The 87770-nt window shown below is 69.4% G+C and carries 95 protein-coding genes, 1 pseudogene and 1 riboswitch (1 of these 97 cut by a window edge); of the genes and pseudogenes, 49 read left to right on the top strand and 47 right to left on the bottom strand.

Features of this window, described 5'->3' with window-relative positions:
• The coding region (locus MFF07_RS16210; RefSeq protein ID WP_238232360.1) for a phage major capsid protein at window positions 1–1076 on the top strand (1076 nt) is incomplete at its 5' end.
• 92 nt (window positions 1077–1168) lie between these two features.
• Complete coding sequence (gene budC / locus MFF07_RS16205) at window positions 1169–1933, top strand: meso-2,3-butanediol dehydrogenase (protein ID WP_238232359.1); 765 nt, start codon at window positions 1169–1171, stop codon at window positions 1931–1933.
• A 61-nt stretch (window positions 1934–1994) separates the two neighbouring features.
• Here budC and MFF07_RS16200 read toward each other — a convergent pair whose 3' ends face one another.
• Window positions 1995–2843, bottom strand: a complete 849-nt coding sequence (locus MFF07_RS16200) for a S1 family peptidase (protein ID WP_238232358.1) — start codon at window positions 2841–2843, stop codon at window positions 1995–1997.
• A 116-nt stretch (window positions 2844–2959) separates the two neighbouring features.
• Complete coding sequence (locus MFF07_RS16195; protein ID WP_238232373.1) at window positions 2960–3694, bottom strand: trypsin-like serine protease; 735 nt, start codon at window positions 3692–3694, stop codon at window positions 2960–2962.
• Window positions 3695–3722: 28 nt separating this feature from the next.
• Between MFF07_RS16195 and MFF07_RS16190 the strand changes: the two genes are divergently transcribed.
• The 12 genes from MFF07_RS16190 to MFF07_RS16135 all read left to right on the top strand — a co-directional run bounded on the left by MFF07_RS16190 (window position 3723) and on the right by MFF07_RS16135 (window position 14625).
• Window positions 3723–4295: a head-tail connector protein gene (locus MFF07_RS16190; protein ID WP_238232357.1), complete on the top strand. Its 573-nt coding sequence runs from the start codon at window positions 3723–3725 to the stop codon at window positions 4293–4295.
• A gap of 32 nt (window positions 4296–4327) precedes the next feature.
• Complete coding sequence (locus MFF07_RS16185) at window positions 4328–4669, top strand: head-tail adaptor protein (protein ID WP_238232356.1); 342 nt, start codon at window positions 4328–4330, stop codon at window positions 4667–4669.
• Window positions 4666–5082, top strand: coding sequence for a DUF3168 domain-containing protein (locus tag MFF07_RS16180; protein ID WP_238232355.1), 417 nt, complete (start codon window positions 4666–4668; stop codon window positions 5080–5082). The genes MFF07_RS16185 and MFF07_RS16180 overlap by 4 nt, the downstream gene beginning before the upstream one ends.
• A 65-nt stretch (window positions 5083–5147) precedes the next feature.
• Window positions 5148–5558, top strand: coding sequence for a phage major tail protein, TP901-1 family (locus MFF07_RS16175; protein ID WP_238232354.1), 411 nt, complete (start codon window positions 5148–5150; stop codon window positions 5556–5558).
• A 58-nt stretch (window positions 5559–5616) separates the two neighbouring features.
• On the top strand, window positions 5617–5964 hold the full coding sequence (locus MFF07_RS16170) for a gene transfer agent family protein (RefSeq protein ID WP_238232353.1): 348 nt from the start codon (window positions 5617–5619) through the stop codon (window positions 5962–5964).
• Window positions 5961–6173 (top strand): phage tail assembly chaperone, encoded by a 213-nt coding sequence (locus tag MFF07_RS16165; RefSeq protein WP_238232352.1) that lies wholly within the window; start codon window positions 5961–5963, stop codon window positions 6171–6173. The genes MFF07_RS16170 and MFF07_RS16165 overlap by 4 nt, the downstream gene beginning before the upstream one ends.
• A gap of 54 nt (window positions 6174–6227) precedes the next feature.
• Entirely contained in the window at window positions 6228–6800 is a 573-nt protein-coding gene (locus tag MFF07_RS16160) for a phage tail tape measure protein (protein WP_238232351.1), read from the top strand.
• A 182-nt stretch (window positions 6801–6982) separates the two neighbouring features.
• A complete protein-coding gene (locus tag MFF07_RS16155; RefSeq protein WP_147821765.1) occupies window positions 6983–7624 on the top strand; it encodes a DUF2460 domain-containing protein in 642 nt (213 codons plus the stop codon).
• Between the two features lie 16 nt (window positions 7625–7640).
• Entirely contained in the window at window positions 7641–8534 is an 894-nt protein-coding gene (locus MFF07_RS16150) for a phage/gene transfer agent baseplate hub protein (protein WP_238232350.1), read from the top strand.
• A 63-nt stretch (window positions 8535–8597) separates the two neighbouring features.
• Window positions 8598–9125, top strand: coding sequence for an NlpC/P60 family protein (locus tag MFF07_RS16145; RefSeq protein ID WP_238232349.1), 528 nt, complete (start codon window positions 8598–8600; stop codon window positions 9123–9125).
• Window positions 9113–12994, top strand: coding sequence for a baseplate multidomain protein megatron (locus tag MFF07_RS16140; protein WP_238232348.1), 3882 nt, complete (start codon window positions 9113–9115; stop codon window positions 12992–12994). The genes MFF07_RS16145 and MFF07_RS16140 overlap by 13 nt, the downstream gene beginning before the upstream one ends.
• A gap of 35 nt (window positions 12995–13029) precedes the next feature.
• Window positions 13030–14625: a DUF2793 domain-containing protein gene (locus tag MFF07_RS16135; protein WP_238232347.1), complete on the top strand. Its 1596-nt coding sequence runs from the start codon at window positions 13030–13032 to the stop codon at window positions 14623–14625.
• Window positions 14626–14649: 24 nt separating this feature from the next.
• Here the strand turns inward: MFF07_RS16135 and MFF07_RS16130 are convergent, their stop codons facing one another.
• Together MFF07_RS16130 and MFF07_RS22555 are read right to left on the bottom strand one after the other, a co-directional pair.
• Window positions 14650–15315: a class I SAM-dependent methyltransferase gene (locus MFF07_RS16130; protein WP_147821733.1), complete on the bottom strand. Its 666-nt coding sequence runs from the start codon at window positions 15313–15315 to the stop codon at window positions 14650–14652.
• A gap of 196 nt (window positions 15316–15511) precedes the next feature.
• The gene (locus MFF07_RS22555) at window positions 15512–15634 is read right to left on the bottom strand and encodes a hypothetical protein (protein WP_281407184.1); all 123 of its coding nucleotides are present in this window, start codon (window positions 15632–15634) and stop codon (window positions 15512–15514) included.
• 138 nt (window positions 15635–15772) lie between these two features.
• Between MFF07_RS22555 and MFF07_RS16125 the strand changes: the two genes are divergently transcribed.
• The 6 genes from MFF07_RS16125 to MFF07_RS16100 all read left to right on the top strand — a co-directional run bounded on the left by MFF07_RS16125 (window position 15773) and on the right by MFF07_RS16100 (window position 19027).
• A complete protein-coding gene (locus tag MFF07_RS16125; protein ID WP_238232346.1) occupies window positions 15773–16345 on the top strand; it encodes a lysozyme in 573 nt (190 codons plus the stop codon).
• Between the two features lie 42 nt (window positions 16346–16387).
• The gene (locus tag MFF07_RS16120) at window positions 16388–16942 is read left to right on the top strand and encodes a hypothetical protein (RefSeq protein ID WP_238232345.1); all 555 of its coding nucleotides are present in this window, start codon (window positions 16388–16390) and stop codon (window positions 16940–16942) included.
• A 163-nt stretch (window positions 16943–17105) separates the two neighbouring features.
• The gene (locus MFF07_RS16115) at window positions 17106–17507 is read left to right on the top strand and encodes a hypothetical protein (protein ID WP_238232344.1); all 402 of its coding nucleotides are present in this window, start codon (window positions 17106–17108) and stop codon (window positions 17505–17507) included.
• Between the two features lie 16 nt (window positions 17508–17523).
• Window positions 17524–17754, top strand: coding sequence for a hypothetical protein (locus MFF07_RS16110; protein ID WP_238232343.1), 231 nt, complete (start codon window positions 17524–17526; stop codon window positions 17752–17754).
• A 191-nt stretch (window positions 17755–17945) separates the two neighbouring features.
• Entirely contained in the window at window positions 17946–18308 is a 363-nt protein-coding gene (locus MFF07_RS16105) for a PepSY domain-containing protein (protein WP_147821644.1), read from the top strand.
• 47 nt (window positions 18309–18355) lie between these two features.
• Entirely contained in the window at window positions 18356–19027 is a 672-nt protein-coding gene (locus MFF07_RS16100; protein WP_147078299.1) for a response regulator transcription factor, read from the top strand.
• A gap of 94 nt (window positions 19028–19121) precedes the next feature.
• On the opposite strand, the pseudogene MFF07_RS16095 reads toward MFF07_RS16100, so the two are convergent.
• A pseudogene (locus tag MFF07_RS16095) lies at window positions 19122–19433 on the bottom strand (PIN domain-containing protein); the annotation flags it as partial.
• Window positions 19433–19669, bottom strand: coding sequence for a type II toxin-antitoxin system VapB family antitoxin (locus MFF07_RS16090; protein WP_147821642.1), 237 nt, complete (start codon window positions 19667–19669; stop codon window positions 19433–19435). The pseudogene MFF07_RS16095 and the gene MFF07_RS16090, both read right to left, overlap by 1 nt.
• Before the next feature lie 75 nt (window positions 19670–19744).
• On the opposite strand from MFF07_RS16090, the gene MFF07_RS16085 reads away from it, so the two are divergent.
• The 5 genes from MFF07_RS16085 to MFF07_RS16065 all read left to right on the top strand — a co-directional run bounded on the left by MFF07_RS16085 (window position 19745) and on the right by MFF07_RS16065 (window position 26210).
• Window positions 19745–21160 (top strand): sensor histidine kinase, encoded by a 1416-nt coding sequence (locus MFF07_RS16085; RefSeq protein ID WP_238232342.1) that lies wholly within the window; start codon window positions 19745–19747, stop codon window positions 21158–21160.
• Between the two features lie 80 nt (window positions 21161–21240).
• A complete protein-coding gene (gene ccmI / locus MFF07_RS16080) occupies window positions 21241–22836 on the top strand; it encodes a c-type cytochrome biogenesis protein CcmI (protein WP_238232372.1) in 1596 nt (531 codons plus the stop codon).
• Between the two features lie 165 nt (window positions 22837–23001).
• Window positions 23002–23499, top strand: a complete 498-nt coding sequence (ccmE, locus tag MFF07_RS16075; protein ID WP_147818562.1) for a cytochrome c maturation protein CcmE — start codon at window positions 23002–23004, stop codon at window positions 23497–23499.
• Between the two features lie 96 nt (window positions 23500–23595).
• Window positions 23596–25596 (top strand): heme lyase CcmF/NrfE family subunit, encoded by a 2001-nt coding sequence (locus MFF07_RS16070; protein WP_238232341.1) that lies wholly within the window; start codon window positions 23596–23598, stop codon window positions 25594–25596.
• A gap of 164 nt (window positions 25597–25760) precedes the next feature.
• Window positions 25761–26210, top strand: coding sequence for a cytochrome c-type biogenesis protein (locus tag MFF07_RS16065; RefSeq protein WP_238232340.1), 450 nt, complete (start codon window positions 25761–25763; stop codon window positions 26208–26210).
• Window positions 26211–26245: 35 nt separating this feature from the next.
• On the opposite strand, the gene MFF07_RS16060 is transcribed toward MFF07_RS16065, so the two are convergent.
• A complete protein-coding gene (locus tag MFF07_RS16060) occupies window positions 26246–27463 on the bottom strand; it encodes a GGDEF domain-containing protein (RefSeq protein WP_238232339.1) in 1218 nt (405 codons plus the stop codon).
• Window positions 27464–27989: 526 nt separating this feature from the next.
• Between MFF07_RS16060 and rlmN the strand changes: the two genes are divergently transcribed.
• The 4 genes from rlmN to ggt all read left to right on the top strand — a co-directional run bounded on the left by rlmN (window position 27990) and on the right by ggt (window position 32844).
• A complete protein-coding gene (rlmN, locus tag MFF07_RS16055) occupies window positions 27990–29282 on the top strand; it encodes a dual-specificity RNA methyltransferase RlmN (RefSeq protein ID WP_147818558.1) in 1293 nt (430 codons plus the stop codon).
• A complete protein-coding gene (locus tag MFF07_RS16050; protein WP_238232338.1) occupies window positions 29282–29779 on the top strand; it encodes a hypothetical protein in 498 nt (165 codons plus the stop codon). The genes rlmN and MFF07_RS16050 overlap by 1 nt, the downstream gene beginning before the upstream one ends.
• Window positions 29780–29990: 211 nt before the next feature.
• On the top strand, window positions 29991–30866 hold the full coding sequence (locus MFF07_RS16045) for a transporter (RefSeq protein ID WP_147818556.1): 876 nt from the start codon (window positions 29991–29993) through the stop codon (window positions 30864–30866).
• A gap of 220 nt (window positions 30867–31086) precedes the next feature.
• Window positions 31087–32844 (top strand): gamma-glutamyltransferase, encoded by a 1758-nt coding sequence (gene ggt, locus MFF07_RS16040; protein WP_147818565.1) that lies wholly within the window; start codon window positions 31087–31089, stop codon window positions 32842–32844.
• 1 nt (window position 32845) lies between these two features.
• On the opposite strand, the gene MFF07_RS16035 is transcribed toward ggt, so the two are convergent.
• From MFF07_RS16035 to MFF07_RS16025, 3 genes are all read right to left on the bottom strand, one after another.
• Complete coding sequence (locus MFF07_RS16035) at window positions 32846–33211, bottom strand: response regulator (RefSeq protein ID WP_147076965.1); 366 nt, start codon at window positions 33209–33211, stop codon at window positions 32846–32848.
• Window positions 33212–33387: 176 nt separating this feature from the next.
• On the bottom strand, window positions 33388–33957 hold the full coding sequence (gene hpt / locus MFF07_RS16030; protein ID WP_147076963.1) for a hypoxanthine phosphoribosyltransferase: 570 nt from the start codon (window positions 33955–33957) through the stop codon (window positions 33388–33390).
• A 58-nt stretch (window positions 33958–34015) separates the two neighbouring features.
• Window positions 34016–34810 carry a zinc-ribbon domain-containing protein gene (locus MFF07_RS16025; RefSeq protein ID WP_147818555.1) on the bottom strand — a complete coding sequence of 265 codons (795 nt, stop codon included), beginning with the start codon at window positions 34808–34810 and terminating at the stop codon, window positions 34016–34018.
• A 258-nt stretch (window positions 34811–35068) separates the two neighbouring features.
• Between MFF07_RS16025 and MFF07_RS16020 the strand changes: the two genes are divergently transcribed.
• The 3 genes from MFF07_RS16020 to MFF07_RS16010 all read left to right on the top strand — a co-directional run bounded on the left by MFF07_RS16020 (window position 35069) and on the right by MFF07_RS16010 (window position 37678).
• Complete coding sequence (locus tag MFF07_RS16020) at window positions 35069–35704, top strand: cell division ATP-binding protein FtsE (RefSeq protein ID WP_238232371.1); 636 nt, start codon at window positions 35069–35071, stop codon at window positions 35702–35704.
• A complete protein-coding gene (locus MFF07_RS16015) occupies window positions 35704–36678 on the top strand; it encodes a cell division protein FtsX (RefSeq protein WP_147818553.1) in 975 nt (324 codons plus the stop codon). The genes MFF07_RS16020 and MFF07_RS16015 overlap by 1 nt, the downstream gene beginning before the upstream one ends.
• Before the next feature lie 277 nt (window positions 36679–36955).
• Complete coding sequence (locus MFF07_RS16010) at window positions 36956–37678, top strand: YdcF family protein (RefSeq protein WP_238232370.1); 723 nt, start codon at window positions 36956–36958, stop codon at window positions 37676–37678.
• 69 nt (window positions 37679–37747) lie between these two features.
• On the opposite strand, the gene MFF07_RS16005 is transcribed toward MFF07_RS16010, so the two are convergent.
• The 9 genes from MFF07_RS16005 to MFF07_RS15965 form a co-directional block, all read right to left on the bottom strand.
• On the bottom strand, window positions 37748–38050 hold the full coding sequence (locus tag MFF07_RS16005) for a hypothetical protein (RefSeq protein WP_238232337.1): 303 nt from the start codon (window positions 38048–38050) through the stop codon (window positions 37748–37750).
• A gap of 59 nt (window positions 38051–38109) precedes the next feature.
• Window positions 38110–38577 (bottom strand): PTS IIA-like nitrogen regulatory protein PtsN, encoded by a 468-nt coding sequence (gene ptsN, locus MFF07_RS16000; protein ID WP_147818551.1) that lies wholly within the window; start codon window positions 38575–38577, stop codon window positions 38110–38112.
• 145 nt (window positions 38578–38722) lie between these two features.
• Complete coding sequence (gene hpf, locus MFF07_RS15995) at window positions 38723–39331, bottom strand: ribosome hibernation-promoting factor, HPF/YfiA family (RefSeq protein ID WP_147818550.1); 609 nt, start codon at window positions 39329–39331, stop codon at window positions 38723–38725.
• 101 nt (window positions 39332–39432) lie between these two features.
• Window positions 39433–40992 (bottom strand): RNA polymerase factor sigma-54, encoded by a 1560-nt coding sequence (gene rpoN, locus MFF07_RS15990; RefSeq protein WP_147818549.1) that lies wholly within the window; start codon window positions 40990–40992, stop codon window positions 39433–39435.
• A gap of 323 nt (window positions 40993–41315) precedes the next feature.
• Window positions 41316–42188: an LPS export ABC transporter ATP-binding protein gene (lptB, locus tag MFF07_RS15985; RefSeq protein WP_238232336.1), complete on the bottom strand. Its 873-nt coding sequence runs from the start codon at window positions 42186–42188 to the stop codon at window positions 41316–41318.
• A 29-nt stretch (window positions 42189–42217) separates the two neighbouring features.
• On the bottom strand, window positions 42218–42979 hold the full coding sequence (locus MFF07_RS15980; protein ID WP_147818477.1) for an LptA/OstA family protein: 762 nt from the start codon (window positions 42977–42979) through the stop codon (window positions 42218–42220).
• Window positions 42976–43731, bottom strand: a complete 756-nt coding sequence (gene lptC, locus MFF07_RS15975; RefSeq protein ID WP_147818476.1) for an LPS export ABC transporter periplasmic protein LptC — start codon at window positions 43729–43731, stop codon at window positions 42976–42978. The genes MFF07_RS15980 and lptC overlap by 4 nt, the downstream gene beginning before the upstream one ends.
• A 263-nt stretch (window positions 43732–43994) precedes the next feature.
• Window positions 43995–44621: a ribonuclease D gene (locus MFF07_RS15970; protein WP_147818475.1), complete on the bottom strand. Its 627-nt coding sequence runs from the start codon at window positions 44619–44621 to the stop codon at window positions 43995–43997.
• Window positions 44622–44756: 135 nt separating this feature from the next.
• The gene (locus MFF07_RS15965; RefSeq protein WP_147818474.1) at window positions 44757–45122 is read right to left on the bottom strand and encodes a ComEA family DNA-binding protein; all 366 of its coding nucleotides are present in this window, start codon (window positions 45120–45122) and stop codon (window positions 44757–44759) included.
• A gap of 240 nt (window positions 45123–45362) precedes the next feature.
• Between MFF07_RS15965 and rpmF the strand changes: the two genes are divergently transcribed.
• The gene (gene rpmF / locus MFF07_RS15960) at window positions 45363–45551 is read left to right on the top strand and encodes a 50S ribosomal protein L32 (RefSeq protein ID WP_003601373.1); all 189 of its coding nucleotides are present in this window, start codon (window positions 45363–45365) and stop codon (window positions 45549–45551) included.
• A gap of 22 nt (window positions 45552–45573) precedes the next feature.
• Here the strand turns inward: rpmF and MFF07_RS22550 are convergent, their stop codons facing one another.
• Window positions 45574–45708 carry a hypothetical protein gene (locus tag MFF07_RS22550; protein WP_283206826.1) on the bottom strand — a complete coding sequence of 45 codons (135 nt, stop codon included), beginning with the start codon at window positions 45706–45708 and terminating at the stop codon, window positions 45574–45576.
• A 235-nt stretch (window positions 45709–45943) separates the two neighbouring features.
• Entirely contained in the window at window positions 45944–46564 is a 621-nt protein-coding gene (phaR, locus tag MFF07_RS15955; protein WP_147818480.1) for a polyhydroxyalkanoate synthesis repressor PhaR, read from the bottom strand.
• Window positions 46565–46875: 311 nt separating this feature from the next.
• Here phaR and MFF07_RS15950 point away from each other — a divergent pair, with 311 nt between their 5' ends.
• Window positions 46876–48057, top strand: a complete 1182-nt coding sequence (locus tag MFF07_RS15950) for an acetyl-CoA C-acetyltransferase (protein ID WP_147818472.1) — start codon at window positions 46876–46878, stop codon at window positions 48055–48057.
• A 195-nt stretch (window positions 48058–48252) separates the two neighbouring features.
• Window positions 48253–48981, top strand: coding sequence for an acetoacetyl-CoA reductase (gene phbB / locus MFF07_RS15945; RefSeq protein WP_147818471.1), 729 nt, complete (start codon window positions 48253–48255; stop codon window positions 48979–48981).
• A gap of 149 nt (window positions 48982–49130) precedes the next feature.
• Here phbB and MFF07_RS15940 read toward each other — a convergent pair whose 3' ends face one another.
• Window positions 49131–50027, bottom strand: coding sequence for a LysR family transcriptional regulator (locus MFF07_RS15940; protein ID WP_147818470.1), 897 nt, complete (start codon window positions 50025–50027; stop codon window positions 49131–49133).
• Window positions 50028–50135: 108 nt separating this feature from the next.
• On the opposite strand from MFF07_RS15940, the gene MFF07_RS15935 reads away from it, so the two are divergent.
• Complete coding sequence (locus MFF07_RS15935) at window positions 50136–51062, top strand: aldo/keto reductase family oxidoreductase (protein ID WP_147818469.1); 927 nt, start codon at window positions 50136–50138, stop codon at window positions 51060–51062.
• A gap of 3 nt (window positions 51063–51065) precedes the next feature.
• On the opposite strand, the gene MFF07_RS15930 is transcribed toward MFF07_RS15935, so the two are convergent.
• Genes MFF07_RS15930 through MFF07_RS15915 form a run of 4 tightly spaced genes read right to left on the bottom strand, consistent with a single transcriptional unit; the run spans window position 51066 to window position 54419 of the window.
• Window positions 51066–51506, bottom strand: a complete 441-nt coding sequence (locus MFF07_RS15930) for a cupin domain-containing protein (RefSeq protein ID WP_147818468.1) — start codon at window positions 51504–51506, stop codon at window positions 51066–51068.
• Window positions 51503–53194, bottom strand: a complete 1692-nt coding sequence (locus tag MFF07_RS15925) for a saccharopine dehydrogenase family protein (protein ID WP_238232335.1) — start codon at window positions 53192–53194, stop codon at window positions 51503–51505. Before MFF07_RS15925 ends, MFF07_RS15930 begins: the two co-directional genes overlap by 4 nt.
• A complete protein-coding gene (locus MFF07_RS15920; RefSeq protein ID WP_238232334.1) occupies window positions 53191–54063 on the bottom strand; it encodes a hypothetical protein in 873 nt (290 codons plus the stop codon). Before MFF07_RS15920 ends, MFF07_RS15925 begins: the two co-directional genes overlap by 4 nt.
• Window positions 54060–54419, bottom strand: coding sequence for a hypothetical protein (locus tag MFF07_RS15915; RefSeq protein WP_147818466.1), 360 nt, complete (start codon window positions 54417–54419; stop codon window positions 54060–54062). Before MFF07_RS15915 ends, MFF07_RS15920 begins: the two co-directional genes overlap by 4 nt.
• 297 nt (window positions 54420–54716) lie before the next feature.
• Here MFF07_RS15915 and MFF07_RS15910 point away from each other — a divergent pair, with 297 nt between their 5' ends.
• Window positions 54717–57677 carry a phosphoenolpyruvate carboxylase gene (locus MFF07_RS15910; protein ID WP_373322365.1) on the top strand — a complete coding sequence of 987 codons (2961 nt, stop codon included), beginning with the start codon at window positions 54717–54719 and terminating at the stop codon, window positions 57675–57677.
• Between the two features lie 3 nt (window positions 57678–57680).
• On the opposite strand, the gene MFF07_RS15905 is transcribed toward MFF07_RS15910, so the two are convergent.
• Entirely contained in the window at window positions 57681–58547 is an 867-nt protein-coding gene (locus MFF07_RS15905; protein ID WP_147818465.1) for an MBL fold metallo-hydrolase, read from the bottom strand.
• Between the two features lie 165 nt (window positions 58548–58712).
• Here MFF07_RS15905 and MFF07_RS15900 point away from each other — a divergent pair, with 165 nt between their 5' ends.
• Complete coding sequence (locus MFF07_RS15900; protein ID WP_147818464.1) at window positions 58713–59438, top strand: HAD family hydrolase; 726 nt, start codon at window positions 58713–58715, stop codon at window positions 59436–59438.
• Window positions 59439–59955: 517 nt separating this feature from the next.
• A complete protein-coding gene (locus MFF07_RS15895) occupies window positions 59956–60171 on the top strand; it encodes a hypothetical protein (protein ID WP_147818478.1) in 216 nt (71 codons plus the stop codon).
• Between the two features lie 101 nt (window positions 60172–60272).
• On the opposite strand, the gene MFF07_RS15890 is transcribed toward MFF07_RS15895, so the two are convergent.
• The 3 genes from MFF07_RS15890 to argH all read right to left on the bottom strand — a co-directional run bounded on the left by MFF07_RS15890 (window position 60273) and on the right by argH (window position 62985).
• On the bottom strand, window positions 60273–61016 hold the full coding sequence (locus tag MFF07_RS15890) for an invasion associated locus B family protein (protein WP_306424642.1): 744 nt from the start codon (window positions 61014–61016) through the stop codon (window positions 60273–60275).
• Window positions 61017–61197: 181 nt separating this feature from the next.
• Window positions 61198–61494: a hypothetical protein gene (locus tag MFF07_RS15885; protein ID WP_238232333.1), complete on the bottom strand. Its 297-nt coding sequence runs from the start codon at window positions 61492–61494 to the stop codon at window positions 61198–61200.
• Window positions 61495–61599: 105 nt separating this feature from the next.
• Window positions 61600–62985, bottom strand: a complete 1386-nt coding sequence (argH, locus tag MFF07_RS15880) for an argininosuccinate lyase (RefSeq protein ID WP_147818462.1) — start codon at window positions 62983–62985, stop codon at window positions 61600–61602.
• 33 nt (window positions 62986–63018) lie between these two features.
• Here argH and tlpA point away from each other — a divergent pair, with 33 nt between their 5' ends.
• Entirely contained in the window at window positions 63019–63657 is a 639-nt protein-coding gene (gene tlpA / locus MFF07_RS15875; RefSeq protein ID WP_373322364.1) for a thiol:disulfide interchange protein TlpA, read from the top strand.
• Window positions 63658–63703: 46 nt separating this feature from the next.
• A complete protein-coding gene (gene nhaA, locus MFF07_RS15870) occupies window positions 63704–64921 on the top strand; it encodes a Na+/H+ antiporter NhaA (RefSeq protein WP_147818460.1) in 1218 nt (405 codons plus the stop codon).
• A gap of 35 nt (window positions 64922–64956) precedes the next feature.
• Here the strand turns inward: nhaA and MFF07_RS15865 are convergent, their stop codons facing one another.
• Complete coding sequence (locus MFF07_RS15865; protein WP_238232332.1) at window positions 64957–65298, bottom strand: hypothetical protein; 342 nt, start codon at window positions 65296–65298, stop codon at window positions 64957–64959.
• Between the two features lie 200 nt (window positions 65299–65498).
• On the opposite strand from MFF07_RS15865, the gene MFF07_RS15860 reads away from it, so the two are divergent.
• A complete protein-coding gene (locus MFF07_RS15860) occupies window positions 65499–66683 on the top strand; it encodes a YncE family protein (protein ID WP_238232331.1) in 1185 nt (394 codons plus the stop codon).
• A 3-nt stretch (window positions 66684–66686) separates the two neighbouring features.
• Here MFF07_RS15860 and MFF07_RS15855 read toward each other — a convergent pair whose 3' ends face one another.
• The 5 genes from MFF07_RS15855 to MFF07_RS15835 all read right to left on the bottom strand — a co-directional run bounded on the left by MFF07_RS15855 (window position 66687) and on the right by MFF07_RS15835 (window position 71644).
• The gene (locus MFF07_RS15855) at window positions 66687–67361 is read right to left on the bottom strand and encodes a haloacid dehalogenase type II (protein ID WP_238232330.1); all 675 of its coding nucleotides are present in this window, start codon (window positions 67359–67361) and stop codon (window positions 66687–66689) included.
• Between the two features lie 80 nt (window positions 67362–67441).
• Window positions 67442–67804, bottom strand: coding sequence for a glycine cleavage system protein GcvH (gene gcvH / locus MFF07_RS15850; RefSeq protein ID WP_147817396.1), 363 nt, complete (start codon window positions 67802–67804; stop codon window positions 67442–67444).
• 27 nt (window positions 67805–67831) lie between these two features.
• The gene (gene gcvT / locus MFF07_RS15845; RefSeq protein ID WP_238232329.1) at window positions 67832–69007 is read right to left on the bottom strand and encodes a glycine cleavage system aminomethyltransferase GcvT; all 1176 of its coding nucleotides are present in this window, start codon (window positions 69005–69007) and stop codon (window positions 67832–67834) included.
• Between the two features lie 48 nt (window positions 69008–69055).
• A riboswitch (glycine riboswitch) is annotated at window positions 69056–69162 on the bottom strand.
• A 151-nt stretch (window positions 69163–69313) separates the two neighbouring features.
• Window positions 69314–70687: a chromate efflux transporter gene (chrA, locus tag MFF07_RS15840; protein WP_147817397.1), complete on the bottom strand. Its 1374-nt coding sequence runs from the start codon at window positions 70685–70687 to the stop codon at window positions 69314–69316.
• A gap of 24 nt (window positions 70688–70711) precedes the next feature.
• Window positions 70712–71644 carry a glycine--tRNA ligase subunit alpha gene (locus MFF07_RS15835; RefSeq protein WP_147817398.1) on the bottom strand — a complete coding sequence of 311 codons (933 nt, stop codon included), beginning with the start codon at window positions 71642–71644 and terminating at the stop codon, window positions 70712–70714.
• Window positions 71645–71825: 181 nt separating this feature from the next.
• Between MFF07_RS15835 and MFF07_RS15830 the strand changes: the two genes are divergently transcribed.
• The 5 genes from MFF07_RS15830 to MFF07_RS15810 all read left to right on the top strand — a co-directional run bounded on the left by MFF07_RS15830 (window position 71826) and on the right by MFF07_RS15810 (window position 74495).
• A complete protein-coding gene (locus MFF07_RS15830; RefSeq protein ID WP_147817399.1) occupies window positions 71826–72044 on the top strand; it encodes a hypothetical protein in 219 nt (72 codons plus the stop codon).
• Between the two features lie 52 nt (window positions 72045–72096).
• Complete coding sequence (locus MFF07_RS15825; protein ID WP_147817400.1) at window positions 72097–72768, top strand: DUF1223 domain-containing protein; 672 nt, start codon at window positions 72097–72099, stop codon at window positions 72766–72768.
• Between the two features lie 75 nt (window positions 72769–72843).
• The gene (locus MFF07_RS15820) at window positions 72844–73080 is read left to right on the top strand and encodes a pentapeptide MXKDX repeat protein (protein WP_210245135.1); all 237 of its coding nucleotides are present in this window, start codon (window positions 72844–72846) and stop codon (window positions 73078–73080) included.
• 148 nt (window positions 73081–73228) lie between these two features.
• Entirely contained in the window at window positions 73229–73831 is a 603-nt protein-coding gene (locus MFF07_RS15815; RefSeq protein ID WP_373322367.1) for a sigma-70 family RNA polymerase sigma factor, read from the top strand.
• Window positions 73824–74495: an NrsF family protein gene (locus MFF07_RS15810; RefSeq protein ID WP_147817401.1), complete on the top strand. Its 672-nt coding sequence runs from the start codon at window positions 73824–73826 to the stop codon at window positions 74493–74495. Before MFF07_RS15815 ends, MFF07_RS15810 begins: the two co-directional genes overlap by 8 nt.
• A 328-nt stretch (window positions 74496–74823) precedes the next feature.
• On the opposite strand, the gene MFF07_RS15805 is transcribed toward MFF07_RS15810, so the two are convergent.
• From MFF07_RS15805 to mnmG, 7 genes are all read right to left on the bottom strand, one after another.
• Complete coding sequence (locus MFF07_RS15805) at window positions 74824–75309, bottom strand: hypothetical protein (protein WP_147817402.1); 486 nt, start codon at window positions 75307–75309, stop codon at window positions 74824–74826.
• Window positions 75309–75935, bottom strand: coding sequence for a GNAT family N-acetyltransferase (locus tag MFF07_RS15800; RefSeq protein WP_147817403.1), 627 nt, complete (start codon window positions 75933–75935; stop codon window positions 75309–75311). The genes MFF07_RS15805 and MFF07_RS15800 overlap by 1 nt, the downstream gene beginning before the upstream one ends.
• Window positions 75932–78277: an Orn/Lys/Arg family decarboxylase gene (locus MFF07_RS15795; protein ID WP_147817404.1), complete on the bottom strand. Its 2346-nt coding sequence runs from the start codon at window positions 78275–78277 to the stop codon at window positions 75932–75934. Before MFF07_RS15795 ends, MFF07_RS15800 begins: the two co-directional genes overlap by 4 nt.
• 343 nt (window positions 78278–78620) lie before the next feature.
• Window positions 78621–79523: a ParB/RepB/Spo0J family partition protein gene (locus tag MFF07_RS15790; protein WP_147817430.1), complete on the bottom strand. Its 903-nt coding sequence runs from the start codon at window positions 79521–79523 to the stop codon at window positions 78621–78623.
• A gap of 89 nt (window positions 79524–79612) precedes the next feature.
• Window positions 79613–80437 (bottom strand): ParA family protein, encoded by an 825-nt coding sequence (locus tag MFF07_RS15785; protein ID WP_147817405.1) that lies wholly within the window; start codon window positions 80435–80437, stop codon window positions 79613–79615.
• Window positions 80434–81069: a 16S rRNA (guanine(527)-N(7))-methyltransferase RsmG gene (gene rsmG / locus MFF07_RS15780; protein ID WP_147817406.1), complete on the bottom strand. Its 636-nt coding sequence runs from the start codon at window positions 81067–81069 to the stop codon at window positions 80434–80436. The genes MFF07_RS15785 and rsmG overlap by 4 nt, the downstream gene beginning before the upstream one ends.
• Before the next feature lie 168 nt (window positions 81070–81237).
• The gene (gene mnmG, locus MFF07_RS15775; protein ID WP_147817407.1) at window positions 81238–83121 is read right to left on the bottom strand and encodes a tRNA uridine-5-carboxymethylaminomethyl(34) synthesis enzyme MnmG; all 1884 of its coding nucleotides are present in this window, start codon (window positions 83119–83121) and stop codon (window positions 81238–81240) included.
• Window positions 83122–83423: 302 nt separating this feature from the next.
• On the opposite strand from mnmG, the gene MFF07_RS15770 reads away from it, so the two are divergent.
• Complete coding sequence (locus MFF07_RS15770; RefSeq protein WP_187272536.1) at window positions 83424–83582, top strand: hypothetical protein; 159 nt, start codon at window positions 83424–83426, stop codon at window positions 83580–83582.
• Window positions 83583–83751: 169 nt separating this feature from the next.
• Here the strand turns inward: MFF07_RS15770 and holA are convergent, their stop codons facing one another.
• The 3 genes from holA to MFF07_RS15755 all read right to left on the bottom strand — a co-directional run bounded on the left by holA (window position 83752) and on the right by MFF07_RS15755 (window position 86975).
• Window positions 83752–84783: a DNA polymerase III subunit delta gene (gene holA, locus MFF07_RS15765; RefSeq protein WP_147817408.1), complete on the bottom strand. Its 1032-nt coding sequence runs from the start codon at window positions 84781–84783 to the stop codon at window positions 83752–83754.
• Between the two features lie 176 nt (window positions 84784–84959).
• Window positions 84960–85301: a hypothetical protein gene (locus MFF07_RS15760; protein WP_147817409.1), complete on the bottom strand. Its 342-nt coding sequence runs from the start codon at window positions 85299–85301 to the stop codon at window positions 84960–84962.
• Between the two features lie 195 nt (window positions 85302–85496).
• Window positions 85497–86975: an MFS transporter gene (locus MFF07_RS15755; protein ID WP_147817410.1), complete on the bottom strand. Its 1479-nt coding sequence runs from the start codon at window positions 86973–86975 to the stop codon at window positions 85497–85499.
• Window positions 86976–87092: 117 nt separating this feature from the next.
• Here MFF07_RS15755 and MFF07_RS15750 point away from each other — a divergent pair, with 117 nt between their 5' ends.
• Complete coding sequence (locus MFF07_RS15750) at window positions 87093–87395, top strand: hypothetical protein (RefSeq protein WP_238232328.1); 303 nt, start codon at window positions 87093–87095, stop codon at window positions 87393–87395.
• Window positions 87396–87413: 18 nt separating this feature from the next.
• Here the strand turns inward: MFF07_RS15750 and MFF07_RS15745 are convergent, their stop codons facing one another.
• Window positions 87414–87770: the end of an ABC transporter permease gene (locus tag MFF07_RS15745; protein WP_147817411.1), read on the bottom strand. 750 nt of this gene lie beyond the right edge of the window; only the last 357 of its 1107 coding nucleotides appear in the window; its start codon lies off the right edge, out of view; it ends in the stop codon at window positions 87414–87416.

The following is an 87770-nucleotide window of genomic DNA, read 5'->3' as shown; positions in this document are numbered from 1 at the left end:
TTGTCACCGCCCTACACAATCAGGCCCGCACCCGGCTCGACCGGATCAGCCTGGACCGCGCCCGCCCGCCGATGGCCGGCCCCGAGGGCGGCCCGCGCCATGGCCTCGGGGCCGAGCACAAGGCGGCGTTCGATCTCTACGTCCGGGCCGGCGAGAGCGCGGGCCTGAAGCGGCTGGAGGAGAAGGCGCTGTCGGCCGGGTCCGGGCCGGATGGTGGCTATCTCGTGCCGACGGTGATCGAGCGCGAGGTGCTGCGCCGGCTGGCGCAGATCTCGCCGATCCGGGCGTTGGCCACCGTCCAGGTCATCTCCGGCGGCCTCTACAAGCGGGCCTTCTCGCCGACCGGGCCGGCCTCCGGCTGGGTCGCGGAGACCGCTGCGCGGCCGCAGACCGACGCGCCGCCGCTGCTCGAACTCAGCTTCCCGGCCATGGAGCTCTACGCCATGCCGGCGGCGACGCAGACGCTGCTCGACGACGCGGTGGTCGACATCGACGCCTGGCTCTCGGCGGAGGTCGAGGACGTCTTCGCCGAGCAGGAGAGCGTCGCCTTCGTCACCGGCAGCGGCATCGGCCGCCCGCGGGGGTTCTTGAGCTACGACACGGTCGCGAACGCGGCCTGGGTGCCCGGCAAGATCGGCTTCACGGCGACCGGCACGGCATCGGCCTTTCCGGCGAGCAACCCGGCCGACATCCTGTTCGACCTGATCTACGGGCTGCGCGCCGGCTACCGCCAGAACGCCAGCTTCGTCATGAACCGGCGGGTGCAGAGCACGATCCGCAAGTTCAAGGACGCCGACGGCAACTATCTCTGGCAGCCCCCCGCCGCCGCCGGTAGCGCCGCGACGCTGATGGGGTTCCCCGTCGCCGAGGCCGAGGCGATGCCGGATATCGGCTCGGGCAGCCTCTCCATCGCCTTCGGCGACTTCAAGCGCGGCTATCTCGTGGTCGACCGCACGGGGCTGCGCACCCTGCGCGACCCCTACTCCGCCAAGCCCTACGTGCTGTTCTACACCACCAAGCGCGTCGGCGGCGGCGTGCAGGATTTCGACGCGATCAAGCTCCTGAAGTTCGCGTGATCGCACGGAACAGGCCCGAACCCATCGGGTTGGCCGCATTCGACGGGGCCGGCATCGATGCCGGCCCCGCATCAGGCGGAGCAGGAGACCCGATGGGTCGTTTTTCGGACAAGGTGGTGCTGGTCACGGGCGCGGCATCCGGCATCGGAGAGGCGGCGGCGCGACGCTTCGGCCGGGAGGGCGCGACGCTCGTCCTCGCAGACCGGAACGAGGAAGGGCTGCGCAAAGTCGCGGGCGACATCGCGGCGGCCGAGGTGCTGACCCAGGTCGCCGATCTCTCGAACGTGGATCGCTGCCGAGATGTGATCGCGGCGGCTGCGGAAAAATTCGGCCGCCTCGACGTCCTTGTCAACAATGCCGGCAAGGATCATCTCGGCAAGGTCGACGAGGGCGACATCGGAGACTTCTCGACCGTGATCGAGACCGATCTCTACGGCGTCTTCTACATGACCCGCTTCGCCCTGCCGCATCTGCGCCGGAGCCGCGGCTGCATCGTCAACGTTTCGTCCGTCTCGGGGCTCGGCGGCGACTGGAACCACAGCTTCTACTGCGCCGCCAAGGGCGCGGTGACGAATTTTACCCGCGCCGTGGCGCTGGACGAGGCCAGGAACGGCGTGCGCGTGAACGCGGTCAACCCGTCGCTGGTTTACACCCCGTTCACCGCCGGCATGCAGGACCAGCCGGAGCTCGTCGCGAAGTTCGAAGAACGGATCCCGATGGGCCGCGGCGCGCGGCCCGACGACATTTCCGGCGTCATCGCCTTCCTGGCGAGCGCGGACGCGCAGTTCGTCACTGGCGTGAACCTGCCGGTCGACGGCGGCCTGTCGGCCTCGAACGGCCAGCCGGCCCTGAGCTGACGGGGTCGACACCTCTCACCGTCGTCCCGGGACCGCGTAGCGGAACCCGGGATGACGGAGTTCAGCGCGCCCGGCGGCGGCCGGGCTTCGCCGTCCACTGGATCGGGGCCGCGGCCTGCGCCTCGGCCGGGGCCATCGCTTCGAGCTGCGAGGCGCGGGAATTTATCCAGCTCGCATGCTCGCCCGTCGGCGTCACGGCGGTGAAGCCGCCGCAGGCGGTCCGGGCGCGCTTGTCCTGTCGCATGGCGCCGCTCGACCAGCTCACGACGCCGACCATCCGGCCGTCGCGCAGGATCGGGCCGCCGGAATCGCCGAGGCAGGCGCCCGCGCCTGCGGTCTCGGCGAGGCGCTGCGCATCGGTGATCACGGTGACGCGGTTGGCGACCTGCAGGGAGCCGATCGAGACGAGGCGGGCGGTGCGCAGGGTGCGCGCCGTGCTGCGCTTGTTCTCCGCCACTACGCCGAAGCCGGCGATGTCGACGCCGGTGCCGGTGTCGATTGCGCCGCCGCCGCTCGGGTTCAGCGGGCGGAAGCCGGGGCCGACGGGCTGGGCGAGCTTGAGCATCGCCAGATCGATGCCGGGCTGATCCTCCGGTGAGGTGCCGGGCACGAAATCGGGATGGGTCGAGGCCGCCACCGCAGAGATGCGCCGCTGGCGGAACGACGGGTCGACCACTACCACGCTGTAGCCGGCATTGTGCTGGACGCAGTGGGCGGCGGTGAGGACGAGATCCTGGGAGATCAGGGTGCCGGAGCAGATTTCGCCGGACGTGCTCTCGATCCGCACCACCGAGGCACGCAGGCCGTCGGGGTCGCGGCTGACCTGTCCCTGCACCACGGCCTGGGCCGAGAGGGGGACGAATCCGAACACGGCGCCGACGAAGGCGGCACGGACGGGACCTGCGACCATGGTCATGTCTCCAGCGCCCGGTGCGCCTCGAATCTGTCGAGCCCCCAAGCTAGCTGAAGGCAATGTCCCGGCCAAGCTGAGGTTCCAAAGCCGGGTACGCTTGGCCGGCCGCAGGCTCACGGAGTCCAGCGCGCGGCCGTGCCCCAACCGCCGAGCGTCCTGTCGATCCAGCCGCGCTGCGGCCCGAGCAGGATACCCTGGGTCAGGCCGCCGCAGACGCGCTTCACCCAGGCCGCAAGCGCCAGCACGCCGGCCTCGCCGGTGATGGGCCCGCCGGAATCGCCGTTGCAGCCGCCGGCCCTGGCCGCCTGCAGCCAGACCAGGATGCGGCTCGGCCCGTAGGGCTCGACCACCGACAGGCTCGCCAGCCGGAAACGGCCGGCCGAGCGGTAGTCGTTGCCGCGCGCCGCGCCGTAGCCGCCGAGGCTCAGCGCGGTGCCGGCGGCCGGCATCGCCGCGCTCAAGGCGGCGGGATCGAAGCGGGCCGGCAGCGGCTCGGCGGAGCGCAGCAGGGCGAGATCGATGGAGCGGGTGCGGGCGCGGATCGCGTCGGCCTCGTAGCCGGGGTGCACTGCCCGCGCCGCGACCTCCATCAGGACCGGTTTTCCGGTCTCGTCGCGAAAATGGATGCGGTTCTCGGGCATGCCCGCCACGCAGTGCCCGGCCGTCAGCACGACGTCGCGCGCCACCACCACGCCCGAGCAGGCCCCGCCCTTCGAGGTCAGCACCATGATCGCGGAGCGCGCCTCGACGGAACCCGGCGCCTCGCGCCCGCCGACGATGGCGCAGGCGGGGCCGGCGGCGAGGAGGGCGGCCGCGAGGCACGCGAACCGCGTCGGCTTGCGCAGCATCGGAAAAAACCCGTGCGGGAGGAGAAGCATGACCCCGATACGCGTCGCGGAACTCGGCGTCGAGCCGGTGGGCCTGCCGGAGATGCGCGGCTACCTGCGCCTCGATCCGGACGACCATAGCGAGGTCGCCCTGATCGAGGGGCTCGTCGCCGCGGCCCGTGCCGGCGTCGAGGCGGCCACGCGTCGGCTCGTCCGGCCCGCGCGCTTCCGGCTGATGCTCACGGCCTGGCCGGCGGGCGGCGTGCTGCCGCTGCCGTTGAGCCCCCTCGTCGGGGTAACGCGGGCGGGGATCGTCGGCGCCGACGGCCTCGTGGACGAGATCGACACCGCCCTGCTGCGGCCCGGCCCCGACCCGTGGGAGGCTCCCTGCCTGCTGGTCGACCCGGCCGTGCCGCTGCTGATGCGCAAGGCCGCGCTGATCGAGGTCACGGCCGGAAGCGGCGGCGACGGGCCGCCGGTGCCGGCCCCGCTCGCCCAGGCGATCCGCATGATCGTGGCCGACTGGTTCGAGAACCGCGGCGACACTGCGCCCACCGGCACGCTGGCGATGCCGCCGGCCGTCGCGGGGTTGCTCGCCCAGCACCGCCTGATGCGGCTCTGAAGGCCGAACCCACGCAACCCCGGAGATCCGCGATGACCCAGGCGCCCATCGGCGCGCGGCGGCGCCGCTTCGTGCTCGAAACCCCGCTCGACGAACCGGACGGGTTCGGCGGACATCTGCGCCGCTACGTCGCCGGCCCCGTGCTCTGGGGATCGATCGCGCGGGTCGGCGCGGACGAGCGCACCCGCAACGGCCGTAGCGAAAGCGTCGCCACGCACCGCGTCGGCCTGCGCTGGCGGCCCGGCGTCGCCTCCGGGATGCGCCTTGCCGCCGGCCTGCGCCGCTTCGCGATCCGCTCGGCCGGCGACCCGGACGGACGCCGCCGCGAGCTCGCCTGCGAGGTCGAGGAGATCGTGCCGGAGGGCGCCGTATGACCAGTCCGCTCCTGGCGATGCGCGCCGCCATCCTGGCACGGCTCGGCGGCGACGCCGCCCTCGCCGCCCTGATGGGGGGCGTCGTGCGCCTCTACGACGAGCCGCCCCGCGCGGCCCTGCCCGTCTTCGCACTGTTCGGCGACGGCGAGGCCCGCGACGATTCCGTCGACGGCGCGCGCCGCCATCTGCACACGCTGGCGCTCGTGGTGTTCGGAAAGCGCGGCTCCACCCGCAGCGCCCTCGACGCCGCGGAGCGCATCGCCGCCCTCCTCGACGAGGCCGGCCTGACGCTGGCCGGGCACGCCCTGGTCTCCCTCCGGGTCGAGTCGATCGCCGGGCACCGCGACCAAAGCAGCGGCGAGACGCGCGCGACGGTGACGCTGAAGGCCGTCACCGAAGCGATCGCGGACTGACGGTCCACCCGCTTCCCCGCGTGGGGAGGGACATCGCACCAGAACCTCAAGCGCCGGAGCTCGATATGACCGCCCAGAAAGGCAAGGACCTGCTCATCCGGGCCGGCAACGGTGCCGGCGGATTCACGGCGGTGGCGGGGCTGCGCGCCCGGCAGATCGCCTTCAACGCGGAGGCAGTGGACGTCACCAACGCCGATTCCGCCGGGCGCTGGCGCGAGTTGCTGGGCGGAGCGGGCGTGCGCCGCGCCTCGGTCTCGGGCGCCGGCGTTTTTCGCGACGAGGCCTCCGACGCGCGGCTGCGCCAGAGCTTCTTCGACGGGGTGATCGACGCCTACCAGATCGTGGTGCCGTCCTTCGGCACCATCGAGGGCCCGTTCCAGATCACCGCCCTCGAATACCGCGGCGACCATGCCGGCGAGGTCACCTACGACATGGCGCTGGATTCCGCCGGGCCGCTCTCGTTCACGGTGCTCTGAGCGCGGCGGCCTTCCGCCGGCCCAGACCTGCCCCCGCCCCATCCGGAGACCCGACGCCATGCCCAACCGCAGACGCGGCGAGGTGCCGCTCACCTTCGGGGCGGAGCGCTACACGCTCTGCCTCACCCTCGGCGCGCTGGCCGAGCTGGAGGACACGCTGAAGGCCGGCGACGTCGTCGGCCTCGCCGAGCGCTTTTCGAGCGGACGGCTCTCGGCCCGCGACGTGATCGTGCTGCTCGGCGCGGCGCTCCGCGGCGGAGGGCACGATCTCGACGACGCGGCGGTCGCCCGCCTGCCCCTCGCGGGCGACTTCGCGGCGGTGGCGGCGGCCGTGGGCGAAACCCTCGTCGCGGCCTTCGGCGAGGCGGAGGCGCCGCCGGACCCTCGGGTGCCACGGCGGGCTTGAGCGCGAAGGCCGAAACCTTCGCCTTTCCGTGGGACGAAGCCCTCGCGCTCGGGCTCCATGCGCTGCGCTGGACGCCGGCCGCCTTCTGGGCCGCGACGCCGCGCGAACTCGCGGCCGCCGCCGGGCTGAGGGCGCCCTCCGCCGCCGGCCGCGCCGACCTCGATCGGCTCATCGCCGCCTACCCGGATCACGCCATCGCCGGCGAATGACGTTTTCGGAGAGCCGGATTCCCCTTTTCCGCATCGAGCTCGTGTGAGGGCGCCATGGCCGCGAACGACGTCGACCGCACCAATGCCGACCGGGTGAAACAGCTCGAAACCCTCGACGGGCTCGCGAAGAAATTCGGGCAGAGCCTGTCGAGCGCGCTGAGCATCAACCTCAATGCCGGGCGCCAGCTCGACGGGGTGCTCGGCACGCTGGCCGCCAAGCTGTCGGGGCTCGCCCTCAAGGCGGCGCTGAGCCCGGTGCGCAAGGGCATCGCCAGCCTGGTGAAGGGCCTGATCGAAGGCTCGGATTCCGAGACGAGTGCCTTCGCCCGCGGCGGCGTCATCGCCGCCGGCCGGGTCCGCCCCTTCGCCAGCGGCGGCATCGTCGCCGCGCCGACCTACTTCCCGATGCAGGGCGGCACCGGCCTGATGGGCGAGGCCGGCCCCGAGGCGATCCTCCCGCTCGAGCGCGGCAGCGACGGCCGCCTCGGCGTCGCCTCCGCCGGTGAGCGCCCGGTGAGCGTCAGCATCACCATCGCCACCCCGGACGCCGAGAGCTTTCGGAGATCCGAGGCGCAGGTCGCGGCGAGCCTGGCGCGAGCCGTGGCGCGGGGGCGGCGGGCTTTGTGAGGATCAAGCCGATCATCCCATCCACATCCCTCATCCCGAAGTGCCGCAGCGGAGCGGAGGCCTCGAAGGAGGGCTCCAACCTGCCGCGTGATCCTCTGGAACCCTCCTTCGAGGCCCGCTGCGCGGACACCTCACGATGAGGGGATGGGCCGGCAATCGCCGTTTTCGTGGAGACGACACTCATGCCGAGCGATTTCCACGAGGTGCGCTTTCCCCTCGACGTGGCGCTGCGCGGCAGCGGCGGGCCGAGCCGGCTGACGGAGATCGTCACGCTCGCCTCGGGGCGCGAGCACCGCAACAGCCGCTGGGCGGATTCGCGCAGGCGTTACGATGCCGGCTTCGGCATACGTACGCTCGACGCACTGCATGCGGTGCTCGGCTTCTTCGAGGAGCGGCGCGGACGTCTCTACGGTTTCCGCTATCGCGACCGCGTCGATCACCGTTCCGGCCCGCCGAGCGCCGTGCCTACGCCGACCGATCAGCCGCTCGGCCTGGGCACGGGCACCGACGCCGTCTTCGCCCTGGCCAAGACCTACGGAAGCGGCCCGGCGCCCTATCGCCGCATTATCCGGAAGCCGGTGGCCGGCAGCGTGCGGATCGCCGTGAACGGCATCGAGCTGCCGCCCCAGAAATTCGCGTGCGATGCGACGACCGGACTCGTCACCTTCGTGCCCGACGCGGTGCCAGCGGCGGGCGCGACGGTCACGGCCGGCTACGCCTTCGACGTTCCCGTCCGCTTCGACACCGACGACCTCGTCGTCGATCTCGCTGCCTTCACGGCGGGAGAGATCCCGAAGGTGCCGCTGATCGAGATCGTGCCGTAACGCCTTGGAGCACGCCATGCGCGAGATCCCCGCCGCCCTCGCCGCGCGCCTCTCCGGCGGGGCGACGACGTTGTGCCATTGCTGGTCGCTGACCCGCCGCGACGGCCTGGCGCTGGGCTTCACCGACCACGACCGCGACCTCACCCGCGACGGCCTCGTCTACACCGCCCGCACCGGCCTGGAGGCGGCCGAGGCGAGCGCCGAACTGGGCTTTGCGGTCGGCGGCGGCGACGTGGCCGGCGCCCTGAGCTCGGCGGGGATCGCGCCGGAGGATGTCTCCGCGGGCCTGTTCGACGGAGCCACGGTGGAGACCTGGCTGGTGGACTGGAGCGCGCCCGAGGCGCGGCTGCTCATGGACGTCGCCACCATCGGCGAGATCCGCCGGGCCGGCACCGCCTTCGTGGCGGAGTTGCGCGGGCTGATGCACCGCCTCGACGTCGAGCGAGGCCGCCTCTACCGCGCCACCTGCGACGCCGAACTCGGCGAGCCCCGATGCGGCATCGACCTCGCGGAGGGGCGCTGGCGCAGCAGCGGGACGGTGCTCGCCATGTCCGCACCGGCCCGCCTCGTCGTCGCGCTCGCCGGCACATTCGCGAGCGGCTGGTTTGCCGGCGGCCGCCTGCGCTGGACGGGCGGGGCGAATGCCGGCCTCGACGCCGACATCCGCGCCCACCTCCGGACGGACGCGGCCGTGACCCTCGACCTCTGGCAGCCGCCGGCCCGCGCGGTCGCGCCGGGCGACGGCTTCGTCCTTACGGCCGGCTGCGACAAACGCTTCGCGACCTGCCGCGAGAAATTCGCGAACGGCCTGAATTTCCAAGGCTTTCCGCACATGCCGGGCAACGATTTCGTCGTGCGCCCCGCCCCCGGATCGAGCGCCGTGCTCGACGGCGGCAGCCTGTTCCGGTGAGGCGCGAAAACCTTCTCCGCTCAGCGGAAGAGAGGTTTCGCGCCGTTCCCACGAGGTGTCAGAATGCCTTCCCCCGCCCCGCCGGACATCGCGAAAAACCTCGTCGCCGAGGCCCGCACCTGGATCGGCACGCCCTATCGCCACCAAGCCTCGCTGAAGGGCGTCGGCTGCGATTGTCTCGGGCTGCTGCGCGGGGTCTGGCGCGGGGTCTTGGGAGACGAGCCCGAAGCGCCGCCGCCTTACGCTGCGGGCTGGGCAGAGGCGGCCGACGGCGCCGCCCCCCTGGTGGAGGGCGCCCGGCGGCACCTCCTGGCGATCGGCCGCGATGCGGAGCCCGGGCCCGGCGACGTGCTGCTCTTCAGGTTCCGCGCGCATCTCCCCGCCAAGCACTGCGCCGTCGCCACCGGCGCGGGCACGATGATCCACGCGCATGACGGCGCGGTCGTCACCGAAGTGGCGATCACGCCGTGGTGGCGGCGGCACCTCGCACATGTCTTTCGGTTTCCGGACGCGCCGTCGAGCACGGCGGCCGGCAGCGCGCGGGACGACGGCGCACCCTCGCAGATCCAGGAGGCTCCATGGCGACCCTGATCCTGGAGACGGTGGGCAGCGCGGTCGGCAACGCCGTCGGCGGGCCGATCGGGGCGGCGGTGGGCCGGGCGCTCGGCGCGGCCGGCGGTTCGGCCATCGACGGCGCGCTGTTCGGCGGCACGAGCGCCCGCTTCGTCGAGGGGCCGCGCCTCGGCGAAGTCGGCGGCCTGACCTCCACCGAGGGCGAGCCGATCCCGCGCCTCTACGGCCGGGCCCGCATCGGCGGCACGCTGATCTGGGCGACGCGGCCGCTGGAAGTGGCCAACACCACGGTGGAGCGTTCGTCCTCGGGCTCCAAGGGCGGCGGCGGCCCGAAGACCGTGCGCACGGCCTACAGCTACTACGCCAACATCGCGGTCGGCCTCTGTGCCGCCGAGATCGCCTTCGTCCGCCGGGTCTGGGCCGACGGAGCCGAGATCGACCTGACGAAACTCACGATGCGCGTCCACACCGGCGCCGCGACCCAGGCGCCCGACCCGCTCGTCGTCGCCAAAGAGGGAGCGGACGGGGCGCCGGCCTATCGCGGGCTCGCCTACGTAGTCTTCGAGCGGCTGGCGCTGGCGGAGTTCGGCAACCGCATCCCGCAGCTCGCCTTCGAGGTGATCCGCCCGGTCGGCGGCATCGCGGAAAAAATCCGGGCGGTCTGCCTGATCCCCGGCTCCACCGAATTCGGCCTCGACCCGACCCCGGTGAGCGAGGATGCGGGCCTCGGCGCGACGCGGCCGGCCAACCGCTTCCAGCTCCAGGGCGCCAGCGACGTGCTGGCCTCCCTCGACGCCCTGCAGGCGCTGTGCCCGAACCTCGCGAAGGTCGCGGTGGTGGTGAGCTGGTTCGGCAGCGATCTGCGTGCCGGCCGATGCACCATCGCCCCGCGCGTCGACAACGCGGCGAAGGCGACCACCGGCGACAGCTGGCGCGTCGCTGGCCTCGGCCGCGCGGATGCGGGCGTGGTCTCGCTGCGCGACGGCAGCCCGGCTTATGGCGGCACGCCGTCCGATGCCGGCCTGCTGCGGCTCGCGGCGGAGCTGAACCGGCGCGGGCTCGGCGTCGTGCTCTATCCGTTCCTGATGATGGACGTGCCCGCGGGCAACGCCCTGCCCGATCCGCACCGTGCGGGGGAGATCCAGCCAGCCTATCCCTGGCGCGGGCGCATCACCTGCGATCCCGCCCCGGGCCAGCCCGGCAGCCCGGACGGAACCGCGGAGGCGGCGAGCCAGGTCGCGGCGTTCTTCTCCGGCGCCCAAGGCTTTCGCGGGTTGGTGCTGCACTACGCCCGCCTGCTGGCGGGCAAGGGGCTCGCGGGCTTCATCCTCGGCAGCGAGCTCGTCGGGCTGACCCGCGTGCGGGGCGCGGGCGGCGACTACCCGGCGGTCGAGGCCCTGCGCAGCCTCGCCCACGCGGTCCGCGCCATCCTCGGGACCTCCGCGAAGCTCGTCTACGCGGCCGACTGGACCGAGTACGGCGCGCATGTCCGCGACGGCGGAGCGACCATCCGGTTTCCCCTCGACGCGCTGTTTGCCGACGCCGCGATCGACGCGGTCGGCATCGACTACTACCCGCCGCTCTCCGACTGGCGCGACGGCGACACGCACGCCGACGCGGCCCTCGCGCCGGCGATCTACGACCGCGCCTACCTCAAGGACCGCCTCGGCACGGGCGAGGCCTTTGACTGGTATTATGCGAGCGAGGCCGACCGCGCCGCCCAGATCCGCACGCCGATCACGGACGGCGCCTACGGCAAGCCGTGGATCTACCGGGCGAAGGACCTCGTGGCCTGGTGGTCGAACCGGCATGTCGAGCGCGACGGGGGCGTCGAGACCGGAGCAACCGCCTGGGCGCCGGGCGCGAAGCCGATCTGGCTCACCGAGATCGGCATTCCGGCGAACGACCGCGCCACCAACGGCCCCAACGTCTTTCCCGACCCGAAATCCTCCGAGAACGCGCTGCCGCCCTTCTCCCGCGGCGGCCGCGACGAGCTGATCCAGGCCCGCGGCCTCGAAGCGATCGTTGCGCGGTTCGATCCGGGGATGCCCGGTTTCGAGCCGGCTCACAATCCGGTCTGGCCGGGCGGCGGCCTGCGCATGGTCGATCCGGCCTCCGTCTTCGTCTGGTGCTGGGATGCGCGGCCGTTCCCCGCCTTCCCCGACTTCGACACGGTCTGGTCCGACGCCGGCAACTGGGCGCTCGGTCACTGGATCACAGGACGCGCCGAAGGCCAGGAGCTCGACCGGCTGATCGCCGCGATCCTGTCGGATTTCGGCCTCGACCCGCCGCTCACGCTCGAGGCCGACGGGTATCTCGACGGCTTCGTGATCGACCGGCCGCTCTCGGCCCGCGGCGTGCTCGAACCGCTCTGCCAGCTCTTCGGGCTCAACGTCTCGGTGACGGCGGGACGCCTGCGCATCCGCGGCCCCCGGACCGCCTCGCCGGTCGCGCTCGCTGCGGCGGATCTCGTCCTTCCTCGCGACGGGTCCGCTCCCCTCGGTCTCGTGCGCGCCGAGGAGAGCGCCCTGCCCCGCACGCTGGAGGTGGGCTTCAGCGACGGCGAGAGCGACGCCTACCGCCGCGCCACCGCCGCCGCCCTGCGGCCGGCCGGAGCGCGGCGGCGCGAGAACCGGATCGAGGCGGCCATCGTCACCCGGCGCGGTTCCGCGCAGCGGCTGGCGGAGGCCGCGCTCGATGCGGTGCTCGCCGCGCGCGACACCGGCAGCTTCGCGGTCAGCCCCCGGCGGATCGACCTGGAGCCCGGCGACCGCGTGACCCTGCCCGATGGCGGCCTGCATCGCATCCTGCGCATCGCAGACGGTCCGGCCGGGCGGCGGATCGAGAGCGGCGGCGTGCCGTCCGCGACCGGAGACGGCGCGGATGCGGCGGCCTCCGACGCCCGCCGCAACCGCCTCCCCCCGGCGCTACCCGGCCCCGCCTTCGCCGTGGCGCTCGACCTTCCCGTCAGCCGCGGCGATCCGGTGCCGCTGCAATACCTCGCCGTCGCGGCCGATCCTTGGCCGGGGGCAGTGGCCGTGTGGCGCTCGGCCGGCGCGGGCGCGGCGCTCACGGTACAGCGCATCGTCGACCATCCGGCCTGCCTCGGGCGCACATTGTCGCCGCTACGCCCCGGCCCGCTCTGGCGGTTCGACCGGACCGCCACGCTCGACGTGGCGCTACGCCATGCCGAGGGTCTCGCCTCCGTCGACGAGACTGCGGCCCTGGCCGGCGCGAACCTGTTCGGGGTCGTCGGCCCGGATGGCACGGTCGAGATCCTGTCGGCCGCCGGCGCGGAACTGATCGGCGGCGGCACCTATCGCCTCAAGACGCTCCTGCGCGGTCTCGCCGGCAGCGAGGGAGCGGCGGGACGGACGCTGGCCGCAGGCGCGTTGATCGTGCGCCTCGACGACGGCGCAGTGGTGCCGCTGGTCGAGCGGCTCGACGAGGCCGGCCGCGCCTTCGCCTACCGCGCCGGGCCGGCCGACCGCGACCCCGCCGACCCGGCGGCGATCCGTTTCACGGCGAGCGCCGGGCTCGCGGCCTTCCTGCCGCTGCGCCCCGTCCATCTGCGGGCGCGGCGCGAGGCCGAAGGCGTGCGCTTCAGCTGGATCCGCCGGGCGCGCCGCGACGCCGACACCTGGGAGCCCGCCGAGATCCCCCTCGACGCGATGTCGGAGGCCTACATCCTCGACATTTTCCGGAGTGACGGCAGCGTGGCTCGCTCCCTGGCCGCCGCGGAGCCGAACGCGCTCTACCCGATCACCGACGAAACGGCGGATTTCGGCGGCCCGCAGACCGCGATCGAGGCCGCGGTCGCGCAGGTCGGCACGATCGCCGGCCGTGGCCCCGCGACGCGGGCGCAGGTGCCGGTCCGCGAGGCCTGATCCAGGAAGCCCTGATCCACATCACGGAGAGCCCCATGGCGGACACCACCCGCAACCTCGGCCTGCCGCTCATCGCGGCGGCTCAGGCGCAGAAGCACGTCACGCACAACGAGGCGCTGACCGCCCTCGACGCGCTGGTGCAGCTCGCCTGCCTCGACAAGGATCTCGCCGCCCCGCCCGCCGGCCCGGCCGAGGGCGACCGCTACCTCGTCACCGCGGCGAGCCCGACCGGCGCCTGGGCCGGTCTGTCCGGACAGGTGGTGCGCTTCGCGGACGGCGTCTGGGCCGGCGCGATGCCCCGGCCCGGCTGGTTCGCCTACGTGATCGACGAGGCCGACCTCTACGTCTTCACCGGTACCGCCTGGGCGAGCTTTCGCGGCAGCCTGACGGCCCTGCAGAACCTGACCCGCCTCGGCATCGGCACGGCAGCCGACGCCACCAACCGTTTCGCCCTGAAGGCCGACGCCGCCCTGCTCTCCTGGGACGACGTGACGCCGGGCTCGGGCAACCTGCGCGTCACGCTGAACAAGCAGGCGGCGGCGAAGGATGCCGGCTTCACGGTCCAGACCGGGTTCTCGACCCGTGCGCTGCTGGGCAGCTTCGGCTCCGACGATTTTTCGCTGAAAGTCAGCCCGGACGGGGCCGCCTTCTTCACGCCGCTGACTGCATCGGCCAGCACCGGCCGGCTGACGCTCGGGCGGATCGCCGGGCCGCTGGAGATCAGCGCCAATGCCGGCGCGCTGCCCGATACCCTGCCGCAGACGGTCCTGCGCGTATCGAGCGCCGACGGGCAGCAGGCGCGGCTGGTCTTCGACAGCTTCGGCGCCACTGCGCCGGGCAACTTCATCTTCCGGACGGCGAACGGCACGGCGGCTGCACCCTCGGCGCTCCCGGCCGGGACGTCGATGGGTCAGTTCTCGGCCTTCGGCTACGGCACCACCACCTATGGCAGCTCAGCGCGGGCTCAGGTGGCCTTCGCGACGACGGAAGCCTGGACCGACTCTGCGCAAGGCGCCCGTGTCCTGATCCGGACGACCCCGATCGGCACGGCCGGCATCGTGGAGGTCTTTTCGGCCGAGTCCAACGGTGCCATCAGGCTGGTGCCTCTGGCCTCCGATCCGACGGCCGGCGTCGCGCAAGGCCAACTCTACGCCAACAGCACTGCCGCGGCCCTCAAGTGGCACACGGGCACCGCCTGGGCGCGGATCAGCAATTTCGCCAAGTTCGCGAGCACCACGAGCTTCGACAACTACGTCGGTGCGGCAAACTGGACGAAGGTCCAATTCAACACCGCCGACAGCAACGACCAGGGCGCCTTCGTCGCCGCAAGCAATCGCTTCGTCGCACCGGAAGCCGGCCTCTACGGATTCGACACCGCCCTGGTCTTCAGGAAGAACGGCAGCAACGCTCCGACCGCCTTCGAAGCGCAGTTCTACAGGAACGGTACCCCGGCCGGCCGAGGCCGCACCTCTGCCACCGGCACCCTCGTCGACGGCGTCACCGCGATCGACCTCTCGACCGCCCTGAAGCTCGCAGCCGGCGACACCGTCGAGGTCTTTGTCCGCTTCAGCGGTGCGGACGGCTACGTCGCCGCGAGCGATTCTTTGTTCAGTGGCCGGCAGATGGCCTGACTGGCAGGGCCGTCTCGGCAGAGATCAAGGCTGGCCGCCGGGGCGGCGGCTGCCTTTCCCGGCGGCGATCGGCATGTAGGAAGGCCGCCTCGGCAGCATCTTTTGCGAGATCGAGGTCGGAGTGTTCGCAACGCGTCCCCGCACGCAGATCCGGCTCATCGTGAAATCCTTGGTCTCGGACGGACATTCCGGCCTCGAAGTGACCTCGATATCCAACAGGCCGACTTCCTCGATCATCGCGATCAGGCACGGCTCATTCGGGCTCCACCAGTTCGATGGGTTTGCATCGAAGCTGTCGCGGGGGTGGAAAAGCATCACCGGTTCCTGCGTCGGACCGATCGCCACCGTCGTCTCGACATAGATCGAGCCTCCGAAGCGGCAAAGTTTTCTCAGACGGTAGAGAAAGGAAAGCGGGTTCTCTACGTGGTAAAGCACTCCTGCCGAGTGAACGATATCGAATTCCGGCAGCTGTAGCGCCTTCTCGGACAGAAGATCGAGCTGTATGAAATCAAAACTCGACGTTGAAAGCGTTCGCTCAAGATCGGGCGACGTGCAGTAGTCTATCCCCAGCACGCTTGCGGCCCCGCGCGCGACCGCCTCGGCACAGATATCGCCTTCCCAACAACCGACATCGACGAAGCTGAGACCATCCATCCGCTCCGGCAAGCCATGCGAAGTCCATTGACTCATTCGGCGTCTCTCCGGTGTCGCACACGACCAGTACGGCGAAATTCGTACTGATCCTTTCAGTCGACCGCCAGTCCCGGTTCGTCTCGGCCGAACAGCCGACGCCTTTTTAGAAAGATCGTCGCAACGATGCCGGCCAACGGCCACCGCTGACGCCGACAGTCGACCAAACTCACGCTGCCGGGGTGCCGCAGCCTGATCAGACGAACCAGCGCCAGCCCATCAGCAGACACAGCATCAGGCAGAGGCTGGCCACGATCACGGCCGCCGCCGCGTCGAGCGTCCAGACCGCCCGGTCCCACTGCTTGTCTTCCGGTGTCATCGGCAGTCCTCCCGATCGCGGGGACTGACTAGCGCGGCCGTGTTGCCCGAAGATTTCGGTTTTTCACAGGTCCCGGCCGTCGGCGCACGGCGTGAGCCGAGCCGATTCGTTCCCCCCACAATCGGCATGGAGACCAGCATGACCGCATCCGCGATCATGACGCCGCTCGGCATCGCGGCGCTGAAGGCGCGCGAGGGCGTACGGCTCGGCGCCTATCGCGACAGCGTCGGGGTGCCGACGATCGGCTACGGCCACACCAAGGGGGTCAGGCTGGGCCAACGGATCACGCAAGCCGAGGCCGACGCGCTGTTCCTGGAGGATCTGGCGAGCCACGCCCTGCCGATCCTGTCCTGCATCGCCGTCCCGGTGGCCGAGCACGAGCGCGACGCGCTGATCTCCATCGCCTTCAACATCGGCGTCGGCGGTTTTCGGGCATCCGGGTTCCTGCGGCGGCTCAATGCCGGCGACCGGGCGGGGGCCGCCGAGGCGATCCTGGCCTGGCGCAGACCGCCCGAGATCCTCTCGCGGCGGCAGGCCGAATACGACCAGTTCCGCACCCCCTACGCCGTCGCCCTGCCCCGCGCCCGCCGCGACGACGCCCGCCCCGTTGCAGTGCCGCGATCGCCCGACCGTGCACCCCCGGCAACCGCCGTGCGGCCCGGCCCGCTTGCCCGTCTTCGGCAGCGCATCGGCGAAGCCCTGCGCGCCTGAGCCCCCTCCGCACCCCGAACGACCCGCACCGAGGAGACCGACATGTCCGCCAGAAACACGCTTCCTCCGTTCCGTCTCGCCGCCGCCCTCCGGCCCGTTGCCCTCCTGCCTGCCGCCCTCTTGCCCGCCGCATGCGTCACGGCCTGCATCCCCGCACAGGCCGCCACCGCGGACATCATCGTGCAGTGGGGCGATGCCGTCGTCACGGGAGCACAGGCTCTGAGCACCGTGCTGGTCCCCCTCGCCGTCACCGCGGCGGGCGCCGCGGCGGCGCGGATGGCCGGTCCGCTGCGCTTCCTCGTGACCACGACCCTCGTCGAGCGCCTGGTGCGCAACGCGTCCGATTACGCGCTGAATGCCGTGGCCGGAGCGGTGCGCGGCAAGAGCCTGACGATCCCGCTCGGCTCGGCAGTGATCGCCCGCGCCGTGCAGCGGGCGCTCGATCAGGCCCCGGCCTGGCTGATCCAGGCGGCCGGCGGCCCCGCCGGCATCGCCGAGAAGATCTTTCGGGGCCTGACCCTGGAAGAGGCCGCCAACGCCGGCAACACGCTGACGCCCGGCCTCGACGCGGCGCTGAAAAGACGCTCCCGTGTCTGATACGAGCGGCCCTTTCGGCTGACACCGCCAGGGCCGCCCGCCGCGCGCAGACACGTTTGCGCAGTCCGCAAACATTCGGCTGGGTGCGGCGCCGCGCCGTCGCGCCTGCCGGCGGATGGGTCGACGGTTACGGCCGCCGGTATGAGGCCGACGACCCCGCCGCGTGAAATTCGTGTCCGATCGCGGCGCGTTTCCGCTCCCGGAGGCCGCCATGGACAAGATCGCCCTGGAGGCCATCCGCCTGCTCTTCACCGATGGCGGGGCCGGCTGGATCGTCGCGGTGCTGCTGGGGCTGGCCTGCCTCCATCTCCACCGCGAAAACCTGCGGGCGCTGGAAGCCCGCATCGAAGAGACTGGCGCCACCGCGACGGCCCTGGAGCGGGCCTCGCAGACCAACGCCGCCGTCGCGGCCGCCCTGGAAAGCCGCACCCGCGTGCTCGAGGACCTGACCCGGCTCTCCAGCGAGATCGCCCGCGGCGTCGACCGCAGCGACGAGCGCTCCCGCGAAAAATTCGACGAGATCCTGCGCCGGATGGGCGAGGTCCGGCTGATCGGCCGGTCGTAACCAGGAAGAGACCGGCATGACCCGCCTGTTCGCGAGCCTCCGCGGAATCGAGGCCCGGCCGTCGCATGGGCGGGCGCGCCGCGATGCCGCCGCTGGCCGCCTGCGCGCCGCGCGCACCACCTTCGATCTCTCGGTGCTGGCGCTGCGGAAGGCCGCCCTCGACCGTGTCGACCTGCAGGACCTCGCGAGCACGGCGCTGCGGGCCAACCTGACCCGGCTCGCCGAACGCATCGGCGCCGACGCGTAACTGGGCCGTGCATGTCCTCCGGCACGTGCCTGTGGATGCGAGCCGGGGCGCGCCGACGGCATGGAACCGTCCGGGCCGGCCGGCCTTATGTCGAGTCTCGGACACGGCTCAGGTGGATGAACCTTCTCAGATCCCGGATGGCGACGCCCATTCAGCACGCATTCAGTGCCTTGGCCGGACAAGCATGGTCCATGCACCACGCACTCGCCATGCTGCTTGCCGTCTCAGCCGTCGCGGTGATCGCGACGGGTGCCGTCGGCACGCTCGCCGAGGAGACGGAAGCCGCGGCTCCCGCGAGGGGCCAGCCGGTCGCACGGATCGACAGCTGCCTCTCCCCGGCCGACATGCGCGAATCCGTCGCCGAGAAGCGGGTGGTCGCGCCGATCGCCGCGATCCGCGCCGCCCGCCAGATCTATCCGCGCTCAGAGATCCAGCGCGCCAGCCTGTGCCGGCACGAAGGCGGCCTTGTCTACGTGCTCACGGCTCTGCGGCGCGACGGCCAGTTCGTGCAGGTCATGGTGGACGCCCAGTCCGGTCAGGTGCATGGACAATAACAGGAACGTGTCGCCGTCGGGACGGCGCCAACCGGGGAGTTGTTGAGGTGCGTCTGCTCGTCGTCGAGGACGACCGGGACATCAACCGGCAGGTGGTGAAGGCGTTGGAGGAGGCCGGCTACGTCGCCGACAAGGCCTTCGATGGCGAGGAGGGCGGCTTTCTCGGCGAGAGCGAGCCCTACGACGCCATCATCCTCGATATGGGCCTGCCCAAGACTGACGGCGTCACCGTGCTCCAGAACTGGCGCCGGGCCGGGGTGAAGACGCCCGTCATCATCCTCACCGCCCGCGACCGTTGGTCGGACAAGGTCGACGGCTTCGACGCTGGCGCCGACGACTACGTTACGAAACCCTTCCACATGGAGGAGCTGATGGCGCGGGTCCGCGCCATCCTGCGCCGCGTCGCCGGCCACGCCACCTCCCAGATCGCCTGCGGATCGGTGGTGCTCGACACCCGCTCCGGCCGCGTCTTCGTCGACGGCAACCCGATCAAGCTCACGAGTCACGAATACCGCCTGCTCTCCTACCTGATGCACCACACCGGCCGTGTGGTTTCGCGGGCCGAGCTGACGGAGCATCTCTACGACCAGGATTTCGACCGCGACTCGAACACCATCGAGGTCTTCGTCGGCCGGTTACGGAAGAAGTTGGCCGTGGACCTGATCCAGACTGTGCGCGGGCTGGGGTATCTGGTGGATGGGGCGCAGACGAAGGGGTAGGCCGGTTTAGGGGCCGCCGCGATCGGTCTGCGCGATAGTCGTCGCCCTTGTAGAGCAACTTTACGCCGTGGCCCTTGGCGACGGCGTAAGCGAAGCAGTCCTCCATGTTGAGACCTGCCGGATGTCCGGTGCTCTTGCCGTAACGCTCGTGTGCCGCGAGCGCCCGGTCGGCATCCTCCGGTGTGATCGGGACGACATTCACCCCCGATGCGCTCACGAAGGCGTCGACTTCGGCTCTGACCTCTCTGAGCCGGCGCGTCCGCTTGCGTCGAATTGCGAGCACGGCCTCGTAGATCGCGACCGGCGAGGTGATGGAGCCGGGCGAAGCCTCAAGGCGATCGGCCAATGCTCGGGCATCCGGCTCCCGCCTGATGGTCGCAACGATGGCGGACGCATCGACGAACATCATTCCCCGTTCAGGCTATCGTAGAAGGCCTTGTCCGCTTCGAGCCCGGTCGACGGCCATGCGGCGACCCGGTCCTGCAGCGGCTGCAGGCGCTCCCAGAGACTCGGCACTTCGGCGTCCCTCTGCAAGGCGTCGCGGACCGCCGATTTGATGGCCTCGTCCGTCGACACGCCTCTTCGCTCGGCAAGTGTCTGAACGAGTTGTTCCGTCTCCGCGTCGTCGATATCCAAAGCCACGGCGCTTCTCCCGTTCACCTCGGGTTGCTAGGAGGCGATGCAGATTAGCCGACCGTCGCCCCTCATGAAAATCCCATGACCGACCGCTTCTCCTGGCTGCCCATGCGCCGCCGCTCGATCGGCGTGCGGCTCGCGGTGTCGGCCCTGCTGTCGAGCGCGGCGATCCTGGTCATCGCGGCCTGGATCCTAACGACGCTGTATCGCGAAAACACCGAGCGCTCGTTCGACAGCCGTCTGCTGGTCTACGCCAACAACCTCGCCACCGATCTCGTCTCGCCGAACGATCCCGAGGCGCGCTCCTTCGCGCTGGGCGATCCGCGCTTCGACCTGCCACTGTCGGGCTGGTACTGGCAGGTCGGGCATCCGGATGCGAAGCCGCGGGACCTGCGCACCTCGCGCTCCCTCGTCGGCGTGCCGCTGAAGGGCCCGGACCAGGCCGGCGCCGCGACGATCGGGCAGATCCGTCAGGGCTACGGCCACGGCCAGGACGACCGGCTGCTGCGCATCGTCGAGCGCGACGTCGATGTCGGCCAGGACGGGCGCTACACCGTGCGCGTGGCCGGCCCGGCGGACGAGATCGTCAACGAGGTCGACCGGTTCCGCTTCTCGCTTTCCGTGACCTTCGGCCTGCTCGGCCTGTCCCTGGCCCTGACGGCTTTGCTGCAGATCCGGTTCGGCCTCGCGCCGCTGAAGCGCCTGCGCGCGGCGCTGGGCGCGATCCGCCGCGGCGAGGCCCACCACATCCCCGGCGAGTATCCGCACGACATCGCGCCGCTGGCGAGCGAGACCAACCTGCTGATCGAGACCAACCGCGAGATCCTGGAGCGCGCCCGCACCCAGGTCGGCAACCTCGCGCATGCGCTGAAGACGCCGCTCTCGATCATCGTCAACGAGGTCGCCTCCAGCGACGCCCCGCCCGAGCTTGCCGAAAAGATCCGCGAGCAGGCGGCGGTGATGCGCGACCAGGTCAACTACCACCTCGACCGGGCGCGCGCCGCGGCGCTCGCCGGCACGCTCGGCACCTCCACCGAGATCGAGCCGGCCTTGGCCGGCCTCGTGCGCACCTTCGGAAAGATCTATCGCGACAAGGACATCGCCTACGAGGTGCGGGTGCCGGAGGGTCTACGCTTTCGCGGCGAGCGCCAGGATTTCGAGGAGATGGTCGGCAACCTCGTCGACAACGCCTCGAAATGGGCAAGCGGGCGCGTGGCGATCACGGCCGAACCCGTCGGCGAGCAGGATTTCGCGCGGCTCCTCGTCACCATCGAGGACGACGGGCCCGGCCTGCCCGAGGAGGACCGTGCCGCGGTGCTCGCCCGCGGGCGGCGGCTCGACGAGTCGAAGCCGGGTTCGGGCCTCGGCCTCTCGATCGTCGCCGACCTCGCCGCGCTCTATCGCGGCCGCTTCCGCCTGGAGGCGGCGACGCTCGGAGGCCTGCGCGCCGTGCTGGAGGTGCCGGGCGACGCACCGGCGGCGGTGCCGCAGCGCTAGTCCGCCGCCGTTACCATTCGTATGACCTGTGTTAAGGCCGCTCCTGCGGCGTCGGTGGGTCCGCGGCTTCCTGGGCGATGATGACGGCGATCTGGTTCATCCTGGCGATCATGACCGGTGCGGCCGTGCTCGTCCTGCTCTGGCCGCTGACGCGCCGGAGAAAGGCCTCGCCGGATGCCGGCTCCCAGGCCGGGCTCACCACCGAGACAGGCTTCTACGAGGACCAGCTCGCCGAGATCGAGCGCGATCTCGGCCGCGGCCTGATCGGGCCGGCCGAGGCCGAGGCCGCCCGCACCGAAGCTGCCCGCCGCCTGCTGCGGGCGAGCCGCGAGGGCCGCACCGGGGACGCCGCGCCGGTCGCCGAGCCGCATCTGCGCCAGCGCCGCGCGGCCTCCGCCTTCGCCCTCTCGACGGTGCCGCTCGTGGCGCTCGTCGTCTACGGGCTCTACGGCTCCCCCAACCTCCCCTCGCAGACCGATGCCGACCGCAAGGCCGCGCAGCAAGGCGGCGAAGGCGTGATGAAGGCGATCGGGCAGGTCGAGGCCAAGCTCGCCAGCAACCCGAACGACGCCCGCGGCTGGTCCGTCATCGCCCCGGTCTACATGCGGCTCGGCCGCTTCGACGACGCTGCCCGCGCCTTCGAGCAGGTGGTGCGGATCCAGGGCGAGGATCCCGAGCGGCTGGCTAATTGGGGGGAAGCACTGGTCGCGGCCGGCGAGGGCGCCGTCTCGCCGCAGGCGCGAAAGCTGTTCGAGCGCGCGCTGGTGCTCGATCCGAAGACGGCGAAGCCTCAGTTCTACCTCGCCCGCGGCGACGAACTCGCAGGCGACAATGCCGGCTCCGCCAGGCGTCTCGAAGCCCTGGCCGCCCAGGGGCCGGAGGATGCGCCCTGGATGCGGATGGTGCGCGAGAACTTGGCGCGCCTGAAGGGCGAGACGCCGCCCACGGCTCAGACGCCGAAGGCGGAGGCGGAGGCCAACGCCGCCTCCCCGAAATCCGACGAGGCCAAGCCCGCCGCGGGTCCCGCCGCCAACCTGCAGGCCCTGCCGCCGAACGAGCGCATGGCCGCGATCCGCGGCATGGTCGAGGGGCTCGATCGCCGACTGGCGTCGCAGGGCGGCAGCGCCGACGAATGGATGCGGCTCGTGCGCTCCTACGGGGCGCTGGGCGAACGCGATAAAGCGCGCGAGGCCTTTCAACGCGGCCGCACGGCGCTGGCCCAGGATCCGCAGGCCCTCGCCCGTCTCGACGCCGAGGCGAAGGAGCTCGACCTCGCCGATCCCGGCCGCCAGGGCGATGCCGGCTCGGGTGCTGCGACGCCGTCGCCGGAGGAGGCTCCGGCACAAGCCATGATGCCGTCGGATGCGCCGGCCGCGCCGGGCATGGAGACGGGCGGGTCGCCTGCTGCCGCCATCCAGGCCATGCCCCCGGCCGAGCGCGAGGCGGCGATCCGCGGCATGGTCGCCGGGCTCGACCGGCGCCTCGCCGCCAAGGGCGGCACCGCCGACGAGTGGATGCGGCTGGTACGCTCCTACGCCGCGCTCGGCGATCGCGAGGCCGCGGCCGGCGCCCTCGACCGGGCACGCATGGCAGTCGCGGCGGACGGAACCGCGATCCAGCGCCTCGATGCGCTCGGGCGCGATCTCGACCTGAAGCGCGCCACCGAGAAGCCGTGAGAGACGGTTGGCGTCGCCGTGTGGCGTCCCGACCCCTGACAATCGGTCCCGCCCGGCAGCCTTGACCCGACGCGCCGGGCGTCGGACACCGGAGGCAACAGTTTAGAACGACGTCAGGCTTGCTTGTGCGATGGCTTGCAGGCGCCGACGCACCGGGACGGAACCGTGACCCGCAAGAGCCGCCGCCTTACCCTGATCGCCTCCTGCGGGGCGGTGCTCGCCGTCGCCGTCGGCCTGATCCTGTGGCAGATGAGCGGCTCGATCGTGTTCTTCCGCTCGCCCGCGGAGGTCGCGGCCCGGGTCGTGGCGCCCGGCACACGCTTCCGGCTCGGCGGGCTCGTGCTCGACGGTTCCCTCAAGCGCGGCCCGGACCAGACCGTCGATTTCTCGGTGACGGACACCAAGGGCACGATCCCCGTGCAGTACAAGGGCCTCCTGCCCGACCTGTTCCGCGAGGGCCAGGGCGTGGTCGCGGAGGGGATGCTCGACACCGGCGGCACCTTCCGCGCCGACACCGTGCTCGCCAAGCACGATGAATCCTACATGCCCCGCGAGGTCGCCGACGCGCTCAAGGCGCAGGGGCGCTGGCAGGAGGGCAAGGACGGCAAGCCGGTGAAAGCCGAGAGCCCGGATACCTCGCTCGGCAAGCGTAGCGAGCGGTGATGTCGTCTGGCGCTCTCGCCTCCGTAGATTACCTCTCCCCCCTCTGTGGGGGAGGGTTTCGCGTGCTCTGCGCGATCCCCATCAAGGACGCCCATCGTGATCGTTGAGGTCGGCCACTTCGCCCTAGCCCTGGCGCTGGCGCTGTCCGTGATCCAGGCGGCGATGCCCGTCTGGGCGGCGCGCTCCGGCGACGAGACCCTGCGCGAGACCACCGTGCCGGCGGCGCTCGGGGTCTTCGCTTGCATCCTGTTCGCGTTCGGGGCGCTCACCTACGCCCACGTGATGTCCGACTTCTCGGTCAAGAACGTCGTCGAGAACTCGCACACGATGAAGCCGCTGATCTACAAGATCTCCGGCGTCTGGGGGAACCACGAGGGCTCGATGCTGCTCTGGGTCCTGATCCTGTCGCTGTTCGGCGCCATGGTCGCGGTGGCCAAGAACTCCGTGCCGCCGGTCCTGCGCACCAACACGCTCGCGGTGCAGGCACTGATCACCTTCGTGTTCGTGCTGTTCATCATCACGACCTCGAACCCGTTCGATCGGGTCGCGCCGGCGCCGCTCGAGGGCAACGACCTCAATCCGCTGCTGCAGGATTTCGGGCTCGCGGTGCATCCGCCGCTGCTCTACCTCGGCTATGTCGGCTTCTCGATTACCTTCGCCTTCGCCGCCGCCGCGCTGATCGACGGCCGGATCGACGCCGTCTGGGCACGCGCCGTGCGGCCGTGGACGCTCACCGCCTGGGTCTTCCTGACGCTCGGCATCGCGATGGGCTCCTACTGGGCCTATTACGAGCTCGGCTGGGGCGGCTGGTGGTTCTGGGATCCGGTCGAGAACGCCTCGCTGATGCCCTGGATCGCCGGCACGGCGCTGCTGCACTCCACCGTCGTCATGGAGAAGCGCGACGCCCTCAAGGTCTGGACGGTGCTGCTCTCGGTCCTGACCTTCTCTCTGTCGCTGATGGGCACCTTCATCGTGCGCTCGGGGCTGCTGACCTCCGTCCACACCTTCGCCTCGGACCCGACCCGCGGCGTGTTCATCCTCGCCATCCTGGTGCTGTTCATCGGCGGTTCGCTCACGCTGTTCGCGTGGCGCGCCCCATCGCTCCGCCAGGGCGGCCTGTTCGCGCCGATCTCCCGCGAGGGCGCACTGGTGATGAACAACCTTTTCCTGGTCGCCGCCTGCGCCACGGTACTCGTCGGCACCCTCTACCCGCTGCTGCTGGAGATGCTGACCGGCGAAAAGATCTCCGTCGGGCCGCCCTTCTTCAACTGGACCTTCGTCCCGCTGGCAATCCCGCTGCTGCTGATCGTGCCGTTCGGCCAGTCGCTCGCCTGGAAGCGCGGCGACGTCGCGGCGGCCGCGCAGCGCCTGTTCGCGGCCTTCGCCTTCGCCTTCGTCGTCGGAATTGGCACGGCCGCCTACACCTGGGGCGGCCCGGTGATGGCGCCCGTCGCCATCGGGCTCGGGGCCTATCTCATCATCGGCTCGGCCCTCGAAATCCTGTCGCGCGCCCGCGGCTACGGCAACAGCCGCTCGCGGGATCTCGGCACCATCGCGCGACGGGCCATCGGCCTGCCGCGCTCCGCCTGGGGCACGGCTTTGGCCCATGCCGGCGTCGGCGTCGTGGTGATCGGCATCGCGGCGCAGAGCTGGGCGCTCGAAGGACTCGGCACGCTGAAACCCGGCCAGAGCCTCGCGGTCGGCCCCTACGTCGCGACCCTCGACAAGGTCGGCCCGCAATCCGGCGAGAACTACGAGGAGACCGCGGCCTTCCTGACCGTGCGCACCGCCAAGGGCGACACCGTGGGCCCGGTCGAGACGGGCAAACGCTTCTACCCATCGCGAAAGATGACGGTGACGGAATCCGGGCTGATGACCATCGGGTTCAGCCAAGTCTATGCCAGCCTCGGCGAGGTGTTGCCGGACGGCAGCATCGGCCTGCGCCTCTACTACAAGCCGCTGATCCTGCTGATCTGGCTCGGTGCCGTGGTGATGGCGCTGGGCGGCGCCCTCTCCCTCACCGACCGCCGCATGCGCGTCGGCGCCCCGGCCAAGGCCCGCGCCAAGCTGCCCCCGCATGCGGTGCCGGCGGAATGACTCTTTTCGGAGTTTTCCGCCGCACAAACCCTCCACCCTCTACGGGGGAGGGTGGCCCCTGCGTCAGCAGGGGTCGGGAGAGGGGTGCGCCTCCTCCGGCACCGTCGCTCGCCTCTCCCGACCCGCTTCGCGGGCCACCCTCTCCCGCAGAGGGGAGAGGGTTCGTGCGCGCGATCGTCTTCGCATTGCTTCTGATCGTCTCGGCTGGGCCCACCCACGCCGTCCAGCCCGACGAAGTCCTGAAGGATCCCGTCCTCGAATCCCGCGCACGCCACATCTCGGAAGGCCTGCGCTGCCTCGTCTGCCAGAACCAGTCGATCGACGATTCCGACGCGCCGCTCGCCAAGGACCTGCGCGTGATCGTGCGCGAGCGCCTCACCGCCGGCGACAGCAACGGGCAGGTCGTCGATTACCTGGTGGCGCGCTACGGCGAGTTCGTGCTGCTGCGCCCGGTCTTCGGCTGGCACACGCTGCTGCTCTGGCTGACGCCGCTGCTGGCGGTGCTGCTCGGCGGCTTCGGCATCTGGCGGCTCTCGCGCCGGCGCGCGCCGAAGGCCGCCGGGCTGTCGCAGGCCGAGCAGGCCGAGGTCGAGGCGCTGCTCGAGCGGCGATAGCTTTCGCACTCGGAAGGGCGAAGCCCTGCCGTCGCTCAGGCCGCAAACGCCGAAGCGCCTGCCCGAACGCAGACTGCCTCGACCCGGTCGCGGCCGCTACGCTTGGCCTCGTAGAGCGCCTCGTCCGCCGCCGCGATCAGATCGGCTGGGCCGATGCCCCATCGCCGCGTCGCTCCGTGTGCGGCTGTCACGCCGACGCTCGCACTGACCATCGCGCCGTCCGGCAGCCCGGGATGGGGCAAGGCCAACGCCGCGATCGCGCGATGCAGCGCCTCGCCCAAAACAATTACCGCCTCGGGCGTCGCCCCCGGCAGCAGGACGACGAACTCCTCCCCGCCATAGCGCGCCAGCAGCCCGCCCCGCGCCGCCACGGCGGAACGGAGAGCACCGGCCACCTCCCGCAGGCAGCGGTCGCCCTCGGCGTGGCCGGCCGCATCGTTGAACGCCTTGAAGTGGTCGACGTCGATCAGCGCGAGCCCGAGCCAGCCGCGATCCCCGGCGGCGGACTCCCAGGCCGATTCCAGGCGCTCGCCGAAGAGCCGGCGGTTCGCCACGCCCGTCAGCGGATCGGTCTCGGAGAGCACGGTCAGGCGGGAATTGGCTTCGGCCAGCGCGTCCGCCTGCATCTGCTCGCGCAATCCGAGCAGAAAACTCTGCTTCGTCTCCCATTCGTGCGCATAGGCGAGCTTCAGCGGCACCAGGATCAGGCTGGCGACGAGAAGCGGAATGCCGACCCCCTCGGGCCCACCGAGTGCGAACCCGACGACCGAGGCCACGTAGAGGGCAAAGCAGGCGCCGCAATAGAGAATCGCGTGCCGGAACGAGAGCGGCGCGATCATGCCGACGACGAGGGGGATGATCGCGGCGAGGATCAGGTAGACCTCGGCGTGCGGCCCGGGCGCGATCCGCGCGCTGTTGAGCGTGATCGCCATGTCGACGAGGCTGGTCGTCATCACGGCGGCCGTCTGCCGCCATGGCGGTGCGTCATGCCGTAGGGCGAGGATCGCAAGCAGTGCCAACGGCACGAACACGCACAACGTCAGCGTCGCTGGAACGGCCACCGCGTCGGCGCCGAACATGTCGTAGTCGACCTTCAGGGAGAGCACGTTGAAGACGACGAAGATCGATAGCCAAGAGCGAATACGCCGCGTGCCGCCCGGTACGCCCCGCGCCGCGTAGCGCGCTTCAAGAGGCTTCGGCAGGCGAAGACGATACCAGGGCCGTGCGAGCCCCTTCTCGATAGACGACAGCATCGTTGCGACGGCGGCTCCGGCTGAGCGGTGACAAGCCGAATTTACATGCGGCCGTTTTCGAAGAGGTAAAGACGGCTCGGCCGGATACCACCCCGGATGCCGACGATGAGGCTCATTGGACAATGTCCGATCGAGAACGTCGGCTAAGTATGATATATTTTTCAATCGACCGTCTATATATCAGATTTCGATCGATTAGATTCCAGACAAGCCGGGTATAAACAGTAATTATAATGATAAATATCGAAATTATCTGATCGTCTTAATTGATTTATATTATGTTTTTCTAATAGAGTTTAATATTTTCATTTCTGCATTCCATAGCCCATGAACGCAGTGCCACTCCGAGACGCCCAGGTCTGGCCGCCGCCTCAGCCGGCGGAGGTCGGCTCACAGTTCTGGCGACCGATGCATCGCCGGCGAGTCGATCCCGATCGCGGGCCGGCTCCATGCGCGGCACATTCGCGTTCGCGGCCGAGATCGCTTATAGAAACGCCGTTCCAAAGGCCCCAAGGTTATTCCAGCAATGGCGACGGCGTCGTTCGACAACGCCCGGCGCGAAGCGCCCGTTCTGTCTCCCATCGAGAAGACGCCCGACTTCCGGCCCGAGCCTGCGGCGCTCGGCGGCAAGACCTCGCTCGTCGGCCTGACCCGCACCGGCCTCAAGGACGCGCTGCTCGCCATCGGCGTGTCCGAGCGCGAGGCCCGGATGCGCGGCAGCCAGCTCTGGAACTGGATCTACCTGCGCGGCGCCACCGACTTCGCGGCGATGACCAATCTCGGCAAGAGCCTGAAGGCGGGGCTGGCCGAACGATTCACCCTCGACCGGCCCGAGGTCGTCAGCGAGCAGATCTCGCGCGATGGCACCCGCAAATGGCTGATCCGCATGGCGCCGACGAACGTGCAGGAGCACAATCGCGGCGCCGAGATCGAGTGCGTCTACATTCCCGGCCCCGACCGCGGCACGCTCTGCGTCTCGTCCCAGGTCGGCTGCACGCTCACCTGCACCTTCTGTCACACCGGCACGCAGCGCCTCGTGCGCAACCTCTCGGCCGCGGAGATCGTCTCGCAGCTGATCCTGGCCCGCGATCGCCTCGGCGACTGGCCGGGCCTGGAGCCGGTGCGCAACGCCGGCAGCACCGGCGAGGCCGGCCGCCTCGTCACCAACGTCGTGTTCATGGGCATGGGCGAGCCGCTCTACAACGTCGACGCCGTGATCGACGCCGTGCAGGTGATGACCGACCAGGAAGGCATCGGCCTGTCGCGCCGTCGCATCACCGTCTCGACCTCCGGCGTCGTGCCGCAGATGACGCGGCTGGGCGACGAGTCGCACGCGTCCCTCGCCATCTCGCTGCACGCGGTGCGCGACGAGCTGCGCAACGAACTCGTGCCGTTGAACCGCAAGTACCCGATCGCTCAGCTGCTTCAGGCCTGCCGCGACTATCCGGGCGTGAGCAACGCGCGGCGCATCACCTTCGAGTACGTGATGCTGAAGGGTGTGAACGACAGCGACGACGACGCCTACGAGCTGGTCGAGCTGCTTCGCGACATTCCGGCCAAGATCAACCTGATCCCGTTCAATCCCTGGCCCGGCAGCGTCTATGCCTGCTCGGACTGGAGCCGGATCGAGCGCTTCTCGCAGATCGTGTTCGACGCCGGCTACGCCTCCCCGGTGCGCACCCCGCGGGGCCGCGACATCCTTGCCGCCTGCGGCCAGCTCAAGAGCGAGACGGAGAAGTTGCGCGCCCGCGCCCGCATGATGCTGGAAGACGGCATGGGCGCCGAAGCCGTCTACGCGGGCGCCGACGCGGACGATTGATGCGGCTCATCGGCCGCCTTCTCCTCGGCTCACTCGGACTCGTGCTGGCGATCCCCTGCGGGGCGATCGTCCTCGGCGTGGGCGTGCTGATCGACCCGGCCTCGCGCCATGCCGTCGCCCGTCTCGGGCTCGAAGGGCTGATCGATCTCGCCTCGGGCCTCTCGCCGGACGTGATGCTGATGGCGTTTGCGGCACTCTCGCAAACCCTTCTCGTGCTGCTGGCGCTGCCGCCATCGCTCGTCGCGCTGATCGGAGAAGCGATCGGTCTGCGGGCTGCCGCCTGGTATGGCGGCGCGAGTGGCGCGCTCACGGCGCTTCTGCCCTGGCTGACCCGCAGCGGATCTCCGCGTGCAGGCGGACAAGCGACCCTCGCAGTCGAGGGTCGAGCCGTTGCACTCTATTTCTTGACGGGAGCGGCGTCGGGACTCGTCTATTGGCTCGTTGCCGGCCTAAGCGCGGGACGATCCGAAGACGGGCGATCGACAAAGGTCCGATGACCGCCTCGGCCATCACGACTGTGCCGTCGTTTTATTCCACCACATCGAGATATTATTTAATCTTCACCGTGTCGTTTGCGTGACACCTTGGACTTGAAACAAGTCTGCCGCGTTTCATGCCGTGCATGCATTCAAAATTCCGGCACTATGGCCACTCAGCCGCGCCTCGGGATCGATGAGGCGCCGTTTCCAAGACCGGGAGTGGTGCAGGATGAAGGCTCGGTTTCGCAGGACCCTCGCGGCGTTGGGTGCGCTCGCTCTGAGCTTCGCAGGCACGACGGCGCACGCCGCCTCCGCCGCGCAGCCGGGACAGACCATCGGCCTGCCGACGGGCGCTCAGCTGCCGATCGGCCTGATCCTGCTCGACACGTCGAGCTTCGGCATCCGCAGCACTTCCCCCGTTCAGTCCGAGAGCAACATCAACCTGCCGGGCGTCGTCTGGGTCCCGGGCGTCCACATCTTCGGCGGCCGTCTGCACCTGATCTACATCCAGCCCGTCGTCGCGGCCCGCTCTGCCGCTGCCGGCGGACGCTACCAGAGCGGCATCGGCGTGCCGCTGGTCGCGGCCCAGCTCGCCTGGAAACTGTCGAACGGCTTCAACGTCAGCTACCTGCTCGGCGGCTACCTGCCGATCGATACGCAGTTCCTGATCAACCAGGGCTCGATCCAGCAGCGCTTCGCCGCGACCTACAATGCCGACGGCTACAACATCACCGGCAATCTGCTCTACGGCACCTACATCGACCCAACGAACAAGCAGGGCGCCTTCTACCCGGACTTCCTCAACCTCGACATCACGGCGACGAAGAAGTTCGGCAAGTGGGAGATCGGCCCGGTCGCCTTCGGCTCGACCGACCTGCCGACGAACCGGCTGAACTACCGCCACCAGGGCCAGGTCGCGGTGGGCGGCCTCGTCGGCTACAACTTCGGCGACTTCTTCATCCAGGGCTACGTCACCCGCGACGTCATCGAACGGAACTACGGCGGCTACGACACGCGCGGCTGGCTGCGCAGCGTCTTCTTCCTCTACAAGCAGGCCGAGCCCGGCGCCCCGATGGGCGGTCTTCTCGCCCGCAACCAGCCGTAGAACACCCGGAAGCCGGGCCAAGACTTCCATCGCTCCGGACGGCAAAGCGGCGGGCTGTGTTCAGCCCGCCGCTTTCGTTTGCGCCGACACCGAGATGCCGCGACGGTTGCCGCCCGAACGATCGGATCTCGCACCCGATCCACAGAACCAACCGGCGTTTCGTGACCGAGGAGGAGCCGTGGACACGCGCCTCCGCGATTCCGTGCGCTATGTCGTCCCCATGCCGATCGTGATCCGCCGCCTCGCCGCTTCTCTCGCCTGCCTGCTTTTGGCCGTCGATCCGGCCTTCGCCCAGGCCGATCCGACGCCCGGCAATCTCGGCACCGCGCCGATCCAGGCGGAGGATGCCCGCGTCCTGCCGGTCCTGGCCAGCCATGGCATGGTGTCGTCGCAGGAGGCGCATGCCACGCGGATTGGCGTCGACATCCTCAAGCGCGGCGGCAACGCGGTCGATGCGGCGGTGGCGGTGGGCTTCGCGCTGGCCGTGACCCTGCCGCGGGCGGGCAATCTCGGCGGCGGCGGCTTCATGCTGGTGCATCTGGCCGAGCGCAACGAGACGGTCGCGATCGACTTTCGCGAGACCGCGCCGGCGGCGGCCACCGAGGGCATGTTCCTGAAGGCCGACGGGCAGCCCGACAAGGCCGCCTCGACCCGTACCGGCAAGGCGGTGGGCGTGCCGGGCACCGTGCGCGGCTTCGCCGAGGCGCACAGCCGCTACGGCTCCGGCAAGTTCAGCCTCGCCGACCTGATCGCGCCGGCGGAAAAACTGGCGCGCGAGGGCATCCCCGTCGAATCCGGCCTCGCCGATTCCCTGCCCCGCGCCTCGGGCCTGCTCGGGCAATGGCCGTCGAGCCGCGCGATCTTCTTCGAGGGAGATCAGGTCCTGAAGCGCGGGGCCAACCTCGTGCAGGGTGATCTGGCGGGAACGCTCCGCGCCATTTCGGAGCACGGTGCCGACGCCTTCTACACCGGCGGCATCGCGGAGAAGATCGCGGCGGCCGTTCAAGGCGCAGGCGGGATCATGACGACGGCGGATCTCGCCGCCTACCGGCCGGAACTGCGACGGCCCGTGCGCGGGACCTATCGCGGATACGACATCGTCTCGATGCCGCCGCCGAGTTCCGGCGGCGTCCACCTCATCGAGATCCTCAATATCCTGGAGGGCTACGACCTCGCCGGGATGGGCGCCGGCAGCGCGGGGGCGATCCATACGCTCGCGGAGGCGATGAAGCCGGCCTATGCCGACCGCGCCTCCTGGCTCGGAGACCCGGCACGCACCAGAGTTCCGGTCGCCGGGCTGATCGCAAAATCCTATGCCGAAACGCTGCGCCGGCAGCTCGACCCGAGCCGTGCCAGGCCCGCGGCCGAGGTGAGGGCCGGCAACCCGCTGCCCTTCGAGCCCGACCAGACCACGCATTTCTCGGTTGTCGACGCCGCCGGCAACGCCGTCGCGAACACCTACACGCTGAACTTCTCCTACGGGATCGGCCTCGTCGCCGAGGGCACCGGCGTGCTGCTCAACAACGAGATGGACGATTTTTCGGCCAAGACCGGCGCATTGAACGCCTATGGGCTCGTCGGCGGCGAAGCGAATGCCGTGGCGCCGGGGGCGCGCCCGCTTTCCTCGATGACGCCGACCCTGGTGTTTCGCGGCGGCCGGCTGTTTCTGGTGACGGGAAGTCCCGGCGGCAGCCGCATCATCACCACAGTACTGCAGGTGATCGTCAACGTGCTCGACTTCCGCATGAATCTGGCCGAGGCCGTCGCCGCCCCGCGCGTCCACCACCAGTGGCAGCCGGACGTGCTGATGGTCGAGCAGGGCGTCTCGCCCGACACCGTCGGGCTGCTGAAGCAGCAGGGGTACGCGGTGAAGGTCGGCGCGCCGTCCGGCTCGGCGAATTCCGTGATGTTCGACGAAGGCCTGCTCGCCGGAGCCTCGGACCAGCGCCAGCGGGGGACGCTGGCCGAAGGATACTGAGCTACGCCGCCAGCGCCCGTTTCACCGTCGAGCGCAGGTCCGCCAGCGAGAACGGCTTGGTCAACACGTCGAGCACGATCGCATCGAGGCCGCGGGCGCGCTCGCGCTGGTCGGCGAAGCCCGTCATCAGCAGGATGGTCAGGTCCGGGTAGTCGCGCTTGGCCGCGAGCGCCAGCGCGATGCCGTCCATCAGCGGCATGCGGATGTCGGTGAGCATCAGGTCGAAATCGCCGGAGGCCTCCGACAGGCGATCGAGCCCGTCGCTGCCGTCGATCGCGGTGACCACGGCATGGCCGTCGAGCTCGAGCCCGCGCTTGAGGAAACCGCGGATGGTGTCCTCGTCATCGACGAGGAGAATGCGCGCCATGTGATCGTGATCAAGTCGTGAGGGAGATACCGGCCGGTATCGCGGGAATCAGGCGCGGACGCGGCGGCCCTGTCAAGTGTCTGCAGCCGATGAGAATTACGGCGTGGGACAGAGCGTCGCGATCCGCCGCGGCGGCAACGCCCGGAAACCGCGGCCGTTCCGGTCGACCGCCGGGCTCAGGCCCCGCCGAAAAGGTCCGGATCGGTACTGTCGTAATCGACGAGTCCGACGAAGGGCAGCTGGCGAAAGGCGTGTGCCGCATCCATGCCGTAGCCGACCACGAAGACGTCGGGGCAGGTGAACCCGACGAAATCCGCATCGATCGTCACCGCGCGCTTGCCGGGCTTTTCGAGCAGGACCGCGGTCAGCACCCGCTTGGCGCCCCGCGCCATCAGCAGGTCCTTGGCGAAGACGACGGTGCGGCCGGATTCCAGGATGTCGTCCACGAGCAGAACGTCGCGCCCCCTGACTTCGCTCTGCACATCGCGAAGGATCTCGACTTGGCCGGAGGAGACCGTGGCGGTGCGGTAGCTCGACAGGTGCACGAACTCGACCTGGGGCGACAATCCGACCCGGTGCAGCGCCCGCAGCAGGTCGGCGGCGAACATGAAGCTGCCCTTGAGCACCGCCACCACGAGCAGGTTCTCGGGCTTGGCCGCGAGGATCGAGGCCGCGAGTTCCTCGTTGCGCCGCGCGATCGCGGCTTCGTCGAACAGGACGCGAACGCGTCGGGAAGCAGAGGTCATGCACGCCTCGTTGTCATGACCGCCTCAATAGCACGCGCACTCGCCTGTGCCAGAGGGTTCAGTGACGACCGTGCTGCGTATCGGCGGCAGGAGGATGCGCGTCGGGCTCCGCGTGGCCTGCAGGAGGCTTGGGATCCGATGCCGCAATGTCCGTGAAGCGCACCAGGACCTGACTGCCCTGGGGCGGCGGCGCCGAGAGGCTTGCACGGAACCGGGCCGTCTCGCCGGGTTCCAGCGCAACCCGCGAGGGCGGCACCGTCCAGCGGTAGAGCGACTGGCCGTGGGCGTCGCGCAGTTCGACCTCCAGCGGCGCGACCGCCACACGGTCGCGCGCGACGCCGACGAGGTCGCCCTCGACGACGAGCTGCGCCGGGTTCGTGCCCTCGGCCGGATTACGGAATGCGACGATGTCACGGAAATCGACACCGCGCAGGTTCACCGGAAGGCCGACGGCCGAGAACAGGCCGGCGCTCTGCGGCATCGCCCGGACCACCGTGGCCCGGCCGAGCAGGGCCAGAGGCAGGATCGCGAACACGGCGAGCCCGGCGGCGATGGCCGGCGACGGACGCGGGAGGGCAAATCGTTGGGGGGAAGGCTTGGCCTTCGCCTTGCGGGGCGGCGGCACGGGCTGGTCGATGACGGGTGCGGGAGCGTCGACGGTCTCGCGCGGCTCGTCGAGTCCGGCGGATTCCCAGCCATCGATCGCGTCGGCATCGCCATCCGCCTGCCCGCTTTCCGGCGCGACGAACCAGGTCTCGCTGCAGGCGGCGCAACGCACGGAGCGACCCTCGGCCCCGACGAGGACACCCTCGATCTCGTACTCGCTGGCGCAGGCCGGGCAGGCGATCAGCATGGCAAATCGGTTCGGCCCTTCCGGCGGCGGGTTGCCGCGCGCGGAAAAAGGACCGAAACGGTTGTGGCTCGAACAGGGTTAACCGGCCGTGAAACGGAGACGAATCCGGCTTGGCCGATCCGATCTCTGCGAACGATCCACGCGATGGAGCGGACCTTGGCAGGCGGGGTGCAAGGTACAGTGACCGTGGCTGGGACGAAGACGGGAAGCCTGCTGTCCGGCGCCGAGGGGCCGGCGGTCCGCTTCGAGAGCGTCGGCATGCGCTACGGCCTTGGGGCCGAGGTGCTGTCCGATGTCAGCTTCGAGATCGCGCCGCGCTCGTTCCAGTTCCTCACCGGCCCCTCGGGCGCCGGCAAGACCACGCTGCTGCGCCTGATCCTGCTTTCGGTGCGGCCGACGCGGGGCCTCGTCTCGGTGTTCGGCGAGGAGGTCAGCGGCATCTCCAGCGATGCGCTCACGGGTCTGCGCCGCCGCATGGGCGTGGTCTTTCAGGACTTTCGCCTGCTCGACCACCTCACCACCTACGAAAACGTGGCGCTGCCGCTGCGCGTCCAGGGCCGCTCCGAGACCAACTACCGAGCCGAGGTCGTGGAACTGCTGCGCTGGGTGGGGCTCGGCGAGCGCATGCACGTGCTGCCGCCGCTGCTGTCCGGCGGCGAGAAGCAGCGTGCTGCGATCGCCCGCGCCCTGATCGCCCGGCCGGACCTGCTGCTCGCCGACGAGCCCACCGGCAACGTCGACCCGACCCTGGCGCGACGGCTGCTCCGGCTGTTCATGGAGTTGAACAAGCTCGGGACCTCGGTGCTGATCGCCACCCACGATTTCGGGCTGATGGACCTGATCGACGCGCGCCGCCTGGTTCTGGGCAACGGCCGGCTTCGGATCGAAGAGTGATGGCCGACACCCGAGCGCCGTCGCGCCCCGCCACCGCTCCGCCGCCCCCGGAGGATGCGGAACCGCCGCTGCCGCCGACCCTGCGCCGCAACGCGCCGCTGGTGCCGACGGATTCCGCCGCGAGCCGGGCGCTCGCCGCCGTGATCGCGATTCTCACCTTCCTTGCCGCGCTCTGCGCAGGCGCCGCCGAGATCGTCGCGTCGAGCGCCGGCCAATGGCAGGGTGCGGTGGCCCAGGAGGTCACCGTGCAGGTCCGCCCTGGCCCCGGCCGCAACATCGATGCGGACGTGTCGCGCGCCGAAGGGATTGCCAAGGCCGCGCCGGGGATCGCGGAGGCGCGGGTCTTCACCAAGGCGGAATCCGAGCGCCTGCTCGAGCCCTGGCTCGGCAGCGGCCTCGACCTCTCGGACCTGCCGGTGCCGCGGCTCATCACCTTGAAGCTCGCCTCGGACGCGACGCCCGACCTGAAGGCACTGCGCGCGAACCTGACCGAGGCGTTGCCCGGCGTGGCGAGCCTGGACGACCATGCGCTCTGGCTGCAGCGGCTCTCCACCATGGCCAACACCTTCGTCGGCATCGGCGTCGGCATCGTCGCCCTGGTGCTCGCCGCCACCGGCCTCGCCGTGGTCTTCGCCACCCGCGGCGCCATGGCCGGCAACAAGGAGGTGGTCGAGGTGCTCCACTTCGTCGGCGCCAACGACGACTACATCGCCCGCGCCTTCCAGAGCCGCTTCTTCCGCCTGGGCCTGCGCGGCGGCGCCATCGGCGCAGGCGCAGCGCTGCTCGCCTTCGCACTGGCGGGTGTGCTGGCGCGGGTCTCGCGCTCGGGGCCGGCCGGCGACGAGATCGAGGCCCTGTTCGGCACCTTCCAGGTCAGTTGGCGCGGCTATGTCATCATCGTCGTCATCGGCGTGATCGCCTCGCTCGTCACGGGCGTCGTCTCGCGCATCACCGTGCGCCGCTTCCTCGACTGACGCGACGGCTCGAATCCGGTTTCGCGAGTCCGCACCGGCACTTGCGAATTCGCGCGCCGATCGCGTTAACCATTCGTAAACCCGTGGGGGAGGAAAATCCCGCCTCTCCAGAGCCGCAATCGCGGCTACGTTCGGGAGGATGACCCTGCGCACGATCCCCAGGACGCGCCACATCAGCATCGGCAGCCCGATGGCAGCCTTGGAGGCCGTAGGTTGGGCATGGCAGAATGCCATCGTTCACGATCGCACCCTTCCGGCGCATGACGGCAACCGAGACATGCAGGCTCCCAGCGTTCGTCAACGCCCGTCCCGCCTGCGCTTCGCCGTGCGGGGCCTCGTAGGCGCTGCCGCACTCGGCGCGTTGGTGCTGCTCGGCGGATTCCTGGCCTTCGTGTCGACGATCGAACGGATGGAGCGGCGGCCGAGCGGCCGAGCCGACGGCATCGTCGCCCTGACCGGCGGCGCGCAACGCGTCGGCGACGCGATCGAATTGCTGGCGGGCGGCTACGGGCGGCGCCTGCTCATCTCCGGCGTCAACGAGCGGACCAGCCGCGAGGAAATCGTCCGGCTGAACCCGAGTCAGGGCCGCTGGATCGATTGCTGCGTCGACCTCGACTACCGGGCGCGCAACACCATCGGCAACGCCATCGAGACGCGGCGGTGGATGCGCCGCAACCACTTCGAGACGATCGCGGTGGTGACCTCGAACTACCACATGCCACGCACGCTGGTGGAGATCGAGCACGCGCTGGCCGAGGGCGAGTCGGTCGTGGCCTATCCGGTCGTCACCGACGGGTTCGAGATCGGCCGCTGGTGGCAGGACCCCGCCGTCGCCCGACTCGTCGGAGCCGAATACGTCAAGTTCCTCGCCGCATGGTTGCGCACCCGCATCGAGGGCGACCCGGAACGATCCCATTTCGCGGTGCTGATCGGGCGCGGCAAGCCCTCGAAGGCGCCGGTCCGGATGGTGGCCGAGCCCCACCTGCACGCGGCGAACTGATTTTTTGATTCTCGACGGCAGCAGTCCGGTGTGAAGGCTGCCCCTCGCTTCTGCGAGCCGCGGCCCGTTTCAGAAACCCTTGCAGCGGCTGCGCACGAGGCCGCCGAACTCGGTCTCCGAACCCTGGACCTGGGCAAGCTTCTCCTTGCGTTCTGGTCCCGACAGGCAACGGCCATAGACGCCGGAGATGCGCCGCATCGTGTCGACGTGCCGCCGCCAGACGCGGCATTGGCTGGCCTGATCGTCCCCGGCGCCTTCGAGCTGATCGAGCGCCTGGCGCTGCATGGAATTCGCGATGAGCACGTCGCGGGCGCACAACGCGTCGCCCTGTGCCCAAGCCTCGGATGCCGTGCCTGCGGCCAGCGCAATCACCGCAAAACCTGCGGCGCGGTATCTGATTCGTCCTACCAAGAATGCCCCCACCCCGTCGCTCACGCCGCCTGCGAGGCGGACCGGTTGGTCAGCAGCGCATAGAGTGCGTTGCCGTCGCGGGCGTTGCGGATCCGATCGAGGATTCCCGGCTCGCGCAGGATGCGCGCCACCTGGGCGAGCGCCTTCAGATGGTCCGCGCCGGCATTCTCCGGTGCGAGCAGGAGAAACACGACATCGACGCCCTGACCGTCGAGCGCCTCGAATTCCGTAGGCTTGTCCAGCCGAGCCACCATGCCGAACAACCGGTCGAGATGGGCGAGCTTGCCATGCGGGATCGCCACGCCGTCGCCGATCCCGGTCGAACCGAGCCGCTCGCGCTGAAGCAACGTCTCGAAGATCTCGCGCTCGTCGAGACCCGGCAGCTGACGGGCGGCCTGCGCGGCGAGTTCCTGAAGGATCTGCTTCTTGGCCCGTGCCTTCAGACTCGGGATCACCGAATCCGGGCTCAGGAATTCCAGAACTGCCATGAAGGACCGTTGTCCCATCGACGAAACCCGAGAACCGGAACCCCGATCTCGGGCGGCGAGGCCGGCACCGAATGTGCCGGACCCCGATCTTCAACCGGCCGCCTCACGGCGGCGTTCCTTGGCGAGCGCGGAGACGTCGCTCCGATCAGGCCCGGTCCGGGGGATCGACCCAGCCGATCGCGCCGTCGCCTCGCCGGTATACGACGTTGATGCGGCCGGTGCCAGCGTGAACGAAGACGACGACGGGCGCGCCGGTCAGGTCGAGGGCGGTCACGGCCTCGCTGACGGACTGGCGCCGCAGCGTCTTCGTGCTCTCGGCGACGACGGGCGGATGCGCCTCCTCCTCCGAGGGGAGCTCGTCCTGGTCCTCGTCCGGCGGCGCGGCGATGACGGCGTAGGCCGCCTCGATATCGGCCGGGCTGCGGCCGCCGTTGTGGTTCGCCGCACCGTGGTCCTTGAGGCGGTGCTTGTAGCGACGCAGGCGCTTCTCGAGCTTGTCGGCGGTCTGCTCGAAGCTCGCGTAGGGATCGTGGGCGCCGCCGGAAGCTTCCAGCGTCAGTCCGGAAACGAGATGCAGGACGCAGTCGGTGCGATAGCCGGTGCCGTCGCGTCGCAGCGTGACGTGGCCGGTGCAGGAACCACTCATGTGGCTGTCGAGGTACTTCGAGAGCGTGGCGGCCATTCGGTCGTCGACCCGGCCACGCAACGCCTCGCCGAGGTCGACGCCGTGACCCGTAACCCGCAGACCCGCCATGAACGTCTCCGATCGACCTGAAGACGATCAGAGTTAGGAAGCGGGGGAGCGCGAGTCAACGCGATGGGAAGCCGGCGTAGAAGGCCGGCGCGCCGGCTCCCTCAATGTGCCGGATGCGCGGCGACTTGCGCGGAGCGCTCGCGGCGGCGCTCGATCGACGACGGAATCCGCAACGATTCGCGGTACTTCGCCACCGTGCGCCGGGCGATCTCGATGCCCTCGCCGTGCAGGCGCTGAACCAGGGCGTCGTCGGAGAGCACGTCGGCGGCCTCGGCGTCGACGAGCTGCTTGATGCGGTGGCGGACGGCCTCGGAGGAATGCGAGGCGGCGCCGGCCGCACCGGGGATCGCGGCGGTGAAGAAGTACTTCATCTCCAGCGTGCCGCGGCTGGTGCCGATCGACTTGTTCGAGGTCACCCGCGAGACCGTCGACTCGTGCATGCCGATCGCCTCGGCCACCGTCTTGAGGTTGAGCGGGCGCAGATGCGCGACGCCATGCACGAAGAACGCGTCCTGCTGGCGCACGATCTCGGTGGCGACCTTGAGGATGGTGCGCGCCCGCTGCTCCAGCGAGCGGGTCAGCCAGTTCGCGGTCTGCAGGCATTCCGACAGGAAAGACTTGTCGGTGTCGGCGACCGCCCCCCTCGAGACGCGGGCATAATAGGTCTGGTTGACCAACACGCGCGGCAGGGTCTCCGAGTTCAGCTCGATCAGCCAGGACCCGTCCGGTGCGGCGCGCACGAACACGTCCGGGATCAGCACCTCGACGGCATGGGCACCGAAGGCGCGGCCGGGCTTCGGATCGAGCCGGCGGATCTCCGAGAGCATCTCGACGAGATCCTCGTCGTCGACGCCGCAGAGCCGGCGCAGCGCCGGAAAATCGCGCTTGGCCACGAGGTCGAGGCGCGAGACCAGGGCCTGCATCGCCGGATCGAACCGGTTCTGCTCGCGCAGCTGGATCGCGAGGCATTCGGCGAGATCGCGGGCGGCGACGCCCGGCGGATCGAAGGTCTGGACGAGCTTGAGCACCCGCGCCACGCGGTCGAGGCTCGCCCCGAGGCGCTCGGCGACGAGGTCGAGCGACTCGCGAAAGTAGCCAGCCTCGTCGACGGCATCGATCAGGAAGCCGCCGATCAGCCGGTCCTGCGGGTCGCGGGTGGCGAGGTCGAGCTGGGAGACGAGGTGCTCCCGCAGACTGATCTCGGCGGTGAGGCTCGCCTCGAAATCGGGAAGCTCGCCGTCGAAGCTGCCGCCGGTGCTGCCATAGGGCGCGGGCGTCAGCGAGAGCGAGTCGCCGGCACCCGTCTCGCGCGGCATCGGATTCTCGTCGGCGAAGACGTTGTCGAGGCGCGTGTCGAGGACGCCCTCGATCTCGCTGCAGCTCTGGTTCAGATCGTTGGCCAGCCACGATTCGGTCTCGCCCGGCTCCGTCGGCTCGCGATCGTAGGCGACATCCGCCTCGGCCACGGGCTCCGGCTGGTCGTGCGCCGAGGCCGGCTCGCCTTCGATGCGCTCCAGCAGCGGATTGCGCTCCAGTTCGGCATCGACATAGGCTGCGAGATCGAGTTGCGAGAGCTGAAGCAGCTTGATCGCCTGCAGGAGCTGCGGCGTCATCACCAGGGCCTGACCCTGACGCATCTCAAGCCGTTGCAGCAGACTCATCGCGAGGCCCGATTCTCCGTTGCGGAACGAACGAGATCCGGCGGCGAGCGAGCCGGATCAGCTGTCGGCACAATTCTTGCTTCTTCTAACTCTTTCAGGCTTAGACCCAACGGCACCGCACGTCAAAGCGTGATTGGGCCGTGGGACCGTGAATGCCGCGCATGGCGGCAGCACAGCCACAGGGACATCGTTGGCGCGACATGCGTCTGCAGCCGAGAACTTCGCTGCAATCCCTCAAGAAAGACTTTTTTGGCCGCAGCCGGCTCGCCGGGAAGTCCGGGATTCTCGCCTGCGTGGTTGAGTAAGCCTTATGGTGCCGAGATCTAAAGGCGAAAATCTTCGCCGAGATACAACCGGCGCGCATCCGGGTTCGCCACGATCTGCTCGGGCGTGCCCTCAGTGAGGATCCGGCCGGAATGAGCGATGTAGGCGCGGTCGATCAGGCCGAGGGTTTCGCGGACGTTGTGGTCGGTGATGAGCACGCCGATGCCGCGGCGCTTCAGATGCCCGACGAGGTCCTGGATGTCGCCCACCGCGATCGGGTCGATGCCGGCGAAGGGCTCGTCGAGCAGGATGAAGGTCGGCGAGGAGGCGAGCGCGCGGGCGATCTCGCAGCGCCGCCGCTCGCCGCCGGACAGCGCGATCGAGGGCGATTTGCGCAAACGCGCGATGTCGAACTCTTCCAGCAGCGAATCGAGCTTGCGGGCGCGTTCCTTGCGGTTCGGCTCGGCGACTTCGAGCACGGCGCGGATGTTGTCCTCCACCGTCAGCCCACGGAAGATCGAGGCCTCCTGCGGCAGGTAGCCGATGCCGAGGCGCGCGCGCTGGTACATCGGCAGGTGGGTGATCTCCATGCCGTCGAGGCTGATCGTGCCGCGATCGGCCGGCACCAGTCCGGTGATCATGTAGAAGATCGTGGTCTTGCCGGCACCGTTCGGCCCGAGCAGGCCGACGGCTTCGCCGTTGCGCACCGTCAGCCCGGCCTCGTGGACCACGGTGCGGGCGCCGTAACTCTTGCGGAGGCCGCGCACGTGCAGAATACCGGGACCGCCGCCGGCTTCGCCGACCGGCTCGGCCTCAGCGGCGGCTTCGGGTGCCGGCTTCGGCCGGCCGCCGCCGCCGCGACCGATCAGGCGCCGCACGAACGAGGCCGCCTTCGGCGCGGAGCGCTCGCCCGAGGCGGCATGCAGGGGCATGGCGGCAGGAGCCGGGATCGACGTCGCGCTCAATTCGCCTGCGCCCGCGTCTTGGCCGGAGGAGGGGCCGCCGCCGGGGCCGCGGCCTCGGCCGGTTTCGGCTTGTTCGCCACCGCCGGCGGCTGTGCGCAGCCCTTGGACGCGCCCTTACCGCCGGCCGCGTCGGCCTTCTCGCCAGGTACGAACATCGCCGAGACGCGCCCGTTCGTGCCCGGATCCATGTTCGCGCGGCCGGAATCCATGTCGTAGACGAGGCGCGAGCCGCGGGTGACGTTGCGGCACTGGCTGAGCACGACGTTGCCGGTCAGCACGATGCGGCGGGCGACCTGATCGAAGGTGGCGTTGTCGCCGGTGGCGACCTGGTCCTTCTGCACGACGGTGACCGGCCCGGCGCAATCGACCTTGCGGATGCCGTTCTCGGCCATCTCGGCTTGGCTCTTGCCGCCCGCCTCGTCGCCGGCCTTCTCGTCCTGCTTTTCGGTTTTCTTGCCGTCCTTGTCCTTGCCGCGCTTGTAGAACACCGTGAGCGCCGAGCAGCGGATGGTGGCATCGCCCTGCACGGCGACGACGTTGCCGGCGAAGATCGCCTTGTTCTCCTTGTCGAACACGTCGAGGCGATCGGCGTCGATCTTGATCGGCTCCTTGCCGCTGCCGCCGAGCGCGCCGAGGGGTGATTCGGATTTTTCCTTGTTCTCTTTCGCCGACGCAGACGGAGCCGTGACGATCAACGTCGCGAGCGGCGCGAGCGCGAGCCCGAGGGCCAGGGCGAAAGGAAGCACACGTCCGTTCATCGCTGGACCTCCGCGCCGTCCTTCGGCGCCTCCGCCGCCGAGGTGCGGACGCGTTCGGACGCATCGCCGCCTTCGGGAGCCTTCGTCTTGCCGGTCCCCTGGAACTGCGCGTGAACGTTGCCGATGAAGGAAATCACCTTGCCGCTCTCGACCACGTCGAGGCTGTCGGCGGTCACCGAGCCGTTCGGCACCGTGACGGTCACCATCTCGGACGACTTCACCGACCCGGCCTTGAAGTCGACCGCCGCGGATTGGAGCCGGGCTTCCTCGCCCTTGTCGGTCCAGAGCCGGATGTTTTCGTGCAGCGTCAGCGATTCCTTGCTCGAATCGAACAGGCCGCCCTTCGCTTCGAGATGGGCGAGGCCGCCCTTGTCGTCGGTGGCGATGTGGCCCTTCATGGCCTGGAGTTCGATCAATGCGGGCTTTCGCACGTCCTGGAGGGCGGACGCGGCCGTGACCTCGTAACCGCGCTCGCCCTTCTTGAAGCCCGACAGCTTCGGGTTCTCCATCGTCACCTTGGTGCCCGAGACGCTGACCGGACCGATGCTGACATTGGGGATGCTGCCGGCGAACGGGCTCCAGAGCACGACGCCCGCGATGCCGAGCACGGCAATTCCAGCTGCGACCGGGATGATCCGGCGCAGCACGCGCACCCGCGCGGAGTGGCGCACGGCGCGGCCATGGGCCCGCCTGCGGCGCGCATTCTCGTTGGCGGCGCCCGCGAACGTCTCGATGGTGTCGGCCACCTGCATCGGGTTCCTGAGAGGCTGAGGTCCGAGAGTGCGACCGCTCCCACACCGACAGGTCGGGGCATGGCACCGCAACGGCCATGACCACAGGCGGTGGCGAAGTTATGGCCTCGGCTTCGGGAAATGATCAATCGCAGGCAGGTGCGCGTCGGCACATGCACACGCTGCATCTTTCGCGGACGGTCCGTCCAACTTGCCCATACCGTCGGCTAGCGCGACCGCGCGCCGCTGCTCATGCGGCGGACGGCCCGCGAGGGCCGCCATCATCAAGTATGCGCGAAAATATCATTCTCCGCCCAGCCGGCGAGATCGAGTCGCGCCCGGGTCGGCAGGAAATCGAAACAGGCCTGGGCCAGATCGGTGCGGCCCTCGCGGGCGAGCATCGTGTTCAACCGGTCGCGGGCGGCGTGGAGATGCAGCACGTCGGAGGCGGCATAGTCGAGCTGGGCCTGACTCAGGGTCTCGGCACCCCAATCCGAGGATTGCTGCTGCTTCGACAGGTCGATCCCGACCATTTCCCGGACCACGTCCTTGAGTCCGTGCCGGTCGGTATAGGTCCGGGCGAGCTTCGAGGCGATCTTGGTGCAGTAGACCGGACCCGGCATCACGCCGAGGGCGCGAAACAGCACCGCGAGGTCGAACCGCGCGAAGTGGAAGATCTTCTGGACCGCCGGGTCGCCGAGCACCCGCTTCAGGTTCACCGGGTCCGGGCCGCCGAGCGGCATCTGCACCACCTCGGCATTCCCGTCGCCGCGCGAGATCTGCACGACGCAGAGCCGGTCCCGATGCGGGTTGAGGCCCAGCGTCTCGGTGTCGATGGCGATGGCGCTGCCGGGCTGGAAGTCGGCGGGCAGGTCGCCGCGATGCAGGCGGATGATGGGCTGAGCTGGCATCTTTTGGGAGTTTTCGCGCTGATGCGCGAAGTCCGCGCTTTCCGGCGCCTAGCACCGCCGGGATCGGGCGGACAAGGGCGCAGGCTGGCAGAAGCGCGCGAGGCCCGAACCCCGCGCGCCAAAACGTCCGAATGACTACTTCTGCTTGGCGATGATCTGGTCCTTGATCCCCGCATAGACGCCCTCGGGAATGATCTTCTTCTGCACCAGTTCGTCCTTGCCCTTGTAGGGGCGGCCCTTGACGATCGCGGCCGAGCGGACGTCGCCGATGCCCTTGAGCTTGCTCAGTTCCTCGGCGGTGGCGCTGTTCAGGTCGAGCAGCGGGGTTTTCGCGGTATCCTTCGTCGCATCCTTGGCCGTATCCTTGGCCGGCGCGGCGGCGGGTGCCGCGGACGGAGAGGCCTTCATCGGCGAGGTGGCCGGGCTTGCCGACTGGGCGAGGACGGGGGTGGCGGCAAGGCAGGCGAACAGGGCCAGCGCGCGCAGGGACATGGACATCATGGAAGGGTCTCCCGACGGCGGATCGGTGTCGCCGTGCGGGATCGTTCTGGACGGCCGCGCTTGAACCGCATTTGAACGGCGGCGATCCGACGGCGCGGCACTGCGCGAAGGCATCTAGCCAGTCGGAACCGGCGCGGGTATAAGCCCGCCCTCGAACCCCGAATTCCCTTCGCGGTGCCGACGGTCTGCCTCGACGAGGGCGGCACGTCCGTGCGCCGCTTTTGCCTTGAGAAGACCCCGATGGCCGTTCCGAAGCGTAAAACCTCCCCCTCCCGGCGCGGCATGCGCCGCTCGGCCGACGCCCTCAAGGCGCCGACCTATGTCGAGGACAAGGATTCGGGCGAGCTGCGCCGTCCGCACCACATCGACCTGAAGACCGGCATGTATCGCGGCCGTCAGGTTCTCAAGGTGAAGTCGGCCGAGGCCTGAGGGTCGTTCGGAGGCTGGCGCGTCAGGCGCGCCACCTCCCGCCCGGGATGCCGGCCATCCGCGCATAGAGCGCTACGGCCGTCTGCGTCCGTTCCGAGCGCGCGATGCGCAGCGCCGGATTCGTGTCGACGATCAGCTGAGCCAGGAAACCCGCCATCGGACGTCCGCCGGAAACCCGGCGGATCGGCTGTTCACGGCTGTCCGCCATCGGGACGACGGCGAGAGCACGGCACGGGTTTTCCGCTCCAGCCTCTCCTTGCGTCCCAACCGGATCCATAACCGTCGCCTTCGCATGCCGTCTCAAGACAACTGCGCAAGGTCGAGGCCGAGAGCAAGGGTTCTTTAGCGATCCTTACGAAAAGGTTACCGCCCGAGCCGAAAACCCGCCTCGCCTACTTTTTGGCGAGAGCGTCGAGCCGGGCCTGCATCTCGAGCATCTGACGCTTCAGATCGTCGAAATCGGACGAGCCGGGATTCGACGCGGCCGGAACGGAGCCCGACGCATCCGGTTTGCCGCCCGGCGGCGTGAAGCCGCCCGTGAACATCTTCATGGCGTCGCCGAAGAAGCTCATGTTGGCCCGCACCTGCTCCTGCAGCGCCTGCTGGAACACGCCCGGCCCGAAGCTCTGGAAGCTCTGCGAAAACTTTTCGCGCAGGCCGTCCTGGTCCTTGGCGAAATTCGCCATCGAGAATTCGAGGAAGCTCGGCACCATGATGCGCATGCTGTCGCCGTAGAAGCGGATCAGCTGACGCAGGAAGGCCACCGGCAGCAGGTTGTCCTCGCCGGCCTTGTTCTCCTGCTCGAAGATGATCTGCGTCAGGACGGAACGGGTGATGTCGTCGCCGGAGCGCGCATCGTAGACGACGAAGTCTTCGCCGCTCTGCACCATGCCCGCGAGGTCTTCGAGCGTGACATAGGTCGAGGTGCCGGTGTGGTAGAGCCGGCGGTTGGCGTACTTCTTGATGACGGTCTGATGAGACTTGCCTTGGTGAGACTTGCCGTTGTCCGCCATACCCACGGCACTCCCCGCTCCGTTCGTGATGGCGCGCATCGTTGCAAAGTCCCGCATGACAGCGGCTCCGCGCCAGCACGGTTTTTCCGCATTGCGGAACCTTAAGGCTTTCGCACGGCGACGAAAACAGCAATTTGGTGCTGTTTCCCGTACATTCTCGCACCGCGGTGCCGGTTTGACCCGGATGGGATGCCTGTTCGGGTCATGAGGCTGCTTGACATCGCAGGGGCCAGCGCTTTCTTCCCTCAGACACGGTGAGTGCGCGGACGCCGACAAGAGCGAAGCCGCGCCCCGGTGAGGAGACAAGCGAGATGGCCAGCGAAGAGATCGTCATTGTCGGAGCGGCACGGACCCCGGTGGGATCGTTCGCCGGCGCTTTCGGCTCGACCCCGGCGCACGAGCTCGGCGCCATCGCGATCAAGGCGGCGCTCGAACGCGCCGGCGTTTCCCCGGACGACGTCGACGAGGTGATCTTCGGCCAGGTGCTCACCGCAGGCGCCGGCCAGAATCCCGCCCGCCAGGCCGCCATCGGCGCCGGCATCCCGGACAAGGCCACCGCCTGGGGCCTCAATCAGGTCTGCGGTTCGGGCCTGCGCACCGTCGCGGTCGGCATGCAGCAGATCGCCAACGGCGACGCGACGATCATCGTCGCCGGCGGCCAGGAATCCATGTCGCTGTCGCCCCACGCCCAGTACCTGCGCGGCGGCCAGAAGATGGGCGACATCAAGCTCGTCGACACGATGATCAAGGACGGCCTCTGGGACGCCTTCAACGGCTACCACATGGGCACCACCGCCGAGAACGTGGCGGAAGCCTTCCAGATCACGCGCCAGCAGCAGGACGAGTTCGCCGTCAGCTCGCAGAACAAGGCCGAGGCCGCCCGCAAGGAAGGCCGCTTCAAGGACGAGATCGTCCCGGTCACCGTGAAGGGCCGCAAGGGCGACACCATCGTCGACACCGACGAGTACATCCGCGACGGCGCCACCATCGAGAGCATGGCCAAGCTGAAGCCCGCCTTCTCGAAGGAGGGCACCGTCACCGCCGCCAACGCCTCCGGCCTCAACGACGGCGCCGCCGCCCTCGTGCTGATGTCGGCCTCCGAGGCGAAAAAGCGCGGCCTGACCCCGCTCGCCACCATCAAGTCGTGGGCCACCGCCGGCGTCGACCCGAAGGTGATGGGCACGGGCCCGATCCCGGCCTCCCGCAAGGCTCTCGAGAAGGCCGGCTGGCAGGCCTCCGAGCTCGACCTGATCGAGGCGAACGAAGCCTTCGCCGCGCAGGCCTGCGCCGTGAACAAGGACATGGGCTGGGACACCTCCAAGGTGAACGTCAATGGCGGCGCCATCGCCATCGGCCACCCGATCGGAGCGTCCGGCGCCCGCGTCCTGATCACCCTGCTGCACGAGATGAAGCGCCGCGACGCCAAGAAGGGCCTCGCCACGCTCTGCATCGGCGGCGGCATGGGCGTCGCGATGTGCGTCGAGCGCGCCTGAGCGCCGTTTTCGCGATGGGACGGGAGCGCCCGTCCCGTCGCCTCAAGAAAAATTCAGCCAAAAGCCTTTGAAGGCCGTTGAAATTTAAATGCCGTGCAGGCGGTGCCGGCAGCCGGCAGAATGCGACATCCCCCGGCGGGCTTGAGCGCCGCGCCGGGCGTTTCGACGAAATTCAAACAAAAAACGGAGGAAATCATGGCTCAGGAACGCGTCGCCCTCGTCACGGGCGGAACGCGCGGCATCGGCGCCGCCATCTCGAAGGGCCTTCAGGCCAAGGGCTACAAGGTCGCCGCCAATTACGGCGGCAACGACGAGGCCGCCAACGCCTTCAAGGCCGAGACCGGCATTCCGGTCTTCAAGTTCGACGTCGGCGACTACGCCGCCTGCGAGGCCGGCATCAAGCAGATCGAGTCCGAGGTCGGCCCGATCGACATCCTCGTGAACAACGCCGGCATCACCCGCGACGGCGCGTTCCACAAGATGAGCTTCGAGAAGTGGCAGGCGGTCATCAAGACCAACCTCGACTCGATGTTCACCTGCACGCGCCCGCTGATCGAGGGCATGCGCTCGCGCAACTTCGGCCGCATCATCCTGATCTCGTCGATCAACGGCCAGAAGGGCCAGGCCGGCCAGACCAACTACTCGGCCGCCAAGGCCGGCGTGATCGGCTTCGCCAAGGCACTCGCCCAGGAGAGCGCGGGCAAGGGCATCACCGTCAACGTGATCGCACCGGGCTACGTCGCCACCGAGATGGTGATGGCTGTGCCGGAGGACATCCGCAACAAGATCATCTCCACGATCCCCGTCGGACGTCTCGGCGAGGCCGAAGAGATCGCCCGTGCGGTCGAGTATCTCGCCGCCGAGGATTCCGGCTTCGTCACCGGCTCGACGCTGACCATCAACGGCGGCCAGTACATCGCTTGATTTGAGTTGCCGCTGGCCGTTCCGGCCAGCGGCGTCCGCCGCAAGCGCGGCGGCGCGCTGTCGCGCTTGCCTCCGCGCCTTCGGCGCTACGGGGGCGTGATGGGTGTGCAGAGGGTGAGCCCTTTGCCGGGTGCGGGCAGAGCCCGCGTTCAACGAATGTCAGCCTTAATGAAATCGACGAAGGCCCGCAGCGGCGCAGGCATGTGCCGGCGGTTGGCGTAGTACAGCCGCGGCCCGGAGAAGTCCGGCAGCCAGTCCTGCAACAGCGGCACCAGCGTGCCGTCGGCCAGCCCATCCCGCAGATATTCTTTGAAGGTGCAGACGAGACCGAGGCCCGCGCGGGCCGTGTGGACCTCCAGTTCGGGCGTTGTCGCGATGAGCGGCCCGGCGGCCGCGATGCGGATCGTCTCCCCGTCCCTCTCGAACTCCCATTGCGCCGTGACGCGGCTGGCGAAGCGGTGGCGGATGCAGGCGTGGCCGAGGAGGTCGCGGGGATGCCGCGGCACGCCGCGCGCGGCGAGGTAGGCCGGTGATCCGGCCAGCACGAAGCGCTGACGGCACGGGCCGATCGGCACGGCGACCATGTCGCGCTCGACGCGCTCCTCGTAGCGGATGCCGGCGTCGAACCCCTCCGCCAGCACGTCGATGAAGCTGTCGTTGGTCTCCACCTCCAGACTGATCCCGGGATAGGCCGCCAAGAAGCGCGCGACGATGTCGGGCAGGACGTGTCGCGCCACCACCGTCGGGGCATTGAGCCGGAGTGTCCCGGCCGGGCTGTCGGCGGAGTCGTTCACGGCCGCCAGCGCGTCGGCGATCTCGCGCACCGCCGGGCCGAGGCGCTCCAGCAGGCGCGCGCCGGCTTCCGTCGGCGTGACGCTGCGGGTCGTGCGGTTGAGCAGCCGTGCACCGAGCCGCGCCTCCAGCCGGCGCAGGGCGTCGCTCAGGGCCGAGGCCGAGGCGCCCTGAAGCTTTGCCGCCCCGCGAAAACTGCGGGCGCGGGCCACCGCGACGAAGGCGTCGAGATCGGCGAGGTTCGGGTCGGGCATCGTGCGGATTTCCGGACAAGGCGTACGCGTCTAGCCGGGTTATCGCACGATGCCCCGTGGCGCATATCCCTCGCAGATGTTTCCCGTGAAACACCTGAGAGGCTCACCATGACCCAGACCCAGACTCCGAAATCCGATCTCGGCGGCCGCTTCACCCTGCCGGGTACATCCCTGACGCCGAACCGCCTCGGCTACGGCGCCATGCAACTCGCCGGTCCCGGTGTCTTCGGTCCGCCTCGCGACAGGGACGAGGCTCTGGCCGTGCTACGCGAGGCGGTGGATCGCGGGATCGACCACATCGATACGTCGGATTTCTACGGCCCGCACATTACAAACCAGATCATTCGCGAAGCGCTGCATCCCTATCCGGCAGGGCTGACCATCGTGACCAAGATCGGTGCGCGCCGGGGCGCGGACAAATCCTGGCCGGCGGCTCTGTCGAAGGCGGAGCTGACATCCGCCGTGCACGACAACCTGCGCAATCTTGGCCTCGACGCCCTCGCCGTGGTGAACCTGCGGATGTCGGCCGGCCACCACCATCCGGTCGACGGCCCGATCGAAGAGCCGCTGAACGCCCTCGTCGAACTCAAGCGACAAGGCCTCGTGCGCAACATCGGCCTGAGCCACGTCACGCCAGGGCAGGTGCAGGCGGCGCGCGCGATGACCGAGATCGTCTGCGTGCAGAACCAGTACAACCTCGCCCATCGCGAGGACGACGCCCTGGTCGACGGCCTTGCGGCCGACGGGATCGCCTACGTGCCGTATTTCCCGCTCGGCGGGTTTTCGCCGCTGCAATCCTCGACGCTGTCGGAGGTGGCGGCAGAGTTGGAGGCGACGCCGCTGCAGGTCGCGCTGGCCTGGCTGCTGCAGCGCGCGCCCAACATCCTGCTGATCCCAGGCACCTCGTCGGTGGCGCATCTGCGCGACAACCTGAAGGCCGGTTCGCTGCGGATTCCGCCGGAGCAAGTCGCGAGGCTCGACGCGATCGGATCGGGTGCCGAGGCGCAGGGCTCGGCGCTGCCGCGGAACGGCTGAGTGTTACCGCCTCGGCATCGGCCGCCAGTCGGACGGCGCCATCTCGAACCCGGCAAAATCGAAGCCGGGCGAGACGGTGCAGCCGACGAGAGTCCAGGCCCCGAGGCTCACGCAGGTCTGCCAATGGCCGGCCGGCACCACGAGTTGCGGGCGCTGGTTGCGGTTCAGGTCCGGACCGAGATGGTGGGCGGAGGCGTCATGGCCGTTGCCGCTCATGGTGATCACCATGGGCGCGCCGGCATACCAGTGCCAGATTTCGGCCGCGTCGACCCGATGCCAAGCCGAAACCTCGCCGACGTCGAGCAGATAGTAGATCGCGGTGCCGACCGAGCGGCCGTCGCTCTCGCGGGGATCGCGAAACGTCTCGCGATAATGGCCGCCCTCCGGATGCGGACGCAGGCCGAGGATCGTGATCACCTCGACGGCGCTGAGCTCGTCCATCATCTGCGGTTCTCCACCGGCTCGGGCACGAGCCAGCCCTTATAGCGCACGAGGAGCCCGACGCGGGGCAGGAACAGCGCGACATCGAAGCGAAAGCGGCCCTGTGCGTCCAGCCGCTCGCTCGCTTGGGTCGTCGGCCGCAGGGATCGCGGAAGCGGCAACGGGCCGAGCCGCCAGCCGGTCACGGTCATGTCGAGCCCCTCGGCATGAGCCGTGACCGCAAGATCCATGGCGAAGGGGCCGAAACGCTCGCGCAGGAGGCCTCGCCCTTCGCCGCCGGGGGCAAGGCCCATCACGCTCGAAAAGCGTGTGTCCGCGAAGCCGCGCGTCCAGCGTTCGGTGCCGCCCTCCGGCCGGATCGCCACCCGCACCGGACCTGCCGCCATCGGGCGCGGCAGCCGGAACAGTGCCGCGACGAACGCGACGGCGAAACCCGGGCCGCGCTCGACCTCGGCCGCGCCGGAATAGGTCAGGCCGCCGGTCGCGCCGTGCAGGTCCCGGATCGGGGCCGGCACCGCGTCGAAACCCGCCCCGAGCGCCCGCGCGAACAGCGGCTGCGGATGGCTCCGTTCGATCCGGGTCGTGATGCGCAGGCGGGCCATCTCCGATGCGATGGACGCGAGCGGCAGCATCCCGACGCAGGGGCGGGCGCCGGGCGCGACGGGCTCTGCGCTTGGGTCGGTGAGCCGGCGAATCATCGCCAGGGCCGGCAAGGTCGGAACATAGGGGCCGTCGCCCGCCTCCGCGACGAGGCTCCAGAGCGCCCGCGTCGGACGGTTCTCACCGTCGCGTCCGAGCGCCTCCACGATCATGCCGCCGCGATCGCTGCCGAAGCGGTCGAGCCAACCGGCCACCATCAGGAAGGGCTTCGCGAAAGGGACGAGCGACGGCAGCAGCTGCAACCGCACCGGCCAACTCGCTAGCCAGAGCCCGAGATGCAGGAACGGCAGTTCGAGCCCGGCGCGGAAGACGACGCTGCGCACCTGCGGCAGGCGTGCCGGCATGATGTCGAGATCCGGCGTCTCGCAGAGCGAAGCCCAGCGGCGACCGAGACCGGGCACGCCGACCCGGGTCAGCGATCCCCACCCGGGCCGCATCTCCCAGGCGCCATCGCGAAACAGGCGCATCGGCCGACCGACATAGGACAGGATCGCCCGCATCACCGAGAGCCCGCGCGGTGCCCGGTTGCCGGGGACGATGGCGACGGACACCGCCTCGACGCGCCGCCAGCCATCGGTGATCGCGTCCAGCACTGCATTCGAGAGCGCGGGCGTCGAGCTGGCGCCGGTCAGCGCGACGATGCCGGCCGTGCGTGCGTCGGCGTCGAGCAGGGTGGCGAAGCCGGCGACGAAATCTCTGGCATCGGCGAGGTCGAGATAGGGCAGGCCGGCCGCGATGGCGGCGCGGGCCATGCAGGGCTCGGTGCCCTGGAACGGCCCGGCCGCATCGACGACGAGACGGAGACCGAGCGCGATCAGGTCGTCGGAGGTCACCGCGGCGGCATCGAGCCGGACGGCGCGGACGCGGCCGGCGGGATGAACCCGCGCGGTTGCTTCGGCCCTGCCGAGGTCACGGCCCGCGATGACGACGGAAAGCGTGGTGGTCGCGACGATTCCGGCAACGAGGCGCGAGCCGAAAGCGCCACTGCCGCCGACGACGAGGACGGCGGCCTCCCCCGGACGTCCGCTCACTCGGAGATGGCGCCCTGAGGCAGGTTGAACTGCCGCTGCGGTGGCGCGGCCCTCGGCGCCGACGTACTCCGCGAGGACGCGCCGGGCGATGTCTGTGACGGGGAACCGGTCTGGTCGGCGGCGGTCGCCTTCTTCGATGACCGCGACCGGCCCTCCTTCCGGGCGACCGATGCGGGGGGCGCCTTGGCGGCCGGAGCGGTGCCGCATTCCTTGAAGCGCATCTGCGCGAGCGGCGTGCCGGCGTCGGAGACGATGTCGAAGCCGTCCGGCAGGCTGCCGAGCGTGGCCTCCCAGCGGATCGGACCGCCGAGCAGGCCTTCCAGCGCTGCCGGCGAGGCGCCGCGGCGGAGGGCCGTGAGGTCGCGCCCATAGGCGGTGGCGAGTTTGTCGCCGATGACGAGCTGAAGCACGCGGGTCACGTCGGGCGTCAGAGGACGCAGCGGGTTGTCGATCGTGACCGAGCCCGCGCGGGTCACCCAGAGCGAGAACGCCTTCGGTCCATCGTACTGCACGGCCTGACCGGGATCGCAGGCGACGAGCGGCGCGGCGAAGGCGCTCTGCGACGGCGAGGCCGGCACAGGCTCGCTCGCTGCCGGAAGATGCGGCTCGTCCGCTCCGGTGCGAACCTCCGGCTTCGCAACCTCGGGCGCCTTCGTCTCCGGCGACTTGGTCTCGCCGCCCGTCTCGGCCTTGGGGACGGGTTTGGACTTCGGCTTGGGTTTGGGGCGCGGCCTCGGCTTGGTGGGGGTATCCGGCGCACCTGCAGCCTCCGGCGGTGACGACGCCTCGGGCTCCTGGGCCAGGGCGGTGCCCGCCGACAGCAGCGCCGCCACGACGAGCGCGCCCATGACGCACGACCGCACGATCATCGCGCTCCGCGCCCATGAGGTTCGCCGGACCGGCCCTGCGCCTCCGCCGGATCCTCGATCAGCTTGGCTTCGATCATCTCCGCCTCGATGGTCTTCACGTCGATCGAACTCGCATCCGGTTTGGTATCCAACGTGGCATCGCTCCACTCGGCGTCGATGATCGGCCGCGTGCGGTCGATCGGGCTCGGCGGGGCAGGGCGCAGGGATCGGATCAGGAGTTCCTCGTCGCCCTCGGCGAGATCGTCCTCGCGCTGCATCCGCAGGGGCGGACGGCGCGCCTGCGCCGACATCACCGCGGCGAAGGCCAGGGCGAGACCGGCGACCGCGAGCGCGGCGAGGATCAGGAGCGTTTCCATGGCCGTCGACAGCGTTACCCCACCTCGGTCCCGGTTGCACCCGGCACGTGCGCGCAAGCTGCCGCAGGCCTTGAGAGTAAGCTGCCGCAGGCCATGAGAGTAAGCCGCCGCAGGCCGCGAGTAAGACGCCGCAGGCCATGGGTACGACGCCGAAGGCCACGGGGATGGCACCGCTGGTCACAGTGAGAGACTCCCCAACGCACGTCCCGAGGAACGGTCCTTGCGTCGCCCGCCCGACGATGAGAACACCGTGGCCTTACGGGGACGCGGGATCGACCATGGCGGAAGGACTGTCCGATGCCACTCGAAGACCGCCACCCGGACTTCCCTTCCTTCGGTGAAGACCCGGTAACCGCGATGCCCGACGATCGCTCCCCCGCGCGCCCGATTCCGGTGACCCCGGAAGACCTGGAGATCGCGCTGCTCGAACTCGTCGCGCAGTCGCGCGCCCAGGCGGCCGAGGATCCGTTCCGCAATCCCGTACTTGCGGTGACGCTCGCGATCACCCGCCGGTTCGACCGCGAGGAGATCGGCGAGGACGACCTCGACGCGCTGTTCGCGCGGCTCCGGCGCCACGCCCTCGACGCGCGGGCCGGTCGGCTGCGCGTCTATGTCGGGCTCGGGGACGGCGCGGCCGATGGCGTCGAGGCCGATATTGCCGGGCGGCTCGTTGCGGGGCTCGCCGGGCGCCAGGGCGACGTCGAAGCGTTTCGCGATCTCGTCGGCCGCACGGCCTTCGCAGCGGTGTTCACGGCGCATCCGACCTTCGGCATGCCGAAGGCGGTCGCCGCCGCGATCGCCTCCGCCGCCTCCACCACCGACGAGACGGCCCGGGCCGCCCTCGTCGAGAAGGCGGCCGCCCTCTCGACCCGGCCGGATCCGAAAATCAGCCTCGACGACGAGTTCGAGCAGGCCTGCATCGCGGCCAACCATGGCCGCAGCGCGCTGGATGTCTTCAACGGGGCGCTGCTCGATGCCGCTCGCGAACGCTGGCCCGACCGCTGGACCGAGATCGTCCCGAAACCCTTCGCCATCGCCTCCTGGGTCGGCTGCGACACGGACGGGCGCACGGATATCGGCTGGTGGGACACCCTGCGCTACCGGCTGATCTCGAAGCGGATGCAGTTCGAGCGCATCCTGCGCGATCTGCCCGACGTACCGGCAGCGCGCGTGGTGCGGGAGCTGACGGCCGGCGCACTCGACTCCGTCAAGCGCCAGCTCGCCGGTGCGCCGCTGCTCGGCACCAAGCCCTCGCTCGAAGCCGTGCACCGCTTCGCGCTGGCGCTCATCATCGAGCGTGAGCGGGCGCAGGTGGATTCGGGGCCCATGCTCGCGGGCATGGCCGCCGCGATCGGCGCGGCCGAGTCGGATGCGGACAAGCGCGCCATCGCTGTGCTGCGCTCCGGCATCGCCGCGCACGGCCTCTCGAACGCCCTACCGCATTTTCGGCTCAACGCCAGCCAGATCCACAACGCCGTGCGTCGGGTGATCGACCTCGAAGGCGAGCCGACCGACGCCGCGCAGCGCCGCTCGCACCTCTCGACGATCAACACCCTGCTCAACGACGTGCAGCCGGTGCCGGTGGATTTCGGGGCGCTCGCCGCCGAGCGCGCCTCGGCCGCCCGGCTGATGATGACGATCGCGCAGATCCTCAAGCACGTCGACGGCACCCACCCGGTGCGCTTCCTTATCGCCGAGACCGAGACCGGCTACACCCTGCTGGCCGCGCTCTGGCTCGCGCGCAATTACGGCATCGCCGACAAGCTCGAGATCACGCCGCTCTTCGAGACCGCGAGCGCGCTCGAACAGGGCATCCGCGTCCTCGACGACGCCCTGCGCAACCCGCATTGGCGGCGCCACCTCAAGCGCCTCGGCCGGCTCTGCGTGCAGTTCGGCTACTCGGATTCCGGCCGCTATGTCGGCCAGCTCGCCGCGACCTTCTGGATCGAGCGCCTGCGCCTGCGCATCACCGAGCTGATGGCGCAGAACGACCTCGCCGACGTCGAGCTCGTGATCTTCGACACGCACGGCGAATCGATCGGGCGCGGCGCCCACCCGACCAGTTTGTCCGACCGCCTCGCCTACCTCGCCCCCGAGAGCGCCCGCGAGAAGACCCGCGCGGCCGGGATCGGGGTGCGGCTCGAATCGAGCTTCCAGGGCTCGGACGGCTACCTGATGTTCGGCTCGCCCGAACTCGCCCGGGCCAGCGTCTCCCGTATCGCCGAGCATGTCTTCGCCGACGAACTGACGGACGACGACGCCTTTGCCGACTACGTCATCAACGATGCGCCGGCAGCCAAGCGCGCCGGCGGCGACCCGATCTATGCGGAGGCCGATTTCGCCGCCGAGTTCTTCCGCGCCGCGCGGCAGGACATGGAGGCGCTGGTCGAGGATCCGGGCTACGCCGCGCTTCTCGGCACATTCGGCCCTGGCCTGATCGACCGCACCGGCTCGCGCCCCGCCGCCCGCCAGTCCGACGGCGGCGGCCCGGTGATGATCACGCATCCGCGCCAGCTCAGGGCGATCCCGAACAACGCGATCCTGCAGCAGCTCGGCTTCCTCGCGAATTCGCTGCACGGCATCGGCCGTGCCGCCTCACGCGCGCCGGACATCTTTCGCAGCATGCGGGAAGACTCGGTGCGCTTCTCGCGGGCTTTCCGCCTCGTGCAGCATGCGGCCAGCGTCGGCGACCTCGACGTGCTGCGCGCCTATATCGACACCCTCGATCCGGCCGTCTGGCTGGAGCGTGCCCGTCGCACCCGCCGCGACGGCCGCCGCGACGAGCTGATTGTGGTGGCGAGCGCGCTGGAACGCCTCAACCTCGCGCCGGACCTGCGCCGCCTGTTCGGCCGCCTCACCACCGACTGGCTGGCGCTGCAGAGTGCCGCCCCCGACCTCGCCACCATGTCGGCCCGGCTGACCCTGCTCCACGCGATCCGCCTCGCGTTGGTCCACCGGATCTGGTTCCTCGCCGTCCACATCCCGAGCTTCCGGCCGCAATCGGGCCTGACGCGGGAGGCGCTGCTGGAGCGCTTCCTGCGGCTCGACATCGACGGCTGCCTCGCGCTGCTCGACGAGGTGTTTCCGATCACGCCGGACCCGACGCTCGGCCTCAATTTCGGCGAGCCCCCGGGCCCGCGCGACGTCGGCACCTACGAGGCCGAGCACGCCACGCTCTTTCAGCCGATCCGCCGGCTGTTCGTGCGGGTGCGCGAGATCTCGGGGATGATCCAGCACGAGGTTGGGGCGTTCGGCTGAACGCTACCGCGTCAGCGTCTCCATCGGCACTGGCGCCGCATGCGAGCGGCCCGAGAGCAGGCTGTCGAGCAGCGCCAACACTTCGGCCCGGCCGCAATTGGCGGCCGGCTCGAACGGGGTCCAGGTCTGGGTGAAGTCGAGGCGCTCGAACACGTCGCGGTAGCGCCGGAGTTCGTTGGGTGTGAGCGGGACGCCGCGGACAAAAGCCTTGTGGGCCGAGATCGTCAGCGCGCGGCGAAAATCCCCCGGGTCGAGTTCGAACTTGAAGGCGTCGCCGCAGAAGCAGATTTTTCGCTTGCGATCGAACAGCACGGCGTGGCCGTCGAAATGGCCGGCGGTCCGATGTAATTCCAACCCAGGCAAGGGTTCCAAAAAGTCGTCGTAGGGCCAGGAGACCTGGAGCGCCGCGCTCCAGGTGAAGTCGGCGGCCGGCAGGCACAGCTCGGGGTCGAAGCGGTCCTGCAGCTGTGGCAGCGCTCCGTAGGCGTGCGGGTGCGAGGAGGACAGCACCTGCATCCCGCCGAGCGCCGCGATCTTGTCCAGCGCCGCCGCACTGAAGACCGGGCAGCCCTCGAAGCCCATGTTGCCGTGATCCGTCTGAACCAGATAGGCGCTCGGGCCGATGCCGGTGACGGGGTCGTTCCAGAAGCGCCAGACGCCCGGCTCCAGCTCCTCCCAGTGGCAGGGAAATTCGGCCTGCGCCTGCGCCTCGCTGAGGAAGCGCCAGCCGGTCTGCGGCACCACGTGGCGCGCATCGAGGCACATCGGGCATTGCAGCGGCGTTTCGAAATGCCGCTGCCAGAAGCCGCAATTGTCACAGGTGAAGCCGGGGAGCTTGAGCGCCCCCGCGAAAGGCAGGTAGCCGGGCAATTTTTTGTCTTTTCTGTCGTTTCAGACGCGAGGGACGCGAGGCCGGAGCCGGCTCTGCGCCTGTCGTGGGCACACTAGCCGGCGATTGCGGCGACAGCGAGCGTTGCCAGCCTTCGCGGGCGCGTGTCAGGAGGCGCCGACCGAGCGACTGACAGCGGAGACGACATGACGGAACGGACGCGACCCGGTTCAGACCCTGCCGAGCCGGCCTTCGCCCGCCCCGCCTTGGTGATCTTCGATTGCGACGGCGTGCTCGTCGATTCGGAGCCGCTGAGCCTCGGCACCCTCACCGCGGCCCTCAACCGCATCGGCGTCGCCATCGACGTCGACACCGTGCGCAGCCGCTTCGCCGGCACCTCCATGACGTCGATCATGGAGCACATCGCTCACGACTTCCCCACCGTCGTCGTGCCGGAGGACTTCGTCGCGGCGGTGAAGGCGGAGACGCTGGGCGTGTTCGACCGGGAGCTCCGTGCCATGGCCGGCGTCGCGATGGCCGTGCAGGCTCTCGATATCCCGACCTGCGTGGCCTCGAGCAGCGATCCCGTGCGCCTGCGCCATTCGTTGACGCTCACCGGCCTGCTGCCGCTCTTCGACGGGCGGCTCTATTCCTCGGCCATGGTGCGGCGCGGAAAGCCCGCTCCGGACCTCTTCCTCCACGCCGCCGCCGAGATGAGGGCCGAGCCCGGCGAGTGCCTCGTCATCGAGGACAGCGTGCCCGGCGTCATCGCGGCGCGGGCGGCCGGGATGCGTGTGCTCGGCTTCACCGGAGGCGGACATTGGGGCCACGATCGGGCTGGCAGGGATCTTGCTGAAGCTGGAGCCGATCAGGTCTTTTTGGACTACCGGCAGCTCGATGCCCTGCTCGGTGGATTGCCCGGCGGGTGTTGATCGTCTCATAGGCTAGAGCAGCGTGATCCGAGCGCGGATTCTTTAGTCTTGGTACGATTCTAGACGATTCATGGCTTAACACAGGATAGATCTGCCTAGTGCGGCGAGGACATCGGATTCCTTTCGCAGTTGCAACGAACTTCGAAATAACTTTCCGTTGACCAGCGGAACCGGAGCGAGCACCCTGCTGTTGTGTGAGATCGTCATACCGCGGTGATTTGAAGTGAATAGCTTGCGCCGCGTCACCAAACGCTAAAGCATCACGATGCGCTCGCGTGTCGTGGTCCTTCATCGAGGAGGACTTACCATGCTCTTCCAGACGAGCCCGAGACCGATTGCCAATAGTTCCCACCGGCTGGCCCAACGCTGTCGACGCTGAGGCTTTCCGAGACCGACAGGTCTCGCTTTCCTTCTTCCGTCGTACTCGGCCTTTGGAAGGCCACCGGAGAATTTCAGACCGATGACATCCCTTCAGCCCGCATTGAAAAGCATCTCGGACCCGATCCTGCACGAGCGCATGACCGCGCGGGTGATCGAGGTCGGCGAGACCACGGCCGGCATCGCCGTGCCCGAACATGGCGGTGTGCGCTTCTACTCCTCCGAGCGCAGCTTCGACACGCTCGACGGCACCCTCTTCCGCAGCTTCGAGCAGGCGACCCGCGCAGCCCGCGAACGGTCGCGGCCGGGCGCCCGATCGCTCCGCCAACCGGCGCCGCGGCTGCAGGCCGTATGACCTGACCCAATCGCCGGCTCGTTGTTTGGACCGGCTGCTCGACGAACGGGGCCGCCGGACCGAGGTAGTCGGATCGGCGGTCCCGCTTTTCGTCGGATGGCCTACTTGCACTCCTCGCGCGCACGCTTCACCGCGTCGCCGAAGCCGCCGAGCGCGTAGTCGTCGCTCGTGGGCTTGCCGCGCATCGAGGTGGTGCGCACCGTCGCCGTCGGGCTCTTGGCCATTTCGGTCACGATGCGGGCCTCCTCGGCCTGATTCTGAACCCAGGCGTTCTCGTCCTTCACCACCAGCCCGAAGCGCGTGCTGCCGAGCGACAGATACGGGTCGGTCTTGCCTGCCGACGCCCCGGGCTTCGCCTGCGAAGCGGCGGGTTTCGGCTTGAAACCGAACATCACGGCGATCTCGTTCTGGACGTTCTCGCCCTTGCGGATCGTCACGAACAGATAGGCGGTGTCGCGGGCGAGCGTGTTCGGGGAGCGGGTCTGCGGCTGGGCGATGGCGTAGCAGACACGGGTCTTGCCCTGGCCGTTGGTGAACACGTTCCAGTCGCCGAAGGTCACGACAGGCGTCGCCTGCTGCATTCCCGGCGGTAGAGCGGCTTTCTTGTCGGCGGCCGGGGGCGCCTCGGCCGGCGCTTCGCTGCGCCCTCGACCGCGCCCGCGGCGTCGGCGGGACGACGATTCGCCCGCATCGAACTGCGCCTGCTGGATCGTCGCCCGAGTCCCCGTCTCCTGGGCAACCGCACCATGAACCGAGGCTACCGCGCCGACGCCCGCGAGCGCGAAGATCCCCGGCATGGCGAGGCCGGCCGTGCCAGCGGACAGAAGGCGGCTGAGGCGAAACATCGGCAAAGGTCCCAGGACGCGAACGAACGATTGCGCATCGGAACGCGCGCAACCGTACGAATTTACGGCGAAATGCCGGGCTGTCGCCGTGAGATGCGGGATTTATCCACGTAAGGCGGCGGGCTCTTGCGAAACATCCGCCACACTCTGCTCCCGAAGGAGCAGATTCCGGCTCTGCCGGTCAGGCGGCCTGCGAATCGCCCGACAGGGCGGACGACGCCAGGGCTGCGGCCTGAACCTCGATCGGCGGCAGGTCGACCGACGAGATCGCGATGACCGAAACCTCGACCGATGCCGCCTTCGCCGAGCGCTTGCTGGCCGGCGGATTGTAGGGCGTGTTGTAGCACTTGCGGATCGAGGCCCAGTAGGCGTCGCGCTCGGGCTTGGAGAACCGGCTCAGCCGATCCTCGATCATCGCGGTGGCCGATTCGGCGAGAACCGGGGTTTCCTCAGGGCTGATCCAGCTCTCGACGGCCATGGATGAACGGTCTCCGCTACGCTTCGCCGCCACCCATAGAGTGGTCCACCTAGCTAGACTATGAACGCATCAGGCTTCCGCCGGTTGCAGGGCACCATTTTTCCGTCAGGCGGGCCCGAGTTCCTTCAGCCAGCGTTCGGCCTGCGTCCGCACGTTCGCCGGCGCGGTGCCGCCATAGCTGGTGCGGCTCGCCACCGAATTCTCGATGCCGAGCACGGCGTAGACCGCATCCGTCAGCCGCGGCTCGACCTCCTGCATCGCCGTCAGCGGCAGCTCTTCGAGCCCGATGCCCTGGCCCGAGGCGAGCCCGACGAGACGTCCGGTGACGTGATGCGCCTCGCGGAACGGCATGCCGAGCTCCCGCACAAGCCAGTCCGCGAGATCGGTGGCGGTGGCGTAGCCGGAGCCGGCCGCCCGCTTCATCACGTCGGCGACGGGCTCGAGGTCGCGCACCATGCCGGCCATGGCGGCGAGGCAGAGGGAGAGGGCAGGGAGGGCGTCGAACGTGCCCTCCTTGTCCTCCTGCATGTCCTTCGAATAGGCGAGCGGCAGGCCCTTCATCACGATCATCAGTCCGGTCAGCGCGCCGATGATGCGGCCGGACTTCGCCCGTACCAGCTCGGCCGCATCGGGATTCCGCTTCTGCGGCATGATCGAGGAGCCGGTGGTGTAGCCGTCGGACAGTTTGACGAAGTTGAACTGGGCCGAGGTCCAGACCACGAGTTCTTCAGCAAATCGCGAAAGATGGATCGCGCAGATCGACGCCGCCGAGAGCGCCTCCAGGGCGAAATCGCGGTCGGCGACGGAATCGAGCGAGTTCGCGGTCGGCCGGTCGAAGCCCAGCGCCGCCGCCGTGGCGTGCCGATCGATCGGGAAGGAGGTGCCGGCGAGCGCCGCAGCGCCAAGCGGGCACTCGTTCAGGCGAACCCGCGCATCGCGGAACCGGCCGCGGTCGCGCCCGAGCATCTCGACATAGGCGAGGCAGTGGTGGCCGAAGGTCACCGGCTGGGCCGATTGCAGGTGGGTGAAGCCGGGCATCACCGTGCCGGCATGCTTCAGCGCGGTCTCGGCGAGCGCCCGCTGCAGGTCGGCGGCCTGGGCGTCGAGGGCGTCCAGCGTGTCGCGCACCCAGAGCCGCATGTCCGTGGCGACCTGGTCGTTGCGCGAGCGGGCGGTGTGCAGGCGTCCGGCCGTCGGGCCGACGATCTCGGTGAGCCGGCTCTCCACCGCCATGTGGATGTCTTCCAGCGCCCGGTCGAACACGAAGCTGCCGGCCGCGATCTCGGATTCCACCGTCTTGAGCCCGGCCTCGATCGCTGCCACATCTTCGGGCGGCAGGATGCCGGCCGCACCCAGCATCGCGACATGCGCCAGCGAGCCGCGGATGTCCTGGGGGGCAAGCCGCTTGTCGAACCCGATGGAGGCGTTGATTTCCTCCATGATCTCGGCGGGGCCGCTCGCGAAGCGCCCGCCCCACATCCGGTTGCTCATGTCTGACAAAACCTTCCCGCCGGCCGGGCGCAGTTGATGGCGAACCGGGCCATTCTCGTCGCGGGCGGTGCTGCCGCCGCGATCCTCGCTGGGCTCGCCCTATACGGGACCGGCTCGAAGCTCGGCAACCTCGCGACGCCTGAGCCCTGCGCGAACGCCGCCGCGACCGTGGCGCGGATCGCCCCCCTCGCCCGCGGAGATGTCGCCGCCCTCGACACCACCGGCGAACCGAAGCCGGGCGTGGTCCTTCAGTTGAAGGGCCCGGACGGCGCCGACACCAGCCTCGCCGCCCTCAGGGGCAAGGCGCTGCTGGTGAACCTCTGGGCGACCTGGTGCGCCCCCTGCAAGGCCGAGATGCCCGCCCTCGACAGGCTTCAGGGCGAGCTTGGTGGCGAAAAATTCCAGGTCGTCGCGATCAACGTCGAGACGCGCAACCTCGACAAGCCGCCGAAATGGCTCGCCGACACCGGCATCAAGACCCTCGCCTATTACGGCGACCCGGCCGGCAAGGTGCTTCCCGCCGTCCAGCAGCAGACCGGCACCATCGGCCTGCCGACCACCCTGCTGATCGACGCCGGGGGCTGCGAAGTCGGCGTGATGAAGGGGCCGGCGGACTGGGCCGGCGCGGACGGAACGGCGTTGATCAAGGCGCTGATGGGGGACGGGGCATAACTGGCAGACTTGTCCAGTCAGCGCTCAGGGCGCACGGCATCGCGTCATGAAGCCGCCGCCCAAAGCCGTCCGCGTCCTACGAAGCCGCGTGCGCCGCCCGATCTCGGCCTTGCGCGCCTTTCTCGTCAGCGAGGCGAGCGGCGGCCTCGTGCTGATGGCAGCTGCAAGTGCCGCCCTGGTGATTGCAAATTCGCCGCTGGGCGAGGCCTACGCCCACGCGCTGCACGCCCGTCTCGGGCCCTTGAGCCTGCTGCACTGGATCAACGACGGCCTGATGGCCGTGTTCTTCCTGCTCGTGGGCCTGGAGATCAAGCGCGAGGGGCTCGACGGGCGCCTGCGGACCTGGCCGGACCGGGTGTTGCCCGGCCTCGCAGCCGCCGCCGGCATGGCGGCGCCAGCGTTGGTCTATCTCGCTTTCAATCTCGCGACAGGCACGGCGCGGGGCTGGGCGATCCCGGCCGCCACCGACATCGCCTTCGCACTCGGCGTGCTGGCGCTGCTCGGCCCACGCGTGCCGATCTCGCTCAAGATCTTCCTCAGCGCGGTGGCGATCGTCGACGATCTCGGGGCCGTCGTCATCATCGCCCTGTTCTATACCGGCAGCCTCGACGCGACGATGCTCGCCGGAGCCGCCGCGGTGATGCTGGCCCTGTTCGGGCTCAACCGCAGCGGCGTGCGGGCGCTCTGGCCCTATCTCGTTCTCGGATTCGTGCTCTGGGTCCTGGTGCTGCGCTCCGGCATTCACCCCACCGTGGCCGGGGTGCTGCTGGCGCTGTTCATCCCGATCCGCCCGACGCCGGGCCGGCCGGAGGACGCGGCTTCGCCGCTGCACCGGCTGGAGCACGCCCTCGCCCCGTGGGTCGCCTTCCTGATCGTGCCGGTCTTCGGCTTCGCCAATGCCGGCGTCCAGCTGATCGGCCTGCCGGCACACGCGCTGCTCGATCCGGTGACGCTCGGCGTGGCGCTCGGCCTCTTTGCCGGCAAGCAGCTGGGCGTGCTGCTGAGCGTGCGCCTCGCGGTCGCCCTCGGCATCGCCCACAAACCCGGCGGAGCGAACTGGGGACAGGTCTACGGCGTGGCGCTGCTCTGCGGCATCGGTTTCACCATGAGCCTGTTCATCGGCGGCCTCGCCTTCGGCGACGGCCTGCACGAGACGGAGACGAAGCTCGGCGTGCTCGTCGGGTCGCTGCTGTCGGGGATCGCCGGGGCCGTCGTGATGAAGCTGGCCACAGGGCGGACGGCCCACGAAAAAGGCGCCCGGTAAGGGGCGCCCGATCGTTCGTCGCGGGGCGATCGTGCCTACTCGCAGACCTCGACGCGCCGGTAGGTGAACGCGTCCTCGTCGAGCCAGACCTTGCGGCGCTCGTAATGGCAGACCGGGCCGCGGCGCGGGCGAACGTAGACCGGCACGGGCTCTTCTTCGACATAGACCGGACGCGGGCCGGGCGGGGGCGCGCCACCGCCGCCGAGCATGGCGCCGAGCGCCACGCCGCCGAGCACGCCGGCAGCCGCGCCGCCGATCAGGGCGCCGTTGCGGCCGTCGCGAGCGTCGGCATGGCCGGCGGCGGCAAGAGCCAATGCGCCGATGACGACGGCGCGAAATCCGTGATGAACGAGTCCGAAGGACGTGGAGGCACGCACGCTTGCAATCTCCCAATGGCGTTGGGACGAGCTAAACAGCGGCGTGCTTAAAAATCAGGAAACGCGGCCGGGAGAAATCGTGCCGGACGGCATGCGATGCCGATGCTGTTACCACGCGCGCATTGCCTTCCGAAGTCCGCGCCCCACCCTCGGAGGCGGCGCCCAGCATCGGGTCGCCGCGGGGCCGAGGAGCGCACGGGATGACGGTACGATCGGGAAGTCTGGCGCTTCTCGCGGCGCTGCTGCTGGGACCCGGCGCGCCCCAGGCCGCGCAGGCGCCCGCCTTCATCCTCGTCGGCCTCGACGGAAAGACCTTCTTCGAGCCCGACGGCGACCGGAATGGGCCGAACGGGTCGGACGCCCTCGCCTTCATCGACGTCAGCGACGAAGCGCACCCGCAGGTCGCCACGACGATGCTGCTCGACAACTCGGTCTACGGCCCGCCGACGAACCTGCAGATCACCCCCGACGGCCGCCTCGGCCTCGTGGCGAGTTCGGTGACGATGCAGCAGGAGAGCGCCGACGCCCCGTTCTTCGCAAAGCCCGACGACCGGCTGCACGTCGTCGACCTGACCACCGACCCGCCGAGCCTCGTCGAGACGCTGCACGTCGGCCGCCAGCCCTCGGGCCTCGCGATCAACGGGGCGGGCGACCTCGCCCTCATCGCCAACCGCGAGGGCAAGAGCGTGAGCGTGCTCACCATCGTGGGCACCACGGTGACACAAATCGGCGTCGTAGAGGTCGGCGACGAAGCCGCCGCGGTGGCGATCTCGCCGAACGGCCGGCGCGCCTTCGTCACCAAGAACAAGGCCGGCAAGGTCGGCGTGCTCGCGATCGACGGGACCAACGTCTCCTACGACCCGAAGCAGGACATGCCCGTGGGTGCCGGCGTCTATCCCATCGAGGTGACGCCGGACGCCCGCCTCGCGCTCACCGGCAACACCGGCGGCGCGCCCTCCGATGGCAACGCCGACAGCGTCACGGTGATCGACGCCGACCTCACCGTGCCGAAAGTGGTCGACTGGCTCGGTGTCGGCGACACGCCGGAATCCCTCGACATCGCGCCGGACGGGCGCCACGCCGCCGTCTCGGTGGTGCGCGGCGCCTCGGCTCCGCATGCGAGCCCGAACTACACGAAGACCGGCCTCGCGGTGCTGCTCACCATCGATCCCGAGGGCTCCGTGCGCGTCACCGGCGCGGCCGAGGCCGGCGCGGTCACCCAGGGCATCGTGTTCTCGCCGTCCGGCCGCTACGTCTATATCGGCAACTACGCCGACCGGAATCTGCAGGTGTACCGGGTCGAGGGCGACGCCATCGTCGCCACCGGGTTCAAACTGCAGCTGCCGGGGCAACCGGCCTCGATGCGGGGACGGGCGCGGGGGTGAGGCTCACAGCAATCCGCCGAGATCCTTCACGACGGTGGCCGGCGGCAGGTCGGGATACTCGTCCGGCAGGCCGGTGCGGTTCACCCAGACCGGCGTGAAGCCGAAGGCCGACGCGCCCGCGATGTCCCAGCGGTTCGAGGAGCAGAACACGACTTCGGCCGATGCGACGCCGAGCCGGTCGAGCACGAACTGATAGGAGCGCGGCGAGGTCTTATAGGTCTGCACGTCGTCGACCGAGAGCACCGCGTCGAGCCGCTCGCCGAGCCCGGCCGAGGCCACGGCCCGATCGAGCATGGTTTGATTTCCGTTGGAAAATATCGCCGTCCGCAGTCCCGCCTCGCGCAAGCGGGCCAGGACTTGCGGGACTTCGGCATAGGCATCGAGATCGCGATAGGCGTCGAGCAGCGGCGCGCGCAGGGCACAGTCGATGCTCGGATACTTCGCCAACGCGAAGTCGAGCGCCTGTTCGGTCAGCGACCAGAAACTCGTGTAGCGGCCGATCAGGCCGAGGACCCAGCTGTATTCGAGCTGCTTGTTCCGCCACAGCGCCGAGAACGCCTCGGCCTCGGAGCCGATCGCCTCGGCGTGGCGGTTCACCGCCGCGTTGACGTCGAACAGCGTCCCGTAGGCATCGAAGACGATGCACGTTTTGCCGGCGAATAAATTGGGATTCGACATGGTGCCTTCGCTCGCTGCAGTCGCGCAATACCCTCCCCCTCTGCGGGGGAGGGTCCTTTGCAGGCCGCCAGCCTAAAATCCTATACCGCAAACTCGGTATAGGCCGCCTCGTCCATCAGGCCTTCCAGCGCCGAGACGTCGTCGAGGCGGATCCTGTAGAGCCAGCCGCCACCCTGCGGATCGCTGCCGACACCGGCCGGGTCGGCGACGGCAGCGTCGTTGACCTCCGTGACCTCGCCCGAGAGCGGCGCGTAGACGTCCGACGCCGCCTTGACAGACTCGACCACGGCGGCGGCATCGCCCTTCTTCAGCTTGGCTCCGACCTTCGGCAGCTCGATGAAGACGAGGTCCCCGAGCTGCTCGGCGGCGTGGCGCGTGATGCCGACCGTGGCGACGTCGCCATCGAGTTTCAGCCATTCGTGTTCATCGGTGAATTTCAGCATGGGTCGCTCCGTGAGAGGGGAGGGGGATCAGCTGCGCTTGAATCCAGCCGGGACGAAGGGCATCGCCGTGACTGTGAGCGGCAGACGCTGCCCGCGCAGTTCGGCGAAGACGCGGGTGCCGGGCTCGGCGAGCGGCGTCGGCAGGTAGCCCATGGCGATGGGGGCCCCGAGGCTCGGCCCGAAGCCGCCCGAGGTGACGGCCCCGGCGGGTTCGGGGTCTTCCTCCGATGCGAACAGCGAGGCGCCGGCGCGCACGGGCGCGCGGCCTTCGGGCCTGAGGCCGACGCGGCGGCGCGAAGGGCCGTGCTCGATCTCGCTGAGGATGCGGTGCGCGCCGGGAAAACCGCCCGCGCGTGCGCCGCCGGGGCGGCGCACCGGCTGGATCGCCCAGAGCAGGCCGGCCTCGACCGGCGTGGTGCCGGCGTCGATGTCCGAGCCGTGCAGGCAGAGCCCGGCCTCGAGCCGCAGCGAATCGCGGGCGCCGAGGCCGACCGGCAGCACGTCGGCATCGGCGAGCAGCGCCTCCGCGATCTCTTCGGCGCGGTCGGCGGGAAGCGAGATCTCGAAGCCGTCCTCGCCGGTATAGCCCGAGCGCACGACGAGGCAGGAGGCTCCGAGGATCCTGGTGGCGCGAACATCCATGAAACGGATGCCGTCGATGTCGGCGGTAAGGCGCTCGAGCGTCACGTAGGCCTGCGGCCCCTGAAGGGCGATCAATGCGTTGGGGACCGATGCGAGGGCGATGCCCTCGGGCAGGTGCGCGCGCAGATGCGCTTCGTCCTGCGCCTTGTTGGCCGCATTGACGACGACGAGGAGATGGTCGCCGAGGTTCGCCACCATCAGGTCGTCGATGATGCCGCCGGCCTCGTTGGTCAGGAAGCCGTAGCGCTGACGCCCGAGTGCCAGGCCGAGAATGTCGATCGGGATCAGCGTTTCGAGGGCGCGAGCCGCTTCGGCGAGGTCACCCGAGCGGGCACGCACGCTGAGCTGGCCCATATGCGAAACATCGAAGAGGCCGGCCTGGGCGCGGGTGTGGATGTGTTCCTTGAGCAGCCCGGCTGGATACTGGACCGGCATCTCGTAGCCAGCAAACGGAACCATCCTGGCGCCGTGCCGCAGATGCAGCCCGTAGAGCGGGGTGCGCCTCATGGCCTCCGCCGACGGAGAGGCGGAGCGGGCGATCTCGACGGTATCCGTGTTCATCGGCCCTCCACGACGATCGGTTCTCCGGCCTGCCTCACGGCCGGCCGGTTGCCCCCATCTGTCGCGGGTACCTGAGAGCTTCCCTCGCGCCGCCGGGGCGGAGAGGTTTCTCCTTCGGTGGGCGTCGACCGACGCCTCTCTCCAGATGTCCAACGATGCGGTGATTGTGCCTGAGAGGTTCCGGGGGTGGTTGCTCCGTCGGCGCCATGACCGGCTCGTCGCCGGGCTGGGCTCTCCCACATCGTCCTTCACGGACAGCTCAAGCTGGCATGACGCCTCGGAGCGCGCAAGGGCTACGCCGGCGGCTCAGGCGATGCCGGCCAGATGCAGGGCGACGCCGACGGCCGAGCAGGCGAGCAGCGTCGGGATCATGCCGGACTTGAAGCGCAGCACCGCCACGACGGCTGCCAGGGTGAGCAGGAATGCCGGTCCGTTGACGCTCGCCGGCACCGGCACCTCGATCGCCAGCCCGAGGCCCGGCCGCAAAACCGCGACGCGGGCGAACAGCGTGTGGAGCGCGAACCAGACCGCGAGGTTGAGGATGACCCCGACCACTGCCGCCGTGATCGCCGCGAGCGCTCCGGACAGCGCCCGATTTCCGCGCAGCGCCTCGACGTAGGGCGCACCGGCAAAGATCCAGAGGAAGCAGGGTACGAAGGTGACCCAGGTGGTCAGCAGGCCGCCGAGGATGCCGGCGAGGTAGGGATCGAGGCTGCCGGGCGCACGGTAGGCGCCGAGAAAGCCGACGAACTGCGTGACCATAATCAGCGGCCCCGGCGTGGTCTCGGCCATGCCGAGGCCGTCGAGCATCTCGCCGGGCTTCAACCAGCCATAGGTCTCCACGCCGGCCTGCGCCACGTAGGCGAGGACGGCATAGGCGCCGCCGAAGGTGACGAGCGCCATCTTGGAAAAGAACACCGCGATGTCGGCGAAGGCGTTGCCGGTTCCGAGCCAGGCGGCGAGCCCGATCACGGGCGCCAGCCACAGGACCGCCAGGATGGCGCCGATGCGCAGCGACCACGCGGTGTCGGGCAGGGCATGGGCCGGCACGCCGTCGCCGAGCAGGCTGTCGGCATCGGACAGGCCCGGGCCGGATGCGCCATGGCCGCCGGCCTGGAAGGCGGTCGATCCGAGGCGCGTGCCTAGATAGCCGGCGAGCCCGGCGGCGAGGACGATCAGCGGAAACGGCAGCGAGAGAACGAAGATCGCGACGAAAGCGAGGGCTGCGATCGCGCGCATGGTTCCGTTGCGGAGCGCCCGCGATCCGACCCGGATGACCGCTTGAAGGACGACGGCGAGCACGGCGCATTTCAAACCGAAAAAGAACCCGGCGACGAGGCCGGTCTGGCCGAAGGCGACGTAGACGAGGCTGAGCGCCATGATCGCCACGGCGCCCGGCAGCACGAACAGGATGCCGGCGATGAGGCCGCCCACCGTCCGGTGCATCAGCCAGCCGATATAGATCGCGAGTTGCTGCGCCTCGGGGCCGGGCAGTAGCGTGCAGTAGGAGAGGGCGTGAAGGAAGCGCTGCTCGCCGATCCAGCGGCGTTCGTCGACCAGGATGCGGTGCATCACCGCGATCTGTCCGGCCGGGCCGCCGAAGCTCAGAAGCGCGATCCGCGCCCAGACCCGCGTGGCCTCGGCGAGGGTGACGCCGTGCCGGTCTGCGGCGTCGGCCATTGCGAACTGGCTATCGGCCGCAATTCAAGCCGCGATCGCCCCGCCGGCTTCCGTCCGCAGCCAAGCCGCCCCGCAGGCCTTCGCCAGTTCGCGGACGCGCAAGATGTAGCTCTGCCGTTCGGTCACCGAGATCACGCCGCGGGCGTCGAGAAGGTTGAAGACGTGGCTCGCCTTGATGCACTGGTCATAGGCGGGCTGCGCCATCCTGTGCCGCTGCCCCTCGCCGGGGTCGCCCGCGTCGAGATAGCTCCGGCAGGCCTTTTCGGCGTCCGTGAACTGGCGAAACAGCATCGCCGTGTCGGCGGCCTCGAAGTTGTGTCGGGAATATTCCTGCTCGGCCTGGAGAAACACGTCGCCGTAGGTAACCTTGTCGTCACCTTCGCGGCCGTTGAAGTTCAGGTCGTAGACGTTCTCGACGCCCTGCACGTACATGGCGAGCCGCTCGAGACCGTAGGTCAGTTCGCCCGCCACGGGCGCGCATTCGAAGCCGGCGACCTGCTGGAAATAGGTGAACTGGCTCACCTCCATGCCGTCGCACCAGCATTCCCAGCCGAGGCCCCAGGCGCCGAGCGTCGGGCTCTCCCAGTCGTCCTCGACGAAGCGGATGTCGTGGAGCGCCAGGTCCACGCCGATCGCCGCCAGGGACTCGAGGTAGAGCTCCTGCAGGTTCGGCGGGTTCGGCTTCAGGATGACCTGGAACTGGTAGTAGTGCTGCAGCCGGTTGGGGTTCTCGCCGTAGCGCCCGTCCTTCGGCCTGCGCGAGGGCTGCACGTAGGCCGCCTTCCAGGGCCGCGGCCCGAGGGCGCGAAGCGTGGTCGCCGGATGGAAGGTGCCGGCCCCGACTTCCATGTCGTAGGGCTGCAGGATGACGCAGCCCTGCGCCGCCCAGAAGCGCTGGAGCGTGAGGATCAGCCCCTGGAACGAGGTTTTCGGCGCGAGATCGGCATCGCTCGACATGGTCGGTCCGGGCTTCGAGGAGTGCGGACCGTTTAGGGACGGGGCGGGGGGTGTCAAGCAAGGCGGAAGCGTACCGACTGCGACGCGATCCGCGCGATCGGATCAACGCCCCGCTAACCATCTCGCACGGATCACGCGGCCGGGGGCCTGCCATTGCGCCGGGACGGCCCGAACTAACCCGATGATGCTGACCCATTTACGCCGCTGGATCACCGAACACCGGCCGAGACAGGCCGCCGTCGAGGCCGAGGCGCAGAGGCTGATCGCGCGTCACGGCACCAACGCGCCGCTGGTTGCCCGCGCACTCTCCGGCCCTCCAGGGCGGCCGAGCCCCTATGGCCGGAAGGTCGCCAAACGCGTCGACCAGATCGCGAAGCGCCGGAATTCGGGGCGCCCGTAACCCCGCCGTCGCGCGAGACGAAGGCGAGTTCGTATCCACCGGGATCCGAATCATGCGCATTCTCCTTCTCGCCGCCGCCCTGCTCGCGGCACCCCTCGCCGAGGCGGCCGAGCGGCCCGTCGTCGTCGAGCTGTTCACCTCGCAGGGCTGCTCGTCCTGTCCGCCGGCCGACGCCTATCTCACCGATCTGGCGGCGCGCCGCGACGTGCTGCCGCTCGCCTTCCACGTCACCTATTGGAACAGGCTCGGCTGGCGGGACCCGTATTCGCTGACGGCGGCGACCGCGCGGCAGGAGGCCTATGCCGGCCGACTCGGCGAGACGGCGTTCACGCCGCAGATGGTCGTCGACGGGCGCAGCAGCGTCATCGGCTCGCGCCGTGGCGAGGCCGGAGCGGCGATCGCCCAGGCGAAGGCGCAGGCCGTGACTGGGGTACCCGTGAGCCTCAGCCGGGGCGGGGCCGGTTTGTCGATCGCGGTCGGTCCAGGCGCCGGCGCGGGGCGGGTGCTGCTCGTCGGCTTCGACCGGCGGCGCACCACGCCGGTCGGGCGGGGCGAGAATAGCGGCCGCACGCTGACCGAATCGAACATCGTCCGCTCGATCCGCGAGGTCGCGACCTGGCGCGGTGCGCCGCTCAGCCTCGGCGAAGGGGTGCCGGCGGGCGAGGACGCCGCCGTGATCGTGCAGGCCGACGATGGGCGCATTCTCGGCGCGGCGCGGCTGTAACCGGCGGCAGACCGGCGCGAATGAGTCGTCGAGGCGCCCGGAGCGGGTCCCTCCGATACCCTGGAGAACATTCCGATGCGCCACCCCATGAAGACCGTTCTGTCGGCCGCCCTGCTGTCCCTGTCCGTCGCGACGCTGCCTGCCCTCGCCGTCGAGCCGATGAAGGAACAGGCGCCCAAGGGCGATGCCATGAAGGGCGACGCGATGAAGGGCGATGCCATGAAGAAGGACACCATGATGAAGGGCGACGCCATGAAGAAGGACTCCATGCACAAGGACGGCATGAAGAAGGATTCGATGGAGAAGCACTGACGCAGCCCTCCTGCCCAGGCCGGGTCTTGGACCCGGCCGATCGGATCATGCGATGGACTTCCTCTCGACCGGAGCCGCGCTCCGCCTCGGCTCGGCCGGCACGGCGCCGGCATCTCTGCTTCCCGTGGGCCCCTTCGGGGCGCTAACAATGCGCATGGAGAGGCGCGCCACATCGGCCGATAGGCTCGAAGACACGCTGTCGGCAGCGATGACGGCGGCCCAGGCCGGCGACGCGGAGGCCTATCGCGATCTGCTGCGCGCCTGCATGCCGGTGATCGCGGCGGCGGCACGGGCGAAGGGTATCCGAGGCGAGGCGGTCGAGGACGTGGTGCAGGACACGCTAATGACGGTGCACCGGGCGCGGGCGAGCTACGATCCGGCCCGGCCGTTCCTGCCCTGGCTGCGGGCCATCGCGCAGCGGCGCGCGGTCGACCTGATGCGCCACCAGGGCCGGCGCCCGAAGGAGGCGCATGATCCGATCGCCTACGAGAGCCGCGCCGACGAAGGCCTGCCGGCGGCGGGAGACGGCCTCGAAGCGCGCGACCGCGACAGCCGGCTGGCCAAGGCCGTCGCGGCCCTCCCCGACGGGCAACGTCAGGCGGTGGAGCACTTGAGCCTACGCGAACACTCGCTCGCCGAGGCGGCCGCCCTGACGGGACGCAGCACCGGTGCGCTCAAGGTCAACCTTCACCGGGCGCTGAAGGCGCTCCGAACGGCCCTCGCGAAGGAGAGGAGGGATGGCGATGTCTGAGTCTCTCCGCCTCGACAGTCTCGTCGACGACCTTGCGGGCGATCTCACGCCGGTGCGCCGGCTTGCGCCGCCCGCCCTCCGCGCTCTCGGCTGGTTCGCGGCCGTGTTGGGGCTGGCCGTGGTGCTGTCCCCCCTCGCCGACCTCCACGCCGTGCGCGAGCGGCTCGGCGTTCCCGATCTCTGCGTCGCGGCGATCGGTGCCGTGTCGACCGCCCTCTGCGCGGCGCTCGCCGCCTTCCAGACCAGCGTGCCCGGACGTTCACGGCTTTGGCCGCTGCTGCCGCTGCCGCCGCTGGCGCTCTGGATCGGCGCAAGCAGCCTCGGTTGCCTGCGCGCCTGGATCGCGCCGGATACGAACCTCGCCGACGCCGCGGAGATGCGCGGCTGCCTCTATTTCCTGCTCGGTGTATCGTTGCCGCTCTCGGTGCTGCTGGTGCTGATGCTGCGCCGGGCCTGCCCGATGCGGCCGAACCTCACGGCGGCGCTCGCCGGGCTCGCCACGGCGGGTGCGGCGGCGGCCCTGCTGGTGCCGTTCCATCCGCACGACGCGACCGCGAGCGACCTCGCCATGCACGCGTTGGCAGTGGCCGTGATCATCGCGCTGAACGGGCTGGCGGGGGGGCGGCTGCTGGATCGGGGGATGTCGCGGGTGAGACACCCCTAGGCAATCATCTCGGCCCCTCTTCACTGGACGGGTGAAGCGACAGCGGAACCCGATCCGGTGCCCAGCATAAGAATCCGCGAAGCGTCGCCTCTTTGCGCCGTTCGAATCGAGCCGCTACGCGGCCCTTGTTTCGCTAGAGCAGGCTGCGAAAAAGTGGCAACGGTTTTTCGCTCGAAGCCTGCTCCAAACTTTTGAATCGATCACGTTTTCTGCGTTTTGATCGATCCGATCAAAACGCAGCGTGATCTAGGTCCCGGATCGCCTTCCGCTTCGCTGCAGGCGTCCGGGAAAAGGGTTGCGCGAACGAAACCGATGTAGGGAAGCCGTGTCAGCGGCCACCCGTCTCCGGCAGGTTCGTCAGGATCGAGAACGGGACGTTGCCGCCGCCTTCGGGGGCGAAACGCGGGTTGAGCACGACCACGGCGAGGACCGAGCGATCGTCCGGGCTGGTATAGGCGAAGGACCAGGCGGTGGGGTTCTCGGTGAGGACGAACTCCTTCCAGCCCTGCCCTGCGATCATCGCCTTGTCGTAGTAGTCCTTGATCGGCGCAGGATCGGCATCGCTGTCGATGCGGCGTGGCAGGACGCGAAGATTCTTGCCGAAACGCGAGGCGAGTTGCGCGACGATCGCCGCTTGCGCGTCCCGGTCAGCCGTGCGGACGACCTCGCTGAAGGCCCCTTCCCTCACCGCCTCGACGCCCGGCGGGTCGGGGGGCAGGCCGGTGGGGCCGCCGCATCCCACGAGGACACCGACGATCGTGGCTGCCGCGAGGAGCCCAAGGGCGTGCCGGCGGATCGTCGTCACAACGGCCATCAGGCCTCCGGAAAAGGATCGCCCGTCACCACCAGCACCGGCTCCGGCGGGCGCCCCCAGGCGGCTGGCTGATCGTTCGATCCGGTGCCGAGCGGGCACTGGACCATGACGCTGTCGCTCCAGCGGCCGTATTTGTAGCCGATGGCCGGCAGGTAGCCGACGCGGGTGAAGCCGCAGGCCTCGTGCAGGCGGAGCGAGGCCTCGTTGCGGGCGTCGATATAGCCGATCATCTGGCGGTATCCGCCGGCCGCGCAGGCCTCGATCAGCGCCGGCAGCAAGCGCCGGCCGATGCCCGAATGCAGGTGGTCGGGGTGGACGTAGATCGAGTGCTTGAGGGTGTAGCGATAGGCCGGGCGCTTGCGAAACGGCACGGCGTAGGCATAGCCCGCCACCAGCCCGGCGCACTCGGCGACGAGGTGGGGCAGGCGCTTCTTGCGCATGGTCTTGCGGCGACGCTTGAGGTCGTCGGGGAGCAGGCGCTCCTCCTCGAAGTCGCCGACATCGCCGACGCCGCGGCGGATGTGGTGCTCGTAGATCGCCACCATCGGCGCGACGTCGCCATCGGATGAGGGCCGGATGACGATGTCGGGCCAGTGCGCGGCGGGTACCGCCGGCTGCGCCGTCATTGGCCCTCGCGCAGGACGTAGGTGAAGAAGCGGATGCGCCCGTCAGTCTCGACCTGACGGTAGACGCCCTGGATCTCGGCCTCAAAGCCCGGAAACAGGTTGGCCGAGCGCTCGAACATCTTGAAGTAATCGAGCATGGGCTTCGCCCGCTCGTCCAGGCGCTCGCCCGGCAGCACCGTGCCGATGCCCGGCGGATAGACCAGCATCAGCGTCGTGGCGACGCGGCCTTCCGCTTCCGCGATCGGCACGAAGTCGACGTGGTTGCGGGTCAGCATCTGGGCGGCGGCCTTCGGGGCCATCACCATCTCGGGCAGGTGACCGGGCTCGAACTGCTTGCGCTGCAATTTCGAGGTGCCGGCCTCCCGGTGGAAATTGTGGAAGTCCGAGCAGAGATCACGCAGGCGTACCCCCTGGTAGCGGTTTGGGCGGCGCCGCACGAATTCCGGCATCGCCTCTTCGAGCGGCACGTTGTCGTCGTGCAGGCGCTTGAAGGCGACGAGACCCGAGATCAGCGTGCCCGCCTTCGACGATTCGACGCCGGGGGTGAGCAGGAAGAGGAGCGAGTTGAGATCGTTCTTCTCGGCGACGATCCGGTTCTCACGCAGGTATTGCGCCACGATCGGCGCCGGCACGCCGTGCTCGGCATACTCGCCGGTCTTGCGGTCGAAGCCGGGGGTGAGGACCGTCAGCTTGTTCGGGTCGGTCATGGCGTAGCCGGGCGCGACCTGCGTGAAGCCGTGCCAGCGGGCGCCGGGCTTCAGCTCCCAGTGCTTGGGGTCGGAGGCGAGCACGTCGGTGGGCAGGCTCTCCCAGGCCACCTCGTCGCCGTCCGCGTTCGTCGCGGTATCGGGCACGAAAGGGTCGAAGAACCAGCGGCGCTTCGGATCGCCCTCCTTCTCCTCGAACTCGCGCCGGATGGCGCGGACCTTCTTGCGCCACTCGATGCCGAGCCGGATCGTGTCGTCCCAGAGGATCATGCCGGAGCGGCCCTTCATCATCTGCGCGCCGACATCGAGCGAGGCGAAGATCGGGTAGAAGGGCGAAGTCGAGGCGTGGACCAGGAAGCTCTCGTTGAGGCGGCGATGCTCGACGCGCCGCGTCTGGCCGCGGATGTGGCTGTCCTTGGTGTGGATCTGCGAGGCCTGCGAAAAACTCGCGAGCTGCTTGTGGGTCGATTGCGTGGCGATGACGCCCGGCGAGGTCTCGTCGAGCCCGGTCAGGCCCATGGCGAAGTGGCCGGCGAAGAGCGGGTGGAACTTCATGAAGCCCGCCCAGGCCTCGTCGAACAGGATGTAGTCGCAGAGGTGGCCGATCTTCTCGACGATCATGCGCGCGTCGTAGATCGTGCCGTCATAGGTGCATTGCTCGATCACCGCGACGCGGAACGGGCGCTCGCGGCGCCAGGCTTCCTTGTCCGTCACCAGCGGGTTGTGCTTGATCTTCTTGCGGATCGCCTTCTCGTCGAGGGCATCGTGGTAGATCGGCCCGATCAGCCCATAGGCGTTGCGGTCGGTCTCCAGGAAGATCGGGATGCCGCCGGCGATCATCAGGGCGCCGTGATGGGCGGCCTTGTGGTTGTTGCGGTCGAACAGGACGAGGTCGCCCTCGGCCACCAGGGAGCCGAGCACGACCTTGTTCGAGGCCGAGGTGCCGTTGAGGACGAAGTAGGTCTTTTCGGCGCCGAAGATCTGCGCCGCTTCTTTCTGCGCCTTCAGCGCCGGGCCCTCGTGGGTCAGCAGGTCGCCGAGATCGAGCACCGAGTTGTCGAGGTCGTCGCGAAAGATCGCCTCGCCGAGATGCTCGACGAAGATCCGGCCGATGGGCGAGCGGTTGTAGAAGATGCCGCCGTTATGGCCCGGGCAGGTCCAGAGCTGGTTGCCCATCTCGGCGTAGTCGACGAGCGCGCCGAAGAACGGCGTCTTGAGGGTCTCGGCATATTGCGTCACCCGGCTGACGAGGCCGCGGGCAATGAATTCCGGGGTTTCTTCCGCCAGGAAGATGTAGCCGTCGATGAAGTCGAGCAGCTCGACCGGGATGTCCTCCAGCCGCTTGCGGCGGACCATGATGACGATCGGCATCTCGAGGCCGCGCTTGCGCATCATGTCGATGAGCGCCGCCGCCTTGCCGTCGAGGCCGCGCTTGCCCCAATCGACGACCATGCAGCCGATGGCGGCGTCGGTCTGCACGGCGATCGAGGCATCCTCGACGCGGCGCGCCCGGATCACCTCGAAGCCCCGGCCCTCGACCGCCGCCACGATCTGGTTGACGCGCACGCCTTCGAGATCGTCCGGGTCGAAGGTCGGCGTGCACATCAGCACGGTAAAGCGGCGATGGAAGTCCATGGGGCAACGGCTCCGCTGGGGTTGGCCGCGCCCTGTTGCCGGATGCTCGGTGACGATTCAATGACGAAGGTGAGGAGTGAGTGGGAAACGGTGTTTTGGGGGGCGGAGCGGGCAAGCCGATTGTCGCCGGACGCCCGCTTCATATCCACCGCGCCCTTCCCCGGACGGGTGGAGCGCAAGCCGAACCCGATCCGGGGTCCGGCACAAAAACCCGCGAAGCGTCAAACGCTTACGCCGTTCGTGTCGTGCCGCTGCGCGTCCCTTCCTACGCTGGATCCCGGATCACATTCCGCGGCGCTGCAGGTGTCCGGGAAAGGGGGCGCAAGCTCGTTTGTTGCGTCCTTCAGGCCACGCCCGCGTCGAGCTTCCGGCACAACGCCGCGAACTCGTCCGCGTTGCTGTAGCGGATCCGGATCTCACCTTCGCCCGATGGCCGCGCCTTCACGGCGACGCCGAAGCCCAGCGCCTTGGCGAGCGTCTGCTCCAGGGTGCGGATGCCGGCATCCTTCTCGGCCGCGCGGCGCGGTTTTGCGGATTGCGGCGTCTCGTCGGCGTTGGCCTGAACCTCGGCTTCGGCGGCAGCGATCGCCTCGATGTCGCGGACGGACAGCCCTTCGGCGACGATGCGGCGGGCCACGGTTTCGGGATCGTGTACGGAGAGCAGCGCACGGGCATGGCCGGCGCTGATCTCGGTGTTGGTGACGCGATCCTGGATCCCTTGGGGCAACTGCAGCAAGCGGAGCGTGTTGGCGAGGTGGCTGCGGCTCTTGCCCAGGATCTCGGCGAGTTCGCGCTGGGTATATTTGAACTCGCTCATCAGGCGCTCGTAGCCCGAAGCCTCCTCGATGGCGTTCAGGTCGGCGCGCTGGATGTTTTCGAGGATCGCGTATTCGAGCGAGGCCTTGTCGTCGAGGTGAAGGACGACGATCGGCACCTCCGTGTGCCCGGCGATCTGCGCCGCGCGCCAGCGGCGTTCGCCGGCCACGATTTCATAGGTGCCCGGCACGCCCGGCAGCGGCCGCACCACCACCGGCTGGATGACGCCGCGCATCCGGATCGATTCGGAGAGCTCCTTGAGCTCCGTCTCCGAAAAGCTGCGGCGCGGGTTGCGCGGGTTCGGGCGCAGGAATTCCACCGCGACCTTGCGCTGCTCGCGGTCGTAGCTGCCGCGCGGCTCGGTGGGGAAATCGCCGATCAGGGCCGCGAGCCCACGCCCGAGCCTGGGCCGCGCCGCATCATCCGCCATCGCCATCAGGATACTCCATTACGCGTCGTGAGTGCTCTCAGACGAAGTGGACGCCGGTTCGTCGTCAGAGGGCGCGACAAAACAAAAATTCAGGCGGCGGCTGCGGGCGGCGGTATGCGGCCTTCGCGCTGGATCACCTCGGAGGCGAGGCGGAGATAGGCCTGCGAGCCGGCGCATTTCAGGTCGTAGAGCAGCACCGGCTTGCCATGCGAGGGCGCCTCGGAGACGCGCACGTTGCGCGGGATCGTGGTGCCGTAGACCTTGTCGCCGAGGAAGCCGCGCACGTCCGCCTCGACCTGGGTCGAGAGGTTGTTGCGCGGGTCGTACATGGTGAGCACCACGCCCTGGATCTCCAGGCGCGGGTTCAGCGCGGTCTTGACCTGGTCGACAGTGCGCAGGAGCTGGCTCAGCCCCTCCAACGCGAAAAACTCGCATTGCAGCGGCACCAGCACGGCGTCGGCGGCGGCCAGTGCGTTGATGGTCAGCAGGTTCAGCGAGGGCGGGCAGTCGATCAGGACGTAGGTGACGCCCTGCGTCGCCGGATGCGCCTTGATGTCCTGCAGCACGCCGCGCAAGCGATGCGCCCGGTCGGGCAGGCTCGCCAGTTCGAGTTCGAGGCCGAGTAGGTCCATGGTCGAGGGCGCCACCGAGAGGCGCGGCACGGCCGTCGGCACGATGGCCTGGGCCAGTGAGGCTTCGCCCGCCATGACGTGGTAGGTCGAGACGTCACGGTTGCGCCGGTCGATGCCGAGGCCCGTCGAGGCATTGCCCTGCGGATCGAGATCGATGACGAGCACGTTCTCGCCGATGGCGGCCAGCGCCGTGCCGAGATTGATGGCGGTCGTGGTCTTGCCGACGCCGCCCTTCTGGTTGGCGAGCGCCAGGATGCGCAGGGGCCGTCTCGGATCGGTCATGAATCCACGCGGGAGAGGGCCGTGACGCGCAGGATCCGGGCCTGCGAGTCGGTCCGGCTCGGGATCGAATCGTAGGTGAGAGTCCACTTACGCTGGGCCTCGGTCAATTCCGTGGATGCATCACGCCCCTTCGGAAACAGCCCTACTGCACCGGTTTTTAACAGAGGTTCGGTCCAATCGAGCAGCTGGGGCAAAGGTGCAAGTGCACGGGCGCAGACCACTTCGGTGCCGGCCTGCTCTGTGATGACCTCTTCGATGCGGGCGTTGAGCACAGTGACGGGCGCGCCGGTGAGTCGGGCGGTCTCCGTGAGGAAGGCGCATTTGCGCGCGTTGCTCTCCAAAAGTTTCACGTGAAACATTTCGCGATCACGCCCAGCGATTGCGAGAATCAAGCCGGGGATGCCCGCTCCCGAGCCGAGATCGAGCCAGCGCTTGGAGTCGGGCGCCAGTGCCAGGAGCTGAAGCGCGTCGGCGATGTGCCGCGTCCAGACCTCCGACAGCGTGGCCGGCCCGACGAGGTTTTTTACCGTCTGCCAGCGCTTGAGTTGCTCGACGTAGATGTCGAGGAGCCGCGATGTTTCACGTGAAACATCGTGGGCGGCGAGAACTTTTTCGCGGTCGTTGGATGCCATCGGCCCTCACACTCGCCCACCCTCAGCCTAAGCCTGAGGTGCCCGCGAAGCGGGCCTCGAAGGATCCTCCAGTAAGCTCAGCGCAAAATGGATGACCCTTCGAGGCCTTCGCCGCGCTTCGGCACCTCAGGGTGAGATCGCGGGTGGGATATTCAAAGCTCTGTCGCGTTAGATCGCCGCCGCCCCGGCTCCCCTACCCCGCCGCGCATGCGCAGCCAGCAGGGTCAGCGCTGCCGGCGTCACACCCTCGATGCGCGCCGCCTGACCAAGCGTTGCGGGGCGTACGGCTTCCAACTTCACGCGCATCTCGTTCGAGAGCCCGGCGATGTTGTCATAGGTGAGATGAGCCGGCAGGCGCACGGCCTCGTCGCGGCGGAAGGCGGCGATGTCGGCGGTCTGGCGCCCCAGATAAACGGCGTAGGTGGCGTCGGTGGTCAGCCGCTCGGCGACGCGCGCCGGCACCGCCCCGAGTTCCGGCCAGACTGCCGCAAGGCGCTCCCAGCCGATCTCCGGATAGGACAGCAGCTGGAAGGCGCTGCGGCGCAGACCGTCGCGATTGAGAGCGATGCCGTGGGCGCCGGCCTCGTTCGGCGTCAGGCAGAGCGTATCGAGCCGGGCACGCGCGGCCAGGAGGGCTGCCTGCGACTCCGCAAAATGCGCGGCTCGGCGAGAGCCCACGCAGCCGAGGGTAAGGCCCCGGCCGGTCAGCCGCTCGTCGGCATTGTCGATGCGCAGGGACAGCCGGTACTCCGAGCGCGAGGTGAACATGCGGTAGGGCTCGCTCACCCCATGGGTGACGAGGTCGTCGATCATCACGCCGAGATAGGATTCGGCCCGGTCGAACACGGTGAGGTCGGAGCCGGCGGCGAGCCGGGCGGCATTGAGCCCGGCGACCAGCCCCTGCGCCGCCGCCTCCTCGTAGCCGGTGGTGCCGTTGATCTGGCCGGCGAGAAACAAACCCGGCAGCCGCCGGGATTGCAGCGTCGGGTCGAGCTCGCGCGGATCGACGTAATCGTATTCTATGGCGTAGCCGGGCCGTACGATGCGCGTGCGTTCGAGCCCGGGAATCGCGGCGATGATCTCGGCCTGGATCTCCTCCGGCAAAGCCGTCGAGATGCCGTTCGGGTAGACGGTCGGATCGTCGAGCCCCTCGGGTTCCAGAAAGATCTGGTGACCCTCGCGGTCACCGAACCGCACCACCTTGTCCTCGATCGAGGGGCAGTATCGCGGACCGCGGCTGGCGATGCCGCCGGAATACATCGGCGAGCGCTGCAGGTTGGTGCGGATGATGTCGTGGACGGCAAGCGTGGTGCGGGTCACGCCGCAGGCGATCTGCGGGTTCGTGATCTTGTCTGTGAGCGACGAGAAGGGGACGGGGTCCGCGTCCGCATGCTGCATCTCGAGCGAAGCCCAGTCGATGGTGGTGCCGTCGAGGCGCGGCGGCGTGCCGGTCTTGAGGCGGCCGAGGCGGAAGCCGTGCCGGTCGAGCGTCTGCGCCAGCCCGATCGCCGGCCCCTCGCCGACGCGGCCGGCCGGAATCTGGCGCTCGCCGATATGGATCAGACCGCGCAGGAACGTTCCGGTGGTGAGGACCACGGCGCGGCCCGACAGCGCGCGCCCATCCGTCAGGACGATTCCGGCAACGACGCCTTGGTGCAGGATGAGATCGTCGGCCTCGCCCTCGACCACCGAGAGGTTCTCGGTTTCCGACACGGCGGCCTGCATTGCGGCGGCGTAGAGCTTGCGGTCGGCCTGTGTGCGGGGGCCGCGCACGGCCGGTCCCTTGCGACGATTGAGCAGCCGGAACTGGATGCCTGCGGCGTCCGCCACACGGCCCATCAGGCCGTCGAGGGCATCGACCTCGCGGACCAGATGCCCCTTGCCGAGGCCGCCAATCGCCGGGTTGCACGACATCGCGCCGATGGTTGCCGCCTTATGCGTCACCAGGGCCGTCCGCGCCCCGGTTCGCGCCGAGGCCGAGGCCGCCTCGACGCCGGCATGGCCGCCGCCGACGACGATGACGTCGAAGCTGTGGGAAGGGCTTGAGGACATGCCGGTGATTAGGCGCGCATGAGGCGAATCGTCAACGGAGTCGGGATGTTGAGCCCTGGTCGCGGGGCGCCGAATCAGCCGCTGTGGGGGCCGGCGCCATCATCCGACCAAAAGCGCAATCATCAGATGTGTCAGGATTAAGACCATTCGCAGTTCGTGGCACTCTCATTGCTTTAACGAATTTTGAACGGTTTCGATTGCGTCCCCGGCCCGATCCCACACGGCGGCGGCCTGTGCGGACGATGCGACCCGTTTCCCGGTCAATGACGACCGCGGTCTCAATGACGAGACGGAGATGAGACATGGGTGTTCTGGCGATCAGCGTCGGTGCGGCTCTGTGCGGTAGCGGGGCTGTCGCGCATTTTCGCGACAGGACACAGCGCAACGAGACGCTGCTGGCTCTCGGCGGGTTCTGCTTCCTGCTGGCTGGGCTATTCGTCAGCCGCTCCGGGCACTTCTAAGCCGACCTCCGGGCGTTCCGGATAAGCACGGCACCGCGGTAACGTCGCTTCGATGGCGTCCCTTCATCGCGTATGAAACGCATCGATCTGGGGCTCATTTGGACCGGCGAGGACTGGCTCCTGTCGTTTCACCGGCCATTTGAAATGCCGGCGGCTCGCTCCGTGCCGGCTATCCGCCCCGTCGTGCCGCCGCCCCCGCAATCCGCAGCAGTGCGGCCGAGGCGTGGGCGTGGCCGAGACCCGCCTCGGCCCGGCGGCAGGCCAGCACTGCCTCCTGCAGGGCCGCCACAGCCTGGCGCAGGCCGTTCGGCGACCAGCGGGCGAACTGGGTCTCGATGATCGCCTTGCGGCGGAAATGCAGGCCGCGCCAGTTTGCGACGAGGCTGCCCGGCGTTCCACCGGGATCGTCGAGGCGAGCATTGAGCAGGGCGAGCGCGTGCCGGAGCGCCGCACCGAGCATCACCGAGGCATCGAGACCCTCCTGGCGGAATCGCCGGGATTCGCGCTCGGCCTCCGCCATCCGTCCGGCGAAGGCGGCATCGATGAGGGTGTTGAGCACGCTGGCCCCCACGTCACTGACGATGGCCTCCACGTCCTCGATCTCGACGCGCTCGCGACCGGCCGCATAGAGCGCCAGCTTTTCGATTTCCGAGAGGCTGGCGCGGCGGTCGGCCCCGAGGCTGGTGGCCAGGAGTTCGCGGGCGTCGCGGTCGATGCCGAGGCCTCGCTCGCGCAGAGTCGCTTCGATCAGCTCGGCCAGCGCGCGCGGATCGTCGGCGTAGCAGGGGATGGCGAGGGCGCGGGACGACTTTTCGCAGAGCGTACGCAGCGGCGAGGATTTGGCCAGATCGCCGCCCTCGACCACGATCCGCGCGCCCTCCGGCTCGCTCTTGAGAACGGCGTCGACGGCGGGGGCGTAGTTGCGGCTGCCGGAGCGTACCCAGATCGTGCGGCTACCGCCGAACAGGCCGATGGTGCCGGCTTCGTCGACGAGGCGGCCAGGATCGGAGGCGAGGGTGTCGCCGTCGAGCTTCACCATCGCAAAGGGGTCGTCGGGATCGGCGCCCATGCCCTTGACCAGCCGCGTGGCGCGCTCGGCGACCAAGCCGGTATCGGGGCCGTAGACGAGGACGACGAGGATGCGCGGCTCGGGACCCCGACGCAGCAGGCCCTCGATGTCGCCGGGACGGACGGCGGTCATGCGGCGCCTCCGTCGTGGCGAGGCGCGGGCGAAGCCATGACGAAAGCGGGAGGAGACGACCGCATCTCGTTCATCGACTCACCATCGCTTCCGCGCCGCATGGGGCTCGATAGCAGGTGTTCGAAGCAATGGCATCGCAGCCGCCGGGCGTCCGACGGCTGCGATGCGCGAGACGATCACTCGGCCGAGGCGACTTCGACGAGATCGCCGCGGCGCTGGAAGGCGATGGTCGCCTCGCTGCCGTCGGCGCCGAGGGTGCCGGGCACGGAAAGGTGCACCGTCTGGTCGCCCTTGAGGGTCGTCGAGAGCCGGATGACGTGCGGCTGGTCGGCGAGGGAGTTCACGACCGCGACCGTGGCGACGACGTGAAAGCCGTCCTTCTCGGCGGTGTAATAGGCGGTGCCGCGGAAGGTGCCGAGGTGGATCGCCTTCGGCGTGGCCGGCTTCCAGTCGGCGGCCGTAGCGGCGGTGGCGACCAGGATGGCGGCGGAGGCGAGGGCGAGGGAAAGCGTGCGCATGTGACGTGACCTGTGCGGTTACTGCCCGCCGGGAGTGCCCGAACGGAAGCCGGTTGCACCGGGAGACCGGAATATGCGGCCCGGATGGTGCGCTGCGAAGACCGAAATTTTGCAGCGCACAAATACACGGAACGCATATCTCAGCGTCATACCACGTGCACAACCGCACCTGGTGCATGCCTCCCGCTCAGGCCGCTAGGCCGCAGCGAGCGGCTTCGACACATCCTCCAGCGACCGGCCCTCGGCCGCCGTCCCCCAGATCCAGCCGACGACGGAAGCGACCGCCATCAGCGCGGCACCGATGAGATAGCCGAACAGCACCCAATCGCGGGATCCGCTCTCCACCAGCGCGCCGAACAGCAGCGGGCCGGACACGCCGCCGATGCCGGTGCCGATGGCGTAGAAGGCCGCGATGGCGAGTGCCCGGATCTCCAGCGGGAAGGTCTCGGCCACGGTGAGGTAGGCCGAACTCGCCGCCGCCGACGCGAAGAAGAACACCACCATCCAGACCGCCGTCTGGCCGACGGGCCCGAACACCTCGATCTTGAACAGGTAGCCCGCGACGGCGAGCAGTACGGCCGAGATGCCGTAGGTGAAGGCGATCATCGGGCGCCGCCCCACGGTGTCGAACAGGCGCCCGAGCAGCAGCGGACCCATGAACGAGCCGAGCGCGAAGGGCAGCAGGTACCAGCCGACCTTGTCCCCCGGCACGCCGTAGAAGCGCTCCAGCACCAGGGCGTAGGTGAAGAACAGGGCGTTGTAGAAGAAGGCCTGCGCGATCATCAGGGCGAGGCCGACGAAGGTCTGCGTGCGGCTCGTCACCAGCATGGCGTTCGCGACTTCGGACAGCGGCGTGTGGCTGCGCGTCTTCACCTTCATGCGCTTCGCCGGATCGACCGGCGGAAGCGTGATGCCTTCATCCGTAAAACGCTTCTCGATGCCCGACACCACGCGGTCGGCCTCGGCCGTATAGCCATGGGTGGCGAGCCAGCGCGGGCTCTCGGGAATCCAGTTGCGCAGGAACAGGATCACGAGGCCGATGCCGCCGCCGACGAAGAAGGCGATGCGCCAGCCATAGACCGGATCGACCCATTCGGGCGTGAGCACGGCGATGGAAAGGAAGGCGCCGAGCGCCGCGCCGATCCAGAACGAGCCGTTGATGACGAGGTCGGTCCAGCCGCGCACGCGGGCCGGCACCAGCTCCTGGATCGTCGAGTTGATCGCGGTGTACTCGCCGCCGATGCCCGCCCCCGTGAGGAAGCGGAACACACAGAAGCTCCAGATGTCCCAGGACAGGCCGGAGGCCGCCGTCGCCACGAGGTAGAGCGCCAGCGTGATGAAAAAGAGCTTCTTCCGGCCGATGCGGTCGGTGAGCCAGCCGAAACCGAGGGCGCCGACGACCGCGCCGACGAGGTAGGAACTCGCCGCGAGTCCGACGTCGAACTCCGAAAAGGACATCGGCGCCTTGCGCAGCGCCCCGACGAGCGAGCCGGCCAGCGTCACCTCGAGCCCGTCGAGCACCCAGGTGATGCCGAGCGCGACGATGACGAGGACGTGGAAGCGGCCCCAGGGCAATCGGTCGAGGCGGGCGGCGATGTCGGTGTCGATCACGGTGCCCATCGGCACACGCTCCGGCGCGCTCGCCCCGGATTGGCCCTCGACCTTGCTCGCCATGACGCCTCGTTAACTTCGCTTCAAGACAACTGTGGGAACGCGCCACGAATCGTTTCGGACTCATCGGCTCGGAAAGACGCGTAACGGCTCAATGGCTCGTCTCACGGGCCAGCCACCATGTCAGCCACCCTTCGCATCACGACTCTGTTCCTGGCCGCCGGCTTCACCGGCGCCCTCGGGCTCACCGCCGCCCCTCCCAAGGCCGCCGACGGTACCCTCGGCCGCGATCGCGGGATCGTCGACCTCGCTGGCGCCGAACGCTGGGCGCTGCGCCCGACCCGGGTCACCGCCGCTGCGACCCCGACGCAGGGACCGGGCTCCAAGACGATCGCGCTGTCGGATCTCCCGACGGAAAGGCGCACGGTGCGAGTGATCTACCAGGGCTACATGACGGCCGAAGCGCTCAGCCCGGTTCGATAGATCACTGTCGGTGATCCATCATCCATCGAGCCTCGGATCGAGGGCGTCGGCGAGCCCATCGCCGAGCAGGTTCAGGCTCACGAGACTGACGACGAGGAAGCCGGCCGGCGCGGCCAGCATCCATGGTGCGGATTCGAGCGCCCGTGAGCCCTCCGCGATTAGCACGCCCCATGATGTCGCCGGCTCCTGCACGCCGAGGCCGAGGAACGACAGAAAGCTCTCCAAGAGGATCACCCGCGGCACCAGAAGCGTCGCGGCCACCACGATCGGCCCCAGCGTGTTCGGGACGATGTGACGGGAGAGGATGGCCGGGGTGGTCAGGCCCAGCGCCTGCGCCGCACGGACGAAATCGCGGCTCTTGAGGCTCAGGGTCTG

It is taken from the genome of Methylobacterium thuringiense (assembly GCF_022179645.1).
Classification (GTDB): Bacteria; Pseudomonadota; Alphaproteobacteria; order Rhizobiales; family Beijerinckiaceae; genus Methylobacterium; species Methylobacterium thuringiense.
The sequence above is the reverse complement of the archived record's forward strand: the minus strand, read 5'-3'. Positions and strand labels throughout refer to the sequence as shown.

Excerpts from the sequence above, each read along its gene's own strand:
- budC (WP_238232359.1), top strand. The coding sequence starts at position 1,169 with ATGGGTCGTTTTTCGGACAAGGTGGTGCTGGTCACGGGCGCGGCATCC.
- MFF07_RS16200 (WP_238232358.1), bottom strand. The coding sequence starts at position 2,843 with ATGGTCGCAGGTCCCGTCCGTGCCGCCTTCGTCGGCGCCGTGTTCGGA.
- MFF07_RS16195 (WP_238232373.1), bottom strand. The coding sequence starts at position 3,694 with ATGCTGCGCAAGCCGACGCGGTTCGCGTGCCTCGCGGCCGCCCTCCTC.
- MFF07_RS16190 (WP_238232357.1), top strand. The coding sequence starts at position 3,723 with ATGACCCCGATACGCGTCGCGGAACTCGGCGTCGAGCCGGTGGGCCTG.
- MFF07_RS16185 (WP_238232356.1), top strand. The coding sequence starts at position 4,328 with ATGACCCAGGCGCCCATCGGCGCGCGGCGGCGCCGCTTCGTGCTCGAA.
- MFF07_RS16180 (WP_238232355.1), top strand. The coding sequence starts at position 4,666 with ATGACCAGTCCGCTCCTGGCGATGCGCGCCGCCATCCTGGCACGGCTC.
- MFF07_RS16175 (WP_238232354.1), top strand. The coding sequence starts at position 5,148 with ATGACCGCCCAGAAAGGCAAGGACCTGCTCATCCGGGCCGGCAACGGT.
- MFF07_RS16170 (WP_238232353.1), top strand. The coding sequence starts at position 5,617 with ATGCCCAACCGCAGACGCGGCGAGGTGCCGCTCACCTTCGGGGCGGAG.
- MFF07_RS16160 (WP_238232351.1), top strand. The coding sequence starts at position 6,228 with ATGGCCGCGAACGACGTCGACCGCACCAATGCCGACCGGGTGAAACAG.
- MFF07_RS16155 (WP_147821765.1), top strand. The coding sequence starts at position 6,983 with ATGCCGAGCGATTTCCACGAGGTGCGCTTTCCCCTCGACGTGGCGCTG.
- MFF07_RS16150 (WP_238232350.1), top strand. The coding sequence starts at position 7,641 with ATGCGCGAGATCCCCGCCGCCCTCGCCGCGCGCCTCTCCGGCGGGGCG.
- MFF07_RS16145 (WP_238232349.1), top strand. The coding sequence starts at position 8,598 with ATGCCTTCCCCCGCCCCGCCGGACATCGCGAAAAACCTCGTCGCCGAG.
- MFF07_RS16140 (WP_238232348.1), top strand. The coding sequence starts at position 9,113 with ATGGCGACCCTGATCCTGGAGACGGTGGGCAGCGCGGTCGGCAACGCC.
- MFF07_RS16135 (WP_238232347.1), top strand. The coding sequence starts at position 13,030 with ATGGCGGACACCACCCGCAACCTCGGCCTGCCGCTCATCGCGGCGGCT.
- MFF07_RS16130 (WP_147821733.1), bottom strand. The coding sequence starts at position 15,315 with ATGAGTCAATGGACTTCGCATGGCTTGCCGGAGCGGATGGATGGTCTC.
- MFF07_RS22555 (WP_281407184.1), bottom strand. The coding sequence starts at position 15,634 with ATGACACCGGAAGACAAGCAGTGGGACCGGGCGGTCTGGACGCTCGAC.
- MFF07_RS16125 (WP_238232346.1), top strand. The coding sequence starts at position 15,773 with ATGACCGCATCCGCGATCATGACGCCGCTCGGCATCGCGGCGCTGAAG.
- MFF07_RS16120 (WP_238232345.1), top strand. The coding sequence starts at position 16,388 with ATGTCCGCCAGAAACACGCTTCCTCCGTTCCGTCTCGCCGCCGCCCTC.
- MFF07_RS16110 (WP_238232343.1), top strand. The coding sequence starts at position 17,524 with ATGACCCGCCTGTTCGCGAGCCTCCGCGGAATCGAGGCCCGGCCGTCG.
- MFF07_RS16105 (WP_147821644.1), top strand. The coding sequence starts at position 17,946 with ATGCACCACGCACTCGCCATGCTGCTTGCCGTCTCAGCCGTCGCGGTG.
- MFF07_RS16085 (WP_238232342.1), top strand. The coding sequence starts at position 19,745 with ATGACCGACCGCTTCTCCTGGCTGCCCATGCGCCGCCGCTCGATCGGC.
- ccmI (WP_238232372.1), top strand. The coding sequence starts at position 21,241 with ATGACGGCGATCTGGTTCATCCTGGCGATCATGACCGGTGCGGCCGTG.
- MFF07_RS16060 (WP_238232339.1), bottom strand. The coding sequence starts at position 27,463 with ATGCTGTCGTCTATCGAGAAGGGGCTCGCACGGCCCTGGTATCGTCTT.
- rlmN (WP_147818558.1), top strand. The coding sequence starts at position 27,990 with ATGGCGACGGCGTCGTTCGACAACGCCCGGCGCGAAGCGCCCGTTCTG.
- MFF07_RS16050 (WP_238232338.1), top strand. The coding sequence starts at position 29,282 with ATGCGGCTCATCGGCCGCCTTCTCCTCGGCTCACTCGGACTCGTGCTG.
- MFF07_RS16045 (WP_147818556.1), top strand. The coding sequence starts at position 29,991 with ATGAAGGCTCGGTTTCGCAGGACCCTCGCGGCGTTGGGTGCGCTCGCT.
- ggt (WP_147818565.1), top strand. The coding sequence starts at position 31,087 with ATGCCGATCGTGATCCGCCGCCTCGCCGCTTCTCTCGCCTGCCTGCTT.
- MFF07_RS16035 (WP_147076965.1), bottom strand. The coding sequence starts at position 33,211 with ATGGCGCGCATTCTCCTCGTCGATGACGAGGACACCATCCGCGGTTTC.
- hpt (WP_147076963.1), bottom strand. The coding sequence starts at position 33,957 with ATGACCTCTGCTTCCCGACGCGTTCGCGTCCTGTTCGACGAAGCCGCG.
- MFF07_RS16025 (WP_147818555.1), bottom strand. The coding sequence starts at position 34,810 with ATGCTGATCGCCTGCCCGGCCTGCGCCAGCGAGTACGAGATCGAGGGT.
- MFF07_RS16020 (WP_238232371.1), top strand. The coding sequence starts at position 35,069 with ATGCGCTACGGCCTTGGGGCCGAGGTGCTGTCCGATGTCAGCTTCGAG.
- MFF07_RS16015 (WP_147818553.1), top strand. The coding sequence starts at position 35,704 with ATGGCCGACACCCGAGCGCCGTCGCGCCCCGCCACCGCTCCGCCGCCC.
- MFF07_RS16010 (WP_238232370.1), top strand. The coding sequence starts at position 36,956 with ATGCAGGCTCCCAGCGTTCGTCAACGCCCGTCCCGCCTGCGCTTCGCC.
- ptsN (WP_147818551.1), bottom strand. The coding sequence starts at position 38,577 with ATGGCAGTTCTGGAATTCCTGAGCCCGGATTCGGTGATCCCGAGTCTG.
- hpf (WP_147818550.1), bottom strand. The coding sequence starts at position 39,331 with ATGGCGGGTCTGCGGGTTACGGGTCACGGCGTCGACCTCGGCGAGGCG.
- rpoN (WP_147818549.1), bottom strand. The coding sequence starts at position 40,992 with ATGAGTCTGCTGCAACGGCTTGAGATGCGTCAGGGTCAGGCCCTGGTG.
- lptB (WP_238232336.1), bottom strand. The coding sequence starts at position 42,188 with ATGCCCCTGCATGCCGCCTCGGGCGAGCGCTCCGCGCCGAAGGCGGCC.
- MFF07_RS15980 (WP_147818477.1), bottom strand. The coding sequence starts at position 42,979 with ATGAACGGACGTGTGCTTCCTTTCGCCCTGGCCCTCGGGCTCGCGCTC.
- lptC (WP_147818476.1), bottom strand. The coding sequence starts at position 43,731 with ATGCAGGTGGCCGACACCATCGAGACGTTCGCGGGCGCCGCCAACGAG.
- MFF07_RS15970 (WP_147818475.1), bottom strand. The coding sequence starts at position 44,621 with ATGCCAGCTCAGCCCATCATCCGCCTGCATCGCGGCGACCTGCCCGCC.
- MFF07_RS15965 (WP_147818474.1), bottom strand. The coding sequence starts at position 45,122 with ATGATGTCCATGTCCCTGCGCGCGCTGGCCCTGTTCGCCTGCCTTGCC.
- rpmF (WP_003601373.1), top strand. The coding sequence starts at position 45,363 with ATGGCCGTTCCGAAGCGTAAAACCTCCCCCTCCCGGCGCGGCATGCGC.
- MFF07_RS22550 (WP_283206826.1), bottom strand. The coding sequence starts at position 45,708 with ATGGCGGGTTTCCTGGCTCAGCTGATCGTCGACACGAATCCGGCGCTG.
- phaR (WP_147818480.1), bottom strand. The coding sequence starts at position 46,564 with ATGGCGGACAACGGCAAGTCTCACCAAGGCAAGTCTCATCAGACCGTC.
- MFF07_RS15950 (WP_147818472.1), top strand. The coding sequence starts at position 46,876 with ATGGCCAGCGAAGAGATCGTCATTGTCGGAGCGGCACGGACCCCGGTG.
- phbB (WP_147818471.1), top strand. The coding sequence starts at position 48,253 with ATGGCTCAGGAACGCGTCGCCCTCGTCACGGGCGGAACGCGCGGCATC.
- MFF07_RS15940 (WP_147818470.1), bottom strand. The coding sequence starts at position 50,027 with ATGCCCGACCCGAACCTCGCCGATCTCGACGCCTTCGTCGCGGTGGCC.
- MFF07_RS15935 (WP_147818469.1), top strand. The coding sequence starts at position 50,136 with ATGACCCAGACCCAGACTCCGAAATCCGATCTCGGCGGCCGCTTCACC.
- MFF07_RS15930 (WP_147818468.1), bottom strand. The coding sequence starts at position 51,506 with ATGATGGACGAGCTCAGCGCCGTCGAGGTGATCACGATCCTCGGCCTG.
- MFF07_RS15920 (WP_238232334.1), bottom strand. The coding sequence starts at position 54,063 with ATGATCGTGCGGTCGTGCGTCATGGGCGCGCTCGTCGTGGCGGCGCTG.
- MFF07_RS15915 (WP_147818466.1), bottom strand. The coding sequence starts at position 54,419 with ATGGAAACGCTCCTGATCCTCGCCGCGCTCGCGGTCGCCGGTCTCGCC.
- MFF07_RS15910 (WP_373322365.1), top strand. The coding sequence starts at position 54,717 with ATGCCACTCGAAGACCGCCACCCGGACTTCCCTTCCTTCGGTGAAGAC.
- MFF07_RS15900 (WP_147818464.1), top strand. The coding sequence starts at position 58,713 with ATGACGGAACGGACGCGACCCGGTTCAGACCCTGCCGAGCCGGCCTTC.
- MFF07_RS15895 (WP_147818478.1), top strand. The coding sequence starts at position 59,956 with ATGACCGCGCGGGTGATCGAGGTCGGCGAGACCACGGCCGGCATCGCC.
- MFF07_RS15890 (WP_306424642.1), bottom strand. The coding sequence starts at position 61,016 with ATGTTTCGCCTCAGCCGCCTTCTGTCCGCTGGCACGGCCGGCCTCGCC.
- MFF07_RS15885 (WP_238232333.1), bottom strand. The coding sequence starts at position 61,494 with ATGGCCGTCGAGAGCTGGATCAGCCCTGAGGAAACCCCGGTTCTCGCC.
- argH (WP_147818462.1), bottom strand. The coding sequence starts at position 62,985 with ATGAGCAACCGGATGTGGGGCGGGCGCTTCGCGAGCGGCCCCGCCGAG.
- nhaA (WP_147818460.1), top strand. The coding sequence starts at position 63,704 with ATGAAGCCGCCGCCCAAAGCCGTCCGCGTCCTACGAAGCCGCGTGCGC.
- MFF07_RS15860 (WP_238232331.1), top strand. The coding sequence starts at position 65,499 with ATGACGGTACGATCGGGAAGTCTGGCGCTTCTCGCGGCGCTGCTGCTG.
- MFF07_RS15855 (WP_238232330.1), bottom strand. The coding sequence starts at position 67,361 with ATGTCGAATCCCAATTTATTCGCCGGCAAAACGTGCATCGTCTTCGAT.
- gcvH (WP_147817396.1), bottom strand. The coding sequence starts at position 67,804 with ATGCTGAAATTCACCGATGAACACGAATGGCTGAAACTCGATGGCGAC.
- gcvT (WP_238232329.1), bottom strand. The coding sequence starts at position 69,007 with ATGAACACGGATACCGTCGAGATCGCCCGCTCCGCCTCTCCGTCGGCG.
- chrA (WP_147817397.1), bottom strand. The coding sequence starts at position 70,687 with ATGGCCGACGCCGCAGACCGGCACGGCGTCACCCTCGCCGAGGCCACG.
- MFF07_RS15835 (WP_147817398.1), bottom strand. The coding sequence starts at position 71,644 with ATGTCGAGCGATGCCGATCTCGCGCCGAAAACCTCGTTCCAGGGGCTG.
- MFF07_RS15830 (WP_147817399.1), top strand. The coding sequence starts at position 71,826 with ATGATGCTGACCCATTTACGCCGCTGGATCACCGAACACCGGCCGAGA.
- MFF07_RS15825 (WP_147817400.1), top strand. The coding sequence starts at position 72,097 with ATGCGCATTCTCCTTCTCGCCGCCGCCCTGCTCGCGGCACCCCTCGCC.
- MFF07_RS15820 (WP_210245135.1), top strand. The coding sequence starts at position 72,844 with ATGCGCCACCCCATGAAGACCGTTCTGTCGGCCGCCCTGCTGTCCCTG.
- MFF07_RS15815 (WP_373322367.1), top strand. The coding sequence starts at position 73,229 with ATGCGCATGGAGAGGCGCGCCACATCGGCCGATAGGCTCGAAGACACG.
- MFF07_RS15810 (WP_147817401.1), top strand. The coding sequence starts at position 73,824 with ATGTCTGAGTCTCTCCGCCTCGACAGTCTCGTCGACGACCTTGCGGGC.
- MFF07_RS15805 (WP_147817402.1), bottom strand. The coding sequence starts at position 75,309 with ATGGCCGTTGTGACGACGATCCGCCGGCACGCCCTTGGGCTCCTCGCG.
- MFF07_RS15800 (WP_147817403.1), bottom strand. The coding sequence starts at position 75,935 with ATGACGGCGCAGCCGGCGGTACCCGCCGCGCACTGGCCCGACATCGTC.
- MFF07_RS15795 (WP_147817404.1), bottom strand. The coding sequence starts at position 78,277 with ATGGACTTCCATCGCCGCTTTACCGTGCTGATGTGCACGCCGACCTTC.
- MFF07_RS15790 (WP_147817430.1), bottom strand. The coding sequence starts at position 79,523 with ATGGCGGATGATGCGGCGCGGCCCAGGCTCGGGCGTGGGCTCGCGGCC.
- MFF07_RS15785 (WP_147817405.1), bottom strand. The coding sequence starts at position 80,437 with ATGACCGATCCGAGACGGCCCCTGCGCATCCTGGCGCTCGCCAACCAG.
- rsmG (WP_147817406.1), bottom strand. The coding sequence starts at position 81,069 with ATGGCATCCAACGACCGCGAAAAAGTTCTCGCCGCCCACGATGTTTCA.
- mnmG (WP_147817407.1), bottom strand. The coding sequence starts at position 83,121 with ATGTCCTCAAGCCCTTCCCACAGCTTCGACGTCATCGTCGTCGGCGGC.
- MFF07_RS15770 (WP_187272536.1), top strand. The coding sequence starts at position 83,424 with ATGGGTGTTCTGGCGATCAGCGTCGGTGCGGCTCTGTGCGGTAGCGGG.
- holA (WP_147817408.1), bottom strand. The coding sequence starts at position 84,783 with ATGACCGCCGTCCGTCCCGGCGACATCGAGGGCCTGCTGCGTCGGGGT.
- MFF07_RS15760 (WP_147817409.1), bottom strand. The coding sequence starts at position 85,301 with ATGCGCACGCTTTCCCTCGCCCTCGCCTCCGCCGCCATCCTGGTCGCC.
- MFF07_RS15755 (WP_147817410.1), bottom strand. The coding sequence starts at position 86,975 with ATGGCGAGCAAGGTCGAGGGCCAATCCGGGGCGAGCGCGCCGGAGCGT.
- MFF07_RS15750 (WP_238232328.1), top strand. The coding sequence starts at position 87,093 with ATGTCAGCCACCCTTCGCATCACGACTCTGTTCCTGGCCGCCGGCTTC.